The sequence below is a fragment of the Halocynthiibacter sp. SDUM655004 genome (assembly GCF_026015885.1).
Taxonomy (GTDB): Bacteria; Pseudomonadota; Alphaproteobacteria; order Rhodobacterales; family Rhodobacteraceae; genus Falsihalocynthiibacter; species Falsihalocynthiibacter halioticoli.
Window position 1 is genome coordinate 1 of sequence record NZ_JAPDUG010000001.1, and the last position, 115,343, is coordinate 115,343.

The window sequence follows — 115,343 nt, forward strand, 5'->3', positions numbered from 1 at the left end:
CTATCAATCCTGATGAGCACGGGAAAGGTACCGAACGCTCGCCGCGCTGAGCGCCCGATGTGGCAAAAAAATGAAACTGATAAATTACAGGGCGGGAAGCGGAAGTTCGCTGCGGCTTGCGCAGAGGCCTGCTGAGCGTGAGAAAGCGGCCCTCACTTGGCTTTTCGCGATGGTCCGCATTCGACGGCGCTCTAAATGCTGCAGCCTAGCCTTATCCAGCTGAATGGATGCAGGCAAAACGCTAACACCAGTGTAGGTATAGATCGCCCGATCGTCTATTTTTTCAAGTTGTTTCGACGGAAAGTCGCGTGTCATGCGTTAGAGAGTTAAGATTGGTAAACAGACAGACCAGCCATGAAGTCGGAGAACTCGGAATGAGAATGAATGCTAAACTTTTAGCCACAACCGCGATTGCGGTCGCCGCGGGCGTGTTCGGAGCTGTTTTTCTGAGCAATTCCACCCTGATGGCGCAATCAACGAATACCGAAACCACGGATACATCGCAGGCAGTGGCTACCGCCAAGTGGTCGGACAACGTGACGATCACGATAAACGATGATGATACGTTCCGTTATGAATCTGATGGTCTGCCATCCACTTATCTGGCGGACGTCTATTTGGTCCCAGATGATCCAGGTATGATGCCTTTTAGCACAAATCCTGATGCAACATTTTGGGATTTGAATGCTGCAGACATCGAAGCTTCTCCGATCGACACAACAATCACAACATTACCAGTCTACAGCGAAACAACGACGGACACATCGTTGGGCCAAATCGGTATCGCCATCAACGGCGCGCGCCTGTTCAATGACTACGAGGATATGGAACGCACGATCGTCGCACTTGATGACAATGTCATCCACGACCACGCCGCTTTTGTCGATGAATGCAACGGCCATCCTCTTGGTGATGGCACGACATATCACTACCACGGCATTCCGGTTTGCTTGACTGCGGAAATCGACGTCGATGGTGAGCATTCTTACATGATCGGGGTCCTGCAAGATGGCTTTCCCGTCTATTCCAACCAAGGTGAAAATGGCGAGATCATGGTGAATGCCGATCTGGATGAATGCGGCGGTCACTTTGGCCCAACTCCAGAATTTCCAGACGGTATCTATCACTACCACCTAACCGCTGACGAAGCGCCCTACACGATTGATTGCTACCACGGGGAAGTTGACATGGCACAGATGCGCGGTGGCGGCGGTGGTGGCCCGGACCTGTCGGCAGCTGCCGAGCAGCTGGGTATCTCGCAGAACGCGTTGGCAGAGGCCCTGGGCGATGGTCCACCGAACTTTGAGGCCGCAGCGGAAACGCTTGGAGTGAGCGTTGATGTCTTGATGTCAGTGCTTCCTGCGCCTCCACAATAAGGGGGGCGCCATGCGAACCATCGTATATGGCGCCGTCGTTGCGCTTATGACGTTTGCCTGTTCCATGGCGATTTTGTCATGGACTGGCTCAACTGCAGAACCGGAAGCTGCCCAAGCGGCAGCCAATGCAGCCTTTGAGACCGCGCAGAGGCAGGAAATTTGCAGTACGGAGGACCCGACCGGCGCGGGCATGCCAACCACCATGGAAGCGGATATGACCCACAATCATCCTTTGCGGGAAGTCGCTGCAGGTCTGCCGGTTCCCACGATCTCGCATCTTGTGTTTCCGGACGAGATGGACGGATACAATGTCCAAATTCTAACGCAAAATTTTACCTTCACGCCTTCGGCGATCAACAAAGATGTAGTGGAAAATGAAGGCCATGCGCATCTCTACATAAACGGCGAAAAAATCTCGCGCGTTTATGGGAATTGGGTGCATATCCCTTCTAGTCTTTTGGTTACAGGGGCAAATGCTGTCAGCGTGACTTTGAATGCCAACGACCATAGTGAATGGGCGAAAGATGGGAAGTCGATCGGTTCAACTGTCATTGTAGTCAAACCGGAATCGGGCGCATCAAACTCCAGCGAATAATTTATGTGTTCTGATAGCGCAAAAGCGGGCTTTCGCTGTATCGCAGAAGTTCGGTGATTTGGGCTCCTTCCGGTATCGGCGGCAGCGCACCAATGCCCGCTCCCCGGACAGGTGCGCTGACCGCTGACTTCTTTCAGCCAGTCAGAGTTGCCACTCAAACCCGACGGCCATTTCTGATTCATCCCAAAGTCGAGCCATGACGGTTTTGTCGTGAGCATGTGCGTTCAGCGTGCCCCTACCAACAGGGCCGACCGCTTCCATCCGACCCGTAGGACCGTAGAGGGCGCGTTGTTCGGTCAGAGCATCTTCAGTCGCGCACATGACTTCAGGGTATGAGCCTTGTTCCGCTGTTTGGACCATTGGCGTCTTGGTCATCAGCCACCAGATGAAACGCATCGTGCGGCTGCCGCTTGTTGTGATCAGAGAGGTTGCCGATGAACCAGGATGGCAGACGAAAACTTTAACATCCTTGCGCCCGGCAGCGACTAACCGGTCCTGAAGTTCGTAGGCAAACATCATCTGCGCCAGCTTGCTCTGCGAATAGGCGGTGTTCGCGCCGTAGCCTTCATCCCAGTTCATGTCGTCGAACTTGATGGTCTTGAGACCCATGTTGTAGCCGAGGCTGGCCACGACAACGATCCGGCCTTTGCTTTCGGCGATGCGATCAAAGAGCAGACCATTGAGGAGGAAATGCCCGTAGTGGTTAGTGCCAAGCTGGCTTTCAAATCCATCAACAGTCAACTTGCGCGTCGGTACCTGCGCGATCGCGGCGTTGTTGATCAGCGCATCGATGCGGGGCACGTTCTTCAGAACTTCTTCGGCAGCCTCGCGCACACTGTTCAGAACCGACAGGTCCATCCGGATATAGCTCACGTCGGCTTTTGTGCCGAATTCCTGTTTCAGGTCTGCGATTGCTGCCTCGGATTTCTCTGTCGAGCGGTTCAGCATCACCACTTTCGCGTTCTTCTTTAAAAGAATGCGCGCGGCTTGAAAACCTGCTCCTGCGTTGGCGCCGGTGATCACGTAGGTGTTGTTCGACAGGTCGCCGAGGCGTTCGGGTGTCCAGCCTTTGGGTCCAAATGTCGTGTCTGCCATCTTCTGTCTCCTGCCAGTCCACTGGCGATTTAGGTGTCGTTGTCTGAAAGTATAGATAGAAGCAGTTGAGGCCTGAAAATAGGCAATTTGATCTCAAATACTTGCACATTCGTCTCAACCCCGTTGCAAAAATGAAAGAGCTCTGCCAGCTAGGGCGCATGAGCAAAGACCAGATCAAACACCTGATTGAACGCCATCTGCCGCAGGCGGGCCTTGTCGATACTGCACTGAAGGGCGTCCAGCTTTTCCGGGTGACCGAGACCATACCCTGCGTTCCTGTCGTATACGAGCCCACAGTCGTGGCTATCCTCAACGGCACAAAGGAAGCTGTCCTAGACGGTGAGCACCATATTTATGACAGCGATAAGTACATGCTCTGCCCAATGACATTGCCGGTGGAGGCGGGAACGCCACGGGCGTCCAAGGTGGATCCACTACTAGGCGTTGTGATCACTTTGGAGCCAAGAGTAATGCGCGAGCTCACGATGGATATTGAAACGGCTTCCGGTGGCAACAGACAGCTTCAGGGCGCAGCCCCACAGGCGTTGGAATTGGCGTCTTGGGATGCTGGTTTCACGCAGGCTTTGCTGCGGCTTTTGGAATTGCTTGACAATCCGGTTCATCTAGAAGTGCTGGGAACAGGGAGGCTGCGCGAGTTGTATTACGCAGTGCTGATGGGAGAGGCTGGGGGTACTGCAAAACAGGCCTTTGGCGTCGGCAATGAGATTGCGCGCACGATCGACTATCTTGCGAACCACCTGAACAAACAGGTAACTATCGACGAAATGGCCGACTACGTTGGCATGAGCCGCGCTGTCTTTCATCGGCGTTTCAAAGAAGCCACGACAATGTCCCCGATCCAATTTGTGAAGTCGATGCGGCTGAACAACGCCGCCATGAAGATTGCCGAAGGAAAGACCGTGTCGGAGGCGGCCTGGGACGCAGGCTATCAAAGCTACTCACAATTCAGCCGCGAGTTTAAGCGGATGTACGGCCAGTCACCCCGGAAATGGAGCAACGACCAACAACTTGCGACGGGGGCCGACAAGCGCAAACTTAGCGGACCGTTATGAAGGCAGATCGAAGAGCTGCTTTGTCCGAATTGTCGTCATCGAACCTGTTGAAATGCTGCACCATGTGTTGAGCGGCAGTTTCGGGAAACTGCAACGCAGCATCGGCGTGATCAGCCAATGTCGGCAACGGGCCGTTTTTGTAAGCGTTGCTGCGCTCGCGGCGTTGAATTCACGAGGGCAAACCTGCTGTTCAAACTTTGACTCCTAAGTCCGTTTTTTTCGCTTCGTCCCCTACACGAACCGTAGCTAGAGTTAGGGCATGGTATTCACTAATTCGGGCTTAACGAGGCCGCGCAACCACCAAATCCGAATTGATGTCATTCATGTTGTCGACGCCGCACAGCGCCATGGCGACAGTCAATTCGCGCCGCATGGCTGTCAGCAGATTTTCGACACCGTCTTCACCGCCGGCAGCGACAGCATAGGCCCAGGGCCGCCCGATCAGCACGCCATCCGCGCCAAGAGCCTTTGCGCGAAATACATCAAGACCAGAGCGGATACCGCCATCCAAAAGAACCTCGGCGCGCCCATCGATCTTGTCGCGCACCCCGGGCAGTACGGAAATCGAAGATGCGACACCATCGAGCTGACGCCCGCCATGATTGGAGACGATCACACCATCTGCACCTGCCTCGGCGGCTGAATGTGCATCCTCAGAGGATAAAACCCCTTTGATGATCAACTTGCCGTTCCAAATGCCGCGCAACCATTCGATATCTTTCCACGTAACTGAGGCATCGAATTGGCTGCCGACCCACTCTCGGTATTGCGAAGGGTCTGTCGCCGCTGGCACGTATTTCGTGAGGTTTCCAAAGGTGTGCGGTTTGCCCTTGATACCTACATCAATCGCCCATTGCGGATGGCTGAGATAGGACAGAAGACCTGCACGCAATTTCCCCCAAGCGCTGGCTCCACCCGCTATGCCATTGCGCACATCGCGGTATCGTTCGCCCACCACCGCCAGATCAACCGTGAAAACAAGAGTTCGGACACCAACATCCCAAGCGCGGTCTAGGATTTCCTGAACGATTGCGCGGTCGCGCAGCATATATAGCTGAAACCAAAAGGGCTTGCTGCTAACGCTAGCGATCTCTTCCAGAGCGCAAATTGACACAGTAGACAAGGTGAATGGGACGCCTGCAGCATCGGCGGCTCGTTTGGCCTGCACTTCGGCGCGGCGGGCAAGCATGCCCCCCATGCCCACCGGGGCAAGTGCCAGCGGCATCTCGCAATTTTCACCTGCAAGCATTCCGTTTGTAGTGACGTTTGAAACATCTCGCATGACCCGTTGCTTCGGCTCAATTCGCGCGAAATCTGACACGTTCCGGCGCAGGGTCGCCTCGTCATAAGCACCACCGTCAACATAATCAAAAAGGAAACGCGGCAGCTTGCGCTCTGCAATCCGGCGATAGTCCTCGGACGTGACGGGCACAAGGTTCATCGTCGGCATCAGTATCCTCCATCGCTTGGCATTTTCAACGTCATGGCATCACACTGTCAGGCACTTTGCCCGTTTCAATGCAAGGCATCACATTCATGAACAAACGTCTTGCCATGCCCGTCCGGTATTCCACTATCGCGCGGCCGATTTGCGGAGTCTGAGCGACGTCATTTGGAATGTCCGCGCCCGCCTCAACCGGAAGAAACCTGACGACCTGTCCGCCAATTTCCATGGGCGGCGGCGACAGCGCGCGCGACACAGTTATTGTCAATCCCATTGCGTCTGTCACAGGTTGGCACCGAGGCGTTCAAGTTTGGTCAACCGATCCACATCACGCGCACCACCTTTGTCAGCAGATGAGGCCATCAACCCGTAGACGCGCAGTGCGGTCGACACTTCGCGCACCCTTGTTTCGGGTTTCCACGCCTTGTCGCCGCGTGCATTCATCTCGTCGCGGCGGCGTTGAAGCTCCTCATCGCACACATCCAGATGCACAGAGCGATTGGGGATATCAAACTCAATCGGATCGCCATCTTGCACCAGACCGATTACACCGCCAGAAGCCGCCTCCGGCGAGACGTGTCCAACGGAAAGGCCTGACGTTGCGCCGGAGAAGCGCCCATCGGTGATGAGACCAGCCTTGTCACCAAGACCCATGGCTTTCATCATCCCTGTGGGCGTCAGCATCTCGCGCATGCCTGGCCCGCCGCGCGGACCTTCGTAGCGGATCACCACGACATTGCCTGCTTGTACCGTGCCGTTGCGGATTTTCTCCAGCGCCTCTTCCATACTCTCAGAGACGATCGCCGTACCGCGGAATGTCCAGAGGTTGTCCGGCACGCCAGCCGATTTCACAACGCAACTGTCGGGAGCCAGATTACCACGCAACACGGCCAGACCGCCATCTTCGGTAAAGGCATGTTCAGCATTGCGGATCACGCCGTTTTCGCGGTCGGTGTCCAGTTCCTTGAAGCGGCTTGACTGCGAGAAGGCGCGAATGGATCGAATGCCACCTGGCCCTGCAGAAAAGAGCTTGCGCGCTGTTTCGTTCTCTGGGTTCGTGATGTCCCAGTCGGCGCAATACTCCGTCACTGGCTGGCCCAATACTGTCGGGACATCCCCGTTATACTTGCCCGCCTTGAGCAATTCATGCGCGACAGCCATCACGCCACCCGCCCGGTGCATATCTTCGATGAAAACCTCGTGCGCGGAGGGCGAGACTTTGCACAAACAAGGCGTGTCGCGGCTGATCCGGTCGAAATCGTCGATGTTAAAGACGACACCGGATTCCTGTGCCACGGCCAAGAGGTGCAGGATCGTGTTGCTCGATCCGCCGATCGCCATCGTCATGCGCACGGCGTTCTCCAGCCCTTCACGGCTGCAAATCGAACGTGGCAAGACGCTGTCGTCACCATCGCGGTAATAGGCTTCGGCCATGCCGACGATGCGATGGGCGGCCTTGCGGAACAGCTCCTCTCGGTCAGTGTGGGTGGCTACGATTGTGCCGTTGCCGGGCAACGCCAATCCAAGCGCTTCGGTCAGGCAGTTCATCGAGTTAGCCGTCCCCATCAAGGCGCAGGAGCCGCACGTGGGACAGGCGCTTTCCTCGACTGCGGCAATCTCCTCCTGTGTGGCTGTTGGGTCGCCCGCCACATAGATCGTGTCGATGGCGTCGATGCGCTTGGTCTCGTTGCGAAAGTCGAACTTGCCTGACTCCATCGGCCCGCCGGACACGAAGATCGTCGGGATGTTCAGCCGGTTCGCGGCCATCAGCATCGCAGGGGTTATCTTGTCGCAATTGCTCAGGCAGATCATCGCGTCGATCGCGTGGGCGTTGGCCATATATTCGCATGCATCCGCGATCAATTCACGCGAAGGGAGCGAATACATCATGCCCTCGTGGCCCATCGCGATTCCATCATCGACAGCGATGGTGTTGAACTCTTTAGGCACACCACCAGCCGCGCGGATCTCCTTGGCCACAAGACGCCCCAGCGCTTGTAAATGAACGTGACCCGGCACCATCTCGGTGAACGAATTCGCGATCCCGATGATAGGGCGGCCAAACTCTTCGGGCGCTGTTCCAGTTGCGCGCCAAAGCGCCCGCGCGCCTGTGTTCATCGCGCCGACGGTGACTTTATCTGATCTGAGTTTCATTTTTTAGTGCTCCGTTATTTTACGCGATTGCATTTGTTGTAAGGGCGTCCCGCAACTTCGCGCGCTTCTTGGCAACCTCGGCGGCGTGCCGTTCGCGCACGTGACCGTAGCCGCGAATGTGTTCAGGTAGGTCCAGAAGCTCGATCAGCACCTCAGCATCAGCTTGATTGGCCTGTGCCATGGCAAAGTCGATATCCGCCTCATACTCTTCCAGAAGCTGGCGCGCGAGCACCGCCTCTTCGCTGTTTCGGAACGGATCAAGCCGCGTGCCGCGCAGTTTGCGTAAGCGATTCATCAGCGTGAAGAAGCGCATCGCTGTCTTGCCTTTCACCGCGCCTTTGGTGTGCTTGCCGGTCTTGGGGTCAACCCCGCCGATGGGCCATGCGCCGAAGTAAAACGTCATCTCCATCTCGCCCTCGAAGGCCTCTTCGAGCGACGCACGGAAGGATGGCTTGCAGTACAGTCGCGCGACTTCCCATTCGTCCTTGACCGCGAGCAGCTTGTATAGCCCGCGTGCGATGGCTTTGAGAGCCTCCTCGCTCAAGCCTGCCGCTTTCGCGCTGGCGAGTTTGTCTGTGTAGCGTTTGGCAAGCGCGGGACCGTCATAGGCGATCAACTCACCCGTGCGATGGGCGATGATCTCATCGAGAGTTTTCTCGTGCAGTGCATCAAGAAAGGTCTCGGTCTTATCTCCCATCAATTCCTTTGCGGCCGCTGGATCACCCATTGCAAGGCGTCCCAATTCGAAGGCCTGCTTGTTTTTGACGACAGCGACGCCGTTCAAATCAATCGCGTGGTAGATCGCTTCCAAAGACAACGGGATGCCCCCCTGTTGCCAGCTTGCGCCCATCAGCAGCATATTGGCAAAGACCCGGTCCCCCATGATTTTCTCGGCCAGTTCCTGCGCGTTCATCGTCCGTGCGCCATCGCCCAGAACTGTGCTCAGACGCTCGGCCTGTTCAGCGCCGCTCAACTGCCAATCGGGGTTCTTGGAAAACTCCGAGGTGGGCACCACGGTCGTGTCACTGACTGCAACAGATTTTCCGTGGGTCAGCTTGGAGAGCGCTTCATCTCCCGCCGCCACTACCAGATCGCAGCCGATGAGCGCATCGGCTTCTCCCGCCGCGATCCGAGTGGCGCGCATTTGCTCGGGGCTGAGCGCAAGCTTGATATGGCTGTGCACCGCGCCGTATTTCTGGGCCAGACCCGTGATGTCGAGGTTCGACGAGAAATACCCGTCTGCATGTGCGGCGACGGCCAGAATCTGCCCCACAGTCACAACGCCCGCGCCACCGATCCCAGAGACCAAAATCGACCACGAGCCATCGATTTCGCGCGGCGTGGGGAGCGGCAAGTGGCTGACATCGATTGCGACCTCGGTCTGTTGTACCTTGCGCGGTGTTGCGCCTGTGAGCGTGACGAAAGACGGGCAGAAGCCCTCGATGCAGGAAAAATCCTTGTTGCAGGAGGATTGGTTGATCTTGCGTTTGCGGCCCAGTTTCGTTTCCAGCGGCTCGATGGCCATACAGGCCGATACGGTCGAACAGTCGCCGCAGCCTTCGCAAACCTCGGGGTTGATAAAGGCCCGTTTGTCGGGGTCTACCCATTTGCCGCGCTTCCGCAGGCGGCGGCGCTCGGTGGCGCAGGGCTGGTCGTAGATGATTACGGTGACACCGGAAATGTCGCGCAACTCCCGTTGCACATGCTCCATCTCGCTGCGCGGGTGCAAGCTCGCGCCGACGCCAAGGTTCTTGCCCTCGTATTTCTCTGGCTCGTCTGCCACCAGCGCGATGCGCTCCACCCCTTCGGCGCGCAACTGATGGACCATCTGCAACGGGCTGACCTCGCCGTCATGCGGCTGCCCGCCGGTCATCGACACGAACCCATTGTGCAGCAGCTTGTAGGTGATCGGCGCGCCTGCGGCGACAGCGGCGCGAATTGCCATCAGGCCAGAGTGAAAATAGGTACCGTCGCCCATGTTGGCGAAGACGTGTTTTTCATCGGTGAACGGGAACTGGCCGAGCCACATCGCCCCTTCGCCGCCCATATGGCTGACCGAATTTGTTGTCTTCGGATCGCGCAGCATCGCCATTGTGTGACACCCGATGCCTGCCAGCGCGCGGGAGCCGTCGACGACTTGCGTCGAACGCCCGTGCGGGCAGCCTGCGCAGAAAGAGGGCGGGCGAATGCTGCCAGCACCCAAGTTAGATAGAGTTTCGGGTTGATTGGGAAGCGACAGACCGCAATCAGCGTCGATTTCCTGCGCCACCTTCACCAGAACCCGGGTCACTTGATTGGGGTCAATCTCACCAAAACCGGGGAAGGCGCAATCGTCCGCTTCGGCGGAATAGGCCGTGCCGTGAAAGGTCTTGCCAACGATGCGAGGGCGCTGCTCCGTTTCATATAGGATCGTCCGAATCTGATCCTCCAGCAGTGGGCGTTTTTCCTCGACCAAAATTATCGTGTCGAGCCCGTCCGCAAATTTCGCGATAACTTCAGGGTCCAGAGGCCAGACCATGCCGATCTTCAGCAGCCGTGCGGGAATACTGCCCAACTTTCCATCTTTGTAGCCCAAACCCGCGAGTGATTGGTTGAGATCCTGCCATGCCTTGCCCGCAGCGATAATGCCGATGCGCGCGTCTTTCGGCCCTTCAAGCTTGTTCAACTCATTGGCGCGTGCGTAGGCGAGCGCTTTCTTCAACTTCACATCCCAGAGCAACCGCTCCTGTTCGGGGATCGGCGTGAAGGGTTTGATGCTGGTGTCAGGCACGTTTCCTTGGGGGATCACGATCTCGGGGCTGTTCGGCGAGACATAAACCGACCCGCCTCCTTCGACCACATCGGTGACCAGTTTCATGCCAACCAGCGTGCCTGAATAGCGGCTCATGGCGATCCCGTGCAGCCCCATGTCGAGCACGTCCTGCACATTGGACGGCGCCAACAACGGCATGCCAAGCGATGCGAAGTTCAGGTCCGAATAGCACGCCAAAGTCGAGGATTTTGCCCCGTGATCATCCCCAACCAACAGGATCGACCCACCCTTTGGGTTGGTGCCTGCCAAATTAGCATGTCGCAGCGGATCCATCGAACGGTCCATGCCAGGCGCCTTGCCATACCAGATCGAAAACACCCCGTCGACGCGCGCGCCTGGAAAGGTGCCGACAAGCTGAGAGCCCCACGTGGCAGTCGCTGCAAGATCCTCGTTTACACCTGGCTGGAAGTGGATGTTGTGCTCTTTGAGTTCCTTCTCAGCTTGCCAAAGCGACATATCATATGTGCCCACAGGCGAGCCGCGATACCCTGAAATATAGCCCCCCGTATTCAGCCCAGCCGCCGCATCACGTTTGCGCTGTTGGATCGGGAGACGCACCAAGGCCTGCATGCCGGTCATATAGACCCAGCCCTCTTTCTGATGCAGTCGGTCCTCAAGGACCATGTCGAGACGTTTGACGTGGGTGTGCGCGGTCACGTGGAGGCTCCTTTAGGCAAAGAGATGAGAGGTGGCAATGGGGCGTAGATAGCGGGCCATCTGCATGTTCGACGTGGTGCTGAAATAGACGATGACCAGATCACGTGATGGCGAAACATAGAGGCCTTGGTCCATGAACCCACCCTTGTACATATCACCGTCTGACCAAATGCAGTCCCACTGTCGCGCGTTGCCAAGAATCGTGTCATCGGCGAGCCTGTCGGTGAACACCGGGCCATCATATCCGTTCATAAAAAACGCCTTGTCCCGCACACCATTGCGAATGCGCGCCAAAGTCGCCTCGCTGACGATCTGTTTCGTTGAGACCTTTGGCCAGCTTGGTGTAAAGAGCATGCCAAACCGCGCCATGTCGCCCAAGGTGGAGGAGATAACACCATGCGCCAGTGCCACACCATCTGGCGAGAGATGCACCTGCATGGGGCCTTCTGCGCCGACATGTTGCCAGACGTTTTCACGGAACAGTTCGGCCCACGGTTTGTCCGAAACAGCTTCGGCCAGTAGCACCAGCACCTGCGTGCAGGGTGACCCGTATTCGAATTTCTCGCCCGGAGTGCTGACCCGCTTGCTGGATTGCAGCACCTCAAGCAATGATTCGACGCGGCCCTGAAAAGGCGCATTGAACTCGGCCATAAAGGCGCGGATTGCGTTGGAGGAAGGGTCCGCGCGTGTGGCGTTGTTTTCTTCGCAATCCATGCCAGGGGTCATGTCCATCGCATCGCGCACGGTGACGTCATGCCAATCGGTGTCGCGCAACGCAGGAACATAGTCGCCGATACAGCGCGTTTCGTCGATGCGGCCCTGCTCGATCAAGTGATCGATCATCAACCCCGCCATGGGTTTGGCGCAGGAAGCCCACAGGTGGGGCTGCTCTGGGCGCAAATCGGGATAGCTTTCCGCGATGACCTCACCGTTCTTGATCGCGAGAAAGGCCCGCGCGCCGCTTTGGGGGTGCACGAGATAGTCGCTCAACGACATCGTCCCGAGGTCCGTCGTCGCGGATATATCGAAGAGTTCGGGAAGGGGCGAAGACCCCAGCTGCGCGCGGTCCTCCGGGCTATGCACCAGCGCCGTCGGCATGGTCTCGGATATATGTGTGCACCACCAATGCCCGACATCCCCGCATTCGAGTAGTTTCGGAACCGAGACCTGCGCGCGTACGCGATAGGTCTCTTCGACTGCCAGCTTAGACATGGCTTCTCCTTCCTTGCTTAGGCATGCAATCCTTGTGAATGACCCCGCCCTTCATAATCAGGTGCAGCGTCTCAGATGGCCGTGTTAAAACGTCGAAATCTTCAAGCGGGTTGCCATCGATCAGCAATCGATCGCCATGCGCCCCTTCCTTAATCAGCCCATCGGTCGTGCCGTTGGAAATCCGCGCGTTGCGGATCAGCACCGGCTCTGATTGTGCGCCGGGCAGCATTGGTCGACATACAGCCATCACAGCAAACCCAGCGACAGCCAAGGGAAAGCGGCGATGATGATCAGGCCGATAAGCATGACGGCGATATAGGGCAGAACGGACATTACCAACTCGTTGAACTTCTGTTTGAAGGTCACCAGCGCCACCATCAGGTTCATCCCGACGGGCGGTGTCAGATAGCCGATCTCGAGGTTCACAATCATGATGATTCCGAAGTGTACGGGGTGAAAGCCATATGCCTGCGCCACGGGCATCAGGATCGGCCCAAGGATAAGGATCGCCTCGTTGGTGGTCATGAACGCACCCACGACCAGCAAGAGAAGGTTTACCACGAGGATAAACGCCAACGGGCTGTCGATCCAAATGCCAACCAGCTCGACCATCTGCGCAGGTACGCGGTATTCGGTCAGCACAAGGTTCAGCGAGAGCGCCACAGCGATCAAAGGAAAGAGCGCCCCGCCAAGTTTGGCAGTTTCGGTCACGACATTGAAATATTTGCGCAAGGTCATTTCGCGGTGCACGAAGAACTCGATGAAAACCGCATAGACCAGCGCAACCGCTGCGCTTTCGGTGGGGGAATAATACCCAGAATAGATGCCGCCCAAAAGGATGACGGGAAAGAGTGCGGCCCAAATCCCATCTTTGAACGCCGATCGAAGTTCCGCCCAGTCCATCTTTTGCGGCGGCTGGTCGCGGTTCGCCCAGATCGCATAGGCGGTCATTAGCGATATAAGAACAAGCCCGGGCACGATTCCCGCGAGAAAGAGGTCAACGATGGAAGTTTCGGTCACCAACCCGTAAAGGATTAGCGGGATAGAAGGCGGGATAATGATGCCCAGTGTGCCGCCCGAGACCACAGTTCCAAGCGCAAAGCGGTTCGTGTAGCCTGCTTCTTTCATTGCGGGATACAGCACCGAGCCAACAGCGATCATCGTCACAATGGACGAGCCGGAAATAGCCGCAAAAATCGCGCACGAAATGATCGCGGCCACGCCAAGACCGCCACGGCTCGGCGCGGTCATGGCCCGCACGATCCGAACCAGTCGCCGCGCGGCGGTGCCTTCGGTCATCACCGCACCGCACAGCAGGAACAGTGGCACCGACAGGATGAGTTCCTTGTTGAGCGAGGTCCACATATCCTCGACGATGTAGTCAAGATAGCCGTGGCCCCAGACAAGATGCACATAGGCAATAGCGGCGATGAGAATAACCGTCAGTGTCTGGCGCAGCACTAGCAGTGCAAGAACAAGACCAAGAAGACCTAAAGCGCTCATTCTACGGCCTCTTCACGCGCTGGCGCGGATGCGGGCCAGATTGCAAAAATGAAGTACCGCACGGCAGCGGAAGCGAAACCAATAGGAATTGCGCACTGTATGATCCAAACGGGCGTCTCAAGTCCCGGCATGACCGTGCCGATAGACTTGGACGACGCCACAAACACCCAGCCATAGTAGGTAACCGCAGCAAAGACCGCACCGCTGATCAGGTTGGCCAATCTATCTATGTTCGCCCCCCAAGAGGCAGGCACCCAAGAAAAAGCAATGCGCGGAACAATCTGTGTGCCGGTCGCAACGCTCACTCCGAGGCCCGCGAAAGCACCGATAACCAACAGGAACAGGGACATTTTTCCAGCGCCATACAGCCCTGTTGACCCCATCTCGAAGCCCAAGGCAGTGCCCACGGGCCCTACAAACTCACGTCCCGCAACATCAAGAAAGATCAAAACCCCAATCATTGTGAACGCGACAACTGCGATCCATTTTTCGGCTAGGTGCCAGATGCTTAGCAATTTGGTCACGGGCGCTGGCGTGATTTGGCTTGTCATGGGAATACGCTCTTCGACAATGAGGTGGTGAAGGCCGCCAGATTTGGCGACCCTCGCGAAGCACTGGGGCTCACTTACCGCAAGCGGCTTTGCCTTCTTCCATCAGCTTGATGATTTTTGCGCCATCTTCGCCATAGTCAGCAGCCATTGCTGCCCAGAACGGGGGCAGTTTTTCGCGGAAGGCTGCAACCTGCTCGGCAGGGACTTCGATGATGGACCCACCGCTTTGGGTATGCATCCCTCGCAGCACGTCTTCGAACGCGAAAATCTCATCCATGACGGCCTTTGACGAGAATTGAGCGAAAGCACGCTTGACAGCAGCCTGGTCTTCTTCACTCAGACGCTCCAGAACGCGCTGACTCATGGCGAACATCGCCGGACCGTTTGAATAATTGTATTCGGACACAACCGGGTAAACCTTGTTAAGTCCAGATGGGATGTAGAATGTATAGACCGTTGGATAGACGTCGATCAGACCTGTCGAAGCAGAGGACGCCGCTTCGCCCGGGCTAACTGGTACCGGGTTGGCTCCCAGCGTTTTCCAGTATTCGGTATTGATACGATTGACAGAGATGCCGATTTTGAGACCTTTCAGGTCGTCAGGGCTCGCGATCTCGCGGTCTGACACCAGATACCCGTTGCCAACTTCGGCCCAGGTGCCAAAATAGACGCCTTTGCTGCTCAGGCGCGCGCGGATCTCATCGGTCAAGTGATTGTCCTGCACACAGGCCCGCTGGTCATTGCTGTCGTAATAACCGTATAACTGCATCAGCCCGATTTCAGGAGCTTGCTGCGCCCCTGCGTTAACCGTGAAAAGGCCCATCTCGATCCGGCCACGCGCCAATTGCGCCATAGTATCGTTTTCAGTACCAAGCTGCGAATTGAAGTACGGCTCGACCTTGAGGCGACCTTCGCTTTCGGTGGCAATCGCCTCGGCCAGCCTGATGATCTGAGCGCCCCATGGGGTCTTTTCAGGCGCCGCTGTCGCAAGCTTCAAAACGGTTTCGGCGTGTGCTGCGGTCATCGACGCCATTGCAAAAACGCCAACGGTCGCCATTGTTTTCAGAAATTTCATGTTGTCTCCTCCCAGCCTTTCATAGCCCAACAGAGAAAACCTTCCATTTTGCGGTCATTCAGTCCAATTTACTTTTGTATATAAATCATTCAATATTCGAATGGTGATCATTTTTGCGTTTGATTCCATCGACTTCGATGGATCGAGCGCGGTTGGCTTTATCACACTTTTTCTGTCGGAGGAGAGTTCTTGCTTAACCTTGCCCAATTGCACCACTTCAAGCTTGTTGCGCAAACCGGCAGTTTTGCCCGTGCTGCCGAACACGCCAACATTACACAACCGGCGCTGAGTAACTCGATCCGAAGCTTGGAAGCCAAACTAGGATTTACACTGTTTGAGCGCTCTGAGCGGCCTATCGCACTTACCCCTATGGCCCGCAATATCTTGCACCGAGTCGACGCGCTGATGTTTGAGGCGCGCAATCTTGACCAAGCGCTTGGCAATCTCGCCTCAGGCCAAGGCGGGCACATACGCCTTGGGATGACGGCGGTGTATTCCACGGCCCTTGGCGGGCCAATTGTCGCTGAATTTCACAATGCGCATCCGCACATAAAGCTCGACCTGGTGATGCAGGAAACCAATGCTCTCGTAGATGGGCTTCATGACGAAAGTCTTGATCTGATCGTTGGCGAAACCCGAGAGCTTCCAATTGATCAGTCCGATACGTTGGATATCACTGAATTGTTTGCCCAGCCCGGCGGCGCATTTTGCCGAGCGGGTCATCCCATCCTGTCCATCCGCCAACCCAAGCCTGTTGATCTGGCGCGATATAGGTTTGCAGGAACCCACTTTCCGAGCGAAGTTGAGTATGCGTTTGGTTGCTTCATCGGTCGGGACCCCAACGACACGGAACCGATGATCTCTATCGACAGTCATAACATCGCAGCGTTGCGTGACGCGGCGGTGGAAAGCAACCTGATCTTGCTGACTACGCGCGGGACCGTGCGCAATGCGCTTGCACTGGGTGTCCTGAAACAGATTCCTATCGAATTGGGTATTAACGGACACTGGTCCCTTGCTTTACGTAGGGGGCGGGTCGTACATCCTGCCGTACCTAAACTTATTCAGAAGATCATCGAAATCAGCAAGCGCGACCACGATCAGCGGGTCGTGCCTTACGTCGCATCTTAAGCTCTCAGCTGAAAGGCATGCCATGAAAGCACGATCTCGATGCCAACCAAAACAACGACCTTGAATGGCCGGCTTGTCAGCACGCGCTGCGCTACAAAAACTAATGTTTTGCGATCGCGAGAGAATGCTACGTTAGTTCAGCGCGAAAAATGGACGACTGGAAAGTCCGCAGCGCAGTCATCCAACATGCCGAAATGCTGTGCTCAGCGGCCAATGTCCGTAATGCGGACTGCAGATGCAGCAAGGGAACCAATTGTCCAATGCCCGCTAGGGGCCGAAAATGGTTGTTCGCGTGGGACCTAAGGAAGGTTGGAACAACAAATAGACTGCCCGTTTGCCTAAAAGCGAGGCGCGAGCCGGATTGAGGTTAACCGCATTCCATCGACGCGACAGCGCGGTAGGTTTCGCCCTCATGAGGCGCCCGTCCACGGAACATATGAGCGGTTTGAAATGAGGATGTGAAACCCATCTTTTCCAGAGCCTCTAGCAGGGCTTTTTGGCGGGAGGGTATATCGACTGTAACAAGCTCACTACTGAAATTGCTGGCAGCAGCACTTAATAGAACAAGTGCATCATCTGTGCTTTTCGCTACGATTGGTCCGACCTTGATACCCTCTAGGCACGCTCGCGCTGTGGCAAAGCCACTCAAAGTTCCCGGCGTCTCCAGCACGACCGTTTTTCGGCTCGGCGTTGCATTGAACACCCATTGATCCAGGAATTGCCCGCGATCGTAGCCGGTCGCAGTCGCATCAAGCCGCGTGACTGTCTCACCGTCATGCATCGCATTTACAAGCCGCGCCTGCTCCATAGAGCATCCGGGGATGCGCCCCTGAAGCCGTAAGACCGATCCGTGTTTTACAAAACCGGATGTCTCATAGTTGGCCTCTTGTGCAAGTACCCCATCCAAACCGATACATCGCGTCCCAGCATGTTCGAGCCCATGTTTCCACAGTGCAAACCCTATGCCTTGCCCACGAAACTCGGGCCTGCAAAGGTACAGCCCAAGGAAGGCTACATGGTCGTCGTGATTGACGACGGAAACCGCTGCAACCATCTCGCGCGCGATCCGCGCAACGAAGAAACCGTGTTTGTCAGTGGACCAGAAAGCCTCGGCGTCATCCACCCCGGGGTTCCAGCCTTCATCAGCTGCCCAATCGATCATTTGCCGCACATCGTCCAATGCCGCCGTCTCGAACCGCACATCAGACAGGTTCAAAGTCATGGCGACAGGGCATCTTTTAGTGAAAGAGGGGCAGAGGTCTTGTTGCACAAATCCAAAGATGTGAGGAGATCGAGTAGGTGGTTCTTCATGAGCTCCTCTGCAAGCGGGCCGTCCCGATCCGCGAATGCGGAGATCAAAGCATCATGAGCATGGCTTTCGCACATCGCCGTCCGGCGTTGCCAATAAAGAGCGACGATCAAGGACGAGCGCGAAATCAATTGGGTGATAAAGGCCTCTATGGTTTTCTGGTCGGAGATGCGAGCGATTTCTATGTGGAATTGACCAGAAAGGTAGATCGCGCGGCCAAAGTTTCCGCTGTGCAGCGCGTCGTGTTCCGCATCGATGTGCGCTTGTAGTTTCGCGATGTCTTCTGCGGTTGCGCGTTCGGCGGCGGAATAGGCGTTGCGCGGCTCCAGAAGGGAACGCGCCTCGAAGACTTCTCGCGCTTCTTGGACAGAAGGCTGAGCGACAAAAGCTCCACGGTTGCGTTTGTGCTCGACCAAACGTTGATGTGACAGCGTTTGAAGGGCGGCGCGCACGGTGGTTCGGCTCACGCCATAGACATCACCGATTTCATCCTCGCCCAGCTTCGTTCCCGGAGCCAGCAGATGCTCGTGAATGGCCAGCTCGAGTTTTTCAAACAATTCGTGAGCCGTCAAAGGTGGTGTGGGCATGTCTGTCATTAGCGTTCCTTCACCCTCATTTTGGATTCGCGGCGTCGACAATTCAAGGCGCAAAGTGCGTGCAGGATTATATACAATATTGTGCACAAAAATGAGGACAGGGCTGCAAAGACTGCGCAAAAATGCGGCGCAGGCGAGATTTGAGGCTCGTTAATCGTCAAATCTTCTGGCCTGACGATGCCACTAACTCGTGAATTGAGGAGGCAGACACCTGCTTTGCCTTTGAATACTGGAACGGATATGACGAACGGTTGCGATCTCGAACTGATCAACTTGACCAAGAAATATGGCGACGCGCTCGCTGTGGATCGGATCAACGCCCACTTCAAAGCGGGGCAGTATGTGTGCCTCCTTGGCCCATCGGGATGCGGCAAATCTTCGACCCTTCGCATGATCGCGGGGCACGAGGATGTCACCGATGGCTCGATCGTTCTCGATGGTTTCGATGTGTCCTATCTGCCGCCAGCAAAGCGCGGCACGGCCATGATGTTCCAGAATTATGCGCTTTTTCCCCACTTGAGCGTACGCGACAATGCCGCTTTTTCCTTGCGCATGAAGGGGCAGGACAAGGCCACCCGTTACGCCGTTGCCGACGAACTCCTCGAAATGGTGGACATGTCGGCCCTTGCCGATCGTCTGCCGTCACAACTCTCGGGGGGGCAACAACAGCGCGTGGCGTTGGCCCGGGCACTGGTAACCAAGCCCAAAGTCCTTCTCCTTGATGAACCGCTTTCAGCGCTTGACCCGTTCTTGCGCGTTCGCATGCGCACCGAGCTCAAGAAACTGCAACGCGAACTCGGCATCACATTCATTCACGTCACACACGGTCAAGACGAAGCACTCGCGCTCGGTGATGAATTGGTCGTGATGAACAACGCCGTAATCGAGCAGTCCGGCCCTGCGCGCGATGTTTGGTCCACGCCAAAGACCGAATTCGTTGCGCGATTTATGGGGGGACACAACGTCATCACCTTTGAGGGTGAAAAGGCAGCATTGCGTGCAGATGACGTACGCTTTGGAGCCGAAGGCCTCCCCGCGACGATCACGTCGATTGAATATCAAGGCGCGCATTTTGCGCTCAACACCCGCACGCAAGCAGGCGAGGACATCCTCGCACTGATGCCTGATGAGGTCTTCTTCGACACACCAAAAAAACCGGGAGATGCCGTTTCGCTCACCTGGGATGAGGGGCGGCTGCACCGCCTCCAAACTTGAGAAATCCACACGTACACTTCTGACAACAAGGGAACTGATCATGTCTAAAATGCGCTATAGCCGACGTAGTATTCTGAAGTCGGGCGCAGCGGCCGCCGCGTCCACACTCGCCGCCCCCATGGTATGGGCGCAAGAAATCAAGGACATCAAACTCCGCCAGTTCGGGACGGGCGTTTCAAACCTCAACGACGTGGCGACGAAGGTCAAAGAAGACCTCGGCTTCACCCTTGAGATGACCGCCCTCGACTCTGACAGTGTGACCCAGCGTGCGGCCACCCAGCCTGATAGCTTCGACATTGCAGACATCGAGTACTGGATCTGTAAAAAGGTCTGGCCGACAGGCAACCTGCAAGCCATGGACGCGTCCAAGATCACAAACTACGACAAGATTGCCGGCACCTTCCGCTCGGGCAAACTGACCCCCGAGAGCGTTATCGCCCAAGGTACCGCGCCGCACACTGTTGGCTTCGTCGAGGGCCCCGACAGCACTGCCTTCGCAACTGAAGAATCCGGTTGGATGACCCTCATCCCCACCATCTACAACGCAGACACGTTGGGCATTCGTCCCGACTTGATCAACCGCCCGATCGAGAGCTGGGCCGAGCTGCTGAACCCTGAGTTCAAGGGCAAAGCCTCCATCCTCGACATTTCGTCGATCGGAATCATGGATATGGCGATGGTCTGCGAAGCCATGGGTGAAATCTCATACGGCGACAAGGGCAACATGACCAAGGAAGAGATCGACAAGACTTTCGCGATCTTCACCGCTGCCAAAGAAGCCGGCCAGTTTCGCGCCTTCTGGAAGTCATTCGACGAATCCGTGAACCTGATGGCCTCGGGTGAAGTTGTGATCCAGTCCATGTGGTCGCCTGCAATCACCGCGGTTAAGTCGCGCGGCGTGCCCTGTGTCTACCAGCCTCTCAAAGAGGGCTATCGCTCTTGGGGTGGTGGTTTGGGCCTCTCGGCCAGCTTGTCCGGCATGGAACTTGAGGCAGCCTATGAATACATCAACTGGTACCTCTCCGGTTGGGTCGGCGGCTACCTGATGCGACAAGGCTACTATTCAGCCGTGCCCGAAACCTCCAAGAACTTCATGTCCGAGAACGAATGGGGCTATTGGTACGAAGGCAAAGAAGCCACCGATGTCATCACTTCTCCGACGGGCGACCAGCTCGCCGTGGCCGGGGATGTACGCGATGGCGGCTCCTTCACCGAGCGCATGGGCTCCGTTGTTTGCTGGAACTCCGTCATGGACGAGAACCAGTACATGGTCCGTAAGTGGAACGAGTTCATCGCCTCCTGATTGCGTCTCCCAGGGCGGGCGCGAGCATGATGTTTGCGTCCGCCCATTCCCTTCACCAGACACGAGATTTCACATGCGCGCAACGAGTAACATCATCGCCTATTTGCAAGCCGCCCCTTTGATGGCGGTGCTTGCGACGTTCCTCATCGCGCCAATCTTTATGATCGTAATTGTCAGCTTCTGGGGTGCGACGGAATTTTCGATCTATCCAGCGTTCCAGTTCGACAATTATGCGTTCCTCTTTGGATCGCCGGTCACATACAAAGTTTTTTTCGCGACGTTCAAATATGCTTTCATCACATGGGTCTTCACACTGACCATCGGCTTTACAGTCGCGTATTTCCTCGCCTTCCATGTACGCACTCAGACAATGCAAACAGCGCTGTTTTTGCTGTGCACCATCCCGTTCCTGACATCGAACATCATTCGAATGATCTCGTGGATTCCATTCCTAGGGCGCAATGGCATCGCAAATCAGGCACTCATATCGTGGGGTATTATCGATGAGCCGCTCGAATGGCTGCTCTACTCGGATTTTTCCGTCATTCTTGCCTTTGTACATCTCTACACGCTGTTCATGGTTGTGCCGATTTTCAATACGATGATGCGGATCGACAGATCATTCATCGAGGCCGCCTACGACAACGGGGCCAGCGGACTTCAAACCCTGTGGCACGTCATCATTCCGTTGACGAAGCCGGGCATCATGATCGGTACGATTTTTGTGGTGACACTGGTCATGGGCGACTTCATCACCGTGCGGTTCATGTCGGGCAGCCAGAAGGCCAACGTTGGCCGACTGATTTCTAACGACATTTCCCTGCTGCAATATCCGTCTGCCGCCGCCACGGCCGTTGTTCTCTTGGTGACTGTGCTTTTGGTGATCGGAATCCTGCTGCGCTTCGTCAACATTCGCAAGGAGCTGTAAAATGGAAAAACGTCCCGGTTCATTCTATGTCTTGGCGAGCTTCTTCGGACTGTTCATGTTGTTCCTCTATGGCCCCACACTCACCATCGGATTGCTGTCATTCCAGGGCCCGCATGGCGGCCTGACGTTCCCGATGCAGGGCATGTCCTTCAACTGGTTTCGAGAGCTCTTCGAACAGCAGGCCGTGGGAGACATTTGGGGCGCATTCCGCCGCTCGTTGCTTCTTGGTTTCATGGTGATGATCGCCACGGTTGTTGTCTCTGTTTCGGCTGGTCTGGCCTTCCGAAAACGGTTCAAAGGCTCAGGTATTCTGTTCTACGTCACAATTACATCACTTGTTATTCCATCGATTCTGGTATCGCTTGGCGTCGGCCTAATCTTCAACCAGATCGGCTTTAAGGTGCACTGGGCGACTTCTGGCTTCGGCAGTCAGCTGACATGGACCTTGCCCTTTGGTTTGCTTATCATGTTTGCCGTCTTCAACCGGTTCGACAAATCCTTTGAAGAAGCGGCCCGTGATCAAGGCGCGTCGCCGCGTCAAGTCATCCAGCACGTTGTTGTTCCGATCATAGCCCCGTCTCTGATTGGCGTGGCCCTCTTCGGATTTACCTTGTCCTATGACGAGTTCGCGCGCTCGCTCCTGACTTCGGGCAGTTACAACACATTGCCGCTCGAAATCTTTGGGATGACCACCAATGTGACAACGCCGGTGATCTACGCTCTCGGCACATTCACGACCCTCTTTTCTCTGATCATCATTGGAGTCTTTCTTATGACCGTTTGGATCATGGGAAAGCGACGCCAACGAGCTGGGTCCGATGCAGGTAAGGCGACCTAGTGCATCTCGTTTACATCAATCCAAACGCCACTCAGGCAATGACAGACAGTGTTGTCGACATTGTGCGTGACGAATTTCCCGACGCGAAGTTCTCAGGGCTGACCAACACGCAGGGGCCGCTCGCGATCGAAGGGCAAGAGGATGGTGAGGCCGCGCTGCCTGGTGTGTTGGCTTTGGTTGACCATGCACAACGCCTGGGAGCCGATGCCATTATAATTTCTTGTTTCGACGACACCGGCCTTACCGAGGCGCGAGCGGCATCTTCAAAGCCCGTGTATGGAATCGGGCAATCGGCCTATCTAGCGGCGGCGAAAAAATCAGGCTATTTTTCCGTAGTGACGTCGCTCGGCGTGTCGGTCCCGGTCATAGAAGCCAATATCTCAACGCGTGGTTTCAAGGAGAGTTGCAAAGGCGTTTGGGCGAGCGGATTACCCGTTTTGGAAATTGAAACCGGCGCGGAGAGTGTGATCGACACCCTTGCCAAATCCATTGATCAGGCCTGTGAAACTGATGGCAGTGAAACTATCGTGCTCGGTTGCGCTGGCATGTCCCCGCTGTTGGAGCCACTGAACGCACGTTGTGATGTGGAGTTGATTGACGGCGTGCGTGCCTCAGCGGCTTTAGCCATATCCGAGCTTGAAAACCTATAGTCGCGGCTCACCCATTTTCTCCGCCCCAGCTAGGCGGGAGGATGTGTCTGTGAGAGAAATTGCCATTTTCAAAGACCCTGAAACCTCCAAATGCTGCGGAGCTCCTCCAACGACGGCTTTTCGAACTCTGCAATGCGGCGAGGCAGGAATTCTCGAACGGCAGCTTAGGGCCGACTTCTGCCTCTAAACTTTGCACGACAGCTTAGTTCGACAACGGCGGTTGCGTACTCCCGCAACCAAAATTTAAACAATGATCATATTATCTTACGCCCCTTGGGGCGATAAACGCGTTTGTGCGCTAAGGGCGTAGTGCTGCAAAGGTGATACGCCGCAGGGAGCAAAGATGAACTAAGGTAAAGCACTGTGTTGTTGGACAATCAGTGGGTTGCGGACTAACAGAAACAGAACTTAGTTGGGGCGCATGAGGCTCCCTCGCCGTACTCGGTTTTTTGCTATTATGTTAACTAGCTGCATGCGCGCCAAAGCGATTTGGTCCTAGGATACCCAGACATTTGCCGCCGTGCTTTCTGGCCCAATTCGGTCAGCTCAGCAGCATTTCATTAACCTCACACACCATGTTTCGGCGTTCTTCAGGCGCCACCTCACGAAAGTAAGCTTCCAGGTTCCAGCCGGCCCAAAATTTTCCTATCTGCCCATTCGTCATTTCCGCCTTGCCAACAGCAGTTCCCGTTTTTTCTTCAAAGTAAGTATAGACGGATGCCCCGTTTCTTCCGTCGTCGCATTTGAACCTAGCAACACCAATTCCCAAGTAAGTTTTCTCCCACAGGCCTACACATGACGCACCACTTGATGAAACAGCAATCAATGGGCCCCCTGCCAAACCGTGCGTTTGACCTCTGAAAATTTCGCCAGTCTTTTCGATGCAACCGACAAATGGCACGCAGTAATCTTCAGTCGAGTCGCACTGAACAGTTTGTGCTTGGGCCGGTCCAATTTCAAATAATGCCAAAGCGAATGAAGCTTTCAGCGCACACCCAAGGATGAACCGTGCAAACAATTTGGAATTCATGACCTAACAACACCGTTTAGAAGCAGTGCCTTATGGTGGTGCAGTAGAAACTTGATGGCAAGCTTTGGTTTGTAGTTTGGTGTACTGGATTAATATGGAGAGGCGAATTTGGAAAAGGTACGCGATGTAAGGAAGAACAGTATGGTTCTTACTACTGGTCTGAATGCAGCTGAGCGTTTTCAGCACGGTGGTGGTTTGGCTGATGCAAGGCTTCTTGACCCGCGGCACTTTGCTGTCGAACTTTATCGCGGCTAGGTAAGACGCGTAGGTGTACAGCTAAGGCGCTTAATTGCCATCCTGAGGAACTTGCTAGAGCAGTTTGATCTTTGCCGCGAAAACTGACCCGAATTTTGTTGAAGTCACGGTTGTAGGGCTTTCCCCGCAAACATTCAGGCTACCAGCGATTTATTACCTGTAGATACTCACGGCCTTTCGGGAGGCTACTTTTTGACTACCCATTTGGATTTTTGAGCAAGCTCGCAAACAATGGATTATTCGCAAAAATCTGTACGATGCCGCGGATTAAGTTGTAAGCGTCCGTGTGAGTACGCCTGAAAAGTGTGATTTCAACGCGGCGACCGCGGCTTCGACGTCTTGGTTTTCGATCGCGTCTATTACATCAAGGTGCTCATTTAAGGAATGGACGGTGTTTTTGATGTTAACCGACTCCGGATTGAGCAGTCTAAACAGATACATTTTTTGCTGAGCTCGGTCATAGTTTTTCGAGATCTGCTCGTTGCTGAAAGCGCCGATGAATGTACCGTGAAAATCCTTTTCAATTGCCACAAGCGGAATTCGATACTCTTCGGTGTCTGAAACTCCACGCACAAAGTCGATCATGTCGATATGTGCTTTGCGAGTTTTCTCGACCCAGCCGCGTCCGGAAAAATCCATAAACCGTCGAAGCCCCTCACACTCTAGAACTTCGCGATATTGGAATGTGTTGCCGACGAATGAAACGTCCGGATAAAAAATGCGAACACCCATACGTTTGCGCACTTCAATCAGGCCTTCAGCTTCCAACAAAACAGAAACTTCGCGAAGGCTGGACAAGCTAAGCCCTAAGATATCGCAAAGTTCACTTTGCTTAATCGTTTGCCCAAGCTTAAGCTGGCCTTCGATCAATGCATCGAAGAAGCGATTTGCATCACTCACGACTTTCGACGTTTCCGATATCATTGTGTGCTCCAAAAGGGTTAAGCCGACTTTCGATAAATTTGTTTAACCTCAAGTAACGAATAAGTCTATGACAGGTTAAAATATATTTGATATTTTTAATTATATATATTAATGGGTTTTAAATCCATCTTATTGTGCGAGGAAGCTTCATATTGGGGCCTAATATTCCAAAACGACACCTCGGAACCTCGGGTTAATGAGCGCGTAACTGCGCCTAGAGGGCTTTCACGCGCGTCGAAAGTTTGAGTGACCAAACCTACTGAAATTTATGAAGCCACTCTTGAAATCAATTGCTGCCTTCTAGGGCAGCACCGTCTCCATTGAAAGGAAATCTCGATGAGCAATGTAGCTAAAGAACTTGAGGTCATTCGCATTCTTAGCGGTAAAGCCTTCATCGGGGGCGAATTCAAAGAGCCAGCCGGTTTAGAGACAATTGAGGTCGAAAATCCGGCGAACGCTGAAACAATCGGGTTTGTGCCTGCAGGTGATGAGGAGCTTGCAAATACTGCGATCTCGGCTGCTCGCGTAGCTCAATCAAGTTGGGCCGCTCTTCCGGCGATTGAGCGTGCGAGGCTTGTGGAACGTCTGGCTGCGAAAATACTGGAGCACAAAGACGTGTTCGCTCGGATTATTGTTCGAGAGCAGGGAAAGCCACTCGATCAGGCATTTGGCGAAGTTGATGCAACAGCGAGCTTCCTAAGTCATGCGGCATCGATGGCGCGCAGAATTGGTGGAGATATCCTAGGATCGGACAACCGTTATGAAGAGATCCATATAAGACGACATGCATATGGCGTTGTCGTTGGGTTGACAGCATGGAACTATCCAGCCGCACTCGCAGCACGTAAGGCTGGTCCTGCATTGGTTGCGGGCAATACCTTCGTGCTTCTTTCACATGAAATTACACCTATGTCAGGGCTATATATTGCGCAGCTTGTTAAGGAAGTGGGTTTCCCTTCTGGCGTGTTCAATGTTGTGAGCGGGCGTGGTCCGGTTATTGGCCGCGCTCTTGTTGATCATGCTGGTGTTGATCTCATCTCCATGACCGGGAGTGTGCGAGCTGGGCAGGAAATCTATGCGTCTGCTGCCTCTCATCTGAAAGTTCTGCGATTGGAGTTGGGCGGGAAAGCCCCGTTTGTCGTAATGGAGGATGCAAGCATTGATCGAGCAGTTGATGCTGCAATAGCCGCGCGCTTCGCCAACTGCGGCCAGATTTGTACATGCAACGAGCGTATGTACCTCCATTCAAAAATCGCGGACGAATTTCTCGAGAAGTTCATTTCTCGCACTCAGTCTCTTCGCATTGGTGATCCAATGGTGAATCCTGATCTTGGGCCGAAAGTGAGCGCGGCAGAGGTGGAAAAAGTGGCGAAGATGGTTGCGCGCGGGGAGGCGTTTGGCGATCAGGTCTTGCTCAAAGGCGGTAAGATTGAGGAGGGATCTCTGGCAAAGGGAAATTTTATCGCGCCAACCGTATTAGAAAGTTCATCCAATGCTTCGCCGCTTATGCAAGAAGAGATATTTGGACCTGTGGTGTCGTCATTGCGAGTCGATAGTTTCGAGCAAGCAGTGAGTTATGCCAATGACACCGCATTTGGGCTATCTGCTTACTTGTTCACGTCCTCCCATCGCCGTTTGGCGCAAGCGCCCTATTTGCTCAAATTTGGGGAGCTGTACTTGAACCGTGCGAACGGCGAGCAAGTGCAGGGCTTTCACACAGGATGGGGTAAGTCCGGTCTTGGGGGAGAAGACGGCGTCTATGGCTTCGACGGGTATCTGCGTAAACAAACTTCATATGCAAATTTCGACATCTAGCGGCCATTCTTAGGGAATAATCGGCTTAAAATAACTCTATAAAAGCATTAAATATATTTATTACTGATTTAGATAGTGTTAAAGAGGGGTGTGCAGGCCCCTCACGTGATTCGAAAAGGGCTTGGAACAGATCGTGGTTGGGAGGAAAAACCAATGAAAATTAACAATGTAATACTTGCGAGTACGCTTAGCGCACTCGTCGGAACGACTGCATTCGCAGACATTTCAATTATGTATCGCGGGCAGTTTGGTTCGTTGATCGATCCAGGCATCGACGCATTCGAAGCGGCAACTGGCGAGACTGTTGAACGGATCGCTCTGCCCGTTGATGGATATGACGACCGTATTGCACTTGATATCGCCTCTGGAACGGCTCCAGACGTGCTTCATATTGATACTGGGTTCGTTCAGCGTCTTTCTGCAAACGGCAACCTACATGCTCTCAACGGCATGGCCGATAAATGGGACCAATGGCAGTATTATCCTGAAGCGACATTGAACGCGACAAGTGTTGGTGGGCAGGTTTACGCGCTTTCGACAGATACCGATGCTCGTATGCTTTGGTACTCGAAAAAAGCCTTTGAAGCTGCTGGTATTGAAACACCTTGGATGCCGAAAACATGGGATGATGTGTTCGCAGCGGCCGAAGCCATTAAAGAGGCAACAGGCACACAAAATGCGTTGGTAATTCCTGCTGGCACGAAGCAAGAAGAAGCAACAACCATGCAAGGTTTTTACATGGTTCTGCTTGGTGCAGACACGCCAGAAGGCGACATGAATCGTCTGCGAAATCGCGAAACTGGTCAGTGGATCGGGAAAAGCCCAGCCCTGAAACGTGCGCTTGAATTCTATCACAAAGCGTACATCGAAGACGGTCTTGCAGAGCCGGGTGATCAATATTCCAACGATGTTGGTGCATTCATGCGCCAAGGGCTAATCGAAGGTGATGTTGGCATTTGGGCTTCAGGCTCTTGGGAAAACAACTGTATCTGGGATTGCGGCGGTACTAATCTTCCTCCACAAGCCGAACGCGACGAAGTCGTTCATTGGGCTCCATTCCCAGGGTCGGGTGTTGAGGGCGCTCCCGAATTCTCGAATATTTCGGCTGGCTGGACAATCGCTGTAAACGAAGCGTCTGAGAACAAAGAGCTTGCCGAGCAACTCCTGATGGCAATCTTTGATCGCGAGAACTTTGAACCTTGGGTGCTTGAAAACGGCCGTATGGCGGTTCGCTCAGACATCGCAGCAACAGACGCTTACAAGAGCGATGCATTCTTCGCTGCGGTTACTCCACTGAACGAGAAAACTACCAAGCGTGATGCCGTTCCAGGATACTATTATGTATCTTCGCAAGTTCAAAAGATGACTGCGGATATTCTTGATGGTGTAAGCGTCGATGATGCGCTCGAGGAATACTACGAAGCGCTCGTAGATGAGTTCGGCGAAGAAGCCGTCGCCGTTTACGAATAAACGATTGAAAAGAGGCGCGGTGCCGACTTTGCCGCGCCTTTAATCCCTCCAAAAGGACTGACCCTATGCTCGCGTCTGCTCATCCATGGCTAAAACGAGATTGGCCACTGCTGGTTTGCTTGAGTATCCCTGCGATTTTGGCTGTTGGGTTGCTGCTATACATGGCTGGCTGGGTGTTGGTTATGTCCTTTACCGACCTTTCATTGTTTGGTCGCAAAGCTACTGAATGGAGCTTCATAGGTTTAGAAAACTATGAGCGTTTGTTCACAAGACGCGGTTTTCTTGAGTCCCTTTGGGTAACCGTAATTTTTACCTTTTTCTCTTCGATAATCGGCCAAAATATCTTGGGCTTTGTCTTGGCTGGCACATTGCGCAACCAACCGGGTTTATTGCGATCATCGATTGAGAGTGCCGTTATACTTGGCTGGGTGCTTCCCGATGTCGTAGCCGCTTTCCTTTGGTCAGCAACATTTACGCCAAATGGACTGGTCGATCTGGCTATTCTTCAGCCGCTAAGTATTGAGACGCGCAACCTGATCAATGATCACCCGCTGCTCATCGTTATTTTGGCGAATATTTGGAAGGGTACGGCATGGTCTTATATTCTTTATTCGGCAGCTCTGGACTCTGTTCCACGCGAAGTTTCCGAGGCAGCAAAGGTTGATGGCGCGACCCCGATGCAGCGGATGTTCTTTATCACGCTGCCAATGATCAAATCTCACATCGCAACGAACTGTTTGTTCATCACGATTGGTTCGTTTGTTTACTTCCCGCTGATTTTCGCACTGACAGGGGGCGGACCTGGAACCAAGACCCAAGTGCTTTCGATCTTTGTTTACAACGAAAGTTTCTCCGTCGGCAAACTCGGGTACGGAAGCGCTATCTCTGTGGCCATGCTGATTATCGTGGCGATCATGTCAATCTTCTACGTGCGCTTGCTGCGCGAGCCGAAATAGAGACAAAACCATGCAAGATACGCAAAAATCATACACAACAGCGATAATTCTGGCTCTTATTGCATTGATCTGGGTTAGCCCATTCTCATGGCTCGCAGTGAATGCTGTTAACCCCGAAGCAGACGGGAGCCTAAGCTGGCCGAATTCAGTTGGATTTCAGAATTTTGCTGAAGCCATGTCCGGCCAGGCGGGTGGCCAGTTTATGAACTCGCTATTCCTTTCGATACTAACATCTACACTCACGGTTATCATCGCGGTTTTCGCCGCCTATCCTTTGTCACGACTAAAGATCCCGGGGCGGAATGCTTTCCTTTGGGCGCTGGTTCTGTTGCGTATGCTGCCAGCGACAGGCGTGATTGTTCCGATCTTCTTTACGGCGAAATCGACAGGGATGTTGAATTTGGTGGGCGTCGCCATCGCAATTACGATGCTGAACCTGCCATTCACCTTGCTTCTGCTAAAGAACTTCTTTGATACAGTTCCGGTTGAGCTCGAAGAAGCGGCGTATTCAGAGGGCGCGTCATTCTTCCAGATCATGCGAAACGTCATGTTACCCATGTCGCGCGCTGGCATTGCAGTGGTTTGGTTCTTCTCTTTTACCACCGCATGGAACGAGTTTTTGCTCCCGCTCATCTTTGTGCGAAAGACCGCGGATTTCCCAATGTCAGTTGGCCTCTTTGCATCCTTTGGGGAGCACAGTTCGGTCAACTACGGCTTCTTGGCATCGTACTCAATTCTATACGCAGTACCTGCAGTAGCGGTTTACTTCTTGCTGCGGCGCAATCTCAACACAGGGTTTGCTGGAGTGGGGGTTAAAGGATGATTTTGCCTTCAAGCTTCGCCCAGACTCTCCGGCTGAAGTCCGGTTCTCCTCAAGTATCCAATAGAAAGGGCTTCTGAAATGTCCGGCGTATCCCTTCGCAATGTTCGTAAATCCTACGGAAATCATGAAGTCATTCACGGAATTGACCTTGAGATTGACCCAGGCGATTTCATTGTATTCGTTGGCCCTTCTGGCTGCGGAAAATCGACCCTCCTGCGCATGATTGCGGGGCTTGAGGGCATCACCGATGGCACAATTTCCATCGAAGGAAACGTTGTTAACGATGTTCCCTCTCCTCAGCGCGGCATCTCTATGGTGTTTCAGTCCTATGCGCTCTACCCGCATATGACCGTGCAACAGAACATGGCTTTCGGCCTAAAGTTGCGTCGCACTCCAATTGAGCGGATCAAAGAAACCGTTGGAGCGGCGGCGAAATCTTTGCAGCTTGATAGCTATATTGATCGTTTTCCCAAAGCTTTGTCTGGCGGACAACGGCAGCGCGTCGCGATCGGTAGGGCCATTGTGCGCGAACCAAAGGTGTTCTTGTTTGATGAACCACTGTCGAACCTAGACGCAGCTCTACGTAACCAAACCCGCATCGAAATTGCGCGCCTGCACCGAAGCATGGATGCGACGATGATTTATGTAACGCATGATCAGATCGAAGCCCTTACCCTCGCAACTAAAATTGCGGTTCTGAAGGATGGTGTGTTGCAACAGTTCGCGACACCGGATGAAATCTATAACCGTCCTGCCAACGTATTCGTGGCAGGTTTCATGGGGGCACCTCCAATGAACCTTATTGACGGGACGATAGAGGAAACCGCCGACGGAGAGTTGCACATTCGTTTGGCGCGAAAGGAACTTGGCGATGTGCTAATTCCGCTTAAAAACGTGCCCGAGCATCGCAAGCGGCTTGGCCAGCCCGTCGTTTTCGGCCTCCGACCAGAGGCGATTTCGCTGGCGGCAGAGTCTAGCGATGCTTCTCTTTCAAAAATCGAATGCAAGATCGATTACGTTGAAGTAACGGGCGCCGACCGTATTACAGTTTGCGATTTTTCAGAAGGCCGGATGTTCGCAAGGCTCCCCGCTGGCGCAGACGTAAGTGAGGGAGATCAGGTGACCTTCCACTTCAACGCAGACAACATAAGCCTTTTTGACAAGGACACCGGGCTTCGTATCGAAAGTGCTCAGAATGCTTAGATCAGCAAAAGGCGAAATACCATTTGGAGCGGTGGAATGAAGATAGCGATTACAGGCGCGCGCGGAGGGTTTGGCCCGTATGTCGTGCGCGCCGCTCAGTCCGCCGGGCACTCAGTTATTAGCATCGACAAAACGCCGCCACAGGGCGCCATTAGTGGCGTTGAGACTGCCACGTTCAATGTTGATGATTATGACAAAACTCTTGCGGCCTTTAGGGGGTGCGAAGGCGTCATACATCTCGCGGCAATTCCCGCAGCAGGGATTGAAGCTGACCATATTACACATAATCAAAATGTTGCTGGCTCCTACAACGTTTTGCGGGCAGCGGGCGAATTGGGAATTGATCACGTTTGCAACGCATCGAGTGTAAATGCGATTGGATTTGCCTATAGCCGTAGCCCTCGTTTTTCTTATTTCCCGATTGATGAGGACTATCCGACTCTGAACGAAGATCCATACGCCCTGTCAAAATGGATTTGCGAGCTTCAAGCCGACAGCATCGCGCGGCGGTACGAAACAATGCGCATTGTGAGCGTTCGGCTTCATTGGATCGTCGAGAGCGTTACGCGAGCGAAAGAGGCGTGGAAAGAGATGCCCGCGTCCAAACACCTATGGGCTTGGACGCCAGCGCGTGCTGCTGCAAAGGCCTGCGTTGACTGTCTTGCGTTAGGCGGAACAGGGCATGACGTGGTGAACCTTGTTGCGCCCGAAACAACCGAAACAACACCAAGCGCAGAGCTTGCTCAGAAACATTTCCCTGACACGGAGTTGCGAAAGCCACTCGTTCGGAACATCAGCTTTTTTGACACAGAGAAAGCGCAGAACCTGTTGAAGTGGAACGATCTTTGCCATGCAGAAAGCACAGAGAATCCATGAACAAACAATTACTTAAGCAATCCCAGTTGTCCGCTCTAGCGAGGAAAGAAAAAATGAAAATCAAGGATATCCGAGTCATTGTCACCTCGCCTGGACAAAACTTCGTAACCGTTAAGATTATCACTGATGAGGGTATTTACGGTGTTGGAGATGCAACGCTCAACGGGCGCGAGCTTGCGGTTGCGACCTACCTCGAGAAACATGTTGTTCCCTGTCTTCTCGGAAGAGATGCTTCGCGTATCGAGGATATTTGGCAGTACCTCTATCGTGGAGGGTATTGGAGACGGGGGCCGGTTACCATGGCCGCGATCTCAGCAATCGATATGGCGCTTTGGGACATCAAAGCCAAGGCGTGCAACATGCCACTTTACCAATTGTTGGGTGGCGCGTCTCGCGAGAAGATCATGATCTATACGCATGCACACGGATCAACAATTGAAGAGACCGTCGAGGCAGTCGTCCAAAAGAAAGAAGAGGGCTTTCAGGCGATCAGGGTGCAATGCGGTGTTCCCGGGCTTGATCGTATCTATGGCATTAGCAAACTGAACTCTGGGCCACGGCCTGATGGCGGCTTTCTCCCCGACGAAGACATTTGGTCGACGGAGAAATACCTGCCGTTCATTCCCAAAGTTTTTGAGCGTCTGCGCGATGTTCTTGGATGGGATACGCATTTGTTGCATGACGCCCATCATCGCCTCTCACCGATCGAGGCAGCGCGACTGGGCAAGGATCTGGAGCCTTACAGGTTGTTTTGGCTAGAGGATGCGGTTGCCGCGGAAGATCAAGAAAACTTCCGACATGTACGCAACCACACGACCACGCCTCTCGCCGTCGGAGAAGTATTCAATTCAATCTGGGATGCACGCGACCTCATTCGAGAGCAATTGATCGACTACATCCGCACAACATCTTGCCACGCTGGTGGCGTAACAGGGTTGCGTCGGATTTTTGATTATGCCGCGATGCACAATGTAAAAACGGGTTGTCACGGCCCGGGGGATGTTTCGCCAATAACAATGGGCGTGAATACACATCTTGGCTTGTGGGTCCCTAACTACGGCATTCAAGAATTTGCGGACTATTGCCCTCAAGTCATGGATGTATTCCCAAGCACATGGACACATAACAAGGGCTTCATGCACCCAGGTGATGTGCCGGGGCACGGCGTAGATATCGACGAAGAACTGGCAGCCCGTTTCCCGTATGAGCGCGCATACCTCCCAGTAAATCGGCTAGAAGATGGCACTCTTTGGCATTGGTAGAGAAAGTGTTTTCGATGCCTTAAACCCGCAAAGCTGTACCAACGTTTGTTGAACATAAAAGCTTCGAGGTTTGGCACGAAAACGGTATTCAGTTGTGCTAGAGTTCCAAAGTCATCTCGTGCCAAGTCATGCCACCATGATCAGAGACCGATGGCCGCAGATAGGTGTACCCAAACTTCTCATAGAGCGGCACATAATGCTCTTTGCACATGAGGTAGATTGTTGATTTGTCCATCCTTCGCATACGCCCAATGAACTCGTCCATCAGCGCACGTGAATGGCCCCGACCTTGCTCTTTAGGGTCGACCACAACGGACATGATAACGACGTTAGGTGCTTCGGGGTCATGCCCGACAAGTTCTTTGAAGTCCTCGTCAGACATCTCAACTTCATACGCGCACCCACAATTGATGAAGCCGACAACCTTGCCGTCCAGCTCCAGTATAAGAAAGCCCTCTGGGTAGGTCTGAATCCGTTTGGAGATTTTGGCGTAGGTTGCGGCTTCATCACCTTCGTAGGCCGCGGCCTCAATCGCAAAGCAAGAGGCAGCATCTGAAATATTTGCTTCTCGAAAATTTCGCTCAACCATCTGGCACCTAACTTTTCAATTGTTTGGCAATGGTTTCACCATAAGCACCCAGTTTTCTTCTGGTCCGTCCCAATCTCCGTTTGTCATGGGACGCCGAGCCAACTCCGAGAAACCCCATTTCTGATAGAGTCGGATCGCGCCGGTGTTATTATTGGCAACGGCGAGTGCAATAGATGCGTGGTGGCCCTCACGTGCGAGTTTTTCAGCCTGTTGCATCAGCAACGCTGCATGCCCCCGACCGCGATACTCGGGGAGAGTTGCGATAACGTTAAGGCACCAACACCCTGGAACCATGTTCTCAAGCTCGACGAGGGGAACCCAAATCGGGTCCACGCCATCTGTTGGAACCGGTTCTGTTGGGTGCGGTTGCCCCATGAGAACGGCCTCGACCCCGTCGCCTTGATCCAGCACAATCACAACCCAACCAGAATCCACTTGGTCAAGCTGTTGCAATCGCCCCAACTCCCAAGGATCCCCGCCCTTGCCAGACGCTTTTGCCCAGATGTTGAACAGCAATCCCCCTGACGCCATGTCATTTGGTCGCGCCACAGTGTGAGCATCGTCAGGATGGAATAGCTGCAAAGGTGGCGCAATTGCTGCTGTAGATTTTGGACTTTTCGGTGCTTGCATTAGGCGAGTATAGCGGACTTTCGTTTAGTACTCACATACAGAGCGGCTTGGGCTGTTGGAAATCATACTCGGCAACCTCGTTGAGTCTGGCCGAGAAATGTCGATGGGTAAAATTGTAGAGATTATCCCTGCCGTAGTTGCCTTACCCAAACTCACAGGAGTTTCCGCTTTTTCGTCAGGTTCAAAAAAGTTTGTTACGCGTGAAAGCAACCGCTGTTCGCTATTTCTTTCAAACAATCGCTACGTTTGCAGAGCTTACTCGACAGGCGTTCCAAAGATGGTGGCGGCAACGCCTAGAATAGCCATGACTGTGAAACCGATCGCGTAGGTTTTCGCGTTATTTCGCCAGGCTCGAATTGCGGCGATGGTAGCTTGTAGGGAATAATATAGCGCGAAGGCCCTTGATGCGTAGCTGATGATTTCAAAAATGTCGGCAGTCCAAGTTAACAACAAGCCGATGCCGGCTAGTAATGCATAAGCCAACTTTTCGGAGACAACACCATTGGTGGCTTCGGCAAACAAGCCTCCAGAGCCGCTCGTGTCTGCGATGGCTGCGCTGAACTGTGCGCTTAGTGCGGCAACAACTAAAAGAAGCGGTAGAATAGGAGCAACGACATGCATCATGTCGATGATTGCTGTTTCATTTAGTGAATTGGGGTCGGTATCGAATGCATAGGTCAATAGGACGATGTAGACGCAGTAGATGCCGGTTGCGATCCACTGTGCTAGTCGCATAGAGCGAATTCGCGTGGGAGCGTCATAGGTATTGCCAAGATAGCGCGATGTCTCAAAACCTTGCACCGTCACAATCAGCCCTGCCATTAGTGCAAGTCCAGCCCAGCCGGACACACGGGGTGTATCGAAATGCAGAGCGTTCTGGTTTGCAACGTCTCCGAAATGAACGGCAAGGCCAAATAGAAGCCCTGCGATAATTGCCAGTTTCAAGCCAACGGAAACCTGTTCCATCCGTTCAAGCGCTGTGTAGCCTCGGGTCATTCCAGTAAACAGGATCAAGAGAAATACTGCAGACGTCAGCAAATTGGCGTGAAAATGGTCGTTCAATTGGGTGAGGCTCACACCAAATGCGCCGAAAAGGTTGAGGTAATATGCAACCGAAATAATGAACGCAAACGCCAGAACGCCCGATGCGGCGGTTTCGAGCCTTACAAGTAATTTGGAGGGTGCTGGTTCTGTTTCTGCGTCATGGATATTGTAGCGGATCGCACTGCCGAAGAAATACGCAACTGCGCACAATCCGATCATGATGATTGGAGCATAGCCACCGTAGCTGACATCAAGGATCGGACCAAGAACGAGGAAGCCACTTCCAATTATCGAGGCCAATGGCGTGATCGTTGCCCGCCAAAGTCGTGAGTCGGCCACTCGCGGCCAGATAAGCAACGCACCGAATATCGTGACGACCAAAAGGATTAAGGCGTTAAGCATAAGGTGATAAAACCGAACGGGCTCTTACTAGGCAGTCGTGGAGTAGCCCTGAGAAGCGTTTATGCATGGTCTACCTTTCCGGACCGCTCAATTACATACAGCTATATTAAGGGCAAACACGGCAAATTCGCGAAGCCGCGAAGGCAAGCTTATTCAACTGCAGACCAATCGGAGTTTGGATCATAAGTGGTTATCTCTGCGGTTTGGTCGAGTGTTTCGGGGCCAAAGTCGGCCTCGTACACAATACCGTTCTCGCCAACCATAAATGAGTGGATGCCTGTCTCTCCATACTCTGCGGGTACAGCGAGTAGGGCGTGCCCGGCGATAAATTTATCACCGACAAAGTAGGAGTGGGCTCCTCCGGGCGCATTCTCTCCTTGTCCTTGCAAGATTGAATAGGTGTACCCAAGAAATGGTTCGGCTTCATAGTCTGCTTCGCCATCACTCCAACCAGTGGCCGCCGCTCTTGCGAGTGCTGCGCCGACAAATCCTTCGTCCTCCGGCCAGAACAATCCGTTTCGCTCGCCGGGGTCGGAAATGATGGTCTGGGCGAACTCCATAACCCCATCACCGTTGTGGTCGACAAGGCGGAAGGCCGCCTGAAGGTCAACGTAGGCTTCTAGTAAATCGATAACTTCAAGTTCGTTTAAGCCGATTTCGCGAGCCGATAGCTCTTCAATTCCGGCCTCTATGTCGAAGCGCCAGCCGTCCGCTGTGCGAGAAATCGGAATTGGAAATGGCCAGCTATCTTCACCCAACAGAAGTACAACTTCATTTTCTTGGGGCTGAAAACGGTAGCCTTCGGCATACATGCTAAGCACGTCTTGCCGCCTCTGTTGATCTTCTGCGGGATCTCCGGTTCCGATCAGATCTTCGGCTTCCGGCCCGAAAATAGTAAGCAGCTCACTTTGATTGTTGGCCTCTAAAGCTCCGACGAATGCCTCCAGTGCAGCTTGCGGGGTGTCAAATCGAGCGCCTTCCGAGAGCGCTGGGCTTGTTGTTGCAGCAAGCAACAAAACTGAAAATGCCGTTCTACGCATACTATTATCTCCGCTTGGCTTTGGCGGCATGCCCACGCTTGGATGCCTTATGAGCTTTGGCGCCCGACGTTTTTTTCTTCATCGCTTGTCCCTTGGCCGCTGAAGCTTTCTTCTTTGCGGTCGCAGCTTTTTTCACTTGCGGTTTCTTGGCGGTCTGCGGTTTCTTCGCGACGGGCTTTTTGGTTGCGTCTGGCCGTTTGGTTCGGTCGACGACCTGTTTTTTCGCAGCGGCTTTGTTTGGGTCGATATTGCCTCGGTCCACCTTTGGCAGTGATTTGTCTCCGTTGCCCCTGTTCGCCAGAGCAGCGCCACCTGCAACAGCCCCCGCACCGGCGACCGCTGCCTTAGTTCGGTCCCGACTAATATCTTTTGCGCCAGTTTCGCGGCTCAATTTATCGCGGAGCTCATCTGTACGGCCTTCAGGGCGGTTGATTGGCAATTCGCCGCGTCCTGTTTCCGGTTTTTTGTGATCAGCGATTTTATCGCGCGCCGCTTGTTGGCGGTCGGGGTCGGGTTTCCAGCCGATATCGGTGCGATCACCCAGATCGATGTTATTGCCAATGTTGACGTTTCCATCGACGTCTATGTCAATGTCCGGATCTCTGATGATCGGGTTTCCGCCCCAGCCGCCGCAATTCCGGCATCCCCAATAGTCATTCCAATCGTCGTCATCGTCAAAGATCTCGTCGATCAGTGCAAAGGTTCCAAAGGTCAGCAAGGCTGTGCCGATAACGTCGCCTGTTGATGGGCCAGTGTAAACGGTAGCCGGATCGTATTGAGGAACGTAAACAGTTTCGGGTTCGGTTGGTGTGATTACAACGTCATCGTCTTCGGTAACCTCGACTGTTTGCTCGGGTCCGGTTACAAGCGCGCCACTGTCTATTGCTTGGTCGCGCATAACTTGAACCGCATCCAAAACATCATCAGATTGCGCCATCATGGCGGTCCCAACGGTCTCGGTCCAATCGATATGGGTTGCCATTTGGCCGACAACTTCGGGGAACGCAGTTGCCAAGACAGCCACAGAAGGATCCCAACCCATTTCATCGATTTCCGGCTCAAGTTCAGCGGGGTCGCGGTCTGCGTTATCCAGCAAGAAACGTTCGGCCTTAACAACCTCGAGAGGCTGTGTTGCGGCAACAAATATCTGGATGAGCAGCGTGTCAGGGTAGAGGGCGACCGGAGCAACGAGAGTCTGCAATTCCGCGTCTGTTAAGAGGCTCGCGTCTGTGCCTGCGGCGCTATCTGCTTCAACAGTGGTATCGGAAGTTTCTTGTGCAAGCAGGGCCGTAGATGCACTGATACCAATAGCAATGACTATACATCTAAACATAATTTGATCCTTAAATTTCTTCTAGGATCAACCAAGTCCGCGATTCTGGCAAGTCACGGCTTGTGCAGGAACTCTTTGTGAACAGAAACCGAAAGAAGTTGGATGCTTTCAGGTCAGGTTCCGTTACTCGACGGGCCGAATTTCCCCTGTGTCCAAAACTGCTGATGCGTCGATCTCTTCTGCGTCCAGCATTGTCGCAACGCGTTCGAGATTGGCAACCAGCATGGCTTGCTCCCAGTCTTCCATCGCCGCGAATTTACGGACAAACCGTTGTTGCAACGGGTCTGGCGCATCTTGCAGAATTGAGCGTCCCGCGTCGGTCAGCAAGATATTGATTTGTCGACGATCCTGCGTGGATTTTTCGCGGACAGCCAAGCCATCACGCACTAGTTTATCTACCAAGGACGTTACAGTTCCTTGTGAAACGCGCATGCGCTGCGAAATAGCCTTGGCGGTCGCATATCCATTTTCCGAAATGATTTGCAGAACGCGGAACTGGGTGGGCGTAACACCGGTCGATTGGCGGATTTCGCGTCCGAATAGCTCTGTCGCACGTACAATTCGTCTTAGAGCAATCAAGCTACTATCGATGCGGTCCACGTTGCCTCCATTGATTTGATTGGCAAAGCATACCTCCTTCTTCATTTTGGGTACATATCTTTAATTTGTTTGATCCACGAAGCAGTTTCAATGGGGGGTGTGCTTAATTTTGTGCAGTTTTTGTGACGATTTGCCGTGTATAGCGTAAATTTTGCTTTGACTGTTGAAAATACTTTCCTTCGATGTTACTTCGCCTTTCGAAGCAAAAGGAGTTCAAAATGCAGCACCCCGCTCAATCAATGCGCATTGACTTGCCAACACTACGCAAACCCAATGCCAAAGATGGCGCAAATATCTGGAAGCTAGTAAGAGCCTGCCGGCCGCTGGATGAGAACTCCATGTATTGCAACCTTCTGCAGTGCGATCATTTTGCCGACACCTGTGTTCTTGCGGAGATGTCCGGCGAGGTCGTGGGCTGGGTTTCTGCCTATGTCATGCCAAACGAACCCGACACTTTGTTCGTCTGGCAAGTTGCTGTATCCGAAGCCGCCCGCGGCCAAGGGCTTGGCCGTTTGATGCTGCAGAACATCTTAAACCGCTCGGAATGCAAAGACGTAACCCGTCTCCAAACGACCATTACCGCCGATAATGAGGCTTCCTGGGCCTTGTTCCGCAAGTTTGCCCGCCTTCAAGACGGCGAGTTAGAGAATGCGCCTTACTTCACGCAAGCGCTGCATTTTCAGGAACGCCACAAAACCGAGCACATGGTCACCATTCAGCTGGAAAACCGAGTGAAAATGGCCGCTTAAGTTATGCGCCTGCCTCTCGCATCCAGCCTGCTAAATCTACATCCCCATCCGAATCCGCCAACGCCTGAAAGAGGTCGTATGTCTACGAATCTGTCCGATATCTCCATTTTCCCACGCCGTGAATCTGAAGCACGAAGCTATTGCCGTGGCTTTGACACTGTTTTTGTGTCAGCCAAAGGCTCTGAAATGACATCCCATGATGGAACCCGTTATATCGATTTCCTCGCGGGGTGCTCTTCTCTGAACTACGGTCATAATGATCCGGACCTAAAGGCCGCGCTGATAGACCATATTCAGGTCGATGGCATTGCTCATGGGCTGGACATGCATACAGACACCAAGGCTGCCTTTATCGAAACCTTCGAAAAACAGATCCTTGCCCCACGCGACATGCCACATAAGCTGATGTTTACGGGGCCAACGGGTGCGAACGCAGTTGAAGCGGCTATGAAAATTGCTCGCAAGTCTACGGGGCGCACCAATATTATCGCCTTCACCAACGGCTTCCACGGCGTTACCCAAGGGGCGCTGGCGGCTACTGGGAATGGCTATCACCGCGGCGGTGCGGGCACCTCGCTGAATGGTGTCACGCGGATGCCATACGATGATTATCTCGCAGATAACGGCGACACCACTGCTTACCTCGAAGCGATGCTCGAAGATCAATCAAGCGGGCTGGATGCTCCTGCAGCGTTCATCCTTGAAACTGTGCAAGGCGAGGGTGGCCTGAATGCCGCCAGCCCTGAATGGCTGAATCGCATTGCCGACTTGGCAAAGAAATCTGGCGCGCTTCTTATCATTGATGATGTTCAGGCAGGCTGTGGTCGAACCGGCAAGTTCTTCTCCTTCGAAGACATGGGTATTTCGCCTGATATCATCACAATGGCAAAATCGGTTTCCGGATTTGGTCTGCCTATGGGGCTGGTTCTTGTTAAGCCCGAGCATGATGTGATGGGGCCAGCCGAACACAACGGCACGTTCCGTGGTAACAACCATGCTTTCGTTACGGCGCGCGTTGCTATCGAAAAATTCTGGGCGGACGATCGGTTTGAGCAAGACATCAAACGACGGGCGGAGCTGGTTACACAAGGGCTTCAAACCATTGCCGATATGGTACCGAATGCGTACCTGAAAGGCCGTGGCATGATGATCGGCGTCGATGTTGGTTGCGGCGAGTTGGCAGGCGACATCTGCGCGCTTGCTTTCGAACGAGGCTTGATCGTTGAAACTTCCGGTCCGAGAGATGAAGTCGTCAAAATTCTTGCGCCGCTCACAACACCAGATGAAACCCTAAGCGCCGGAATGGACATTCTTATTGGCGCGGCTCGTCATATCGTAAACACACAAAAGATTGCTGCGGAGTAGTAGAATGATCGTAAGAGACCTGAACAAAATTATCGAAGCCAACGGCGAGCGAGTTGTATCAGACGCAAAATGGCGCAGCGTGCGCATGTTGTTGGCAGACGATGGCATGGGGTTTTCCTTCCACATCACATACCTCGAAGCAGGTTCTGAACACACGTTCGAATACAAGAACCACTTCGAGAGCGTCTTCTGTATGAAAGGCAGCGGTTCAATCACCGATATTGCAACCGGCGAAACCCACGAGATCAAACAGGGTGTGATGTACGCACTTAACAAGCATGACCGCCATATTCTTCGCGCTGATGAAGAGTTGGTCATGGCGTGCTGCTTCAACCCGCCTGTTACTGGCAAAGAAGTCCATCGCGAAGATGGCTCCTATGCCGCTGCAGAAGACTTGGAAACAGCCTAAGAGGGTTCGGTTCGCACCGGATAACATATTGTGAATTTCCCTGAGCATACCGTCGAAAAAATCGGCGGCACTTCCATGTCGCGCATCCACGAGTTGCGCGACACCTTGATCATCGGTGACCGCGCCGAGGATCGCTTGTTTCACCGGATGTTTGTCGTTTCGGCGTTCGGCGGGATTACCAACCTGCTGCTAGAGCACAAGAAAACCGGGAAACCCGGTGTTTTTGCCCTGTTTGCCAATGATGATAATGATCACAGTTGGCTTGACGCGTTGAACGGCGTGACCACGGCAATGAAAGATCAGCATGACAAGGTTCTGGATAATCCAGCCGACCGTGCTCTTGCCGAGGATTTCGTCCGCGATCGCATCGAAGGGGCGCGCAACTGTCTCTATGATTTGCGCCGCTTGTGTTCCTACGGGCATTTCCGGCTGTCGAGCCAGATGATGATCGTCCGCGAACTTCTTTCCGGCTTGGGCGAGGCCCATTCTGCTTTTGTCACATCGCTTATGCTTCAGCGTGCTGGCGTAAACGCGCGTTTTGTTGACCTGAGTGGCTGGCGTGACGAAACCGAATGCTCGTTGCAGGAACGTATCAGCAAGGCTTTCTCTGATGTCGATCTGGCAACGGAACTCCCAATCGTGACGGGATATGCCCAATGTCGAGAAGGGTTGATGCGCGAATATGATCGGGGCTACTCCGAAGTCACTTTTGCAAATATTGCGGCGTTTACAGGTGCAAGAGAAGCGATCATCCACAAAGAATTCCACCTGTCCTCCGCTGATCCAGCTTTGGTTGGCGTGGAAGAGGTGCAAAAGCTGGGCCACACGAACTATGACGTGGCTGACCAGCTGTCGAATATGGGAATGGAGGCCATCCATCCCAATGCCGCCAAAATCCTGCGCCAAGCCAAAGTGGCGCTGCGAGTTACCAACGCGTTTGAGCCCTCCGATCCGGGCACATTGATAGACGAAAAGCCTGCAGAAGCCCCCGCTGTGGAAATTATCACGGGGCTGAATGTGGTATCTCTGGAGTTGTTCGAGCAGGATATGGTTGGCGTGAAAGGCTATGATACCGCTGCTCTTGATGCGCTGCGTCGGCATAAGGTGCGTATTGCGTCTAAGATTTCGAACGCCAACACGATCACCCACTATGTAGAGGCACCGTTGAAAACGGTTCGCCGTGTTGTGTCGGATCTGGAAGAGGTTTTCCCCTCCGCGAGAGTCAGCGCACGGACTGTGTCGATCGTTTCGGCAATCGGGCGTGACCTCACTGGGTTGAAAGCATTCAGTCAGGGAATTCGTGCCTTAGAGGACGCTGGTATTGAGGTGATCGCAGCCCACCAAGCGCCTCGAAATGTTGATATTCAGTTCGTCCTGCCGCGTGAAGCTGCGGATAAAGCGGTGGTGGCACTTCATGCTGCTTTGGTTGGTCGCTCTGACATAAAGAGCCTCAAGCAAGCAGCATAAAGATCGCTTGCGGATGCGATTCCAGTTGGAAGTTAAGGGACGCAAAAAATTGGCGTGCGTTTAATATCAGGGCGGTGTTTTTTGTGTCCGACGAGGAACAAAACACACACCGCCCTGTACAGAATGCTTACTTGGCAGGCGTGATCGCCGGCGGTTGCCAGCTGCCATCCAAAGCTTCTTTCTTTGGCCAGTAGAGACGCATGACCATATAAATTGGGCCGTCGGGCGCGGGGAGCCAGTTGGCTTTGAGCGCTTCATCCGTGGGGGCGTCTTTCTGGATATACAGAGTCATCGCGCCACTGTCGTCCTTGTGCATGTTCGGCAGCATGGGCGCGTTGATGAGATACCGGTTGATAGGGTTGTCGACGAGAAGCTGCGTATTTCCGTCGTACATTGTTACCGACCAAAAAGCGTTCACGGGCGGCAATTCGCCAGCAGGGAAGGTCAACGTATAGTTGGTCTTGCTGCCGTCGAGCTTTGCGCCCTTTCCGTCAAGCCGGGTCAGCGGATAGAAGGCCTCCGCGGAATCGTTGCCATAGAGCCCCACAAGCGCGGCGACGGCTCGCATCAGGTAGTCGTCCTTCAACATGGCCCGATCGCCGAAGAGACCCTGTGATATTTGCCAGCCGTTGACCATCTTGCCAACTTCCGCCTTTCGGTCATGCGCCTTTTTAGTGCCCGCTTTCAGGCCCTCAGCGATCGCAGACTTGATCTCGTCCGAAATTGGCTTGGCCGGAAAGGCTTTGCCCGCCTCGATGCCGATGCTGGCGAATTTTTCGCGCAGCGGCTTCTCGACCGCGGCATCGCCAATGGCAGGGGCGAATTGCAGAATGAACGCCAAGTAGCCAAGCGGGTCTTTCTCCATGCTCTCCTTGTCGACTTTCATCCAGTCCACAGGCGAGGCTGGCTCGGGTGCGTCGGTTTTTGCGAAAGCGGATAGGGTAGAGACTTTATAGCCCTCTTGCACCGCCTTGGCTTTGTCGAGATCGGAAGGTCCGAAAACCTGAGTTCGGAAATTGGCGAACCCGAACTCTGTACTGGAACGGATGACTTCGCTGATGCCATCGGGCTTGTCCCCTTGCCAATGCGGTCCGGCGATCGCGTAGCACCCAGCATCGTTGCCAGTTGTCCGGCTTCCGATATAGCCGAAATTGTAGGTATAGAGGTTAACGAGCTGGACCGAGAAATAACGGCTTTTTTCAACCTTGGGCACGCAGATAACTACCGGTTCGGCGCGCAAGTCCATCCAGATAAAGGAATAGATCGTGTCGCTGTTCGGTGTGACGATTGCGGTGTCCTTCGGCGTGGCCAGCTGGGCTTCGTTCTTGATCTGGTTGAACGGCGCCTTGTACTGGCTGCTGCTCTCGTCGATAGCGAATTGATACATGACGCTGTAGTTCATCAGCATCGGCAGGCCGTAAATCGCGGCCTCTTCGGCGATAGATTTCGCTTCGTCTGTTGTCAGTGCAGCGGCTGGTGCGATGCTCTGGATTAAGCTGGCCCCAGCCATGCCGAGACCCAAGGCAAAGGTTCTAAAATGGTTTCTGATTGGCATGAATGCCCCCTATTTAATTCAATTGGCACAAAAAGGCTTGGGCTTGGAACAAGCACCCCGCCCAAGTTATTTTGAAATTTTCTCCACTGATGGGAAGACGTAGCTTCCGTCTAGGATCGCCTGTTCTGGTTCGTACAGGCGCACGCCGTAGTTCCACCCTTCCATGATCGGCAGACAGTTGACACGGCCATCATCGCACCCACCAAAGTGAATGGTGATCGATCCGTCCTTGTTCTTTTCCGCGTTAACGCTGTTGAAGTTATAGGCGCCTTGCGGGTTTTTCTGAAAGTAGCCCTTGTCGTTGTAGAGACTAACTGACCAAAATGCCCGGACAGGAACATCCTTAGCGGTCAACTGATACTCACCGACCGGCAAATCTGGATTGACGTTTAGGTAGAAAGCGTGCTTCTGCGGCAGTCCGCCAAATCCAACGGCGGTGCCGATAAGGTGCCCGATCGGCGTGGTGTCTTCCTTCGAGCCGAACCACCCAGTTGAGTCAGGTACGCCCTTGCCAAGTTCGAGCAGCGGGTCGAGCGTCGCTTTGTAACTGGCTTGATCATAGTCTTTCGCCACGAAGGGAGTGGCTGATCCCGCCTCGACCTTGATCCCGTCCTGCAACGCATGCACAGCTTTGATGTCGTCAGGAGAGTTTGAATTGACGAGTGTGCGAATTCCGATCCAAACGTGGTCTGAACCAAATTGCTCTTTCGTCAGTTTATGAGCGCCAGCATCAAGGTAGACCGCGTTTATGAAGTTGGCCTCGTTCACCACCATCATCGAACGATAGCGTGACCCCGCATCGGGCAGGGTAACCGTTGCGCCCTTGCTTATGTCGATGACGATGAAACTATAGAGCGTGTCGCGGTTCATGCGGATCGTCGGCTGTTTGTCGACCGGTACAGGTTCGCGCTCGTTGAGCACCTTGTTCACGCCGCCCGCTTGTTTTTGATAGGTGTCGAACTGCATGGCGGTCTGGGCTGTGATGTAGTTCATCACATTGACCTTGACCGGCTCTGCTTGCGCGGTTGTTCCGGCGAACAGCAAGACGCAGGCAAATAGGTTTGCGGGTTTCAAAAAACTCATGCTCAAATGCTCCATTTTGTCGTCAATTCGTGTGATCAATTGGTTTAAGAGGCAGAAATATCACTGGCGCGTAATGATGCCGGTCAGACCAACGCAAGAAGCGTATCCGACCATTCGACTAAGAATAGCGTGAGTCAAATTGCCATTCCTTACCAATTTGCATCATTTTCGCGCACTGGCCCTAAAGTTGTATAAGGTCTGTTGAAACAAACGGTCAACGCTCACGGGTTACAAGCTGGCATTAAGTAGGACTTTATCGAGCATAGACCTAATTCTGCTTAAAAAACGGGCAAACGGTCATTGCTTGCGAAACAGCGTTTGTGGGGGGTGTGAACAGGCCAGCAGCCACCCTGAGTTTATCCGCACATTGGTCGCGCAGAAAACATGAGGCAGCTAGTGGTCGTTCTGGCCTAATGTGAGATCGGCAGCCACGCTATTATTGACGACAAGTGCCGCATTAGGCAGGTCGTTCATTTTTGCGCGTTTAAGTGCGGTGGGAGAGTCAAATCCATGCTCAATCCAGCGTTGTATTAACCTGTTTTCGAGGACTTCCAGCGTTGGGCTGACAAAGACTGTCGCGGAGTACACATTTGCCAAAGACTTCCACGGGTCGGACTTCAATAGAAGGTAATTACCTTCGACGACGATGATGGGCGTTTCCTGATGAATGGCTATCGCATTGGCGATGGATAGATCCAATTGGCGGTCGAATATTGGAAAAAACAGTTCTTTTTCTGTTGATTGGAGCCTTTTTATCGCATCGCAAAAACCTGCCGCGTCGAAGGTCTCGGGCGCGCCCTTCCGTGCGAGTAAACCTCGCGCCTTAAGGATGCGGTTGTCCAGATGGTAGCCATCCATGGGCACGAGTTCGGCGGCAGGAATTTCGGAAGCCGCTTGCGCATTTAAGGATCGCACAACGGCTTCCGCCAGAGTCGACTTTCCGGATGCAGGCGGGCCAGCGATTGCAACAATCGTCCGAGCGCCGTCCTGCTTTAGAGATGAGATCAGCTCGCAAACACGCTGAACATCACGCTCGATCACAGGCAGTTCTCTTTCGGAGGTTCCTTGGCGCCGGTCATGAAAGCAACTGCGTCGGACATCGTATAATCCTTGGGGTCGATCGTGCAGAGCCTTTTGCCAAGTCGATGAACATGAATGCGGTCAGCGACTTCGAAGACATGTGGCATATTGTGGCTGATCAAAATGATCGGAATGCCGCGCGCACGTACGTCCTGTATGAGTTCGAGCACCTTTCGGCTTTCCTTAACGCCCAATGCTGCTGTGGGTTCATCCATGATGATGAACTTGGTGGCAAAAGCTGCAGCGCGAGCAACGGCAACGCCTTGGCGTTGGCCGCCTGAAAGTGTTTCAACCGCCTGATTGATCGACTGAACAGTCATGAGTCCAAGCTCGGTCAGTTTTTCGCGGGCGAACTTTTCCATTGCGGGTCGGTCAAGCTGACGAAAGTACTTTCCCATGAAACCCTGTTTACGGATTTCGCGCCCCATGAACATATTGTCGGCAATTGAGAGCGCCGGCGACATTGCAAGTTGTTGGTAGACGATCTCGATTCCCATATTTCGGGCATCGATTGGAGAGGTGAAATTAACTTTCTTCCCCTCGATGAGAATCTCGCCCTCATCCGGGATCGTCGCACCGCAGATTGCTTTGACGATGGAGGACTTGCCTGCGCCGTTGTCCCCAATAACGGCGAGGATTTCTCCTTGGCGCAGTTCAAAGTCGGAATTGTCGATAGCGGTGACGTGGCCATATCGTTTCACGATCCCACGGCCTTGAACGACTGGAGTTGCGTCTGACATTAGCCCGATACCTTTCTGATCCATTGGTCAACCGCGACAGCAGCAATGATGAGTAGCCCGATAAGCAAATAAGTCCACTGCGCGTCCGCGCCCATGAGCCTCAGCCCAAGAGTAAATACACCGACAATAAGCGCGCCGAACAACGATCCGAGAATGGACCCGCGACCGCCGAACAGGGAAATGCCCCCAATTACAACAGCGGTGATACTTTCGATGTTGGCCAATTGGCCAGACGTTGGTGAGACCGAGCCGATACGGCCGATCAAAGCCCAACCCGCAAACGCACAAATCAATCCAGATAGCATGTAAACAGACATCAAGGTTTTGTGGACGTTGACGCCAGACAATTCAGCCGCTTCAGGGTCGTCGCCCACGGCATAGACATGTCGGCCCCACGCCGTGTGTTTGAGCGCATAAGCAAGCACTACGATCAGCAAGAGCATGAAGATGACGCCAAACGTGAAGGTCGCACCGCCGATGCTGAATTTAGTGCCGAAAAACTGAAGAAATGAAGCGTTCGCCTCGATGTCTTGGCTTCTTATGGTTTCGTTCGCTGAGTACAGGAAGTTGGTTGCGAGAATGATTTGCCACATGCCAAGTGTTACGATGAATGGCGGGAGTTTAACGCGACTGACGAGCCAGCCATTCAGAGCCCCAATTAGCGTACCAACGCCAAGCCCACACATGACCGCGATCGGGACAGGAATTCCGTAGCGAAATGTGAACTGTCCCATGATGACCGATGAGAACACCATAATCGCACCGACGCTTAGGTCGATACCTGCCGTCAAGATAACGAGGCTCTGTGCCGCAGCGACGATGCCAACAATCTGAACCTGTTGAAGGATCAGGGTCATGGCAAATGGCGAGAAAAACTTAGAGCCCAAAAGAAGGCCGAAAATCACAATCGCACCAATAAGTACGATGAGCGGCACAAAAGATGGATTGACGTGGAGAAGATGTTGCAACTTCCCGAGTATGCCCCGCCGATGATCTTCGAATTGCGCAATGGTTTCTATTGTACCAGCGGAAGCATCTAATTCCTGGGCACTTTGGTTTGGTTCAGACATCTCTCCCCCTTTAGCGGCGGGCATTGCGGCCACGTGGCCAGTTTACAGGAAAAATTATTTTCGGGTGATGGAATTGATGAGGCGCTTTGGTGCGCCTCATCATTATTGGCTAGGCTTTAGCCCCAGCAGCGGTCCATTCCCTCGGCGACAGAGATAGACTCTACGCCATCAACGGGCTGATCGGTAACCAGTGCAACACCAGTATCGTAGAAGTCTTTTCCTGGTGTGTTCTCCGGCTTCACGCCCTCATCCGCCCATTTCTTAACAGCTTCCACACCGAGGGAGGCCATTAGCAAAGGATATTGCTGGCTCGTGGCGCCGATAACTCCCGCCTCAACGTTTTGCACGCCGGGGCAGCCGCCATCGACGGAAACGATAAGCACGTCATTCTCGCGCCCGATGGACTTTAGCGCTTCATATGCGCCAGCTGCTGCTGGTTCATTGATCGTGTGAACAACATTGATTGTTGGATCTTTGGCCAGAAGGTTTTCCATGGCGCGGCGCCCACCTTCTTCGTTGCCATCAGTCACGTCACTTCCCACCAAACGCTCGTCCGTCTCGTCACCAATGACGTTCGGATCGGCAAGATCAACGCCGAAACCATCAAGGAAGCCCTGATTGCGCAACACATCCACTGTTGGCTGGCTAACATTCAGGTCAAGTGTTGCGATTCTGGCGTCCGCGGCCGCATCACCCATTTTTGCCTTCGCCCACTGTCCAATCAAGAGACCGGCTTTGTAGTTGTCGGTTGCGAATGTTGCGTCGGCTGAATCGATTGGGCTGAGTGGTGTATCTAGTGCAATCACCAGAATACCTGCATCTCTCGCTTGCTGAACGGCCGGAACAATCGAGCTCGTATCCGAGGCTGTCAGAAGAATACCTTTTGCGCCATCAAGGATGCAGGTTTCGATCGCTTGGACTTGAGTTTCATGGTCGCCGTCAACCTTCCCGGCAAATGCTTTCAAAGTCATGCCAAGCTCTTCGGCTTTCGCCGTCGCGCCCTCTTTCATCTTAACGAAAAATGGATTTGTGTCGGTCTTTGTGATCAAGCAAACAGTTTCGCCAGCGGCTTGTGCGGACACCGCTGCCATGCTGAGCACAGCTGCGGATGCGGTGAGTTTAAGTAAATTTTTCATGTTATCCTCCCAGAAAATTGTTGTCGCTTCACTTGCTGAATAAGCGAAGCGCACCTCCATCCTCCAATGCAGGTCACGCTTATAGAAATGCGATTCTGATCTCGCTGTCAATAAATAAATAAAGTTTATTTATTAATTTGCCAGTGTATCTTTTCTTAATGATGTAAGGCGTTTATGTTCGAGATTATGGTGAAAGAGTCGTTAAAAATTCTGTCTGGCGGGGTTAGCCAAAGTGGTGTTCGTGATCACAACGAGCGCCTGATTTTGACAGTTTTACAACGACATGGACCAACCGCAGGCGCAGAGATTGCAAGGTTGACGGGGCTGTCGCCCCAGACTGTATCAATCATTTTGCGCAAGCTCGAGAAGGACGAGATTCTCCGGCGTGGAACTCCGTTACGCGGAAAAGTGGGAAAACCCTCGATCCCAATGGAGCTCAATCCGGAAGGTACACTTTCTGTCGGGATGAAGATCGGGCGACGCAGTGCAGATCTGCTTCTGATCGATTTTACAGGCAAGCCTCGGCGGCAGCTTTCCACCACATATGACTATCCTTTGCCTAAAGCTGTATTTGGATTTCTGGAGTCCGGATTGGAAACGCTTCTTTCCGAAGAGTCTAAAAAGCTACAGGCCCGCGTTTGCGGGATCGGAATTGGGACGCCATTCGAGCTTTGGAAATGGCACGATCTATCTGGAGTGGCGGCCGAGAATTTCAGGTCTTGGAAGGACGTGGACTTTTTCTCCGAAGTTGCCAAGTTCAGCGATTTGCCGGTTTTCGTAGTTAATGACGCAACTGCCGCGTGCCACGCGGAACATCTGTATGGTCGGGGGGCAGAGTTTCGGGACTATTTCTATTTCTTTATCGGTTCGATGATTGGTGGAGGAGTTGCGCTGAATGGCACCGTGTTTGAAGGCAACCAAGGCAACGCCGGTTCCCTTGGAGCTATGCGAACAACAGGTCCGTCGGGGGAAAGTCAGCAGCTGATTGATACAGCGTCTCTGTTTCTGCTCGAAGACAGGTTGATTGAAGCAGGTGTTGATCCGGAAATTCTTTGGAAGAAGCCTCAGGATTGGAGCAGCATTTCGCGATATGTTGAGCCATGGATCGGGACAACAGCGCAGGAGCTTGCCAAGGCCGCCCTTTCAATATGTGCCGTCATCGACTTTGAAGCCATTTTCATCGATGGAGCGTTCCCGCCAGAGGTTCGCGAAGAGTTGGTTGCCCGTGTTCGCCGATACATGGCCAACCAAGACAAGCGCGGTTTGATCCCGCCTGTTGTCGAAGCTGCGGCGGTTGGAGATAACGCCAGAGGAATCGGAGCGGCAAGCAGCCCAATCTTTCGCCAGTTCCTGCTAAATACCAACGCTGGCCTTTCCAGAATGTAATTGACGCTAATTGCGAGCTGTTTTTGCCTTCGCAATTCAGCCAAAGATGGCTTTGTTCTTGTCGATTTTCGCTTTCATCGAACAGTAATTTGATGCCCGGTTTCCGCAGGAACCATAGGATTCGGCGGCATTAATTTCTACAATAAATTAATAGGTTGTGATTTAAGCTATTGAAAATCATGCATATTTAATGTCATACATTATATTGATTTTGTCTGACATTAAATCTACGCTCCTTAGCAACACACAGGAAGGCTTATCGTGTCTAAAGAAAGCGCGGGCGAAAACGGCTCGGAAATTGATGCACTGCAACATCTCGAAGCAACGGGAAGCAAAAGAGATGTCTTAGAGGCGCTGTCGCTTATGATCGAGCGCGCGCAGCTTGGTGTTGGGGACCGTCTGCCTCCCGAAGTCGAGATTGCAAAAAAGCTCAATGTTGGTCGCTCCAAGGTCCGCGAAGCGCTCGTTGCGTGGCAGAACATGGGCATCGTCACTCGGAACAAGAAGGCCGGTACGCGGCTTGCTGCGGAAGTGTTTTCTCAAACGATCCACCTTCCCTTAACTGTGAAAATCGAGGCTGAAAGTCTTCTGAGAACGTTGGCTGTTCGCCGACCTATCGAGATTGAAGCGGTGAAGATCGCAACCCAAAATGTGAGTGAGCAGCAAGGCAAGATCATTCTCGCGCGTGCTGCCGAGCTTATGGCGATCTATGAGGCAGGAGAGGATTGGCGGGCGGCGGATGCTCGTTTTCACGCCGCGATCCATGACGCTTCAGGAAACCCGCTCTTTCATCAGTTCTCGCATCTGATTCAGGAAAGCTTCCACACAATTTACGACGCACCTTTCGGTCAGGTGCACCTCGGTCATGAAACAATTCCGCTGCACCCGAATCTCGCGAAGGCGGTGGTGTCTGGCGATGTCGAAACAGCAACAAAAATAATGGGACAGATTATGGATATGGTCGAAGCCGAAGTTCGGCGAGTCATGGAGGGGCGTGATGTCTGATTTCCAGAGCATCGCAACGATGATGGCCGCGGTTCTTGATGATGAAGCCGGCTCTATCACACCGCCGATCGTGCAGACTTCGCTTTTTGCTTTCGAGAACTATCAGGCATTCGAAGACCGCATGGCGGGCCGCACCAACCAATCCGTTTATACGCGCGTACAAAACCCTACAGTTGCGGCTTTCGAAGGGTTAATGGCCAAAGCCGAGGGCGGCGAAGCTGCGGTGGGATTTGCCTCTGGCATTGCTGCAATTACGTCGACTCTGCTCGCATTCGTTAAGCCGGGCAGCAAGATCGCCTGCGTTGAGCATGTCTACCCTGATACTTATCGTTTTATGGAGCAAATCCTGCGCCCGTTCGGGATCGAGGTTAGCTATTATCCTGTTGAGGATTTCGAAGCTAACGCCGATTTGCTGGCCAACTTTGATATCGCCTATCTGGAGAGCCCCAGTTCGGTTGTTTTCACTCCGCTAAACCTAGCCTTGGTTGCAGAGCACGCGAAGCGGCACGACACACTGACAATCATCGATAACTCATGGGCAACGCCTGTGTTCCAGAACCCGCTGGCGCAAGGGATCGACATCGTGGTCCATTCGGCCTCGAAATACATTTCGGGCCATTCCGATACGGTAGCTGGCGTTACCATTTCATCGCAGGAGCATATTGCCGCAATCCGCGATCTTACCTTGCCGTTGCTTGGCGCCAAACTTGCGCCGTTCGAAGCATTTCTTCTGACGCGCGGCCTACGAACATTGAATGCGCGGATGATGCAACATCAGGCAACGGCGAACCTTTTCGTTGATCGCCTCGCAGCACTTCCACAAGTGCGCAAGATCAACAGCCCCGGCGCAAATGCTGTACCCGGTTTGACTGGGCGCTCCGGGCTTATGTCCGTCGAGTTCGACGATAGCGTCGACATTCCAAAGTTTTCGGATGCACTGAGCCATTTCCGCCTTGGCGTGAGTTGGGGTGGCTTTGAAAGCCTCATCCTTCCTGCGCGTGTCGGACTTGCACAGGCTGGGCCGAAAAACTCGATGCAAGCATTCGGTGTCTCTCCCAATCTGGTTCGGCTGAACCTCGGTTTGGAAGATGCAGAAGACCTTTGGGCCGACTTCGAAAAAGCCCTGAACCAAAGCGCGACCTAAAGAAAAACAAGACGCTTATTTTATCACCACAAGGAGGATTTAATCATGAAACTCAAACTCGCTGGGCTCAGCACAGCCGCTATGCTGCTTGCAAGCAGTGCATTGGCGGAGACAACGCTTAAACTGGTTGAAGTTATCACCAGCCCAGAGCGCACAGAAGTGCTTCAGGGGCTTGTTGACCAGTACGAAGAGGCCAATCCTGACGTTACTGTCGAGATTGTCAGCCTTCCTTGGGGGCAGGCATTTGAGAAGCTGGCGACAATGGTCGCTGGTGGCGATGTGCCTGACGTGGTCGAGATGCCAGACACATGGCAAGCGCTCTATGCCGGTTCGGGCCAACTCAAAAGCCTCACGGATCTTGTAGCTGGTTGGGAGCATGGCAGCACCCTAACTGACAAGACAGTCGCAATGGGTTCCCAAGCGGGCGATCTCTATATGATCCCTTATGGGTTCTATCTTCGTGCGATGTTCTACAACAAAAAGCTTCTCGCCGAAGCAGGCGTAGAGAATCCACCAGAGACAATGGAAGAATTTATGGCTGCTGCCGCGGCTGTTTCCGAACTCGACGGTAAGTCGGGCTACTGTCTGCGCGGCGGTCCTGGCGGTACGAATGGTTGGATCATGTTCGGCGCAACCATGAACGGCACAAACGAATTCTTTACCGAAGATGGCAAGAGCCGGATCAACGAACCGGGCTCCGTCGAAGGTATTCAGTTCATGATGGATCTCTACCAGAAAGGGTATGCACCCAAGGATTCCGTCAACTGGGGCTTTAACGAAATCGTTGCTGGTTTCTATTCCGGCACATGCGCATTCCTTGACCAAGACCCAGATGCGCTGATCGCTATTTCCGAGCGGATGCCGGCAGAAGATTTTGCCGTTATTCCGATGCCTGTTGGTCCTTCTGGCAAAGCTTTCCCAACAATTGGGTTCGCGGGATGGTCGATCTTTGAATCCACAGAGCATGAAAAAGAAGCATTTGATCTTGTTGCGACTCTTTCTGCACCAGAGGCCAACGCCACATGGGCGAAACGCGTAGGGGTTATTCCAATCCACGAAGGCGCAGATCGTGACCCACACTTCCAAACAGAGCAGTTTGAAGGCTGGTTCAAGGAGCTGAACGGCGAGCAGTACGAACCGACCATTATGCCGACATACCTCGAGCAATGGGGCTACTTCGCCAGCACACTTCTGCTGGAAACAAGTCAGGAAGCGCTCTTGGGTCAACGCACTGCGCAAGAAGTCGCAGATGAGTGGGCCGAGCTTCTGACCGAGGAATATGCTAAGTGGAAGGCAAAGCAGTGATCTCGCGTAAGCAAAACAACGTCATGCCCGGGGAAACCCGGGCAAGACGCTCGCTTTACTGGCAGTATATGGTAGAGCCGTTTCTCTATCTGTCGCCAGCTATCGTGCTGATCGGGCTCGTGATGATGATCCCATTGGTGATCGGCATTTCCTATTCTTTTCAGTCGATAGAGCTATTGAATCCGTTCAACACAGGTTGGGTCGGATTTGAGAACTACATTGATCTTTGGGCCGACCGGAAATTCTGGATCGCTTTGGAAAACACCTTCTGGTGGACGTTCTGGTCAATCGCATTCCAGTTCTCGCTTGGCCTTGGGCTTGCGCTTTTGTTGAACACAGACTTCTTCGGCAAAAAGCTTTTTCAGGCTCTCGTCTTCCTGCCATGGGCCGTTCCGACATTTCTTTCGGCGCTGACTTGGGCTTGGCTATTCAACCCGGTCATCGGTCCTCTCCCACATTGGCTCACTGCTCTTGGCATACTTTCAGAGCCATACAATATCATGGGCGACCCCGATCTTGCGATGTGGGGACCGATTGTCGCGAATATCTGGTTTGGCGTTCCGTTTTTCGCAATTACTCTGCTGGCCGCGCTCCAATCTATTCCCGGCGAACTTTATGAAGCTGCCGAAATTGATGGTGCTTCCGCGTGGCAATCCTTTACCAAAATTACACTGCCGTTTCTTGCTCCGATGATTGCGATCACGGTGATGCTTCGCACAATCTGGATTGCGAACTTTGCTGATCTGATCTTTGTGATGACAGGTGGCGGCCCCGCAAACTCAACGCAAATTCTCAGCTCGTATGTCTTTACAACCGCGTTCCGCAAACTGGATTTCGGCTATGCATCGGCGATTGCTGTAGCGCTTCTGGCAATTCTGCTCGTCTATGCAGTTTTTGTGCTCTGGCTGCGCAAAAAGCTGGTCAAGATTTGAGGTATGGCCATGACACACTCACCCAAACCCGTCCTCGCTGTTGGTAAATACGCCGCACTTTTGGCTTACCTCAGCTTTGCGCTCTTTCCGCTGTATTGGCTGCTCAAGATCGCTGTGACTCCTGACCAGCTTATTTATACCGAAGGCACAAATCTCTGGCCCTCCGAGTTCACGTTCGACAACTTTCGTTCAGTCGTATTCCAAACAGATTTCCTGTCCTACTTTGGGAACTCTCTCTATGTTTCTCTTGGTACGGCCGCTGTTACAACACTGGTTGCCGCCGGAGCGGGCTATGCGTTTTCGCGGTTCAACTTTGCGGGAAAGCGGCTGCTAATTGCAGTGATGCTTATCACCCAAATGTTCCCGCTCTTGATGATTATCGCGCCGATTTACAAGATCATCGCAGGCCTGGGCATGCTGAACTCGCTCACATCGCTGATCGTGGTTTATACCGCCTTCAATGTCCCATTCGCGACGTTTCTGATGCAATCCTTCTTTGACGGTATTCCGAAAGACCTTGAAGAAGCGGCAATGATGGATGGGTGCTCCCGCTTTCAAGCGCTGTACAAAGTCATCTTTCCGCTCACGTTGCCTGGGCTTGGCGCAACCCTCGGGTTTGTTTTCACGGCTGCGTGGTCCGAGCTTCTCTTTGCGCTCATGCTGATCTCCAAGAACGAGGCAATGACCTTCCCCGTTGGGCTTCTGACCTTCGTGTCCAAGTTCTCCGTGGATTGGGGGCAAATGATGGCCGCCGGTGTGCTGGCCCTTGTCCCAAGCTGTCTCTTCTTCATTTTCATTCAACGATACCTCGTGCAAGGGCTGACGTCCGGCGCGGTCAAAGGATAGGAGGCCGAAATGGCACGAATTGAACTCAAGGACGTCAAGAAACGCTATGGATCGGTTGAGGTTCTTCGCGATGTGAACCTCGACATCGAGGACGGAGAATTCATTGTTCTTGTTGGTCCGTCCGGCTGTGGGAAGTCTACACTTCTGCGTATGATCGCAGGGCTAGAGCCGATCACGGGCGGGGATTTCCTGATCGATGGCAAACGAATGAACGATGTGCGCCCGCGTGACCGTGATATTGCGATGGTGTTTCAATCCTACGCTCTTTACCCGCATATGGATGTGGCTCGGAACATGGGGTTTTCGATGGAAATCCGCAAAGACCCCGCCGCTGAACGCGCATCGCGCGTGAAAAAGGCCGCCGAAACGCTCGGCCTTACCGCCCTGACAGAGCGCCTCCCCAAGGCTCTGTCGGGCGGGCAGCGTCAACGCGTTGCCATGGGGCGCGCCATTATCCGTGATCCTCGTGCGTTTCTCTTTGATGAACCGCTCTCGAACCTCGACGCCGCGCTCCGTGTTGAGATGCGCCTTGAGATTGCGCGGCTGCACCAGAAGCTCGGCGCAACAATGATCTACGTGACCCACGATCAGGTCGAAGCGCTTACTCTGGCGGATCGTATCGTTGTGTTGAATGGGGGAGACATCCAGCAAGTCGGGAGCCCGCTTGAGCTCTATGAACGCCCCGCCAATAAATTCGTGGCGCAGTTCATTGGCTCACCAACAATGAATATCGTTCCCGTTACTGGCGGCGATGGTGAGGTCAAAACGGCGGATGGCTCGGTTATTAAGCTTCCCCATCTGCCGGACTGTGGCGCCGCGGTGGAACTTGGCATTCGACCCGAGCATATTGATGTGGTTGACCCAAGTGAGGGCGATCTTATCGGGGTGGCTGATGTTGTGGAGCATTTGGGGTCGGATACGAATATCTTCACAGTTGTAGAGGGCTTAGGCCCGTTGATGGTGCGCAAACATGGCAATATTCCAGCCAAATCAGGTGATCGCCTAGGTCTACGCATCCAACCTGAAAATGCCCATATTTTTGGTCCTGACGGCCGCGCGCTGCGACGGGTTCTGGAGAAAGTAGGCTGATATGGCGGAAGCGGAGAACACATACCTCAAGGCAATGGAAAGCCGCCTTATGTGGCTTTCTCATTGGATGATCCACAACGCCAACAACGTGCGCCCAAAGGTGGACGGCATCAAGATCGGTGGACACCAAGCAAGCTCTGCGTCGATGGTTTCGATTATGACTGCGCTCTATTTCTCTGCTCTTCGGCCAGAGGACCGTGTCGCAGTCAAGCCCCACGCATCCCCGATATTCCATGCGATGCAGTACATGATGGGGAACCAAACACTCGAGAAAATGCAGAACTTCCGTGGTTTTGACGGGGTGCAATCCTATCCCAGCCGCACGAAGGATATTGATGATGTGGATTTCTCAACGGGCTCTGTGGGGCTTGGTGTTGCTATCACTGCATTCTCATCAATCATTCAGGATTATATTGCCGCAAAGACTTGGGGCGATGGATTGCCGCTTGGGCGGCATGTTGCGCTCGTTGGCGATGCCGAACTTGATGAAGGGAACGTTTATGAAGCCCTTCAAGAAGGGTGGAAGAACGATCTTCGCAATTGCTGGTGGATTATTGATTACAACCGGCAATCACTTGACGGCATCGTGCGCGAAGGACTGTTTGAGCGGGTTGAGAAAATTTTTGATGCCTTCGGTTGGAACGTCATCCGCATCAAATACGGCGTTCTTCAACAGGCGGCATTCAAAGAAGAGGGTGGCGAGAAACTACGCGAGTGGATAGATGCCTGCCCCAACCAACAATATTCCGCTCTGACTTATCAAGGCGGGGCTGTTTGGCGAAAACACCTGATGGATGATCTTGGCGATCAAGGGCCGGTTACCGCACTCATCGAAAAGCGCAGTGACGATGAACTCGCTGCGCTCATGGAAAACCTCGGCGGCAACTGCGTACAAACGATGGCTGATGTTTTTCAAAGCGTCAAAGACGATCGGCCAACCTGCTTCCTTGCTTATACGATCAAGGGCTGGGGAACGCCGATTGCAGGGCACAAAGACAATCACGGCGGGCTGATGACCAAAGCGCAGATGGCGGATTGGCAGAAGCAGATGAATGTCCCGGACGGGCAGGAATGGGAAAAGTTTGCCACAGTCTCTGATCCTGAAGCGCTTCAAAAATGGATGGATCAGGTGCCGTTCTTTGCCGAGGGCACGCGGCGATACACTGATGAGACACTTACTGTTCCAAAGATCGAGATGTCGAGCGATCGCGAAATTTCAACGCAAATGGCTTTTGGGAAAATCCTTGATGACCTTTCCAAAGGAGATAGCGACCTCGCCAACCGTATCGTCACGACCTCGCCGGATGTGACAGGAACCACCAATCTCGGACCATGGGTGAACCGGCGCAAACTCTTTGCCCGCGAGGCCCAAGCCGACGCATTCATTGAGCATCGCATACCTTCAACCGCGAAGTGGGAATTCACGCCTGAAGGCCAGCATATCGAGCTTGGCATAGCCGAGATGAATCTGTTCCTATTGTTGGGTGCTGCTGGGCTGTCTCATTCGCTGTTTGGCAAACGGCTTATCCCGATTGGCACGCTTTATGACCCCTTCGTTTCGCGCGGTCTCGATGCGTTGAACTATGCCTGTTATCAGGACGCGCGCTTTATGGTTGTGGGCACACCTTCGGGCGTAACGCTTGCCCCCGAAGGCGGCGCGCACCAATCCATTGGAACGCCTTTGATCGGCATGAGCCAGGATGGGCTTGCTGCTTTTGAGCCTGCTTTTGCGGATGAACTTGCTGCAATCATGGAATGGTCATTCTCTTACCTTCAGCGCAACGGCGAAGGTGATCCAGACGAACGCACATGGTTGCGCGATGAGACTGGTGGTTCTGTCTATCTGCGGCTTTCAACCAATCCAATCGAGCAGCCGGGCAAGCGGCCCGATCCGGACTGGAAACAGGGCGCGGTTGATGGCGCCTATTGGTTGCGCCGACCGGGCCCGAATTGTGAGGTTGTTATCGCCTATCAGGGCAGCGTGGCACCTGAAGCGATCCGTGCGGCAGGACATCTTGCGGAAACGCGCCGCGATATTGGGGTGCTGGCAATTACATCTGCAGACCGCCTTAATGCTGGCTGGACCGCTGCCCAACGCGCGCGTGCGCGTGGCCAATCAAACGCGACAAGCCACATTGAGCGACTAATGCAGGAGCTCCCGCCACATTGTCAGTTGCTGACTGTGATTGATGGTCATCCGGCAACGCTTTCTTGGCTCGGCGCCGTTCAGGGGCATCGAACAATACCCCTTGGCGTTGAACATTTTGGCCAGACGGGAACGATCAATGATCTTTATCGCCATTTTGGTATTGATGCCGATAGCATCATCCAAAAGATCAACGGTCTAACTCCGGGCCGCAAGGTCAAAAGGGTCTAGGAATTTTAAGCGTCGCTCAACTCAAACCGTCAGTATGACCCGTCTTCCTTCGATTTCGGCTACATCGACTTTTGTGTTGTAGAGGTCGGATAGCCCTTCGTTGGTAAGTACATATTCTGGTTTTCCGGAGCTATGGAGCTGGCCGTCCTTGAGTGCGATGACGTGGTCGCAATGGTTTGCAGCTATGCTTAAATCGTGAAGGACAATCGCAACCGTTCGCCCCATTTCAATCTCTTCGCGCGCAACTCGCATGACAGTTCGGGCGTGCGTGATGTCAAGATTGTTAAGAGGTTCATCAAGTAATACGACATCACCCGTTTGCGCCAATACCATGCCTAACAATGCGCGCTGGCGCTGGCCGCCCGACAGCGTATCGAGGTATCGATCTGCGAATTCCGAGAGATCAAGGCGCGCGATTGCTTGCTCTATGATCAGCAAATCAGCACCGGTTGGCCGGCCCTGTGTGTGGGGGTAGCGGCCAAAAGAAATCAGATCCCGAACGCTCAGCCGCGGAGTAATCGGTGTGCTTTGTCGGAAAATAGACAAGCGTTTTGCCAAAGAGGCAGTTGCGATATCGCCAATTGGAAAGCCGTCAAAAAGGATTTCACCGGAGTGGATAGGCGTTAGGCGGCCCATGGCTGTCAGAAGTGTTGATTTGCCCGCTCCATTGGGGCCGACAATTCCCGTCAATTTACCTTTCGGCAGAGAAAGGGTCATGTTGCGTAGAATCTTGGTGCCGTCAAACGCCACTGCCAGATTTCGAACTTCAATCATCGCGTTTTCCTAGTGAAAAGGAGCAAGAGGAATGTGATGCCGCCAATTGCTTCAATCACCACCGCGACAGAGGTTTGTAGAGATAGAACCCGTTCGAAAAGGGTTTGAGAAGCAATGAGTAATCCTGCGCCAATGATGCAGGATGCGGGCAAGAGATATTGGTGGCGCCATGTGCCGATCAGCTTGTGGCTAAGTGCGGCGATCAAAAGACCGTAAAAATAGACAGGGCCGATGAGTGCCGTAGAACTGGAAACAAGCAATGCGATTACGGCGAGTAGTTTCTTTGTCTCGCGCTCGTAATCAACACCCAAGCCCTTGGCGGCGTCCCGCCCGAGCGCCATTATGTCGAGCCGTTTGTGAATGGACATCAACCATACAAAACATGCCGCTGTCAGGACGAATGTTATCCAAGTCAGCTCAACGTTAACCGCGTTGAAACTCGCGAAGTTTGCCTGTTGGATGACAGAAAACTCCGAAGGATCAATAAGCCGGTTAATAAGCGATGTGATTGAACGAAAGAGCACACCAAGTATCAGACCCGTCAACACCATTCGGCCGATATCATGCACGCCGCGCAACACCATTCCGAAAAGGGCGAGTGCTGCTGCCGTCATGAATACTGATTCCACAGTAAATTTCATGACCGGATCAATTGACGCGTATCCCACGCCGCCAATGGTGAAAACCAGTGATGTTTGAATAAGTATATAGAGCGCGTCAAACCCCATGATTGACGGTGTCAAAATTCGGTTGGCAGTTAGAGTTTGGAAAACCATTGTCGAGAGCGCGACCGAAGTGGCGAACGTAATGAGCGCTAGGGCTTTGATCCCGCGGAATGGCAAGACAAATCCCCAGTTGCCCCGTGATTCCAGTGTCATGAATGCAAGCAATGCAAAAACTGCCAATGTCGCAAGGACTGCGAGGCGCGAAGGTAAGCTTAGATTATCCATGACGTGCCCGCCCATGTAATATCCACAAGAAAGCCGCTGCGCCGATCACACCAAGAATTGTACCCACAGGGATTTCGAACGGATATCGAATGACCCTTCCGAGAATGTCGCATGCCAACACCAAACCCGCGCCGGAAGCGGCGACAATGGGCAGTGTCTGGCGTAGGTTTTCGCCATAGATGCGCGCCACGATGTTGGGGACGACCAAACCAACAAAAGGGATCATGCCGATGCTAACTGTCGTAACGGCAGAGATAACCGCGACTATAGAAAGCCCTGTGATCATTGCCTGTTTGTGGTTGAGCCCGAGAGATTTCGCGGCATCTTCGCCCAAGCCGACAATCGTAAAACGATCTGCGTAAAGATACGCTACGCCTGCAAGGATACCTGCAATCCACAGAAACTCGTAACGTCCGAGCATTACGCCTGAAAACTCGCCGTTTATCCAAATGTCGAGGTATTGAAGCAGGTCGCGTTCGTACGCAAGAAATGTCGTGGCCGCACCAATAATCCCACCGTAAACAATCCCCGTAAGCGGAACCAGCATTGGATCATGTGGAGGCAAACGCCGTACCAGCGCGAGGAAGCCCGCGGTGCCGATAAGTGCAGTGACTGTCGCCGCGCCCATTTTCGCCCAAAGCGCTGCTCCGGGCGCCAGCAGTGTGATTACCACAAGACCGAACGCTGCGGCTTGCGCGGTTCCGGCAGTTGATGGTTCGACAAATTTATTGCGCGACAACATTTGCATGATGACCCCCGCAACAGCGAGGCTCGCACCAGCCAAAAGTGCAGCAGCAGTACGCGGGAGCCGTGAATAGAACAAAAGCCAAAGTCCGTCACCCGACAACGACGAGACCCCCGTAAAGCAACTTACGAGGGTCAAGCCTGTTAGGATGGCGATAATTCCGGACTTAGCTGCCACTTATGCTGCCAAAAGCGGATTTGATGATGTCGAGTGTTTCCAGAGTAGACTGAATGCCACCAGAGGCGATGTAGAATCCTCCGGAGTTCAAATGAACAATTTGTCCCTTTTGGGCGGCTGCCGTATCGGCGATGATCGCATTGTCGAGCGTCGCTGTTGCGCTTTCGCCTTCTGCGCCGATGGCGGCAACACGGTCAAGCACCAGTATCCAATCAGGGTTCGCCTCACGGACGAACTCAAAAGAAATGGACTCGCCGTGTGTTGTGTCTTCCAAGCCATCAACAGCTTCATCAAGGTCCAGTTCCTGATGCAACCAGCCAAAACGGCCGCCTGCGCCGTAGGCGGAAATCTTGCCACCATTTGTGAGCAGGATCAGCGCGGTTCCCTTTCCGGCAACGGCTTCTTTCGTTGCTTCCAATTCTGTATCGAGGTTCGCGATAAGAGAAGCGGCTTCATCTTCCTTGTCGAAGATTTTGCCATATGCCGTTAGGCGATCTCGCGTTTGGCCAAGCAGGTCGTCACCCCAAAGCGTCATGTCTACAGTCGGGGCGATTTTTGAGAGCGCGTCAACCTGTGTGGACGAGCGGCCACCAGCAATAATGAGTTCAGGGCCAGTTGCGGCAAGCGCCTCAAAGTCGGGCTCAAACAACGTGCCGATCTCGCCCTGATACTCTTCAAGGTAGGGCAAATAGGTATTGGAAGTCGAAGTAATTCCCTCGACCTTCAGTGCATCAAGCATATCCAGCGACGCCATATCGAAGACCGCAACGCTTGCAGGTTGCTGCGGAACAGTAGCGGTATCGCCATATGTTGTGATTGTTACGTCTGCTGCTGACACAGCGGTTGCGCAAAGAGCCGTCGTGGCTGCGACGATGAATGATCTAAGCATAAGAAGTCCTATTTCGAGTATGAGTATCCTGATCGTTTCTATAAGGTATTGAAGTAAGGCCGCGCAACCTGTAATCTGACAAAAAAGATAGGATATAGAATGCTGACTCAAACTGGGACGTTCAAAACCGAACAAGCTTCGAAGTACTTGAAGCAGTTATGCAAGCACTTCGCCCATAAGGTTGACGTGAAATATGATGATACACAGGGCGAAGCGGCGATGCCGTTCGGGCCTGCACGATTGGAGGCCAAAGAAAACGAACTGTCCGTTGAAGTAACCGGCGATGGCCCCGAGCAACTCGAGAAAGCGCGTCACGTGATCGATGTTCACTTGCAGCGCTTCGCGTTCCGAGAAGAGTTCGAAGCAATGGATTGGGAAGACTATAGCTAGGGTTGGCAACGCGCGGCACGCATATACTTAATTCCCCTCAGCTCGGGCCCTGCTGATGAGATTTGGATGTCGCCGTCATTTTCAAGCGCGGCTTTGTTGAGAGCAAAAAGCACTTTCCCCCAGCCGTGAGCATCGCTAGGCTCCTTTCCGCACTAAGCTGAAAGGAGCCTTCCAATGTCACTCTTCTCTAAACTCTTCGGCGGTGGAGAAAAACCCGAACCGAAGCCGGTCGAGTACAAAGGTTTCGACATTTTTCCAGACCTGATGGCGGAAGGTGGTAAGTACCGGTTGTCAGCTCGTATCGAAAAAACGGTCGACGGAGAGCGCAAGACCTGTGCTGTTATCCGAGCGGATGTTTTTGACAGCAAGGATCAGGCCGAAAGCATTAGTATCGATAAAGCGAAGCAAGTTATTGACGAGCAGGGCGACCGCATTTTCGATTAAGCTATCGCAACACTACGATCGCCTTTGATTGTGCAATGTGTGAGCGAAACTGGTTCGTTTCGTATGGCCCGTCTTTTCGTTTCGTATGGCCCGTCTTAGAGCCACCCGACGTCTGGCATCTAAGGTTTGCCGTTCTTAATCTAACCGCTTTTTGAATTTCAATGTCGCTGCCATAAGGCCAAAGACAGTGAAGCCGATCATCCACAGGATTTGTTCTCTCATCTCAAAGAGCGAGGCATCTCGCAAAACAACTCCACGGATCATATCCATGAAATGTGTCGCTGGCAGCGCTTGCGCGATGACTTGAACAGGCTGTGGCATGCCGTCAAAGGGAAACATAAACCCAGACATCAAGATCGAAGGCAGCAGGATGAAAACCGTCATTTGCATCGATTGAAGCTGATTTTTTGCAAGCGTGGAAACCACCAGACCAACTGACAGGCTCGCGATGATGAACAGCAGCGTCACAACAAGCAAAGCCCCCAGTCCGCCATTAATCGGGACATCAAACAGAACATGCCCAAGCCCCAAAATGATTGCGACCTGAATTAGTCCCGCAAAGATATAAGGGATAATCTTTCCAATCATGATCTCGCTCGACTTAACGGGCGTGTTGATGAGCATCTCCATATTGCCGCGTTCGCGCTCGCGCACAATGGCAGCAGATGTGAACAGGATCATGGTCATGGTAAGGATAACGCCCACAAGGCCCGGCACAATGTTAACCGCCGAGCGCTGTTCTGGGTTGAAGTAAAGCGTAACTTCAAACGTTGGAACCAGTCGGTTTGGTGGCAATCTCATCATCTCGGTTAAAGGCATTGCTCTGAGTGATTTGATCGCGCTCGCCACCATGGTGTCTGAGCCATCGACAATCCAATGCGCAACAGGGCGGCTGCTGGTTTGGTCTGTCGCATTCGGCAGGCCCAGCCCGATCGCGGGGCTTCTTGCAAATCGGTTGTCTACATCGCGGGGAATGATCAACGCAGCTCGCACGCGGGCTTCTGTGATTGCGATCTCGGCTTCTTGGGGAGTGGCGAAGACCTCTGTGAATTCGACAACCTGCGTGGCCTGCACAATTTGAGCGAGCGTTCGCGAGAGTTCTGTTTCGGCTTGGTCCACCAATGCAACAGGCACGTGGCGCAAGTTGGTGTTGATCGCATATCCGAACAGCATCAATTGGATCAAAGGTATCATTATGACCATGGCGAAGGTCATTCGATCTCTGCGCAGTTGGAGCAATTCTTTCTTCAGAACGGCGGCGATACGGCGCGGTGATATCATGCCTTCTGCTCCCGTGTTGCGCTGACGAATACGTCTTCTAGGTTTGGGCGTTGTTGCGTAAGGGTCAGGTCCGAAAACGTGTTGAGCAACGCGCGCAGCATTTCGACGGGTTGTGGCTCTGACTTATCCACCAAGACACGAAGCCGCGATCCAATTTGTGCGGTGGAGAGAACTTTGGGCTTTCCGTCTAGCTGATGTTTGACGGTGCGCAGCTCTGGTCCCTCGATCTCTACAACATCGGCTTGAAGGTTATCCATCAATTGGCGCGGAGAGCCATCGGCCTTTTTTGCTCCGTTTTGCAGAATGGCCAGCTTGTGACAGCGTTCTGCTTCGTCCATGAAATGGGTGGATACGATCATTGTCGCGCCCTCATCGACAAGATCAAACAGTTGCTCCCAAAACGTTCGGCGGGTTTCCGGGTCAACAGCAGAAGTCGGTTCATCGAGAAACAGGAGCTTTGGCCGATGAATAACTGTCGCAGCGAGGGATAGCTTCTGACGTTGCCCACCGCTCAAACTGCCGCAAAGTTGATCTACATTTGTCGTAAGATCATAGGTGTGCAGGAGTTCCTCAATTCGGCCTTTCACCGATCTTGCTGGAATCCCATAAATCTCGGCGGCGAATTTCAGGTTTTCGCGCACCGTTAAATCTCGATAGTACGAAAAGATCTGGGTCATGTACCCAATTTGGCTTTTGAGCGGTTCCGCCGCCTGCGGCATTGACTTGCCCAGCACAGTGACTTCTCCGCTGCTCGGCGTCAGCAGCCCTGTCAGCATTCGAATAGTTGTTGTTTTTCCGCATCCGTTCGGGCCGAGAAATCCGTAAATCTGGCCGGTTTGGATTTCGAGATCTAGGTTATCGACGGCCGTCTTCTCTCCGAATGTTCGGGTAAGGCTGCGTGTCGAAACAACGACATCTGTCATGGCATAGGAACCTGAACTGGTATGCCTGGGGGCAAGTCTGGTGAGGCAGAGGGCAGGTCAATTTCCGCAAGATAGACGAGCCTTGTCCGGTCATCTTTGTTCAGCCCGAAATAGGGCGTAAAAGACGGGTCGTCGCTGATCCACCGCACAACGCCATCCAAAGGGGCGTCGAGCCCATCAACATGAACTTCCAGCTTGTCCCCGGTTTTGAGCTTAATGCGATGCGGCTCTGGGATGTAAACACGGGCATATGGAACCTCGCCCGTTATGAGCACGGCAACCGGACTGCCCAGTGCCACCCGCTCCCCCAGGTTCCACGGTAAAGAATCCAAAATACCGTCGCGCGTTGCCACAACAGTCAACTCATCCAGAATGGTCTGCTCGGCTTTGACGGATGCTTCCTGTGCTCTCACGTTCGCTTCGGCAACGGCCAAATCCTCGGGCCTTGTGCCGTTCTTCAATTCCTTCAGTGTTTCCTTTGCGCTTCGCAATTCGGCGCGCGCTGAGTCTCTTACGGCCAGATTGTTCGCAACTTGCGCTTCGGTCACAATCGAGTTTTCGACCAGTTTTAGGTTTCGCTGATAGATGGCCTCTGCGTCAGCCAATCGCGCAACGGCACCCGCAACCTTGGCTTCGGCTATTGCGATCTCTTCCTCTCGGGCGCCAACTTGTAGCTTGAGTAAGGTTGCTTGTGCTTTTTCAAGCTCCGCTTGCGCCAGCGCCAACTTCGATGTTTGCAGGGTGCCGTCTAGTTGAACCAGTGTGTCTCCAACCTTGACCCTTGATCCTTCTGCGAGCGGTAGGTCCACAACAATTTCATTGGCTGTAGCGGTGAGCGCAACGCGGTCCCGTGCAAGAATTCCAAGCGCCACACTCTCGTCAGTTCGCGAGCATTGGTCGAGAAATGCGGGAAAAATTGCTGCAACTATCAACGGAATAGGAGACGTGAAATTTAGCAAGGGTTACCTCCAATCGCAGGCCGCGGAGTGTGTTAATGCCTTCTATTACTGATAAAAACAGCACCTCCCATCACAAACAAGCTCTAATCTTCGTCCAGTACTTGCGTTTCTTTGAAACACGACTGGGGTCTCCGTTTGATGCGGGATGTTCCGTGTCGCGGAGCTGGTTTGCCCAAATCATCTCGAGAATTCTTGGATTTACTAGTGATTATATACCCGAATATTCAGCATTAAGGCGGGGGAGTTACGCCTCTTGCACAAATGATTTTGTCAGTTTATATTATAAACAGGAGATTTAGTTTATGAAAAAACGTAGTCCATTAAGCCGAAAGTCTGCAATTGGCGGCGTCATAGAGGTGCGCGGGATCCTCGGAGCGGCGGTCGAGAACCTTGGTGTTCGGATTGTTGGTGGTGAATGGGCTGAAGGTGACGCAATCAGCAAAGAAGCCGATCTCGTTGAAGAGCTTGGTGTGAGCCGATCGGTTGTGCGCGAAGCGTTTCGAATTCTCGGAGCAAAGGGCCTTATCCGCAGTAAAACATCTGATGGTACGCGGGTGATGCTCCGTTCAGAGTGGCGCTTGCTTGATCCGGATGTCATGGACTGGCGTATCCAAGCTGGAGATACAATATCGCTTCTGGATGATCTCCAGAAGGTGCGCCTTGTCATGGAGCCTGGAATTGCGTTCACCGCGACACAGATGGCAACAGAAGAGCAGCGCGCAAGGGTTAAGGCTGCGTGGGAGCGTAAAGTTGCGGTGGCTGAAGAGCCCGAAGTGGACTCAGCCGAACGCCGTCAAAATTTCATTGATGCGGACTTGGATTTTCACCGATCGCTCATCGAGTGCGTAGGATCCGAGTTGCTTGAACAACTTTATGCGGTGATCGAAGCATCGATGAGTATCTCCATCGATCTTCAGATGGCTGCGGTCGGCTATATTTCTGAAATGGTGGGTATGGACGAAAGCCAACAACTCCACGAGGCTGTTTACAAAGCGTTCATGGATGGGGATGCCGAGCGTGCTTGCACAGCGATGCGAGAAGTGGTCGCGAGCGCGATCAGAGATATGCAGGACGGTTTGGCCCAGACAACCGAATAATTTCTATAATGGAGAAGAATATGCCCGATACGCTTCAGCCGCAGCTCATCGCGGCGGTCGCCGAACGCCTCGCTGCCCATGAATTCAAGGGGTGGTTCTATGGCGATTCAGTCGGATTCGAGGGGTTGGTTGCCGCAGCAGATTTGCTTGAAGATCCGAAGTGGATAGATTTCAGCCACGGGTTCTTCCGTGCATGGGCCACGCGCCGTCATCCATTCCACCCCGACGACAACACCGCGCCCGGCCATGTGATGTGTGATATCGTCGAGCGGACAGGTGACGAGGTTTTGAAAACAGCAGTACTTGATCTCGCGGAGCACCTTCGAAGTCGGCGTAAGATCGGGGATGTTGCCGTAACATTCGAAGACACGTTGCGCTCATTGCGGCAACCCTATGGTGGCGTTCAACTCTCTAAAGAGCAGAGCGAATTGATGAAGGATCCCGGCGCGGGTATCTGGCTTGATTGCATGCATTTCGACGCGCCGTTCTATGCACACCTGTCAAAAATTGATCCCGCGAACGATTGGGCAGAGACCGGGGTTCGCGAGATTCTTGGGTATCGTGAATTCCTGTTTGATCAAGAAACCGGAACGTATCGGCACTACTGGCTCGAGAAACTTGGCCGATCGCAAATTCCCGGTTGGGGCCGAGGGCAAGGTTGGGCTCTTTTGGGGATGCTGGATGTGCTGAAGTTCTGCGGCGATGCTCCGGCAGCGGATGAATTGCAAGAGCAGGCCATTGCTTTAGCGGAAACAATGGTCTCGTATCAGCTTGAGGACGGGAACTGGCATTGCATGGTGCACGAGCCGCGTTCCGGGCCGGAATCTTCAACCGCTGCATTTATGGCAACCGCATTTTATCGCGGGATGAAGCATGGCGTGTTGAGCAAGCGTTTTGAATTGCCCGCAGAGAAGGCATTCCGCGCGATGGTTTCGAACCTTGATGAAAAGGGAAATCTTCTTGGTGTTTCGGCAGCCGTCATGTCTGCTTTGGTAGACGAACATTATTGGCATGTTCCTCTAGATCGAATTGTCCCGTGGGGGCAGGGTCCGGTCTTGACTGCCGCCGCCGCGCGAAGTGCTTTCCTCGGCAAAGCTATCTCTTAGCAATTGAATACCAAGCTGGCCCATGCTGCGCGCGGGCCAGTGGTTTGTTGGCTTAATCGCCCGAGCGGATGTCGTCGTACATTCGTATCGTCACACCGCCGTCCATGACGATATTTTCTCCTATCATGAAGCGCGCTTCTTCGGATGCCAGCATTGCCGCCACGGCGGCTATTTCGTCGGGGCGACACAGTCGGCCGACGGGCTGCATGGCTTCAACTTTCGCGCGGGCCTTGGCGGCATCTCCCGTTGCGGCAAAGTCATTCTCGGCGATTTGGGTATCCGTGTAGCCAGGCGAAATCGCGTTAATAGCAATCCCTTTGTCTGCATACTCCAGCGCAAGAGAACGGGTTAGTCCAAGTAAGCCATGCTTGGCGACGGGATAGGGAAAAGTGCCTTTGATAATCGAAAACGCGTGATTGGAAATGATATTGATCACGGCACCATTTTGCTTGGCGAGCATGTCGGGAAGCACAGTCTTTGTGCAAGTCCAAGCGCCTTTCAGATCGACATTCATGCAGAGATCCCAATCATCATCGCTGGTCTCAAGTGGGGAGCGGAACACTGCGATTCCAGCATTGTTGACCAACACATCCACAGGGCCAAACCGTTCCAGAACGGCGGCGTGCATGGCCGTAACACTTTGGGTTTTGGATATGTCTGTTTTGACAAAAAGCGTCTCTGCGCCAGTTTCGCTTGCGATCTGTTCTGCAGCGTCTCTTCCCTTGTCTTCGTTCAGTTCCGCAATCACGACGTGCGCGCCTTCGGTCGCGAATCGGCGAGCAATTGCTTCTCCGATTCCCTGACCGGCACCGGTCACGATGGTGGTTTTCCCTTTTAGTCTCTGCACTTGATTGAACTCCTCGCTGCGCTTGTTGACTTTGTCTGATTAACTGATTATATCCTTTAACCGTCGAGATGAAAATACTCGAATTAAGATCACCTTTGGGAGGAGAATACATGCTCAATCGAGTTAAACCTGTACTTCTTATGTCGATTGCAGGGACGGCCCTGCTTGCCGGAACGGCAATGGCCGACGACAAAGAAATCGTCGCGATCTACAAGAGCGGAACGCAACAATACTTCATTGATCAAGGGGACGGCTTTAAAGCTGCCGCCGAAGAGCTTGGCTACACTGCCAAGATCATCAACGTTGAACTTGATGCAAACCTTGCCATCTCTGCGGTTTCCGACGCGATCGCATCCGGCGCAAAAGGCATTGGACTTACCGCACCAGATCAGGCGCTTGGCCCTGCGGTTGCGCGTTCCGCTGATGAAGCGGGCGTTTTGCTCGTAGCGACTGACGACCCGATCATGAAAGAAGACGGTAGCCCTGTTCCATTCGTTGGCTTTGATGGCGTTGCAATGGGCACCAAAGTTGGCGAGCGGGCTGGTGAGTTGCTGAAGGAAAGCGGATGGCTTGATGGCGCGCGTTACGGTGTTTTGAGCGTTGAAGTTCAAACGCTTTCGGTTTGTAACGACCGCACTGACGCGGCCAAAGAGCAAGTAATTGCGGCTGGTGCGAGCGCAGATAGCATCGTGCAGGTTTCATATGACGGCACAGCTGACACGTCTCTCGCGGCGACTGGCCCAGTGCTGACGGCGAATCCCGGTGTCGACAAATGGGTTGTGTTTGCCTGTAACGACGAAGGTGTGCTTGGCGCAAACAACGCACTTAAGAATGCGGGCTTCAATCCAGATGATGTAATTGCTGTAGGGCTTGGCGCTTATGAAGCGTGCCGTCCTTGGAAAGAGGGTATTCCTTCTGGCTTTAAAGCTGCGCTTTACATCTCGGGTAAGGATGTTGGTGACGCCGCAGCGCGCACACTCATCAATTCCATTGAGACTGGTGAAGATCTGCCGCTCAAGACTGTTGCAAACACGACCATCGTCGGCCCCGATAACTACGCCGATTACATGTCCTGCGACTAATAACCTCCCGGGCGGGCGCCAAACGGCGCTCGCTACTCACTACAGGAACAAAAGGAGCAGGTCATGTCATCTGCGATCCTCGACGTTCAGGGAGTCGGAAAGTCTTTTCCCGGTGTTAAGGCGCTCTCGAACGTTAGTATGAAGGTTTTCCCCGGAGAAGTTGTCGCGTTTGTCGGCGAGAACGGTGCCGGAAAATCCACCTTCCTTAAAATTCTTTGCGGAGACTACACGCTTGATGAGGGCAAGGTTGCCCTTGATGGTACAGAAGTAAGTCACGCAAGTCCGCTAGAGGCGCGAAACGCAGGTTTCCGTCTTGTCAGGCAAGAACCGGAAATTGTTCCGCATATCTCGGCGGCGGAGAATATCTTCATTGGCGAGTATCCGCGTCGCGCGAGCGGTCGTGTTGATCATGCAAAGATGCGGCAAATCACAACCGAAATGTTGGAGCGCTACGGTTTTGTCGGGGTGCTCGATATCGATGCACTTGGGCGCACGCTTTCACCCGCTCAGCAGCATATCGTCGAGATCCTCCGTGCCCTGAAGGACGGCGTCAAAGTCGTGGCTTTTGATGAGCCGACCGCGTCTTTGACGACCGAAGAGGCCGACCGTCTTTTCGCGTTGATCCGGCAGCTTCGGAAGGAAGGGCTTGGCATCATTTATGTTTCGCACCGTTTGCACGAGGTTATGGAAATTTCCGACCGTGTGGTGGTTCTTAAAGATGGTGTTCAGACGGGCGATTTGCGGATTGAGGAAACAACCGAGCAAGACATCGTGAACCTGATGGTCGGCCGTGAATTGGCGCACGGATATAGTCGCGACGAGGTTTCGACCCCTGAAGTTGTACTTGAGGTCGAGAATCTGTCCAGCCGTTGGCATCGCGATATTTCTTTTCAAATCAGAGCCGGCGAAATCGTAGGGTTCGCGGGGCTTGTTGGCGCTGGGCGTACTGAACTCGCCAAAGTGCTATTTGGCGAATTTGAGAAAAGCGGTGGGACAGTGAAAATTTGCGGAGAGGTGAAGACCATACGTTCACCAGCTGACGCTATTGCCGCAAACATCGGCTTTGCGCCGGAAAACCGCAAAGCGGAGGGGTTGATCCTCGTTCGCTCGGTAATTGAAAACGCATCAATGGCTGTATATTCGGCCCTCGCTCGCATGGGCGTGCTGCGTACGTCTGCGATGATTGAAAAGGTTTCCCCATTCATTCAGAAGCTGGAAATCAAGACGCCTAGCCTTGAGCAGGAAGTCGGCAAGTTGTCGGGCGGCAACCAGCAAAAAGTCGTTTTGGCCCGCTGGCTCGCGGCGGCTCCCCGTTTGCTTATTCTCGATGAGCCGACCCGCGCGGTTGATGTGGGTGCCAAGGCCGAGATTTACCGTCTGATCGACGATCTCTCCAAGCAGGGGTTGGCGATCATGATGATTTCCTCCGAGATGCCGGAGCTTCTGTCTATGTCAGACAGGATCATCGTCATGCGCGACGGACAGATTTCTGAACCAATAGAAAAACAGGATGCCACCGAGGAGGCGATCGTGAATCTCGCCCTCGGGACAAAGGCGGCCTGATATGCCCACGGAGGACAAAAAATTGAGTATCACTGAAAACGCAACGCTCCAGATTGCTTCGCCCAAGAGCAGTGCGCTGAAGCGGTTCACCAACTTCGTTGGCGCCGAAAACCTTTCGCTGATTATAGCGCTGATCATCATGGTGGCGCTCATCGCCACGCAAACCGAGTTCTTCTTTTCCGCGCGAAATCTGATGAATATCGGTCAAAACATGGCCGTGGTCGGGTTGATCGCGGTTGGTATGACGCTTGTCATCGTATCTGCGGGGCTCGATATTTCGGTTGGCTCTATCGCGGGCTGTGCGTCGGTTGTTTGTGCCCTGACGGTTACCCAGATGGGAACAGTGACTGGCGGCGTGTTTGCGGGAATGGGTATTGGTATCATTCTGGGTTTGATCAACGCGACGATCATTTCGATCCTGCGCGTAAACCCTGTTGTTGCAACGCTTGCGACATTTTCGGCCTTTCGCGGAGTCGCGTTTTTGATTGCGCCCGATGGCCGCCCTGTGGGCGTTCTTGATCCAAACCTTGCATGGTTGGGTTCTGGACGGCTGTTTCAGACAGAGAGCTTCCCTGGTCTTCCCGTTGCATTCCTGCTTCTCGTTCTGGTCGCTGTCGTGGCGCATTTCGTAATGACTTCTACGGTATTTGGGCGGTCAATCTATTCGATGGGTGGGAACCCCGTTGCGGCGCGCCTTGCCGGTATCAACCTAACGCGCATGCGCTATGCGATTTATGCGGTCTCCGGCGCTTTGTCAGGCCTCGCTGGCGTGCTTGTAACCGCGCGTACATCATCTGGGCAGCCAGCTTCCGGTACCCAGGGGCTTGAGCTCGAGGCGATTACGGCTGTGTTCCTCGGCGGCGCTCTGATGGCGGGTGGCAAAGGAACGATTGTTGGCTCCATGTTGGCGGTTTTGCTTCTGGCAACACTTTCAAACGGTATGAACCTACTCGGTATTCCAACATTCTATCAGCTTGTAGCCAAAGGTCTCTTGTTGGTTCTGGCCGTTGCGATCGGACAGTGGCGCCTTGCGCGCTCTGAAAAACAGCAGGCCAAGCTTGCGGCTGCAGGGAAGTAAATCCAATGCAACGCGTCACCCTCTCGAACGATCAGGTGTTGATCCAAGTTGTACCCGAGTTCGGTGCAAGAGTGGTCGCTCTGATCGATCGCCGATCTGGACGAGACTGGCTGATTAGCGGAGCTTGTGAGGGTGCCGCAGGAGATGACGCCGCCTATGGCGGTGCAGAGGCGAGAGGTTGGGACGAGTGCGCCCCAACTGTCGCGTCTTGCCATGACCCGAACTGGGGGCGGCGGCTGCGCGATCATGGGGATATGTGGGGCCGCCCGTGGGTTTCAGAAGAAAGCGAAGGCGCTCTTACCTATCGCTATATTGGGGAACAGTTTGCGTTTAGCCGAACGCTTCGCCTCGAGGGACCAAAGCTTCTGTGTGACTACGAGATTTCGGCGGGCACATCGGGCACGAAACTTCCATGGATGTGGAGTCAGCACCTGTTACTCGCAACCCGACCCGGCGAGCGAATTATACTCGATGGGGTGAGTAGTTGGGCAGAGTTTGGCAAGGAACCCGCAACCACTGACGTACTGGGTTTGGAGGCGGGACTGGTTCAAAAGAGCTACGGCAAAGTAACCGACCGCGCAAGCGTTGGAATTGACGGATCAGACGGCGGGATCCGCCTTGAATGGTGCGACGCGCAAGTCCCGTATTGCGGTGTTTGGATGGCGTTCGGTAACTGGCCGACCGCAGACAACCCGCTGCACCAAATGGCATTGGAACCGACAACCGCACCGTCGGACGACCTCGAAGGTGCGCGTTTGAACGGAACAGAACGCTGGCTTGAAGCCGGTCAAAAGGAACACTGGCAGATCGAGATAGAGCTTCTGCCGCCTAAGACAGATTAGAAGGAGCCGATCATGTCGGAAGAAAACATTCTTTATCGAGTTGAGGACGGCATTGCCTACCTCACCATCAATCGTCCGGAGAAGATGAATGCAATCACGGCTGCTATGGGGAGCCGCATTGCGCAACTTTGTCGGGAAATCGATATCGACGATAACGTAAAAGTGCTGATCATCGACGGTGCTGGCGATAGAGCTTTCGCCGCTGGTAGCGACGTGAACATGCTTGATGATCTAGGCACGCCATGGGATGGGCGCAACCGCGCGCAATATGATCGGGATTATGTGGAGCCGCTGCAGCGGCTTCGCAAACCCGCCATTGCAGCAATTGATGGATACTGTCTTGGCGGCGGTTTGGAGGTCGCGATGATGTGCGACATACGTGTGGCCACCCCGCGCTCAACGTTTGGCGCTCCGGAGGTGCAGCGCGGATGGCACGCTGGCGCCGGTAACACTTCTGTTTTGCCGCGTTTGATTGGTTACGCAAATGCCGCGATGTGGATTTTGACAGGCGACAGGTTTCCCTCTGATGAGGCGCTTCGGGTTGGTTTCGTCCAAAAACTCGTTGCTCCAGAAGACTTGATGAGCACCGCACAAGAGATCGCAAACCGTATCGCGAAAAACCCGCCGATCGCGGTTCAGTCAGCCAAAAACGTCATTAAGCGCAGTCAGGGAACATCGCTGGAGCAGGGGCTCTCGATGGAGAATGACGGCTACACGCTTTGCATGATGACTGAAGATGCCAAAGAAGGAATGGCCGCATTTGCCGAGAAGCGCGAGCCGGTATTCCGAGGTAAATGAAAATGAAGGACCAAACGATGACGGATACGGCCACAAATACACGCGCGCCTCTCGAAGGACTCAAGGTGCTGGACCTTACCATCGCAATGGCGGGTCCACTCTGTACGCAGCGGATGGGCGAAATGGGTGCCGAAATCATCAAGATTGAGGCACCTGGTGGCGGTGATTTTTCGCGCCATGCGCCGATGGCTGGCATCACCAAATTCGGCGATGCAACTTGCTTTGTGACGCTGAACCAGAACAAGAAATCGCTAGTACTTGATCTAAAGTCTGATGCTGGCCGAGAGGTTCTCTATCGATTGGTTGAGCAAGCAGACGTTTTGATCCAGAATTTCCGCCCTCGGGTGGCAAAAAAGCTGGGAATTGAGTACCAAACCCTTCGCGAAATCAACCCGCGTCTCGTCTATGGGTCTGTCTCTGGATACGGCGAAGATGGTCCGATGAAGGACCGGCCAGGTCAGGACCTTCTTTTGCAGAGCTTTACCGGACTGACGATGAACGGCGGCAAGGCCGGAGAGTTGCCTCAAGCCAGCCCGCTTTACATGGTTGATGTTTCGGCCTCGCACATGGTGTGTGAGGGGGTGTTGGCGGCGCTAGTCGCCCGCTCGATCACGGGCGTGGGGCAGGAAGTCAAAGTGACAATGCTGAGCGCTATAATGGAAATGCAGTGTCAGGAAATCATGTCCTATATCACTGCCGATGCCCCACCCAAGCGCGGCACCTCTCCACAGGTTTCGATCTACCAGGAGCCGCCCTATGGTATCTACAAATGCTCCGAGGGATTTCTTTCCATCGCGCAGGCGGATCTGGATGTACTGGCCGAAGTACTGAAGCTTCCCAAGCTATCCGATATGAAGCTCGCACGACCAGAGCAATCGAATGGTGATGCTGTTGCGGAGTGGCGCGATGATATTTATGCGGAGTTGGCGGCGCTGTTCCTTACAAATACGGCAACTCATTGGGATGCACTCCTCGCGCCGTTGGGTGTTTGGTGCGTTGTTGTGAACGATTACGACTCCTTCCTGAACCACCCTCAGACACAGGATAAGCTAATTGAAGTCGAGCATCCTGTTGGTGGGAAGTACACAGCGGTTGCGCCAGCGATTTCCTTCTCGGACAATCCGAAACCATCCGTAAAACATGCGCCGCAGTATGGCGCGGATACCGTTGATATCCTCGCTTCATTCGGTTTCAGCGGCGATGAAATTTCGACGTTGGCAGAAAATAAAACCGTTATTGCGGGATAAGGCTGACAATGAAAATTACAGCGCTTCAAACCTATCTGGTTCCACCGAGATGGTTATTCTTGAAGGTGGAAACAGACGAGGGGATTTCCGGCTGGGGAGAACCAGTTCTGGAAGGTCATGCAGAGACGCTCGCCGCAAAGATTAAGGAGCTCGAGGACTTCTTGATCGGATCTGATCCTCTGCGGATAGAAGATATCTGGCAAATGCTCTATCGGAACGGGTGTTATCGTGGCGGCCCTGTATTGATGAGCGCACTTGCCGGTATCGACATGGCGCTGTGGGATATCAAAGGTAAGTACCTTGGCGCGCCGGTTCATTCGCTGCTTGGTGGACCTGTTCGCGACAAGATCCGCACGTATTGCTGGATCGGCGGTGATCGCTCTGAAAACCTGATTGAAGGTGTGCTGGCGTTAAAGGCGCAGGGTTACTCGGCCGCAAAAATGAACATCTGTGAAGAGCTTCAGATCGTCGACAGCTATGCAAAGATTGATGGCATCGTCCGTAAGCTTTTCGAGTTGCGAGAGGCTGTGGGCACATCAATGGATTTGGCATTTGATTTCCATGGCCGCGTTCATGGCCCTATGGCTAAAGTGCTGTTGAAAGAACTTGAAGCGATTAGACCCATGTTCGTTGAGGACGCCGTGGTTTCTACGCAGGTTGATCTGATGGCCGAGCTTGCCAGCACCACGTCAATACCGCTGGCGATCGGAGAACGCCTACATTCTCGCTATGATTTTAAACCGGTTTTCGAGAAACGTGCGGCCAGTATCGTTAACCCAGACACGGCCCACGTTGGCGGAATCTCGGAAATGGTGCGCATCGGTCATTGGGCCGAGGCTTATGATGTCGCGCTTGCACCGCATTGTCCACTTGGCCCGATTGCACTTGCCGCAAGTTTGCAGGTGGACGCAGTGTGTCACAACGCCTTTATTCAGGAGCAAAGCCTTGGCATTCACTACAATTCGACGAGCGACTTGGGGGATTACACCTTGCCCGGCGCTGGTTTGACTGTGAAAGATGGTTATCTCGACATACCAAAAGGGCCGGGTCTAGGTATTGAAATTGATGAGGAAAAAGTCGAGCGCGCCGCAGCTGAAGGGCATCGTTGGAGAGCTCCGGTTTGGCGGCATGAGGATGGCTCGATCTCTGAGTGGTAACACTGACTATTGGGTCATGAATTCTCGACGCAAAAAGGAGGGGCTAACGGATGGATAACACAACAAGACTTGCCGAAATGCTCGCGGAGATTGGCGCAGATTGGGCCATTCTGACATCTCCAGACTCTGTGTGTTTTGCGACTGGCCATGTTGTCCCGATCGAAATTGGCCCTTCGCCATTTTCTGGTGGCCCGACGACGGCCTTCGTAAGCCGAGACGGCGTAGCGGGCGTTGTTTGTCCGAATACCGATGCAGGACAGGCGATCGACTGCGAAGAAATCTCCTATGCTGGGTTTGCGTGCTCCGTTGTGGATCAGGTTAGCAACTACCTTGCAGCGGTGAAGACGATGTTGGAGAAGCTGGGTGTCGTGGGGCGTGTTGCTGTTGAGACTGCGAGTTTGACTGCGGCATTAGCAGACCTTCTGCCGGCAGAACGCAGTGTAATCGACGACTCTCTCAAACGCCTAAAGGCGATAAAAACGACGAGAGAAATTGGTCTGTTAACACGCTCTGCAGAAGTCGCAGCGCTTGGCCAAAAAGAGGCCGCTGGGATTTCGATTTCAGGACGTACGGAACTGGATGTTCTGAACGGTATTCGTGCACGAATGGAAACTGAAGCCGGAACGCGTTGTGCGCTCGCGGGTGAGTTCCTCGCTGGAATCGAGCGGTCCTCAACTCTCGGTCTGATGCCCGGAGCCTATGAGTTGCAAAAGGGCGATCCAGTTGTTTGCGATTTGGCGCCGCGCGTTCAAGGATATTGGGGAGATAGCTGTAGTAGTTTCGTTGTCGAAGCTGAGAAATCCGATGAATTTGCGAAAATGCACCAAGCGTGTTTTGAAACGCTCCAGTTTGCTATTTCCGAGCTAAGGCCAGGGTTGAAAGTTTGTGATTTTGACAAGCTATTGCGAAATCACTTGAAAGAGTATGGCTATTCCTACCCGCATCATTCAGGCCACGGGATAGGAACTTCCGTCCACGAATGGCCGCGGTTGGTTCCGGATGAAGCAGCGATGATCGAGGAGAACATGGTTTTGATGGTCGAGCCGGGAAGCTATGTTCCCGGTCTCGGTGGCGTGCGGTGTGAGTTTATGTTGCGCGTTACAAATAGCGGCGCGGTGCCAATGGCAACGTTCTAAGTTTTCGCCAGTGTGTCATATCACCCGATGACGTTATGATCCGGACCATAGGGGAAGCCGGTGATGTTTTCGTTACCGTTTTCCGTTATGATTAGAATGTCATGCTCGCGATATCCGCCAGCTCCGGGTTTGCCTTCGGGTATAGTAAGCATTGGCTCCATTGAAATAACCATGCCGGGCTCAAGCACCGTGTCGATATCCTCGCGCAATTCGAGGCCTGCTTCGCGGCCGTAGTAGTGGCTCAACACACCAAAAGAATGGCCGTAACCGAAGGTCCGGTATTGCAGCAAATCACGTTTGGCAAAGAAGTCGTTGATCTTGTGCGTAACCTCGGAACAGGACGCGCCGGGCTGTAGTAAGCTCATGCCATATTCATGGGCCGCCACATTTGCTTCCCAGATGCCGAGGCTCGCCTTATCGACGGTTTCAACAAACAGAGTGCGCTCCAACGCCGTGTAGTAGCCCGAAATCATCGGAAATGTATTCAGGCTTAGGATATCGCCGCGTTCAAGCCTTCTGCTCGTCACTGGATTATGTGCGCCGTCTGTGTTGAGGCCGGATTGGAACCAAACCCACGTATCGCGATACTCTGCATCAGGAAAGCGATGCGCAATTTCGAGCTCCATTGCGTCTCGGCCCGCCATAGCAACATCGATTTCTCTTGCTCCGGCCTTGATTGCGTCGCGAATTGCATAGCCGCCGACATCTGCAGTTGCGGCACCCGCACGGATTAGGTCCAGTTCAGCGGATGATTTGTGAAATCGCTGTTTCATAGTGATCGGAGCGATATCAACTTTGCTTGCAGGCTCTAGAAATTCATCAAGCAGTGCCATCTGAGCAATCGATAGGTGATCGCCCTCAAATCCGATTGTTTTGCCAGTTCCGGTCACAGAACGGATCGCGCGCCAGTAGTTGTTTCTCTGCCAGTCAGTGTAGGTGATGTTGTCACCATAGCAGCGTCGCCATGGTTGGGCGGCGTCGATGCCAGCGCTGAAGGTGACGGTATCCGATTGTGTCACGACTTGAGCGTAGGGTCGGCCGAAGGAGCAATACAAAAACCCAGAGTAGTAGGCGACATTGTGCATAGATGTCATGACACAGGCATCAATGCCTTGTTCGGCCATCTTTGACCGCAGTCCGGCAAGGCGCGTTTCATACTCAGCATCCGCAAACGGAAGCAGTTTCTCTCCTTGATGGAAACGATAGTATTCTGGGCGTGCAATCCCGCTTGTGTTGGCTGTTCTGTCCATCGGTTCACTCCTGTTCCAGCCGCTCGTTTCGGTGGGGAGTGTGCCTGTTCGCTGTATGCACCTTCCCTCACCTTATTGCGGCAAAGTCAGATCCCGGCGTTCAGGATGGTTGGGTCGGGAGACTATGATTGGCATTCAATCACCGGCGACGCCATCGCCGTTCCCTTCTTTCTGGTTAAGCCAATACGGAAACTCAAATCAAGAGTGATTGCAAAATAGAGATCCATGCGCGCCAAAAACTTGCTTCAATGCGAAATTACTCCTGCAAGTACTCGATCAGATGTTTGGCGATTTCATCGGGCTGCTCGGATGAAAGCGCATGTCCGGCATTCGGTATTTCGACATAGCTTACTTGATCGCCCAGCTCAGCTTTCAGCTTCTTTCCGGCCTTGTCGGGCGGTGCGATATAATCGTCCGCGGCCTGAATAATGAGAAATGGTTTTCCACCGGCTTTTTTGAAGAAATCTTCACTGATCATGCTTGCGGCAAATGTTTCTGCTTTTCCTAAATCTGGGTACCATCCGTTCAGCCAAACGCTGGCGTCATTCCCCTTGGAAAAGAAAGCGCATTGAAGGCTTTTGGTTCGGTCCTCGTCAGATTGTGTCAGGTCAAACGAGCCAAAAAGGCATTTCTGTTGGTCCTCTGATAGCGAGCCGCCACCCGACGCCATGAGCGCCAGCTTTTCCACTCTGTCTGGAAATAGGGTTGTAAAGGTTCGCGCCAGTCGATTGCCCCAAGCATGGCCGACAAGGCTTACGCTCTCAATTCCAAGACCGTCAAAACTTGCTTTCAGATCGTGAGCAAAGGCACTCATCGTAATGTTTTGCGGGGTCAGGTCGCCGCTGCTTTTTCCGATTCCGCGCGGCTGAACGAGCACGACACGGTAGCCTGCCTTGGCCAGACGCGTCACGATTTTCGAGTTATATTGCTCTGTGTAGTCCTCTACGCCGCGCCCCAAAGACGGAATGATAGAGACATATGCGCCGTTGTTCGGGTCTTCGGCAAAGATGCGCTCGTGATTTGATGCATCTTGGTGATTGATAATCGTATCGCGGACAAGAAAATCATATGCGGGCCATGTTGGTTGATCCGATCCATGAATCGGGCCCGCAAAAATGGCGGCGAAAAAAGCAAATGCGATGCGTCTAAGTAGCGGTTGAGTTGGCATAACTGTTTCCAATACTTCTAATCTAAGGGTGTAACAGATTTTTGGGTTTGAGATTGAGCGAGGCTGAACACCAAATGGCTCTATCCAAGGCAGCGATTTTCCTTCGCCTGTTTGCCTGAGTCAGACTATTTAGAGGCCTCTCTAAAATACTCCCAAGCATCCCTGCTTTCGCCATTTGGGAGCGTGCAGATACCCTTTTGCGAGCCATCGTCGGCTGTGACGATTTGATAGGATCCGCCACTTTCAACGCAGAATGCTGCCGCTGGGTTAACCATTTTCGTGGATTCAGCATGGGAGGCGCGCAGGTATTCCCAACCATCTACAGCCTCGCCATTTGCCAACTCGCAGCTTCCATCTTCAAGATTGTAGGTTCCGCCATTTGCATTGCAAAACGTTGCCGCTGGATTTGCGATTTTCGGTTCTGGTTCATGTGCTTCTCGGAGCATACCCCAAGCGTCTTGCTCGGTTCCGTCGCTCATTCGGCAAACTCCGTGGCTTCCGTTTTCGTCTCTTTTTTGCCCGTAGAAGCCGCCTTGGTCGATGCAATAAACCGCTGCGGGGTTTGCGAGCGTAACGCCAGCATCGGCGAGCGTGTCGCTTGGCGAGAATATAGTAATCCCAAAAGTCGCGATCAACAGAATAAGGGCGGTAAGCCTCTTAGAAATAAAGGTAAATCCAATGGAAGGTTTCATAATCGAGCCTGTTCAGAAATCAGAATAATATCGCAAATTTAGTAATGCCCGTGTAAAGCATCACACAGTTTTCGCGTTATCTTACTTCAGAACAGGTTGGCGGCAATCGATTTTAATATGGTCTTTTTTGTCAGAGTCGCCTCGGCCGCATCTAGAAACGCAAGCGGAATGCCAACCCCGCGATAGGAGCTGTATCGTAGGATTGCTTCGAGACAGTCTTGCCAGATGTTGTTTCAAGCGCAAGCTCCCCGCCGAATTCTGCGCCGGCAAATGCACTAAAGCTCAGTCCTGGATTCGGGCTATATTCAAAAGACACAACAACGGGATAACTCTGGTCTTCGCCAACACCGCTTGGCGCGATACCTTTGTCATCCAATCGAAAACGAACGCTCTCGCTTCGTGCGGTCAGGCCGACGGAGGTCGTATCAGTAGTGGCGTATTTCAGCGTTAACCCTGGGCCTTGTGTCGCGCCGAGGCCTGATCCGGTTGTCAGATTCAGACGGTCTGTAATGTCCCAATCGATTAGCAATGCAGGGAAGAGCTCAAGATCATCGTTACCGATTTGGGTAAAAGCCCCAAACGCTGGACCGATTGTCAGATTGTCGCGAACTTTCCAGGAAATACCGCCGAACACCCCGTAGGTCTGACCATCAGAAGCATCGACACCTTGCTGGTAATCCCACCGGATTGAAGGCGCGAGAAAGACATTTGCGCCGCTATCCAGCTTAAAGCGAACAGGAACAGCGAGACGAATGTCCTGAATATCGGTCCATGGCTGCGTTGCGGTGTTGGCAAACTCATAGTCGAACTGTCCGAGGCTGACGGAAAGCCCAACCGCTGTTCCCGATGCGCTCGTATTAAGTCCTGTCACACGCAGGAAACTGCGCGTTGCGGTGAATTCATTGCCGTCATCAAGCTTTGTGTCGCTCTGGTAGGAGGTCAGTCCATCAACCTGCGTGCTCCAGCCTGTCATGGATTGAGCGTGCGCGGTGCTGATTGTGAAGGATGCCGTGATTGCAAGAATATAGCGCTTCATTGGATTGCCTGCCTGTTAAATTTCGACCGAGTTTTAATTGGTTACGAAGCATCCCGCACTTCAGATCACAAAAATATGAGTTTAGTTCACAATTAGATGCTTGTTGGTCTGTATGCCACAAAAGCACAACGATTTCAGGCCGAGCGTTCAGAAATTTCAATACGTTGCTGATTGTTTGCGGAATTCTGGATGGCTTCCACGACTTTGAGGCTGCGTAATCCTTCGCGACCGCTTACGCGCGGCTCATCATGGCCGCGTATTACAGCAGCAAAATGCCTGATTTGATTTTCGAGAGGATCGGCCGGAATGACTTCGGCTTTTGAGGTTCGCATCGGGTTAAGCCAGCTTCGCTCGCCGTCGTTCTGCCAAAGTTGTAGATCTGGCAGCGAAAGTGATCCGTGCGAGCCGCCTATCAAATAACAACTCGCTTCACTTTGCGGATAAGCGTCGTTCTCTCCGGATGTATGCTCCCAACTCCATGGGGCAACGATTGCATCAGAGACAGTGATCGTGCCGACGCCGTTTTCCTTGAAATGAAATACCGCTCCTGCAAGATCCTCGTTTTCAAACCCGCGCTGGGCTGGCGTGGCCATGGCTTGCACCGCGGTAATCTCGCCACATAGATGGCGAATGAGATCAATATCATGCACCAGATTGACCGAGATTGGCCCCGCCCCCTTTTGTGTCCGCCAAGGGGCAACCTCGAAATAGTCATCAGGCTTGTAGAACCACGCCGTCGCCTGAACAGAACGGACTTCGCCAATGGCGCCAGATTTAATCAGCGAATGGGCCTTTTCGATAAGCGGATTGTATCGCCGATGGTGCCCGACAAGAATTGGAACGCCCGTCTCCTCGGCCTGATTAACCAGCCGCTCACCCTCCGCCGCAGACACGGCCAGCGGCTTTTCGACAAGAGCAGGAATGCCATGCCCAATACAGCAAAGACCTTGGTCTACATGCAGGGTCGTTGGCGTTGCGATGATAACGCCGTCGGGCTTGGCTTCAGTAAGTGCCTCAATCAAATTAGCAAAGTGGGGTATGCCTTTTGACTGGGCGAAAGCGCGCGCTGCTTCACTAGGGTCAATAATTGCCGCAACACCAACGCCTTTTGTTTTTTCGATCGTCGAGATGTGACGTTTTCCGATCAGGCCAGCGCCGGAAACGGCAAGTCTAACATCGTTTGTCATAAGGCCTCTCGCTGCGTTACGTTCAGTGTGTTGCTATGAGTATGGCTTGAAATGAAGCGGTAAGGCAAAGCGAACTGGCGGGGCAATGTAGCTTTATTCATGCTTGATCTAAAGCTGATAACAATTTGCGAGAAACGAATGGGAGCGCATATGGAATATCTGGATTTTCTTGTTGAGCTACACGGGAATGCAGAGCGCCAAGGGCCCGGTGGGGATGAACAGACACGCCGTGCAGTTGAGCTTTCGGGCCTCGCGAACAAGCAAGGATTACGCATTGCGGATATTGGCTGTGGAACAGGAGCGTCCGTGCTTACTTTGGCGAAGATGCTGGATGCCGAGATTACCGCAGTAGATTTCCTTCCTGCTTTTCTCACTGAGTTGAGCTTGCGCGCCGCTTCAAATGGAGTTTCTGACCGGATAACGACAGTCGAAGCGTCTATGGACAAACTCGAATTTGAGCCTTCCTCATTCGATGCGATCTGGTCGGAGGGGGCGATTTATAACATCGGTTTTGAAGCAGGAGTCCGCGATTGGCGACAATACTTGAAGCCCAATGGAATTCTAGCAGTCTCTGAGCTGACATGGCTCACGGAGACGCGCCCACAAGATTTGGAGCGTTTCTGGAATGAAGCGTACCCCGAAGTTGGGACGGCATCAGAAAAGCTATCTGTTCTTGAACGCAACGGTTACACGCCACTTGGATATTTCCCCCTTCCTAAGGAATGCTGGATGGAGAATTACTATCATCCAGTGCGGAGGAAGCTGAACAGTATGCGAGTCAAATATAACGACTCCGAGGTGGTTCCGAAGTATGTGGAGCAAGAACTGCAGGAGATCCGGCTCTATGAGGCACATTCAGATTACGTGAGCTACGGTTTTTACATCGCCAAGAAACTTACCGATTGATTACGAAGCGTCTTGCCCGCAAAGTGGCAATGAAATTGATTGAATATTAATAACTTCCACGACGATGCGTTCGGCGCGTCCAATAAGACTTAACGTCAAACACCCGATGAATCAGGGGGACATAATGCAAGACGGATTCCGGCAAACAACCTTCGGGACAGCAGTATTACTCTTGGCAACTATCGGCATGGGGGTTGTCCTGTTTCCGTTCTGGAAGGCGATCTTCTGGGCCGTTGTCCTGACGATTTTGTTCTGGCCACTTCGCGAAAAGCTGATGAACTGGCTAAACGGGCGCAAAACACTGACCGCGACGATCATTGTTTTGATGAACCTGCTTTTCATTCTTTTCCCAGCACTGTTGATCCTCGGCATTATTGCAGAAGGTGCTGTTTCGGTGCTTTCGCAAGTTGAGTTCGATTCATTCCCGCCGGGAAAAATGCTTGAAACGATTTCCGGTAAATTCCCAAGGCTTTCAGATGCGCTAGCAACGCTTGGAATTGATTTTGCCGCGATCAAATCTGTACTCGGCAATATGTTCGCGTATATCGCGCAATTCCTTGCGACGCACCTCGCTCAGATCGGGCAGGGTGCATCGACATTGGTATTCCAAGGCTTCCTCGCGTTTTATGTCTTGTTCACGTTCCTGCTTTTTGGCGATCGCATGTATGAGTCCTGCTTTGCGGTTATTCCTGCGTCTCGTGAGCATAAGCAGAAGTTCTTCACTGCTTTCTCGGAAATGGCGGTCGCTACGATTAGGGGCATGGTCTCTGTTGGGTTCGTTCAAGCCTTGCTTGGCGCGATAATATTCTTCTTCCTCGGCATCGATAATGCTGCGTTTTGGGGCGCTATTATGGGGCTGCTTTCTGTGATCCCGCCATTTGGCGCAGGGTTTATCTGGGGGCCTGCTGGTATCGCGATGGTGCTCTCTGGCGATACTGTGGACGGCATCATACTGCTCGCCTTTGGGGCGGGCGTTATCAGTATGTCTGATAATGTGGTGCGGCCAATTGTTGTTGGACGCGCGAGTAGCGTTCCAAGTTTTCTGATCCTTGTTACAACGCTTGGTGGGCTTGCTGTATTCGGGCTTACGGGGCTTGTTCTGGGGCCTGTGATTGCGGCAGTGTTTCTTTCGATCTGGCAATTGCTTTATGATGAAAAAAAGAAAGCCGCATCTTCAAGCATTGATGATGAAACATTGGGAACATTTTCCCATAAGGAGTGAGTTATGAGTTCTGTGCTGTACTTTGGGTTACTGCTGATCCAGCTTGCAACAGCAGCACGAGTCATGACGCGCCCGAATAGAGCACCCGCGTCACGTATCGCGTGGCTGGCGATCATCTTCTCAATTCCGGGTCTGGGCGTCATCGGGTATTTGCTTCTTGGCGAAACCAGTATTGGCAAAACGCGGGTGGAGCGGAAAGCGAAACTCAATGCCGAACTTCGCCAGATTGCGGACGTGCCCGATTATGAGGGGTCAGCGAGCGGAATCGAAATGCCGGCGCGGTTCAGGTCGATTTTCAACCTTGGGCAATCTATTTCTGGCATGCCTGCTGTCGGGGGTAACGCAGCTGAACTGCTCGCAGATTCCGAGACCGCAATTGATGCGATGATAAAGGATATCGATAACGCAAAAGAGCACGTTCACTTGGTGTTTTATATTTGGCTCACAGACGAAAGCGGCACCAAGATGGTCGACGCGCTGGTTCGTGCCGCGCAGCGAGGCGTGACCGTACGCGCAATGGCGGATGATCTTGGGTCGCGCGACTTAATCAAAAGCGAACTCTGGAAGGTTATGGAGCGCGCTGGTGTCAATCTTGCTGTGGCGCTTAAGATCGGAAACCCACTCTTGCGCATGTTTGACGGACGGCTTGATCTGCGAAACCACCGCAAAGTGCTCGTCATAGATAACGAGGTAACATACTGCGGTAGTCAGAACTGCGCCGACGCTGCATTTTCGCCAAAGCCGAAATTCGCGCCTTGGGTAGATGCTGTTATGCGATTTACGGGGCCTGTCGTGCTCCAGAACCAGATGGTTTTTGTGTCTGATTGGATGACTTACACGGACGACGATATTCTTGATGTTGTCAGATTAGAAATTCCCCACACCAACGAAGGCTTTCCCGCGCAGGTTATCGCAACTGGCCCGACAGTTCGATTTGGCGCAATGTCGGATATGTTCGCTGCGCTTATGCATGCGGCGACTGACGAGCTTATTATTACGACGCCCTATTATGCGCCGAATGAAGCGATGCAGTCTGCTTTGCGCTCCGCGGCGAACCGAGGTGTGAAGACGACAATCGTATTCCCGGCCCGCAATGACAACTTCTCCGTCGCTGCAACGTGCCACAGTTATTATCAGGAACTGCTCACATCAGGTGTGCGGATTATGGAATACCCTCTTGGGCTTCTGCACACAAAATCGCTCACGATTGATGGGCAAGTTACATTGATTGGCTCTGCAAATATGGATCAGCGTAGTTTCGATCTGAACTACGAAAACAACATTGTGTTTTACGATCCGGAAGCAACTTCACAACTGCGGGATCGGCAACTCGAGTATATTGCAGATAGCAACGAAGTATTGTTGTCTAATGTTGAAAGTTGGCCATGGCGGCGGCGGCTGTGGAACAACGTTATGGCCGTCATCAGCCCCGTGTTGTGATACCATACTGAATGGGCAACTGTGCCGCCTGGGTTGTATTATTCTTGGGCGCCAACAAAGTTTATCGTGCTAATTTGAAGCTTTAAGATTTACTGAACAAAAATTGGATGCACCAAATCGCATTTGGAGAAGGACAATTTGATATGAAACAACTCTATTCGTACATAACCAAGACTTGCATCGCCGCAGCGCTCGGCGTGGTCGCTAGCGTCGCTATCGCACAGGATGAGCCATTGCCTTCGTGGAATGACGGGCCGTCAAAAACGGCGATCCTCGAGTTTGTTGCTGCGGTTACGGAAGAGGGCGGGAGCGATTTCGTGCCAGAGATGGATCGCATTGCGACCTACGACAATGACGGAACGCTTTGGGTCGAGGCTCCGATCTACACACAGATATTGTTTGCGCTTGATCGGATCAAAGAGATCGCCGCAGACCATCCGGAATGGCAGGATGACCCTGTCCTGAAGGCCGCGATTGATGGTGATATGGAAACCATTGCGAAATCGGGCGAGAAAGGTGTAGCGCAGATACTTGCTGTAACACACACGGGCATGACCACCGATGAATTTGCTCAGATCGCGACAGATTGGATTACGACAGCCAAGCACCCAACGATGGATCGCCTGTATACAGATTTGACATATCAGCCGATGAAAGAACTACTGGCATATTTGCGAGAGAACGGGTTCAAAAACTATATCGTATCAGGTGGCGGCGTGGACTTCATGCGACCATGGACACAAGAAATCTATGGTATTCCGCCAGAGCAGGTGATCGGGTCGAGTGTCGTAACCAAATTTGAAATGCGTGATGGGACTCCAGTATTGGTGCGCGAACCAGAGCTGTTTTTTTATGATGACAAAGAAGGCAAACCTGTTGCTATTCAGAAGTTTATCGGCAAACGCCCAATCGCGTCTTTTGGGAACTCGGATGGTGATTTGCAGATGCTGCAGTGGACTTTGGCGGGTGAAGGCCGCCGCCTTGGGATGATTGTTCATCACACAGACGAGGAACGAGAGTTTGCCTATGATCGTGACTCACACGTTGGAACGCTTGTGGACGGGTTGGACAATGCAGAGGCGGAAGGCTGGCTCTTGATTGATATGAAGTCCGAATGGAACACGGTGTTTACTGAAGAGTGACCTTACCATAGAGGGATATCCCTTTTTGTTTACACGTTAAGGTTGAATTGATAGGGTGACGGTACTGTTAACTGAAAGGCATGTACCGTTACTGTCCATTCTCTCATAGTTCCGGTTGTTCTTGCGGGTGGGTCCGGCACGCGGCTTTGGCCTTTGTCGCGCAAGAGTTACCCCAAACAGTTCTCCAAGCTGCTTGGAGAGGATACTCTCCTTCAGTCGACTCTGCGGCGTTTCAAATCGAATGAGTGCATTGAATTCGCGCCACCAACGGTGATGACGCATTCTGATTTTCGGTTCATCGTCAAAGAGCAGATGGACGAAATAATTCCCGAATGCGGGCCGATTTTTCTGGAGCCATTTGGTAAGAATACTGCGCCAAGTGTGCTCGCTGCTGCCTATCACCACGCGGCTTTGAATTTAGATGCGCTGCTTTTGGTTGCGCCTTCTGATCATGCAATCTCTGATTACGAGGCTTTCCATGCGTCTATATCGAAGGGTTTGCATGCGGCGCGCGAAGGTCATTTGGTAACTTTCGGAGTGACGCCTACGCGTCCTGAAACGGGATATGGGTATCTCAATATCGGTGATAGTTCAGCAACCTCACCGGTGGCACGCGTCGACGCATTTGTTGAGAAACCGGATATTGCAATTGCGACTGAAATGGTTGCTTCAAAGAAGTTCCTTTGGAACTCAGGGATGTTTCTGTTTAAGGCAAAAGCGATCATTCAGGCCTTTGAGACACACGCGCCACAGATGTGCGAGGCAGTGCGGTTGGCCGTTCGATCTGCGCGCCGAGATTTGGATTTTCTTCGGCTAGACGAAGCACACTGGCGAGAGGTTAAAAGCATCTCGATTGATTATGCGGTGATGGAAAAAGCCGACAATCTTTTTGCGGTGCGATACTCTGCGGATTGGTCAGATCTCGGCGGTTGGGATGCGGTTTGGCGCGAAGCATCAAAAGACAAATATGGTGTCGCGACGAGTGAAAATGCGCATGCGATAGAATGCCAGAACACGCTTCTTCGCAGTGAGAATGCGGGACAAAAGATTGTTGGAATTGGGCTAACCAACATTTTGGCGGTCGCAATGCCAGACGCGGTTTTGGTTGCCGATATGAGCCGTGCGCAGGACGTAAAGCGCGCGGTTGATGTGTTGCTTAAGCATGCTTCGCAACAGGCTCAGGTATTCCCAAAAGAGCATCGACCTTGGGGATGGTTTGAGAGCTTAGTGATTGGCGCAAGGTTTCAAGTGAAACGCATTCAGGTGAAGCCGGGCGCGTCGTTAAGCCTACAGAGTCATTACATGCGGTCGGAACATTGGATTGTTGTTGAAGGCACAGCACAGGTTACGGTTGACGGCAAAACCGAATTGGTCAGCGAGAACCAATCTGTCTATGTGCCGCTGGGATCAAAGCATCGCCTCGAGAATCCGGGGAAATTGCCCATGGTTCTTATCGAAGTTCAAACCGGCCCATATGTTGGCGAGGACGATATTGTTAGGTTTGACGATGCCTATGCGCGGGTATGAAAGTCAGGACCCTGTTTGCGCGAAGGCCACTCGGACGGTTTTCAGAATAAGTTTGATATCTAGTAAGGCCGAAACAGAGTGGGCGTACTCTTTGTCCATTTGAATGCGCTGTTGATAGCATGGGTTTTTACGGCCTTGCGTTTGCCAGATGCCAGTTAAGCCGGGCTTGGTTGCACGATAGGCCCAGATCGCATTTTTGTACCTTGGGGCTTCTTCTTGGGTGATCGGGCGCGGACCGACGAAACTCATATCCCCAACAATGATGTTCCATATCTGCGGAAGTTCATCCAACCCTGATCTTCGTAAATATCTGCCGAATGGTGTCACCCGTGGGTCGTCTTTTAGTTTTTGACTATTTGCCCATTGGAGCGCAGCCGCCTCATTTTGCTGGATAAGAGCATGCAGTTTTTCATCTGCCTCCTCACACATGGTTCGGATTTTCCAGCATTTGAAACTGCTGCCGTCTTGACGCAACCGCTCGTGTGCGAAGAAGCCCGAACCCCCGTTTCGACGTGCGCCTAACCACAGAGCAGCGACGACGATCGCTGTAGGTATAAGAAGTATCAGAGCCAACCCAATATCAAAGACGCGCTTGAAATGCCTTTGATAGCTAAGACGGCCAAAGTGGGATGTTCGCAAAAATCTTGAAGCAGAGAGTGGGTAACTAGAGTTCAATTGTTTAGCCCGTTCCGATGGTCATACTCCATTATCGATACGGCTGAGTCCTTAGCACTCAGTAAAGAGCGAGGGCATTTGGGGTGTTCGTTTCTTGTGCGAGGCTAGAATGTGTTGCCAATTTTATTAGCTTTTTTCGGGGCAGCTTGTATGGAGAAGAGTGTAGATAGTATTTTTCCAGTGTTTGGTTTATCAGTTTGCCATGAAATTTATTCGAAATATTTTTAGTAAACCTAAGCAAGAAGTTAGTTTTCCAGACCCCGCGCCTGAACAAGAATTTTATGCGATTGGGGATGTTCACGGTCGGGACGACTTGCTCAAACTTGCTTTGCGGAAAGTTCCCCGTGGTTCGACCATTATTTGCGTGGGCGACATTATTGACCGTGGCGAGAATTCTGCTCAAGCATTGCGGCGATTGCACGCGACAAGTCAGCGCCCAACCCGCACGCTTATCTGCTTAATGGGCAATCATGAACGCATGATGCTCAATTTTCTGGATGGTGCTGATGCAGAGGCGGAGCGTTGGCTTCGCAATGGTGGTTTGCAGACACTGGAGAGCTTTGGGGTTACATCTGTTGTTGATCTGAGCAGCAAAGAATCGCTGGATGAAGCGCGCGCAACGCTCAAACAGGCGATGGGCCGCGAGCTGGAAGCGTGGCTTCGCGGATTGCCGTTCCAATGGCAAAGCGGAAATGTCGCTGTTGTTCATGCTGGCGCGGACCCAGAGTTGCCGATGGACGAGCAGCCTGAAAAGGCGCTGGTTTGGGGGCACGCCGACTTCTTCAAGGTGCCGCGCAAAGATGGAGTTTGGGTTGTTCATGGGCATACGGTTGTCGATGAGCCCTATATCAAGCGTGGTCGGGCCGCGATTGATACGGGCGCTTATGTTACCGAACGACTAACCGTAGCCCACGTGACGCCAGAAGGAATAACCTTCATTTAACCGCGCCTAACGGTCAGATTCTTGCCAATTCGGATGTATCCACGGCTTTGCATGATCTTTTGGTAGAGGAGTCTTGCCAAGTATGTGATCCGCGGCCTTCTCGCCAACCATGATTGAGGGCGCATTAAGGTTCCCGTTGGTGATCCTCGGGAAGATGGAGCTGTCTGCAACATAGAGCCCCTCTGTCCCGATGACTTTGCAATCTGGCCCTACAACTGCTGTTGGATCATCCACCGCGCCCATTTTGCATGTGCCGCAGGGATGATAGGCGCTTTCGGCTTCTTCCTTGATGAAGGCATCTATCTCTTCATCTGATTGGACCGAAGCTCCTGGCTGGATTTCAGCACCACGGAATGGGTCAAACGCGGCCTGACCAAATACTGTTCGGGTCAGCCTTATGCAATGTCGGAAATCAATCCAGTCCTGTGGATCAGACATATAGTTGAACTTAATGCGCGGGGCCTCAAACGGGTCTGCTGAGTTAAGCGAAATTTGACCTCGAGACGCGGATCGCATCGGGCCAACATGGGCTTGAAACCCATGTCCCTCTGCCGCTGCGGTGCCGTCATACCGGATAGCCATTGGCAGGAAATGAAACTGGATGTCCGGATATGGAACGCCAGCAGCTGAGCGCACAAACGCCGCGCTTTCGAATTGGTTAGAGGCCCCCAGACCCTTTTTAAAGAAGAGCCATTGCGCGCCGGCGATGGCCTTTCCAAAGGTATTCCAATGCTTGAACAAGGTGATCGGCTGTGTGCAGGCTTGTTGGATGTAAACTTCAAGATGATCCTGCAGGTTCTGACCGACGCCTTTTCGGTCCGCGACGACGTTGATACCATTCGCAGCAAGGTGAGCGGCGGGGCCGATACCGGAAAGCATGAGAAGTTTAGGTGAGTTAATCGCGCTGGCCGCTACAACGACAGAACGGCGCGCCGTGATGACTTCGCTCCGACCATTTCTGCGGATACGAACGCCAGTGGCACGTTTCCCGTCAAACTCGATTTTCTCTGCATAGGCCCGAATTAGAGACAAATTTTGGCGCTTTAGAGCCGGTTTTAGATAAGCGTTCGCTGTCGACCACCGCACACCTTTGTGGATGGTATGCTCCATCGGACCGAAGCCCTCTTGCTTCTCACCATTATAGTCATCGGTTGTTTCAAACCCCGCTTGCTGACCAGCTTTCACGAAAGCTTCAAATAGGGGGTTTGATCGCGGTCCGCGCGTAACATGCAGTGGTCCGGATGTGCCGCGCCATGTCGGGTCACCACCGTGGCCGTTTGGGCTCCAATGCTCCATGCGCTTGAAGTACGGCAGGATATCAGCATAGCTCCATCCCTTCGCACCGCTGTCTTCCCAATGGTCAAAATCCATCGCGTGTCCGCGCACATAGACCATACCGTTAATCGAAGATGAGCCGCCGATCACTTTGCCCCGCGGTGTGGCGAGGCGTCGGTTGTTAAGGTGTGGCTCCGGTTCGCTCTGAAAACCCCAGTCATAGAGCCGCATTCGCATAGGATAAGAGAGCGCGCCTGGCATCTGAATGAATGGTCCCGCATCGCTTCCTCCATACTCAATGAGAATAACGGAATGCTTGCCGTTCTCGGACAGTCGCGAAGCAAGAACAGATCCGGCAGACCCCGAACCAATGATGACGAAATCAGCTTGCATCGCGGTCCTCAATAGGGGCTGTCGACTCGGCCCATGCCGACATAAACGGATTTTATCTGGCTGTAGTAATCAAGCGCGGCTTTGCTGTTCTCCCGTCCTACGCCGGATTGTTTAGAGCCACCAAACGGAACTTCTACAGGCGCAAGGTTATAGGTGTTGATCCAGCAGGTTCCGGCCTCAAACGCTTTGGCAACGCGATGCGCGCGCGAAATGTCTTTTGTAAATACACCTGCGCTCAAGCCAAACTCGGTCGCATTCGCCCGCGTTAGAGCCTCTACTTCGGTATCAAAGCCCAAAACGGCCATGACGGGCCCAAAGATTTCTTCGCGCGCGATTGTCATGTCATCGGTCACATCCGCAAAGACTGTGGGCGCAATGAAGAACCCCGCTTCATGACCGTTGACGCGCGGAGCGTCGCCTCCGGTTACAAGTGTAGCGCCTTCGCTCTTGGCTATTTCAATATATCGCGTAACTTTCTCTAACTGAGCCTTGGAGACCAAAGGCCCGAGGTGCGTGTCTTCGTTCAAGGGGTCACCCACGCGAATAGCTTCTGTGCGCGTTTTGAGCCGCGATAGAAACTGTTCTTTGATCGAGTTGTGAACAAAAACGCGCGTTCCGTTGGAGCAAACCTGACCAGTTGAATAGAAATTACCGAGCATTGCGCCGCTAATGGCGTCTTCGATATCTGCGTCTTCAAACACAAGTAGTGGAGATTTGCCGCCAAGCTCCATCGTCACGTGACGAAGCCCTTCAGCTGCGGCGGCATAGACCTTGCGCCCTGTCGGGACGGACCCTGTAAGAGATACTTTATCGACGCGCGGGTCTGTTGAGAGCGCTGCTCCTACATCGCCAAGTCCCTGAACCACGTTGAACAATCCGGCGGGGGCGCCAGCTTCTATGAAGATCTCAGCAATTTTTAAGGCGCAAAGGGGTGTGGTTTCGGATGGCTTGAAAACCATAGCGTTACCACAGGCGAGTGCTGGGGCGGCCTTCCAGCATGCGATCTGGGTTGGATAGTTCCACGCGCCAATGCCGACACATACGCCGAGTGGTTCGCGGATGGTGTAGGCAAAATCTTCGCCCAAGGGCACGGTTTCGCCTGTCATACCAGAGACTATTCCACCGAAATACTCCAATGCATCCGCACCAGAGGTTGCGTCGGCAACGAGCGTCTCCTGAAGGGCTTTGCCCGTGTCCATGGTTTCGAGTTCGCTCAGTTCGCGGTTTCGATCACGAATGAAATCAGCCGCGCGCCGTAGAACCCGCCCACGCTCAACAGGCATCAGAGCAGCCCATTGTTTCTGTGCGCGTTGGGCAGAGTTCAGTGCAGCATCAATGATAGACGGCGTGGCAGAATGAAACTTTGCGATCACTTCTCCGGTTGCGGGATAAACGCAATCAAATGCCGTTCCTGCTGTGTCTTCAATATAAGCGCCATCAACAAAATGGCTCGCTTTGGGCTGGAATAGGGTCATATTTTGGGCCTAGTTGTTCTGGTGTCGCAGGAGGCAGAGGTCGAGATAGTCAACAACCAGTGCCTTTGTGGTTTGCCTGTTTGGAGCCATGTCTTGAAGCGCGTGCCGGATGTAAAATCCGTCAATCATCGAGGCGAGGCCTTGTGCGATGTTGCAGGCTGCGTCGTCCGAGACGATCTCCTTTAACTGAAAGACGAGATTGCTGTTCAGACGGCGCGCGTAGACACGCAGCAGTCGGGCAACCTCGTCTGAATTTTGTGCTTTGACATAAAAGGCGAGCCACGCCGCAACGACATTGGGGTCGAATTGCTCCTGATCAAAGCTCGCATCAATAATTGCGATGATCCGGTCTCTTGGAGACATTGCCGTGCTTGAGCGTTCAGCAACGCTTTGCCCAAATTGACGAAGGATATGTCGGATCACGGCGAGGAAGATTTGCTCTTTGCTGCCGAAATAGTGATGGGCAAGCGCGGATGACATGCCGGCGCGCCGCGCAATTTGGCTCACTGTGACGTCAAGCGAACCGTTTTGTCCGATCTCTGCGATCGTCGCATTTATCAGTGCGCTGCGGCGCACAGGTTCCATTCCAATCTTGGGCATAAGCCGACTCTTTCACCAAGGGCGTTTACAATAATGAGCTTATGAGGTTAATTGACTCGTCAATCAATAAAAATCAGACATGGCCAAGCATGTAAAGATTGCGTTAGGTATGTCGCATCAACGGGAGATTAATCATGACAAAAACATTTCTTGCCAGCACCACGGCGCTTGTTGTGGCGACAACGGCTGCTTTTGCCGAATGTAACACAGTGACGTTCGCCGATGTGGGTTGGACCGACATTACAGCAACGACCGCAGCAACAACTGTGGTGCTTGACGCTTTGGGCTATGAAACAGAGGTGAAAGTTCTCTCTGTTCCTGTGACCTACAAGGCACTTGAGGGCGGCGATGTTGACGTATTCCTCGGCAACTGGATGCCGACGATGGAAGCGGATATCGCTACTTATCGCGAAGCTGGGACGGTTGATACCGTTCGGGAAAACCTTGAGGGCGCGAAGTATACGCTTGCAGTAAATGCGGCAGCTGCGGCGCTTGGGATTAAGAGCTTTGCGGATATCGCGGCGCACAAAGATGCACTTGATGGCAAAATCTACGGCATTGAGCCAGGCAACGATGGCAACCGTCTTATTCAGTCAATGATTGACGGCAACGCCTTTGATCTTGAAGGTTTCGAAGTTGCGGAAAGCTCCGAACAGGGCATGCTGGCGCAGGTAGATCGCGCAACCAAAAGAGACGAGCCGATTGTGTTCCTTGGTTGGGAGCCGCATCCGATGAACGCCAACTTTGAAATGTCGTACCTAGAGGGGGGCGACGACTTCTTCGGCCCTGATCTGGGTGGTGCGACAGTCTATACAAACACACGCGCGGGTTATGTTGATGAGTGCCCGAACGTTGGTGCGCTTCTCAAGAATCTCAAGTTTACCCTTGCTATGGAAAACGAGATTATGGGGGCGATCCTGAATGACGGCGCTGACCCAGAAGACGCTGCATCTGAATGGCTCAAGGGCAATCCTGATGTTTACGCATCATGGCTCGGTGGTGTGACGGCTCTGGATGGTGGCGAAGCCCTCGCAGCGGTTACAGAAGCACTGAAGTAAATCAATCGGGGCGCTTGATCGGTTCAAGCGCCCCTTTTTCGATCAGCTCAACAGTATACAGGCATCCATGGACTGGCTCACCGAAACGAAAATCCCCGTCGGCAAAACGGCGGCGCGCATGTTTGACTGGCTTCAGGCGCGCGGCGAGCATGTTTTCGATTGGATATCATACGTCATGGAAGGCATGATTGATGCGTTCCTATGGCTTATGCAGACGCCACCACCGCTTGTTGTAGTTTTTGTGTTCGCAGCGCTGGCTTATGTTTATCAGAGAAGCTGGAAGATCTCCCTCTTCGTCGCTATTGGGTTCCTGTTCATTCTCAATCAAGGGTATTGGGAAGAGACAACAGAGAGCCTAACGCTGGTACTTTCGGCCTGTGTTGTCTGTATGGGGGTTGGCGTGCCGATTGGAATCGCTGCCGCGCATCGTCCTCGGTTTTATCGGGCATTACGGCCTATTTTGGACCTGATGCAGACGCTGCCGACGTTCGTATACCTCATTCCTGCGATTGTGTTCTTCGGGATCGGTATGGTGCCGGGGCTGATTGCGACCGTAATCTTTGTATTGCCCGCGCCGATCAGATTGACGCACCTCGGGGTTACATCAACGCCCCAGCCGCTGCTTGAAGCGGCAGAGGCTTTTGGTGCAACGCCGAGACAGAAGCTTTGGAAAGTCGAACTTCCCTATGCATTGCCGCAGATCATGACCGGCTTGAACCAAACGATTATGTTGTCGCTCTCGATGGTGGTGATTGCCGCGCTCGTTGGGGCAGATGGGCTTGGCGTTCCGGTTGTGCGGGCGCTAAATCAGGTGAATACGGCGCTTGGGTTTGAAAGCGGCTTCGTGATTGTTGTGGTGGCGATCATGCTGGATCGAGTGTTGAGGATTGATAGCAAATGAGCGCGGAACCACTTCCCTCTGTTGTATTTGATAACGTGAGTATTGTTTTCGGGAACAAGCCACAAAAAGCGCTTCCGCTGATGGATCAGGGTATGTCGCGCGCCGAAGTACAGTCTGAAACCGATCAAATCCTCGGCGTCCATGATTGTAGCCTTTCCGTTGCCGAGGGCGAAATTCTCGTGCTGATGGGGCTCTCTGGTTCTGGGAAATCGACCCTATTGCGGGCGGTTAACGGCCTAAACCCCGTTGTGCGCGGCGCTGTGCACGTCAATGACGGCGAGGGCATGGTAGATGTTACCAACGCCTCGGCTGATACTTTGCGGGAAATGCGCCAGAGGCGTATCGCGATGGTTTTCCAACAGTTCGGCCTTTTGCCTTGGCGAACGGTTGAGCAGAACGTTGCGTTGGGGCCGGAACTGGCCGGAGAAGCCGCGTCTGATTACCTTCCTTTGGTGCAGGAAACCCTAGCACTTGTTGGTTTGGCCGACTGGGCAGACCGCAAGGTTTCAGAATTGTCCGGTGGCATGCAGCAACGTGTTGGTCTTGCCCGTGCATTCGTAACTCAAGCACCGATTTTGCTGATGGACGAGCCTTTCAGCGCGCTTGACCCGCTTATCCGCACAAGACTACAGGATGAATTGCTCGATCTGCAAAATAATCTGCGGCGCACCATTATCTTTGTGAGCCATGATCTGGACGAGGCGTTCAAACTGGGCGATCGGATCGCAATTCTTGAAGGTGGGCGAATTGTTCAATGCGGCACACCCCAACAAATCATCCGAAATCCAGCAAACGAATACGTGCGCGACTTTGTAGCTAATATGAACCCACTTGGCGTGTTGTGTGCGGGCGATGTGATGACCGACGGAACAGACAGCGAAGCGCCGGAAATACAGTCTAACGCGCCGCTTTCCGAAGTAATGACCCTTTTGAATTCGGGCGTTATGCAGGTTTCCGTTAAAAACGGAGAAACCCAAGTCGGTTTGATCCGCGCGCGGGATATTGTTCGTACGCTTGGCGCCGTAGCCGAAGGCGAAATTTCAGACGAAATGCAGAGTTAGAGACTATTCGTCGAGCAAATTAGGCGCGCCGAAATGGCGCTCGCCGCGTTTCTCGGCAAGTGCGATCTGTTTTTGGCGCTCGCGGAAACGCTCTTTGCGCTCTTCCGTGGTCTTGTCGTGGCAGAGATGGCAGCTCACACCGTCTTCATACTCTGGGCGCTTCGTATCCTCGGGCAGAATTGGTTGGCGGCAGGCATGGCACAACAGATGTGGCCCTTCGACAAGCCCGTGGCCGATTGAAACGCGGCCGTCAAAGACGAAACACTCGCCGTTCCAAGTGCTTTCTTCGGCAGGGACCTCTTCGAGATATTTCAGAATACCGCCCTTTAGGTGGAATACGTCTTCAACACCCTGGCCAAGCAAGTAGTTCGTCGATTTTTCGCACCGGATACCACCGGTGCAGAACATCGCGACGCGCTTGTTGTGAAAGCGGTCTTTGTTCTCTTCCCACCACGCAGGGAACTCGCCGAAAGTCTTGGTTTCAGGGTCTATTGCGCCTTCAAAAGTCCCGATTGCCACTTCGTAGTCGTTGCGCGTATCAATCACTACAACGTCTTCCTGCTGGATCAGGTCGTTCCAATCTTCGGGGGCGACGTAATGTCCAACCTTGGCGCGTGGGTCTACATCGGGTTGGCCCATTGTGACGATCTCTTTCTTGAGACGCACTTTCATCCGCCCGAACGGCATTTCGCTTGCGGCGCTTTCCTTGTGCTCGAGATCCGAACAACCGGGCAGGGCGCGCAGATGCGCGAGCAAACGATCAATACCTTTGCGCGGACCGGCAACAGTTCCGTTGATGCCTTCGGCGGCAATCAAAAGCGAACCATTAATGCCTTCTTCTTTGCATAGAGCCTTAATAGGGGCACGCAAAGCGTCCGGATCATCGAAACGGGTGAAGTGATATAGTGCGGCTACAACTGTCATGGGCCTCAAATAGTGTGAACCTGAGCGCCCTGCAAGAGCAACAGTTGACGCAGGCCAGAAGGCAATCTACCCCTTATGCAACGAAAGGTTGTCTCATGCGTCCAGCAAACGAAGCGCTTCTGGTTATCGATGTTCAAAATGATTTTTGCCCTGGTGGTGCGCTTGCAGTCTCTGAAGGGCATCAGGTCGTGCCCTACATCAATGAAATGATGCTGGATTTTCGGCACATCGTGCTCACACAGGACTGGCACCCCAAGAGGCATTCGTCTTTTGCCTCGAGCCACTCCGGCAAGGGCGAATTCGAGCTTACGCAAATGCCCTATGGGCCACAGGTTCTCTGGCCGGATCATTGCATCCAAGGAAGCGAAGGTGCGGCGTTTCACGAAAAGCTCGATACAGACCGCGCAAATGTCATCATTCGTAAGGGCAGCAATCCTGAAATAGACAGTTACTCCGGCTTCTTTGAGAATGATCATAAAACCCCAACTGGTTTAGACGGATACCTCAAAACCCGCGGAATAGACACTGTTACCATTGTTGGTTTGGCTACGGATTATTGCGTGCGCTTCACTGCGACGGATGCGAGAACGCTTGGCCTGAGCGTTGCTGTGGATTTGGCAGGTTGTCGCGGGATTGGGCTGGGTGACTCGCTTGGAGAAGCATATGACGAGATGCGCAAATCCGGCGTGACTTTGATCGAAGGCTAACAGCAGGAAATTGTTAAACAGTCTGCCCTAGAGTGGCTTCCATTCAATTGGAATCCACTGTTTATGTACTCAAATGTTCGACGAACGCGCCTGCAAAGCGAACTTGATAGTTTTGAAACGCGCAACTCTACCGAGGGCCTGCTGCTGCGATATGCTAGGGGGCGTGTTCGGCAAATTGGCAATCGACAGATACTTGCGCTTGTTGGCGGAGTTGCGATCGCTAGCCTTTATGACTTTGAGCTTGGCGTTGCGCTCGCTCTCCTATCTCTGTTCGGAGACTTGATAGAGTGCACGTACCTTTTTCGAATTTCAAAAACCGGAATCAAGCCAAATGGCCTCAAACGTGCGCAAGTAATTTCAACCACCTTAGCTGGCATTCAAGGTCTATGCGTTTCGTTGATTGTCTGGACACTCTGGAACCTCGGCGAAGCTGGAGAATTACATTTCTTTGCAATGGCGATTTTACTGGGCGCGGGGATTAACTCTGGGTTGGTTACGCCGTTTCACCGATATGCAGGGCTCGTCCGGGTTGTCACATTTCTGGCTCTCGGAATTTGGCTAACTTTCTCCGAGCTCCCAAGTCCGCAAGGAACCTACAAAGAGGTTTATGACGCATTGGCCTTTGCCCTCTTGCTCTACCTTGCCTACGTTTTCGTTCAATTTTCAAACGTCAGCTTTGCGCGTCGGCAATCATATGAGCGGAAACTTTTGGAGCAGAAGAACGCAGTGGAGCGCATGCACGCTGAGCTTCGCGAAGAAAGTCAGCGCGCTAGAAATCTTGCCCTTGTTGCAAAGCATGCCAATGACAGTGTCATTATCTCTGACGCTGATCGAAGGATTGAGTGGGTTAACCCAGCATTTAGCGAGGTGACCGGATACGGAAGCAGCGAAGCGATTGGTAAGACTCTTGGGCAGCTTTTGAATGGCAGCAATACATCAATGGAAGCCGTTGATGAGATCAAAAATGCAATCGAGCAAAAACGATCAATTCGCACAGAGATCATTAACTATACAAAATCCGGTCGTGAAATCTGGATTGAGACCAATATTACACCTCTTACAACGCCTGATGGCGAGTTGGATAAAATCATTTCAGTCGAGCGCGATATTACCGAAACCAAAAAACGGGAGCGGGAACTGGCTCTTGCTCGAATCGAGGCCGAGGACAATGCGAAAAGCAAAGCGAATTTCCTTGCCACAATGAGCCATGAAATTCGTACACCGCTGAATGGGATCATCGGCATGGCAGAACTTCTGTCGCGCGCGCCGATTTCAAACGAACAACAAGATTACGCCTCGACAATCCTATCATCTGGCGAGGCTTTGCTTCAGATCATCAACGATGTGCTCGACCTTTCCAAACACGAGGCAAAAGGCATCACGCTTGTCGCGGAGCCATTCTCAGTACCTGATTGTGTTCAGAGCGCCGTAAAGCTTCTAGAGCCGTTGGCCCAAAGCAAGGGGCTTGAATATGAATTGAATTTGCCAACTTCGCCTTTGCCCCATCTAATTGGGGATGCGGGACGCCTTCGCCAGATCGTGCTGAATCTGGTTGGAAATGCGATCAAGTTCACAAGCGAGGGCCATGTCAAAATCGCTCTTTCTACGAAGGCTCTGGCGGACCGACAGAGAGTCGTGCTTGAAGTGTGCGACACGGGGATCGGAATTGCGCCAGAAGCGCGGCAGAGAATTTTCGAAACATTTACACAGGCTGAAGGTGATACGCCGCATAAGTACGGCGGTACTGGCCTCGGCTTGACCATCTCACAAAACTTAGCGCGCCAAATGGGCGGCGAAATTTCAGTAGAGTCAAAAGTCGGCAAAGGATCAGTGTTCAAGCTCGCCCTTGAGCTAGACATTGCTGAAACGCAAACTCAATCAAAGGCGCTTAGTGCTTCGAAGAAAATCAAAATAACTTGCCTTAGTAACAAGAAAATTCTCGTAGCGGATGATAATAAAACCAATCGCTTGCTACTAAATAAGATGCTTGGGCCCCATGCAGCGCACATCGAGTTTGCGGTTGACGGTGAAGAGGCTGTGAACCTTTTTAAGAAACACGAGCCGGACCTTATTTTGATGGATATATCGATGCCCAAGAAAAACGGGTTAGAAGCCACAAAGTGTATTCGGGAACTCGAAAAGCATCGGAGTGCGACAACGGTTGTTATCGCGCTAACTGCGAACGCATTTGAGACCGATCGCGAAGAGTGTTTGCGCGCTGGCATGAATGGTTTCATGACCAAGCCCTTCAAGCTTGCCGATCTCGCAGAAAATGTTGCAGAGCATATGCGTGAAAACTAATTGCGGTTTGCGTTGCTTCTGTGATCGTCTATCAGGGATGGAAACCTAATTTTGGGGTGCCCCGTGGTCGATATTGCTTCGCGTGTATATAATCATAAGTGGAAGATCGATCCGATCGTACGGTCGTTGATTGATACAGATTTCTACAAACTCCTGATGTGTCAGTCTGTGTTCCGCAATCACCGCGACGCGAACGTTACATTTTCGCTCATCAATCGCAGCAAAAAGGTCCGGCTCGCGGATATCATTGACGAGGGCGAATTGCGGGAGCAACTCGACCATATGCGCTCGCTTTCGCTAAGCCGCGGCGAAAGCACATGGCTGCGTGGGAACATGTTTTATGGCAAGCGCCAAATGTTTCGCTCTGATTTCATGGAGTGGTTCGAGGGCCTAAGATTGCCGCCCTATCACCTAGAAAAGCGCGACGGGCAATATGAGCTGACGTTCGAAGGAACGTGGCCGGAAGTTATGCTTTGGGAAGTTCCAGCGCTGGCCATCTTGGTCGAGCTTCGCAGCCGCGCTGTGATGTCTGACATGGGACGGTTTGAACTTCAGGTCCTTTATGCGCGGGCGATGACAAAAGTCTGGGAGAAGGTTGAAGAGCTTCGGCCAGTAGAAAACTTGCGTATTGCTGATTTTGGCACGCGCCGCCGCCACAGTTTTCTTTGGCAGGATTGGTGCGTTCAGGCCATGCAAGAAGGCTTGGCGCAGAAGTTTGTTGGCACGTCAAACTGTTTGATTGCCATGCGCCGCGAGGTCGAGGCGATAGGTACAAACGCACACGAACTTCCAATGGTTTATTCCGCACTCGCCGAAACTGATAAGGAATTGCGCGTTGCGCCGTACAAAGTTCTGGAAGATTGGCAGGAAGAGCACGAAGGGAATCTTCGAATAATTTTGCCAGATACCTACGGCACATCAAGTTTTCTTCGTCAGGCGCCGGATTGGCTGGCAAGCTGGACAGGCATCCGGATCGATAGTGGCGACCCTGAAACGGGTGCGGAGACAGCAATTCAGTGGTGGAAAGATCGCGGCGAAGATCCGCGCGAAAAGCTTGTTATCTTCTCTGATGGATTGGATGTCGCGAAAATCAAAGAGCTGAGCGCAAAGTTTGCGGGTCGTGTGCGGGTTTCTTTCGGGTGGGGCACATTGTTGACCAATGATTTTAGAGGCCTTGTCGCAGATGATGGCCTCGCGCCATTCTCGCTTGTTTGCAAAGCGGTGGAGGCCAATGGCAAACCGACAGTTAAGCTTTCGGATAACCCGAACAAGGCAATGGGCCCGTTAGACGAAATTGAAAGATACAAACGCGTGTTTGATATTGGTGCGCAGCAAAAATTCGACGTAATTGTGTAAACTAGTCGTCTCCAGAGACACGACCGCGGAGTGATTTTATCTGGCCACGTCGGACTTTGCTTTCGACGCGGCGCCTTTTGCTTGCCAATGTTGGGCGGGTTTTGATCCTGCGTTTTGGCCGCTCAAGCGACTTTTGAACCAACGTACAAAGACGTTCGCGGGCTATTTCCCGATTACGTGCTTGCGAGCGTGTGTCCTCAACCCGAATAAGAACCGCGCCTTCTTGGGTCCATTTCTGACCAGCAAGCTTTTTCAGGCGCGCCTTGGCATAAGGAGGCAGGTTTGGGCTTCGCGCGGCTTCGAAACGCAATTCGACTGCGGTCGAGACTTTGTTTACATTCTGTCCGCCTGGCCCGGAACTTCGGGTGAAATTTTCTGAGAACTCCCAGTCTTCCAAGGTTATGTCGTCGTTGATCCGCATGCCTTACCAATATGGGAATTCAAAGAAAATTGCATCTGAAATTGAAAGAGCCTTAGCGGATGTCGCTAAGGCTCTCCTCGAGAATCGGAGGTGGCTAGTGGGACAGAGCTGCCCCTAAGCCGGTGCATAATTTAGGAGGGTTGCCCCCTAAACAATTCCCAGCTCGTGACCTTCGCCATCTGCTCCATTTTCCCAATAATCATAGGCACCTCCTTTCAAGTTGTTTCTATAACTAGGAGGTTGCCACAGATTTTGTGTTTGTCAAAACTTTTTACGCAACATTTGGATGAAGTTTTGTGACAATAAGGCGAAATGGCACCAAAGCGATTAATGCTAGGGCAAGTTTGACCAACCAATCAGCAAAAGCGAGAGACACCCAAAGCGGCACAACGCCACCGAAGCCGAGGAACGGAACGCCTTCCCAAGCCCAACTGATCGCGGCGTCAGCGTTTGCTCCGAAGATTGTTACCGAAGCAGAGAACGCAATTGTGAAAAACAGCACAGTGTCGAGCACAGAACCGAAAAGCGTCGAGGCCAAGGGAGCGCGCCACCATGCGCCAGAGCGCAACCGATCAAAGATTGCGACGTCGAGGAGCTGCGCCGAAAGGAAGGCAACCGCAGAAGCAACAGCAACGCGGAGTGCAACGAGCGGGCCGTATTCCCCGTGAATTTGCGAGCCAATCAAGGAGCAGGCCACGCCAACGCAGAAGCCAACAAACACGACGCGTCGCGCAGCGCTTGCGCCATACACGCGGTTCATAATGTCGGTTACGAGAAAGGCGAGCGGGTAGGTTAGGGCGCCCCAAGTAAGCCAGTCGCCCAATAGAAATTGAACGAGAATGTTGCTGGCCACAACAATGGCCGCCATGGCGATAACGCCGGGGAGAAGTCTTGTCATGATGTAATCCGTTTTATCAAGGTAGCGGAGACTCGGCCCCGATTATTCGGGACGGATGGGGTCTAACGACCTCGCAGCACGTTGGCAAGCCCCTTCGAAGGCCACGATTGCCGATGCCGTGCTCGCAATTTACTTGGCGCGTAAAACGGTTTCACACTGGTTTGGTAGGTCGGCCATCACGAGTTCGCGCCGTTTGGGCGGGGGCGGTGCATTCGGATCAGCTGGCTTTGGCTTTGGCGGATTGAGGATATCCTGTACCCATTTTTCCGCCTCGGCACATCCGTCACCCTTGGGGGGCGGGGCTTGATCAACGCAGCCTTTCGCGCCTCTTGGGCAAGCGAGCCGTACATGAAAGTGGTAATGATGCCCCCACCATGGCCGAATTTTTCGAAGCCACGCACGGTTGCCTTTCTCGTCGTTGCACATCTGAACCTTCGCGCCGGGAAACACAAAAATCCTCGCAACGGCTTTATCCTTGGCCGCAGCCTTGAGAATGTTGTGATGCGCTCTTGTCCAGCTGTTGTTGACATAGGCCCCGTTGGCGCGGCGCATAGAGATCGAAGAGATGTTTTCGCGTGCGTTTCGCGAGAGGGTCAGGTCTTGGGCTGGCAGCATCCAGATATCTGCATCCAGCCCGATTTGGTGGCTGCGGTGACCAGACAGCATCGGGCCGCCGCGTGGTTGGGCCATGTCGCCGATATAGAGGCCGTTCCACCCATCTTGCTTGGCGGCGTATTTGGATAATCTCTCGATAAACTCAACGGTTTCGGGATGCCCCCAGTTTCGGTTTCGGGACAGGCGCATGGCCTGCCAAGTCGGACCGGTTTCCGGAAGTTGAACGCCGCCTGCAAGGCATCCTTTTGCGTAGCTGCCAAATGGAGCGGCCTTATGTGGCGATCCGGCCGATTTAGAGCCGAAAAGCTGGCGAGCTTCGGGCTCTGCCAATGCAGCCGTGCCGGAAATCAACGCGATGACGAATGCGAGTTGCTTAATCATGTTGTTTGATCTCCCTGTGGTTTCACCCAGATTAACAAGACTAAGCCAATCGTAAACAGCGCGATGAGAGGCGTAATGCCAATCCGCTGATTTCCGCTTAGATCAGAGAAAATTGCGATCAACCCAGGGGCCATAAACGCGGTTGCTTTGCCCGAGAGCGCATAGAGGCCGAAAGCTTCGGTTGGGCGCTCGGCATCCGCATGGCGGACCATCATGGTGCGGGAGCTGGCTTGAAGAGCGCCGCCAGCAGCACCGATAATGCCGCCGCAAATAAAGAAGATGATGTCAGGTACAGAAGAGCCCGCGGGAAAAGGCACGCCAAAGATATTGTCGCGCGACATCCCGACAACGATGATACAGACCGTGATTAGGCAGAAGATAGAGAACTTGATGACGGGTTTTGGCCCTTTCCGAGCATCGACAAGCCCGCCGACATAGGAAAAAACGGCCGCTGTTATCGCGCCAACAATCCCGAATACACCGATCTGGATAAGCGACCAGTCAAGCACCCCTTTGGCATAGATCGCTCCAAAGCCGTAGAGGCCGTTCAGCGCATCACGATAAAACAAGCTGCTTGAAAGAAACGCAAAGAGCGAAGAGCGATGGGGAAGTGATTTGATTGTACTCCAAAGTTCTGCGAGCGCGTCTTTTGCGCTGCCGCCGGATGCCGTGTCGCTTGGCTTTTCGCGAACCCAGAGGAAAAAGGGGATCATCGCGACGATAAACCAGATTGCGGTAAATGGCCCGACAAAGCGGGTTCCTTCGCGCTGGGTCGGATCGAGGCCGAACAGCGGTTCGATTCCGATAAGTGTCTTGCCCGTTGCGTTCTCTGCGAAGAGGAGCAGCATAATAAACAAAGAGAATACGCCGCCCCAATATCCGAGCGCGAAGCCAGAGCCGGAAATGCGGCCGATGTCTTCTTTTGGTGCGAGTGAAGGGAGGATTGAGTTTACAAAGATAGTTGTGAATTCGACGCCAATGAAGCCGATGCCAAACAGCACCAAAACCCAGAAAATGTTAAAATCGGTTGGATGCGCAGTCCAGAGAGCGGCGGCCCCGAAGATATAGAAGGCGGAGAATATCTTGATCCAAAACATCCGGTTGCCAGAACTGTCGGCAAAGGCACCCAGAACAGGTGCAGAAAACGCGATGAGAAGGCCTGTCACGGTAAGCCCATAGCCCCAGTAGGCCTGCGCTTGTGCTTTGGCTGCTTCAGGGTCCATTCCGCCAGAGAGCAGCTTCAGACCGACGATTTCGGCGAAATAGGGGCCGAAAATAAAGGTGAGCATGAGCGTATGAAACGGTTGGCTGGCCCAATCAAACGCCATCCATCCCCATACACGCTTCTTCTGCGAGATTTGTGCCACTGCTCGAAGTCCTGTTTGTTTTAACTAGGAGTAAGACAGTGAACGCAACGTCAAATCAAGGGGTGATTGCGGTATCGCCCATTGGGGGCCAAGGGCGTTTGGTGTCTGCGTCGACCCAGGCGGCGCTCCACTGCGGCATTTCCGGAGCGGTTGCTTCAAGCCCAAGTGCATCCATAACCCGTTTGGTTGACACGATACCGTTCCGATCCGTAACAGCCGTTCGAAACAGGGCGTGGCTCGCGCATTCTCCACGGACCCACATGCCTTGCTCCAGATAGATGAAACGTTCATCCCAAGACACCAATCTGCTGCGCATCTCTATCTTGTCAAATGCGCGAATGCGGCGGCGATAGCGAATGCTCGTCCCTGCAACCGCCAAACCCCATTTTTCGCGCCGCAGCACTTTGATCAACCCCATGCGCCGCGCGAGCGGGATGCGCCCGAGATCATAGAGCGACAGCGCCCTGCCATTGTTAAGCTCCGCCCACATATCGAGATCCCACGGCCAGCAAATATGATGCGAAACGTGGTTCTCGCCAACCTTGAGCGTCGTGGCGTTTCGGAATTTGACAGCTTCTTTGAGCAGGCGAATAAACGGATACATGGCAATCTCCTTTACCTTTTTCTGTGAAGAAGTTTTCGCCACGGTCAACCACGACGTCACGGCAAGCTCTTGCCAGATGTGGATGGGCGCATTAGGTGAATAGGAACGCGGAAAAAAGGGGCAGGTATGTCGTCGCTATATCAAATTCTCAATCTTGTGCTGGACATCGTCTGGTTCATCATGATTGCGCATATCATCATGAGTTGGCTCATTAATTTTCAGGTTCTGAATTTGCGTCAACCGATTGTTGCGCAGATTTGGTACGGGCTAAACAAACTGCTCGAGCCGGCCTATAGCCGCATCCGACAATTCCTCCCGGATATGGGCGGAATCGATCTTGCGCCATTGGTTGCCTTTGTGATCCTGATCGCAATTCGCATTATTCTTCAGAACAACGCGGCGTTTTTCTTCTAGCGACTCTTGTTCTTGGTTGCGGCCTGTGGAACTGTAGGGGAAACCCTAAAAACAAGCAGTACTACAGGCTATGACCACCGCTCAGACACTTTTGTCGACCGTATTCGGATTCGATGAATTTCGCCCCGGACAGGCGGAGATTGTAGACGCGGTTGCGAAGGGGGCGAACACGTTGGCGATTATGCCAACAGGTGGTGGTAAGTCTCTTTGCTTTCAGCTCCCTGCGCTGATGCGTGACGGTGTGACGGTTGTGATCTCACCGCTGATCGCCCTCATGCGGGATCAAGTACGGGCGCTGAAAGAGGCCGGTGTTTCGGCTGGCGCGCTAACGTCTGGAAATACCGAAGAAGAGACCGAAGAGGTGTTTGCCGCATTGGATGCGGGCCATATGAAGCTGCTTTATATGGCTCCCGAACGGCTTGCCAATTCCGGTACGCACAACATGTTGCGGCGCATTGGGGTGTCTTTGATTGCGGTCGACGAGGCGCATTGCGTTTCCGCGTGGGGACATGATTTCCGGCCCGATTACCTTAGAATTGGCGAGTTGCGTCATATGTTGGATGTGCCGTTGGCGGCCTTCACCGCCACGGCAGATCAGGAAACCAGAAGCGAAATCATTGCGCGCCTCTTTGACGGAAGCACGCCCGAAACCTTTTTGCACGGGTTCGATCGCCCGAATATTCACCTAAAGTTTGAAGCAAAGAACGGGCCGCGAAAACAGATATTGGCCTTTGCACAAGAGCATCGCGGGCAGGCGGGAATTGTTTATTGCGCCAGCCGCGCCAAGACAGAGACCCTAGCCAAAGCGCTTCGAGACGCAGGGCACAACGCTTTGCACTATCATGGCGGCATGGAGGCGGATGATCGTCGTTTTGTCGAAGCGAAGTTCCAGAGCGAAGATGGGTTAATCGTTGCCGCGACCGTTGCGTTTGGAATGGGCGTTGATAAGCCCGATATCCGCTGGGTTGCGCATGCTGATTTGCCCAAATCTATCGAAAGCTATTATCAGGAAATCGGGCGCGCAGGGCGCGATGGCGGACCGGCCGAGACTTTAACGCTCTATGGTGCTGATGACATCCGCCTTCGACGGGTTCAGATCGACGAAAGCCTTGCGCCGCTCGAGCGAAGGGAAGCCGATCACGGGCGGCTAAACGCGCTTCTTGGCTTGTCAGAAGCGCTTCGGTGTCGGCGCCAAATGTTGCTGTCCTATTTCGGTGAAACAACAGAACCCTGCGGCCATTGCGATCTTTGCGAGAATCCAGTCGAAATTTTTGACGGCACAACTGCCGTTCGCAAAGCCCTTTCTGCGATCTTGCGGACTGGCGAGTATTTCGGCGCTGGGCACTTGATTGATATTCTCCTCGGTGCGGAAACGGACAAGGTTCGCGAAAAGGGGCATGATACTTTGCCGACATTCGGAGTTGGCAAAGAGTACAGCAAGCGCGAGTGGCAGGCTGTGTTCCGACAGATGATGGGGCATGATCTTATACGCCCTGATCCGGAGAGATTTGGTGCGCTTCGAATGACAGAGGCCGCGCGCCCCATTCTGCGCGACGAAGCGACAATTGATTTGCGCAAAGACACGATCCAGCAAGCCAAACAAAACAGACGCCCCGCGATCAAACGGCTGGTGTCCGAAGAAGACGAGCCGCTCTTGAGTGCGCTCAAAGCGAAACGCCGTGCCTTGGCAGAGGCTGCTCGCGTTCCGGCCTATGTCGTTTTTACGGATCGTACGTTGATCGAAATGGCAGAAACAAAGCCGCAGAACCTTGATGAGATGGCGGCGATCAGCGGTGTTGGCGCGAAAAAACTGGAAGTTTACGGCGCAACGTTCTTGGAAGTCATCGTTGGCGAGAAGCCAACAGACGTACATCCGATGAGACGGCGTCTTGCAGGGAAAGAGGCAGGCACAACATTCGACAGGCTTGCCGAAGAACAACTTCGTCTTGCCCGAGGGGACTGCGGAAGCGAGAAATACCTGAGTTGTAGCACGTCGACGTTAAAGCAAATTGCCGAACGAAAGCCGTCTTCGCTCGATGACATGATGCGCATATCGGGCATGGGCGAGGCGAAGGCAGAGCGTTTCGGGCCGGCTTTTCTTCAGATTCTAAGTGAAGCTTCCTAGCCGTTAACTCACCAAATCTGCGTTAGGGGATAGAACATTTTGCAGCGCAGGGCGCACGTCCTTTGGCGCATACTTCTCGATGAAATTATAGATTTCATTCTTTCGAAGCGGCTTGGTCGAGTATTCGTCGAGCCCTGCTGCAAGCATTTCTGCCTTGTCCGTGTCCAGCGCATGAGCGGTAAGGGCAATAATTGGTGTCGGTGCCTTTCCGGCGGCTTTTTCGTGCTCCCTAATTTGGCGCGTCGCTTCTTTGCCGTCGACCTCTGGCATGGATATATCCATAAATACCAAGTCCGGCTTGAACTGTGAAAAGGCTTCGACTGCTTCTCGCCCGTTGACAGCAAATTCAAGTTCAATGTCGAGATTGCGAACCATCTTGCTGAATACCAAACGGTTTGTACCATTGTCCTCTGCGGCCAGAACCCGAAGTCTTCGGGCTTCGATTTGGGGCTTCGCTGGAACCTCGACGGTCTTGCTGATTTCGGTTTTTGCATTTCCCCGCGGTGCAGAGGTTGGAAGGTCTAATACGACATGAAAGGTTGATCCGTTCCCTTCAGAAGACTCAACCCAGATTTTACCAGACATAAGCTCGACAAGTTGTTTGGTAATCGCAAGTCCAAGGCCAGTGCCTTCAAACTTTCGGTTATGATCACCGTCGACCTGATTGAATTCACCAAAGATGAACTCGGCGTGCTCTTTGGAAATGCCGATGCCGGTGTCTTCGATTTCAATATGCACTTTTTGTTTCTTCGGGTTCCGAGACGGCGTGGCATGCACACCGATGCGAATGAATCCGTCCGACGTAAATTTGACCGCGTTTCCGATCAAGTTGGTCAGCACTTGCCGAAGTCGCCCTGGATCTCCGACAAAATGCGCATCTTCTGGAAGCGAATTTTCTACGCGTAGCTCAAGCCCTTTGTCCTGTGCGGACGGCGAAAGGAGTGTGACGGTTTCGTTGACAACGGCCTCAAATGAGAACGGTTCGGGATTGAGAGTGAGTTTTTCGGCTTCGATTTTGGAGTAATCCAGAATGTCGTTGATAATGACAAGAAGCGCTTCGCCAGAGTGTCGAATGGTCTGGATATAGAGCTTCTGTTCCTCGCTTAGATCGGTGTCTTGCAGAAGGTCCGCCATGCCGATCACACCGTTCATTGGTGTGCGGATTTCATGGCTCATATTGGCGAGAAAAGCCGATTTGGCCCGATTGGCAGCTTCGGCTTTTTCGCGCGCGGCCTTGAGTTCTGCTTCGTAGCGGATGGTGGCGGTGATGTTGAGGGCGAGCGTAACCGTGTCCCCCCCTTCTGCGCGCCGTTCAATGAGTTTGATGTAATGCCCGTTCCAGAGTTGAATGGTCTCTTCGCGGATCTCGGGCTCGTGCCAGCGTTCGAGCATCCTCGCGCACCATTCGGCTCTGGTGGCGTTGCCGATATCAACGATGCCCTCCTCAGCGACGAGCTGTAGAACGCGATTGTATTCAACACCCACACGAATTTCTTCGAGGCCGTCGAAGGTCGCCATATAGGCGTTGTTTGCAGCTACCAGCCGTGAGTTGCTATCAAAGACCGCGAAGCCGTCCTGAATGGACTGGATAGAATCCCACAGGCGGCGTTCCGCGATCTGAACTTTATTTTCTGCCGTCCGAAGCTCGGATAGAACTTGCGACTTCTCGCCCTTTAGTTGCTCGGCTTGCGTACGCGCGGAGCGCACTTCTAGTCGCTTTTCAACGATTTCATCAGAGAGCGCTCGGGCGTGCTTGCCAAGCCGAGAGTTTGCGGAGAATAATTCGGATTGTTTTTGGGCCAGCAACCGCTCCGCAGCGAGCCTCGCGCGTCTTTCCTGGGCTAGTTTGTCCGCTATATCAAATCCCAAAGCTCTTCTCCGAACTACCTTTCAGGAAGATTGTTCGATTCTGGTGAATAGAGTCTTAACTCGGAAGAAATTCGGTGCTTGGTGAGTGGTTTGAAAGCAAACGGGGCGCGCAACAACTGCTGCTCGCCCCGCAAAAAAATTCGAAAGTTAAGCTGGATTAGAGCCTTTCAATGGCCAATGCGATCCCTTGGCCACCGCCGATACACATCGTGATAAGCGCGCGCTTGCCAGCAATTCTTTCCAACTCATAGAGGGCTTTGACGGTGATAATCGCACCTGTCGCACCAACAGGGTGACCGAGCGCGATCGCGCCACCGTTTGGATTAACGACATCTGGGTTCATGCCAAGCTCCTTGGCGACGGCAAGCGCTTGGCTGGCGAAGGCTTCGTTGCTCTCGATCACGTCGAAATCAGTAATGCTCAAACCCGTACGCTCAAGAAGGTTTTGAACTGCCGGAATCGGTCCGATCCCCATCACTTCTGGCCTTACACCACCAAGCCCATAGCCAAGTACGCGTGCCTTCGGAGTGAGGCCGGCTTTCTCTGCGGCATCTGCGGTTGCATAGACGATTGCAGCGGCACCATCGTTGATACCAGAGGCGTTTCCGGCTGTAACAGAGCCTTCTTTTTGGAATACGGGTCGCAACTTAGCGAGATCATCTAGTGTCGTCGCGCGGGGATGCTCGTCTGTGTCGAAGAGGACTGTCTGGCGTTTGACCTTAATCTCTACAGGAACGATCTGGTCCTTGAAGTAACCGGCATTTTGAGCTGCAATTGCATTGGTTTGGCTTCTTAGAGCGAAGGCGTCCTGTTCTTCGCGTGTAATGCCGAATTCGCTCGCAACGTTTTCGGCGGTTACGCCCATGTGCCCCGTACCAAACGGGCAATTCAGCGCGCCAAGCATCATGTCCTGCGCAACAGCGTCGCCCATTTTGCTACCCCAGCGCGCAGATGGAAGGATGTAGGGCGCGCGGCTCATGCTTTCTGCACCGCCGGCTAGTGCAAAATCGCAATCCCCCAGCATTAGAGACTGAATCACAGAGATCTGAGACTGAACGCCAGAGCCGCAGAGCCGGTTGACGTTCATCGCAGGAACGCTGTCAGGAATGCCAGCCTGCATAGCGGCAACGCGGCTGATGTACATGTCGCGGGGTTCAGTGTTGATCACATGGCCCATGGCAACGGTACCGATTTGGGCCGGTTCGACGTTGGCGCGGGACATGGCCTCTTTGGCGACGACAGTTCCAAGGTCCGCAGGGGACACTCCGGCAAGGCTCTTGCCAAACCCGCCGATAGCTGTGCGCGCGCTGCCTAGAATTACGATGTCTGTCATGTTGGGCTCCTCATTGATTTTGAGGAAGTCTAGCACCCGAAAATGACCCGAAAAGGATTACGCAGCGTCTCTGGCTGCCAAAAGA

106 protein-coding genes (1 of these 106 running past the window's edge) are annotated in these 115,343 nt (G+C 53.1%); 54 read left to right on the forward strand and 52 right to left on the reverse strand.

What is annotated here, in order from left to right:
* The first annotated feature begins 380 nt into the window (after positions 1-380).
* Complete coding sequence (locus N9C89_RS00005) at positions 381-1,376, forward strand: YHYH protein (RefSeq protein ID WP_263951746.1); 996 nt, start codon at positions 381-383, stop codon at positions 1,374-1,376.
* A gap of 10 nt (positions 1,377-1,386) precedes the next feature.
* Positions 1,387-1,971: a hypothetical protein gene (locus N9C89_RS00010; protein ID WP_263951747.1), complete on the forward strand. Its 585-nt coding sequence runs from the start codon at positions 1,387-1,389 to the stop codon at positions 1,969-1,971.
* 141 nt (positions 1,972-2,112) lie between these two features.
* Here the strand turns inward: N9C89_RS00010 and N9C89_RS00015 are convergent, their stop codons facing one another.
* Entirely contained in the window at positions 2,113-3,066 is a 954-nt protein-coding gene (locus N9C89_RS00015; RefSeq protein ID WP_263951748.1) for an SDR family oxidoreductase, read from the reverse strand.
* 158 nt (positions 3,067-3,224) lie between these two features.
* Here N9C89_RS00015 and N9C89_RS00020 point away from each other — a divergent pair, with 158 nt between their 5' ends.
* Entirely contained in the window at positions 3,225-4,139 is a 915-nt protein-coding gene (locus tag N9C89_RS00020; RefSeq protein ID WP_263951749.1) for an AraC family transcriptional regulator, read from the forward strand.
* 280 nt (positions 4,140-4,419) lie between these two features.
* Here the strand turns inward: N9C89_RS00020 and N9C89_RS00025 are convergent, their stop codons facing one another.
* The 9 genes from N9C89_RS00025 to N9C89_RS00065 form a co-directional block, all read right to left on the reverse strand.
* The gene (locus tag N9C89_RS00025) at positions 4,420-5,589 is read right to left on the reverse strand and encodes an L-lactate dehydrogenase (protein WP_263951750.1); all 1,170 of its coding nucleotides are present in this window, start codon (positions 5,587-5,589) and stop codon (positions 4,420-4,422) included.
* Positions 5,590-5,620: 31 nt separating this feature from the next.
* Positions 5,621-5,857 carry a hypothetical protein gene (locus tag N9C89_RS00030; RefSeq protein ID WP_263951751.1) on the reverse strand — a complete coding sequence of 79 codons (237 nt, stop codon included), beginning with the start codon at positions 5,855-5,857 and terminating at the stop codon, positions 5,621-5,623.
* 8 nt (positions 5,858-5,865) lie between these two features.
* Entirely contained in the window at positions 5,866-7,737 is a 1,872-nt protein-coding gene (gene ilvD / locus N9C89_RS00035) for a dihydroxy-acid dehydratase (protein ID WP_263951752.1), read from the reverse strand.
* A 19-nt stretch (positions 7,738-7,756) separates the two neighbouring features.
* Positions 7,757-11,206 (reverse strand): indolepyruvate ferredoxin oxidoreductase family protein, encoded by a 3,450-nt coding sequence (locus N9C89_RS00040; RefSeq protein WP_263951753.1) that lies wholly within the window; start codon positions 11,204-11,206, stop codon positions 7,757-7,759.
* A gap of 12 nt (positions 11,207-11,218) precedes the next feature.
* Entirely contained in the window at positions 11,219-12,418 is a 1,200-nt protein-coding gene (locus tag N9C89_RS00045) for a serine hydrolase domain-containing protein (protein WP_263951754.1), read from the reverse strand.
* Positions 12,411-12,665, reverse strand: coding sequence for a hypothetical protein (locus N9C89_RS00050; RefSeq protein ID WP_263951755.1), 255 nt, complete (start codon positions 12,663-12,665; stop codon positions 12,411-12,413). Before N9C89_RS00050 ends, N9C89_RS00045 begins: the two co-directional genes overlap by 8 nt.
* Positions 12,665-13,921, reverse strand: coding sequence for a TRAP transporter large permease (locus tag N9C89_RS00055; protein ID WP_263951756.1), 1,257 nt, complete (start codon positions 13,919-13,921; stop codon positions 12,665-12,667). Before N9C89_RS00055 ends, N9C89_RS00050 begins: the two co-directional genes overlap by 1 nt.
* Positions 13,918-14,472, reverse strand: a complete 555-nt coding sequence (locus tag N9C89_RS00060; RefSeq protein ID WP_263951757.1) for a TRAP transporter small permease — start codon at positions 14,470-14,472, stop codon at positions 13,918-13,920. Before N9C89_RS00060 ends, N9C89_RS00055 begins: the two co-directional genes overlap by 4 nt.
* A gap of 70 nt (positions 14,473-14,542) precedes the next feature.
* Entirely contained in the window at positions 14,543-15,547 is a 1,005-nt protein-coding gene (locus tag N9C89_RS00065; RefSeq protein ID WP_263951758.1) for a TRAP transporter substrate-binding protein, read from the reverse strand.
* A 189-nt stretch (positions 15,548-15,736) separates the two neighbouring features.
* On the opposite strand from N9C89_RS00065, the gene N9C89_RS00070 reads away from it, so the two are divergent.
* A complete protein-coding gene (locus N9C89_RS00070; RefSeq protein WP_263951760.1) occupies positions 15,737-16,678 on the forward strand; it encodes a LysR family transcriptional regulator in 942 nt (313 codons plus the stop codon).
* A 367-nt stretch (positions 16,679-17,045) separates the two neighbouring features.
* Here N9C89_RS00070 and N9C89_RS00075 read toward each other — a convergent pair whose 3' ends face one another.
* Together N9C89_RS00075 and N9C89_RS00080 are read right to left on the reverse strand one after the other, a co-directional pair.
* Positions 17,046-17,900, reverse strand: coding sequence for a GNAT family N-acetyltransferase (locus tag N9C89_RS00075; RefSeq protein ID WP_263951761.1), 855 nt, complete (start codon positions 17,898-17,900; stop codon positions 17,046-17,048).
* The gene (locus N9C89_RS00080) at positions 17,897-18,583 is read right to left on the reverse strand and encodes a GntR family transcriptional regulator (RefSeq protein WP_263951762.1); all 687 of its coding nucleotides are present in this window, start codon (positions 18,581-18,583) and stop codon (positions 17,897-17,899) included. The genes N9C89_RS00075 and N9C89_RS00080 overlap by 4 nt, the downstream gene beginning before the upstream one ends.
* Before the next feature lie 240 nt (positions 18,584-18,823).
* Here N9C89_RS00080 and N9C89_RS00085 point away from each other — a divergent pair, with 240 nt between their 5' ends.
* The 5 genes from N9C89_RS00085 (at position 18,824) to N9C89_RS00105 (ending at position 23,517) form a co-directional block, all read left to right on the forward strand.
* The gene (locus N9C89_RS00085; RefSeq protein WP_263951763.1) at positions 18,824-19,798 is read left to right on the forward strand and encodes an ABC transporter ATP-binding protein; all 975 of its coding nucleotides are present in this window, start codon (positions 18,824-18,826) and stop codon (positions 19,796-19,798) included.
* 40 nt (positions 19,799-19,838) lie between these two features.
* A complete protein-coding gene (locus N9C89_RS00090; RefSeq protein ID WP_263951764.1) occupies positions 19,839-21,101 on the forward strand; it encodes an ABC transporter substrate-binding protein in 1,263 nt (420 codons plus the stop codon).
* A 73-nt stretch (positions 21,102-21,174) separates the two neighbouring features.
* A complete protein-coding gene (locus tag N9C89_RS00095) occupies positions 21,175-22,029 on the forward strand; it encodes an ABC transporter permease (protein WP_263951765.1) in 855 nt (284 codons plus the stop codon).
* Position 22,030: 1 nt separating this feature from the next.
* The gene (locus tag N9C89_RS00100; RefSeq protein WP_263951766.1) at positions 22,031-22,867 is read left to right on the forward strand and encodes an ABC transporter permease; all 837 of its coding nucleotides are present in this window, start codon (positions 22,031-22,033) and stop codon (positions 22,865-22,867) included.
* The gene (locus tag N9C89_RS00105; protein WP_263951767.1) at positions 22,867-23,517 is read left to right on the forward strand and encodes an aspartate/glutamate racemase family protein; all 651 of its coding nucleotides are present in this window, start codon (positions 22,867-22,869) and stop codon (positions 23,515-23,517) included. The genes N9C89_RS00100 and N9C89_RS00105 overlap by 1 nt, the downstream gene beginning before the upstream one ends.
* 541 nt (positions 23,518-24,058) lie before the next feature.
* Here the strand turns inward: N9C89_RS00105 and N9C89_RS00110 are convergent.
* On the reverse strand, positions 24,059-24,547 hold the full coding sequence (locus N9C89_RS00110; protein WP_263951768.1) for a hypothetical protein: 489 nt from the start codon (positions 24,545-24,547) through the stop codon (positions 24,059-24,061).
* A gap of 522 nt (positions 24,548-25,069) precedes the next feature.
* Positions 25,070-25,726: a GntR family transcriptional regulator gene (locus N9C89_RS00115; RefSeq protein ID WP_263951769.1), complete on the reverse strand. Its 657-nt coding sequence runs from the start codon at positions 25,724-25,726 to the stop codon at positions 25,070-25,072.
* 336 nt (positions 25,727-26,062) lie between these two features.
* Between N9C89_RS00115 and N9C89_RS00120 the strand changes: the two genes are divergently transcribed.
* From N9C89_RS00120 to manD, 7 genes are all read left to right on the forward strand, one after another.
* A complete protein-coding gene (locus N9C89_RS00120; protein ID WP_263951770.1) occupies positions 26,063-27,541 on the forward strand; it encodes an aldehyde dehydrogenase family protein in 1,479 nt (492 codons plus the stop codon).
* Between the two features lie 153 nt (positions 27,542-27,694).
* On the forward strand, positions 27,695-29,011 hold the full coding sequence (locus N9C89_RS00125) for an extracellular solute-binding protein (RefSeq protein WP_263951771.1): 1,317 nt from the start codon (positions 27,695-27,697) through the stop codon (positions 29,009-29,011).
* Positions 29,012-29,076: 65 nt separating this feature from the next.
* Entirely contained in the window at positions 29,077-29,967 is an 891-nt protein-coding gene (locus tag N9C89_RS00130) for a carbohydrate ABC transporter permease (protein ID WP_263951772.1), read from the forward strand.
* Between the two features lie 10 nt (positions 29,968-29,977).
* Positions 29,978-30,790: a carbohydrate ABC transporter permease gene (locus N9C89_RS00135; protein ID WP_263951773.1), complete on the forward strand. Its 813-nt coding sequence runs from the start codon at positions 29,978-29,980 to the stop codon at positions 30,788-30,790.
* A gap of 78 nt (positions 30,791-30,868) precedes the next feature.
* Complete coding sequence (locus N9C89_RS00140; protein WP_263951774.1) at positions 30,869-31,993, forward strand: ABC transporter ATP-binding protein; 1,125 nt, start codon at positions 30,869-30,871, stop codon at positions 31,991-31,993.
* 36 nt (positions 31,994-32,029) lie between these two features.
* On the forward strand, positions 32,030-32,869 hold the full coding sequence (locus N9C89_RS00145) for an NAD-dependent epimerase/dehydratase family protein (RefSeq protein WP_263951775.1): 840 nt from the start codon (positions 32,030-32,032) through the stop codon (positions 32,867-32,869).
* 53 nt (positions 32,870-32,922) lie between these two features.
* On the forward strand, positions 32,923-34,131 hold the full coding sequence (manD, locus tag N9C89_RS00150) for a D-mannonate dehydratase ManD (protein ID WP_263951776.1): 1,209 nt from the start codon (positions 32,923-32,925) through the stop codon (positions 34,129-34,131).
* A 97-nt stretch (positions 34,132-34,228) separates the two neighbouring features.
* Here the strand turns inward: manD and N9C89_RS00155 are convergent, their stop codons facing one another.
* From N9C89_RS00155 to N9C89_RS00180, 6 genes are all read right to left on the reverse strand, one after another.
* Positions 34,229-34,720, reverse strand: a complete 492-nt coding sequence (locus tag N9C89_RS00155) for a GNAT family N-acetyltransferase (protein ID WP_263951777.1) — start codon at positions 34,718-34,720, stop codon at positions 34,229-34,231.
* A gap of 15 nt (positions 34,721-34,735) precedes the next feature.
* The gene (locus tag N9C89_RS00160; RefSeq protein WP_263951778.1) at positions 34,736-35,269 is read right to left on the reverse strand and encodes a GNAT family N-acetyltransferase; all 534 of its coding nucleotides are present in this window, start codon (positions 35,267-35,269) and stop codon (positions 34,736-34,738) included.
* 336 nt (positions 35,270-35,605) lie between these two features.
* Positions 35,606-36,796, reverse strand: coding sequence for a hypothetical protein (locus N9C89_RS00165; RefSeq protein WP_263951779.1), 1,191 nt, complete (start codon positions 36,794-36,796; stop codon positions 35,606-35,608).
* A 149-nt stretch (positions 36,797-36,945) separates the two neighbouring features.
* Complete coding sequence (locus N9C89_RS00170) at positions 36,946-37,836, reverse strand: DUF2950 domain-containing protein (protein ID WP_263951780.1); 891 nt, start codon at positions 37,834-37,836, stop codon at positions 36,946-36,948.
* A 4-nt stretch (positions 37,837-37,840) separates the two neighbouring features.
* Complete coding sequence (locus tag N9C89_RS00175) at positions 37,841-39,169, reverse strand: DUF3300 domain-containing protein (protein ID WP_263951781.1); 1,329 nt, start codon at positions 39,167-39,169, stop codon at positions 37,841-37,843.
* Between the two features lie 123 nt (positions 39,170-39,292).
* A complete protein-coding gene (locus tag N9C89_RS00180; protein WP_263951782.1) occupies positions 39,293-39,769 on the reverse strand; it encodes a MarR family winged helix-turn-helix transcriptional regulator in 477 nt (158 codons plus the stop codon).
* A gap of 218 nt (positions 39,770-39,987) precedes the next feature.
* Here N9C89_RS00180 and ectA point away from each other — a divergent pair, with 218 nt between their 5' ends.
* From ectA to N9C89_RS00200, 4 genes are all read left to right on the forward strand, one after another.
* A complete protein-coding gene (gene ectA / locus N9C89_RS00185) occupies positions 39,988-40,518 on the forward strand; it encodes a diaminobutyrate acetyltransferase (RefSeq protein ID WP_263951783.1) in 531 nt (176 codons plus the stop codon).
* 78 nt (positions 40,519-40,596) lie between these two features.
* Positions 40,597-41,883 (forward strand): diaminobutyrate--2-oxoglutarate transaminase, encoded by a 1,287-nt coding sequence (gene ectB, locus N9C89_RS00190; protein ID WP_263951784.1) that lies wholly within the window; start codon positions 40,597-40,599, stop codon positions 41,881-41,883.
* Positions 41,884-41,887: 4 nt separating this feature from the next.
* Entirely contained in the window at positions 41,888-42,292 is a 405-nt protein-coding gene (locus N9C89_RS00195) for an ectoine synthase (RefSeq protein ID WP_263951785.1), read from the forward strand.
* A 30-nt stretch (positions 42,293-42,322) separates the two neighbouring features.
* Positions 42,323-43,759: an aspartate kinase gene (locus tag N9C89_RS00200; RefSeq protein ID WP_263951786.1), complete on the forward strand. Its 1,437-nt coding sequence runs from the start codon at positions 42,323-42,325 to the stop codon at positions 43,757-43,759.
* Positions 43,760-43,886: 127 nt separating this feature from the next.
* On the opposite strand, the gene N9C89_RS00205 is transcribed toward N9C89_RS00200, so the two are convergent.
* The 6 genes from N9C89_RS00205 to N9C89_RS00230 form a co-directional block, all read right to left on the reverse strand.
* On the reverse strand, positions 43,887-45,314 hold the full coding sequence (locus tag N9C89_RS00205; protein ID WP_263951787.1) for a DUF1254 domain-containing protein: 1,428 nt from the start codon (positions 45,312-45,314) through the stop codon (positions 43,887-43,889).
* Between the two features lie 66 nt (positions 45,315-45,380).
* Complete coding sequence (locus N9C89_RS00210; RefSeq protein WP_263951789.1) at positions 45,381-46,397, reverse strand: DUF1214 domain-containing protein; 1,017 nt, start codon at positions 46,395-46,397, stop codon at positions 45,381-45,383.
* 393 nt (positions 46,398-46,790) lie between these two features.
* On the reverse strand, positions 46,791-47,438 hold the full coding sequence (locus tag N9C89_RS00215) for a nucleoside triphosphate hydrolase (protein ID WP_263951790.1): 648 nt from the start codon (positions 47,436-47,438) through the stop codon (positions 46,791-46,793).
* Entirely contained in the window at positions 47,435-48,241 is an 807-nt protein-coding gene (locus tag N9C89_RS00220; RefSeq protein ID WP_394358461.1) for an ATP-binding cassette domain-containing protein, read from the reverse strand. The genes N9C89_RS00215 and N9C89_RS00220 overlap by 4 nt, the downstream gene beginning before the upstream one ends.
* Positions 48,217-49,287, reverse strand: coding sequence for an ABC transporter permease (locus N9C89_RS00225; protein WP_263951792.1), 1,071 nt, complete (start codon positions 49,285-49,287; stop codon positions 48,217-48,219). Before N9C89_RS00225 ends, N9C89_RS00220 begins: the two co-directional genes overlap by 25 nt.
* Positions 49,288-49,403: 116 nt before the next feature.
* Complete coding sequence (locus N9C89_RS00230; RefSeq protein ID WP_263951793.1) at positions 49,404-50,423, reverse strand: sugar ABC transporter substrate-binding protein; 1,020 nt, start codon at positions 50,421-50,423, stop codon at positions 49,404-49,406.
* 186 nt (positions 50,424-50,609) lie between these two features.
* On the opposite strand from N9C89_RS00230, the gene N9C89_RS00235 reads away from it, so the two are divergent.
* The 8 genes from N9C89_RS00235 (at position 50,610) to N9C89_RS00270 (ending at position 60,507) form a co-directional block, all read left to right on the forward strand.
* The gene (locus N9C89_RS00235; RefSeq protein WP_263953251.1) at positions 50,610-51,809 is read left to right on the forward strand and encodes an ROK family transcriptional regulator; all 1,200 of its coding nucleotides are present in this window, start codon (positions 50,610-50,612) and stop codon (positions 51,807-51,809) included.
* A 261-nt stretch (positions 51,810-52,070) separates the two neighbouring features.
* The gene (locus N9C89_RS00240; RefSeq protein ID WP_263951794.1) at positions 52,071-52,814 is read left to right on the forward strand and encodes a FadR/GntR family transcriptional regulator; all 744 of its coding nucleotides are present in this window, start codon (positions 52,071-52,073) and stop codon (positions 52,812-52,814) included.
* On the forward strand, positions 52,807-53,958 hold the full coding sequence (locus tag N9C89_RS00245; RefSeq protein WP_263951795.1) for an aminotransferase class I/II-fold pyridoxal phosphate-dependent enzyme: 1,152 nt from the start codon (positions 52,807-52,809) through the stop codon (positions 53,956-53,958). Before N9C89_RS00240 ends, N9C89_RS00245 begins: the two co-directional genes overlap by 8 nt.
* Before the next feature lie 45 nt (positions 53,959-54,003).
* A complete protein-coding gene (locus tag N9C89_RS00250) occupies positions 54,004-55,263 on the forward strand; it encodes an ABC transporter substrate-binding protein (RefSeq protein WP_263951796.1) in 1,260 nt (419 codons plus the stop codon).
* A 23-nt stretch (positions 55,264-55,286) separates the two neighbouring features.
* Complete coding sequence (locus N9C89_RS00255) at positions 55,287-56,195, forward strand: carbohydrate ABC transporter permease (protein ID WP_263951797.1); 909 nt, start codon at positions 55,287-55,289, stop codon at positions 56,193-56,195.
* Positions 56,196-56,204: 9 nt separating this feature from the next.
* A complete protein-coding gene (locus N9C89_RS00260; protein ID WP_263951798.1) occupies positions 56,205-57,041 on the forward strand; it encodes a carbohydrate ABC transporter permease in 837 nt (278 codons plus the stop codon).
* 9 nt (positions 57,042-57,050) lie between these two features.
* Positions 57,051-58,130, forward strand: coding sequence for an ABC transporter ATP-binding protein (locus N9C89_RS00265; protein WP_263951799.1), 1,080 nt, complete (start codon positions 57,051-57,053; stop codon positions 58,128-58,130).
* A gap of 1 nt (position 58,131) precedes the next feature.
* On the forward strand, positions 58,132-60,507 hold the full coding sequence (locus tag N9C89_RS00270) for a transketolase-like TK C-terminal-containing protein (RefSeq protein WP_263951800.1): 2,376 nt from the start codon (positions 58,132-58,134) through the stop codon (positions 60,505-60,507).
* 21 nt (positions 60,508-60,528) lie between these two features.
* Here N9C89_RS00270 and N9C89_RS00275 read toward each other — a convergent pair whose 3' ends face one another.
* The 4 genes from N9C89_RS00275 to N9C89_RS00290 are packed head-to-tail and all read right to left on the reverse strand — an operon-like array spanning position 60,529 to position 64,042.
* Positions 60,529-61,281 carry an ATP-binding cassette domain-containing protein gene (locus tag N9C89_RS00275; protein WP_263951801.1) on the reverse strand — a complete coding sequence of 251 codons (753 nt, stop codon included), beginning with the start codon at positions 61,279-61,281 and terminating at the stop codon, positions 60,529-60,531.
* On the reverse strand, positions 61,278-62,231 hold the full coding sequence (locus N9C89_RS00280) for an iron chelate uptake ABC transporter family permease subunit (protein ID WP_263951802.1): 954 nt from the start codon (positions 62,229-62,231) through the stop codon (positions 61,278-61,280). Before N9C89_RS00280 ends, N9C89_RS00275 begins: the two co-directional genes overlap by 4 nt.
* Positions 62,224-63,153 carry an ABC transporter permease gene (locus N9C89_RS00285; protein WP_263951804.1) on the reverse strand — a complete coding sequence of 310 codons (930 nt, stop codon included), beginning with the start codon at positions 63,151-63,153 and terminating at the stop codon, positions 62,224-62,226. The genes N9C89_RS00280 and N9C89_RS00285 overlap by 8 nt, the downstream gene beginning before the upstream one ends.
* On the reverse strand, positions 63,143-64,042 hold the full coding sequence (locus N9C89_RS00290; RefSeq protein WP_263951805.1) for a siderophore ABC transporter substrate-binding protein: 900 nt from the start codon (positions 64,040-64,042) through the stop codon (positions 63,143-63,145). The genes N9C89_RS00285 and N9C89_RS00290 overlap by 11 nt, the downstream gene beginning before the upstream one ends.
* Before the next feature lie 99 nt (positions 64,043-64,141).
* On the opposite strand from N9C89_RS00290, the gene N9C89_RS00295 reads away from it, so the two are divergent.
* Positions 64,142-64,432, forward strand: coding sequence for a DUF2218 domain-containing protein (locus N9C89_RS00295; protein ID WP_263951806.1), 291 nt, complete (start codon positions 64,142-64,144; stop codon positions 64,430-64,432).
* Positions 64,433-64,606: 174 nt separating this feature from the next.
* Positions 64,607-64,876, forward strand: a complete 270-nt coding sequence (locus tag N9C89_RS00300; RefSeq protein WP_263951807.1) for an HlyU family transcriptional regulator — start codon at positions 64,607-64,609, stop codon at positions 64,874-64,876.
* A gap of 135 nt (positions 64,877-65,011) precedes the next feature.
* On the opposite strand, the gene N9C89_RS00305 is transcribed toward N9C89_RS00300, so the two are convergent.
* From N9C89_RS00305 to N9C89_RS00315, 3 genes are read right to left on the reverse strand one after another with little or no spacing between them, the layout of a single operon-like run.
* The gene (locus N9C89_RS00305) at positions 65,012-66,157 is read right to left on the reverse strand and encodes an ABC transporter permease (protein ID WP_263951808.1); all 1,146 of its coding nucleotides are present in this window, start codon (positions 66,155-66,157) and stop codon (positions 65,012-65,014) included.
* Positions 66,154-67,080 (reverse strand): ATP-binding cassette domain-containing protein, encoded by a 927-nt coding sequence (locus N9C89_RS00310; protein WP_263951809.1) that lies wholly within the window; start codon positions 67,078-67,080, stop codon positions 66,154-66,156. The genes N9C89_RS00305 and N9C89_RS00310 overlap by 4 nt, the downstream gene beginning before the upstream one ends.
* Positions 67,077-68,039, reverse strand: coding sequence for an HlyD family secretion protein (locus N9C89_RS00315; RefSeq protein ID WP_263951810.1), 963 nt, complete (start codon positions 68,037-68,039; stop codon positions 67,077-67,079). Before N9C89_RS00315 ends, N9C89_RS00310 begins: the two co-directional genes overlap by 4 nt.
* 302 nt (positions 68,040-68,341) lie before the next feature.
* Between N9C89_RS00315 and N9C89_RS00320 the strand changes: the two genes are divergently transcribed.
* Entirely contained in the window at positions 68,342-69,136 is a 795-nt protein-coding gene (locus N9C89_RS00320; protein WP_263951811.1) for a FadR/GntR family transcriptional regulator, read from the forward strand.
* Positions 69,137-69,156: 20 nt separating this feature from the next.
* Complete coding sequence (locus N9C89_RS00325) at positions 69,157-70,242, forward strand: glycoside hydrolase family 88 protein (RefSeq protein ID WP_263951812.1); 1,086 nt, start codon at positions 69,157-69,159, stop codon at positions 70,240-70,242.
* A 52-nt stretch (positions 70,243-70,294) separates the two neighbouring features.
* Here the strand turns inward: N9C89_RS00325 and N9C89_RS00330 are convergent, their stop codons facing one another.
* Entirely contained in the window at positions 70,295-71,089 is a 795-nt protein-coding gene (locus tag N9C89_RS00330) for an SDR family oxidoreductase (RefSeq protein ID WP_263951813.1), read from the reverse strand.
* Positions 71,090-71,199: 110 nt separating this feature from the next.
* Here N9C89_RS00330 and N9C89_RS00335 point away from each other — a divergent pair, with 110 nt between their 5' ends.
* The 8 genes from N9C89_RS00335 (at position 71,200) to N9C89_RS00370 (ending at position 79,992) form a co-directional block, all read left to right on the forward strand.
* On the forward strand, positions 71,200-72,171 hold the full coding sequence (locus tag N9C89_RS00335; RefSeq protein ID WP_263951814.1) for an arabinose ABC transporter substrate-binding protein: 972 nt from the start codon (positions 71,200-71,202) through the stop codon (positions 72,169-72,171).
* Between the two features lie 63 nt (positions 72,172-72,234).
* Positions 72,235-73,734, forward strand: a complete 1,500-nt coding sequence (locus tag N9C89_RS00340; protein WP_263951815.1) for a sugar ABC transporter ATP-binding protein — start codon at positions 72,235-72,237, stop codon at positions 73,732-73,734.
* Positions 73,735-73,756: 22 nt separating this feature from the next.
* Entirely contained in the window at positions 73,757-74,812 is a 1,056-nt protein-coding gene (locus tag N9C89_RS00345) for an ABC transporter permease (RefSeq protein ID WP_263951816.1), read from the forward strand.
* 5 nt (positions 74,813-74,817) lie between these two features.
* Complete coding sequence (locus N9C89_RS00350) at positions 74,818-75,654, forward strand: hypothetical protein (RefSeq protein ID WP_263951817.1); 837 nt, start codon at positions 74,818-74,820, stop codon at positions 75,652-75,654.
* Positions 75,655-75,666: 12 nt separating this feature from the next.
* Entirely contained in the window at positions 75,667-76,452 is a 786-nt protein-coding gene (locus N9C89_RS00355; protein WP_263951818.1) for an enoyl-CoA hydratase/isomerase family protein, read from the forward strand.
* Between the two features lie 2 nt (positions 76,453-76,454).
* A complete protein-coding gene (locus N9C89_RS00360) occupies positions 76,455-77,699 on the forward strand; it encodes a CaiB/BaiF CoA transferase family protein (RefSeq protein ID WP_263951819.1) in 1,245 nt (414 codons plus the stop codon).
* Between the two features lie 8 nt (positions 77,700-77,707).
* Positions 77,708-78,856 carry a galactonate dehydratase gene (dgoD, locus tag N9C89_RS00365; protein WP_263951821.1) on the forward strand — a complete coding sequence of 383 codons (1,149 nt, stop codon included), beginning with the start codon at positions 77,708-77,710 and terminating at the stop codon, positions 78,854-78,856.
* A gap of 50 nt (positions 78,857-78,906) precedes the next feature.
* On the forward strand, positions 78,907-79,992 hold the full coding sequence (locus N9C89_RS00370; protein WP_263951822.1) for a M24 family metallopeptidase: 1,086 nt from the start codon (positions 78,907-78,909) through the stop codon (positions 79,990-79,992).
* Positions 79,993-80,012: 20 nt separating this feature from the next.
* Here N9C89_RS00370 and N9C89_RS00375 read toward each other — a convergent pair whose 3' ends face one another.
* The 5 genes from N9C89_RS00375 to N9C89_RS00395 form a co-directional block, all read right to left on the reverse strand.
* Entirely contained in the window at positions 80,013-81,215 is a 1,203-nt protein-coding gene (locus N9C89_RS00375) for an aminopeptidase P family protein (protein ID WP_263953252.1), read from the reverse strand.
* Positions 81,216-81,498: 283 nt separating this feature from the next.
* A complete protein-coding gene (locus N9C89_RS00380) occupies positions 81,499-82,410 on the reverse strand; it encodes an alpha/beta fold hydrolase (RefSeq protein ID WP_263951823.1) in 912 nt (303 codons plus the stop codon).
* A 125-nt stretch (positions 82,411-82,535) separates the two neighbouring features.
* The gene (locus N9C89_RS00385) at positions 82,536-83,102 is read right to left on the reverse strand and encodes a DUF333 domain-containing protein (protein ID WP_263951824.1); all 567 of its coding nucleotides are present in this window, start codon (positions 83,100-83,102) and stop codon (positions 82,536-82,538) included.
* Positions 83,103-83,253: 151 nt separating this feature from the next.
* Complete coding sequence (locus N9C89_RS00390; RefSeq protein WP_263951825.1) at positions 83,254-84,138, reverse strand: hypothetical protein; 885 nt, start codon at positions 84,136-84,138, stop codon at positions 83,254-83,256.
* Between the two features lie 134 nt (positions 84,139-84,272).
* Positions 84,273-85,325, reverse strand: a complete 1,053-nt coding sequence (locus N9C89_RS00395) for a Gfo/Idh/MocA family protein (protein ID WP_263951826.1) — start codon at positions 85,323-85,325, stop codon at positions 84,273-84,275.
* Positions 85,326-85,475: 150 nt separating this feature from the next.
* Between N9C89_RS00395 and N9C89_RS00400 the strand changes: the two genes are divergently transcribed.
* The 5 genes from N9C89_RS00400 to N9C89_RS00420 all read left to right on the forward strand — a co-directional run bounded on the left by N9C89_RS00400 (position 85,476) and on the right by N9C89_RS00420 (position 91,562).
* The gene (locus tag N9C89_RS00400; protein ID WP_263951827.1) at positions 85,476-86,231 is read left to right on the forward strand and encodes a class I SAM-dependent methyltransferase; all 756 of its coding nucleotides are present in this window, start codon (positions 85,476-85,478) and stop codon (positions 86,229-86,231) included.
* Positions 86,232-86,355: 124 nt separating this feature from the next.
* Complete coding sequence (locus N9C89_RS00405; RefSeq protein ID WP_263951829.1) at positions 86,356-87,453, forward strand: AI-2E family transporter; 1,098 nt, start codon at positions 86,356-86,358, stop codon at positions 87,451-87,453.
* A 3-nt stretch (positions 87,454-87,456) separates the two neighbouring features.
* Entirely contained in the window at positions 87,457-88,893 is a 1,437-nt protein-coding gene (cls, locus tag N9C89_RS00410; protein ID WP_263951830.1) for a cardiolipin synthase, read from the forward strand.
* Between the two features lie 143 nt (positions 88,894-89,036).
* Positions 89,037-90,035, forward strand: coding sequence for an HAD family hydrolase (locus N9C89_RS00415; RefSeq protein ID WP_263951831.1), 999 nt, complete (start codon positions 89,037-89,039; stop codon positions 90,033-90,035).
* 105 nt (positions 90,036-90,140) lie between these two features.
* On the forward strand, positions 90,141-91,562 hold the full coding sequence (locus N9C89_RS00420) for a mannose-1-phosphate guanylyltransferase/mannose-6-phosphate isomerase (protein ID WP_263953253.1): 1,422 nt from the start codon (positions 90,141-90,143) through the stop codon (positions 91,560-91,562).
* Between the two features lie 3 nt (positions 91,563-91,565).
* Here N9C89_RS00420 and N9C89_RS00425 read toward each other — a convergent pair whose 3' ends face one another.
* Entirely contained in the window at positions 91,566-92,237 is a 672-nt protein-coding gene (locus N9C89_RS00425) for a sugar transferase (RefSeq protein WP_317134915.1), read from the reverse strand.
* 202 nt (positions 92,238-92,439) lie between these two features.
* Between N9C89_RS00425 and N9C89_RS00430 the strand changes: the two genes are divergently transcribed.
* Positions 92,440-93,180, forward strand: a complete 741-nt coding sequence (locus tag N9C89_RS00430; protein WP_263951832.1) for a metallophosphoesterase — start codon at positions 92,440-92,442, stop codon at positions 93,178-93,180.
* A gap of 6 nt (positions 93,181-93,186) precedes the next feature.
* On the opposite strand, the gene betA is transcribed toward N9C89_RS00430, so the two are convergent.
* The 3 genes from betA to betI are packed head-to-tail and all read right to left on the reverse strand — an operon-like array spanning position 93,187 to position 96,923.
* Positions 93,187-94,848 carry a choline dehydrogenase gene (betA, locus tag N9C89_RS00435; RefSeq protein ID WP_263951833.1) on the reverse strand — a complete coding sequence of 554 codons (1,662 nt, stop codon included), beginning with the start codon at positions 94,846-94,848 and terminating at the stop codon, positions 93,187-93,189.
* An 8-nt stretch (positions 94,849-94,856) separates the two neighbouring features.
* Positions 94,857-96,323 (reverse strand): betaine-aldehyde dehydrogenase, encoded by a 1,467-nt coding sequence (betB, locus tag N9C89_RS00440; protein WP_263951834.1) that lies wholly within the window; start codon positions 96,321-96,323, stop codon positions 94,857-94,859.
* 9 nt (positions 96,324-96,332) lie between these two features.
* Positions 96,333-96,923, reverse strand: a complete 591-nt coding sequence (gene betI, locus N9C89_RS00445; protein ID WP_263951835.1) for a transcriptional regulator BetI — start codon at positions 96,921-96,923, stop codon at positions 96,333-96,335.
* A 134-nt stretch (positions 96,924-97,057) separates the two neighbouring features.
* Between betI and N9C89_RS00450 the strand changes: the two genes are divergently transcribed.
* From N9C89_RS00450 to choV, 3 genes are all read left to right on the forward strand, one after another.
* Positions 97,058-97,981: a choline ABC transporter substrate-binding protein gene (locus N9C89_RS00450; RefSeq protein ID WP_263951836.1), complete on the forward strand. Its 924-nt coding sequence runs from the start codon at positions 97,058-97,060 to the stop codon at positions 97,979-97,981.
* Between the two features lie 67 nt (positions 97,982-98,048).
* Positions 98,049-98,882 carry a choline ABC transporter permease subunit gene (gene choW / locus N9C89_RS00455; RefSeq protein WP_263951837.1) on the forward strand — a complete coding sequence of 278 codons (834 nt, stop codon included), beginning with the start codon at positions 98,049-98,051 and terminating at the stop codon, positions 98,880-98,882.
* Positions 98,879-99,943, forward strand: a complete 1,065-nt coding sequence (choV, locus tag N9C89_RS00460) for a choline ABC transporter ATP-binding protein (protein ID WP_263951838.1) — start codon at positions 98,879-98,881, stop codon at positions 99,941-99,943. Before choW ends, choV begins: the two co-directional genes overlap by 4 nt.
* A gap of 3 nt (positions 99,944-99,946) precedes the next feature.
* Here choV and N9C89_RS00465 read toward each other — a convergent pair whose 3' ends face one another.
* Positions 99,947-100,867: a rhodanese-related sulfurtransferase gene (locus N9C89_RS00465; protein WP_263951839.1), complete on the reverse strand. Its 921-nt coding sequence runs from the start codon at positions 100,865-100,867 to the stop codon at positions 99,947-99,949.
* Between the two features lie 95 nt (positions 100,868-100,962).
* Here N9C89_RS00465 and pncA point away from each other — a divergent pair, with 95 nt between their 5' ends.
* From pncA to pncB, 3 genes are all read left to right on the forward strand, one after another.
* On the forward strand, positions 100,963-101,574 hold the full coding sequence (pncA, locus tag N9C89_RS00470) for a bifunctional nicotinamidase/pyrazinamidase (RefSeq protein WP_263951840.1): 612 nt from the start codon (positions 100,963-100,965) through the stop codon (positions 101,572-101,574).
* Positions 101,575-101,637: 63 nt separating this feature from the next.
* Complete coding sequence (locus N9C89_RS00475) at positions 101,638-103,875, forward strand: ATP-binding protein (protein WP_263951841.1); 2,238 nt, start codon at positions 101,638-101,640, stop codon at positions 103,873-103,875.
* A 63-nt stretch (positions 103,876-103,938) separates the two neighbouring features.
* Positions 103,939-105,231 carry a nicotinate phosphoribosyltransferase gene (gene pncB, locus N9C89_RS00480; RefSeq protein WP_263951844.1) on the forward strand — a complete coding sequence of 431 codons (1,293 nt, stop codon included), beginning with the start codon at positions 103,939-103,941 and terminating at the stop codon, positions 105,229-105,231.
* Position 105,232: 1 nt separating this feature from the next.
* Here pncB and arfB read toward each other — a convergent pair whose 3' ends face one another.
* The 5 genes from arfB to N9C89_RS00505 all read right to left on the reverse strand — a co-directional run bounded on the left by arfB (position 105,233) and on the right by N9C89_RS00505 (position 109,517).
* Positions 105,233-105,652, reverse strand: coding sequence for an alternative ribosome rescue aminoacyl-tRNA hydrolase ArfB (gene arfB, locus N9C89_RS00485; RefSeq protein ID WP_263951845.1), 420 nt, complete (start codon positions 105,650-105,652; stop codon positions 105,233-105,235).
* Positions 105,653-105,923: 271 nt separating this feature from the next.
* Entirely contained in the window at positions 105,924-106,550 is a 627-nt protein-coding gene (locus N9C89_RS00490; protein WP_263951846.1) for a queuosine precursor transporter, read from the reverse strand.
* Positions 106,551-106,679: 129 nt separating this feature from the next.
* The gene (gene mepA, locus N9C89_RS00495; protein ID WP_263951847.1) at positions 106,680-107,546 is read right to left on the reverse strand and encodes a penicillin-insensitive murein endopeptidase; all 867 of its coding nucleotides are present in this window, start codon (positions 107,544-107,546) and stop codon (positions 106,680-106,682) included.
* Positions 107,543-108,913 (reverse strand): MFS transporter, encoded by a 1,371-nt coding sequence (locus N9C89_RS00500; protein WP_263951848.1) that lies wholly within the window; start codon positions 108,911-108,913, stop codon positions 107,543-107,545. The genes mepA and N9C89_RS00500 overlap by 4 nt, the downstream gene beginning before the upstream one ends.
* Positions 108,914-108,968: 55 nt before the next feature.
* Positions 108,969-109,517 carry an acyl-CoA thioesterase gene (locus tag N9C89_RS00505; protein WP_263951849.1) on the reverse strand — a complete coding sequence of 183 codons (549 nt, stop codon included), beginning with the start codon at positions 109,515-109,517 and terminating at the stop codon, positions 108,969-108,971.
* A 126-nt stretch (positions 109,518-109,643) separates the two neighbouring features.
* On the opposite strand from N9C89_RS00505, the gene N9C89_RS00510 reads away from it, so the two are divergent.
* Together N9C89_RS00510 and recQ are read left to right on the forward strand one after the other, a co-directional pair.
* Positions 109,644-109,931 carry a YggT family protein gene (locus tag N9C89_RS00510; protein WP_263951850.1) on the forward strand — a complete coding sequence of 96 codons (288 nt, stop codon included), beginning with the start codon at positions 109,644-109,646 and terminating at the stop codon, positions 109,929-109,931.
* A 70-nt stretch (positions 109,932-110,001) separates the two neighbouring features.
* Entirely contained in the window at positions 110,002-112,056 is a 2,055-nt protein-coding gene (gene recQ, locus N9C89_RS00515) for a DNA helicase RecQ (RefSeq protein ID WP_263951851.1), read from the forward strand.
* Positions 112,057-112,059: 3 nt separating this feature from the next.
* Here recQ and N9C89_RS00520 read toward each other — a convergent pair whose 3' ends face one another.
* From N9C89_RS00520 to N9C89_RS00530, 3 genes are all read right to left on the reverse strand, one after another.
* The gene (locus tag N9C89_RS00520; protein WP_263951852.1) at positions 112,060-113,925 is read right to left on the reverse strand and encodes an ATP-binding protein; all 1,866 of its coding nucleotides are present in this window, start codon (positions 113,923-113,925) and stop codon (positions 112,060-112,062) included.
* Between the two features lie 157 nt (positions 113,926-114,082).
* Positions 114,083-115,258 (reverse strand): acetyl-CoA C-acyltransferase family protein, encoded by a 1,176-nt coding sequence (locus tag N9C89_RS00525; RefSeq protein WP_263951853.1) that lies wholly within the window; start codon positions 115,256-115,258, stop codon positions 114,083-114,085.
* A gap of 57 nt (positions 115,259-115,315) precedes the next feature.
* Positions 115,316-115,343: the 3' portion of a MarR family winged helix-turn-helix transcriptional regulator gene (locus N9C89_RS00530; RefSeq protein ID WP_263951854.1), read on the reverse strand. 410 nt of this gene lie beyond the right edge of the window; the window shows 28 of its 438 coding nt (coding positions 411-438); the start codon falls outside the window, past its right edge; it ends in the stop codon at positions 115,316-115,318.

What these genes read in the sequence shown, in the direction of transcription:
- N9C89_RS00115 (WP_263951769.1), bottom strand. Translation starts at nt 25,726, where the DNA reads ATGATATCGGAAACGTCGAAAGTCGTGAGTGATGCAAATCGCTTCTTC.
- N9C89_RS00235 (WP_263953251.1), top strand. Translation starts at nt 50,610, where the DNA reads ATGGTGAAAGAGTCGTTAAAAATTCTGTCTGGCGGGGTTAGCCAAAGT.
- N9C89_RS00170 (WP_263951780.1), bottom strand. Translation starts at nt 37,836, where the DNA reads ATGCGTAGAACGGCATTTTCAGTTTTGTTGCTTGCTGCAACAACAAGC.
- N9C89_RS00490 (WP_263951846.1), bottom strand. Translation starts at nt 106,550, where the DNA reads ATGACAAGACTTCTCCCCGGCGTTATCGCCATGGCGGCCATTGTTGTG.
- N9C89_RS00140 (WP_263951774.1), top strand. Translation starts at nt 30,869, where the DNA reads ATGTCCGGCGTATCCCTTCGCAATGTTCGTAAATCCTACGGAAATCAT.
- N9C89_RS00320 (WP_263951811.1), top strand. Translation starts at nt 68,342, where the DNA reads ATGAAAAAACGTAGTCCATTAAGCCGAAAGTCTGCAATTGGCGGCGTC.
- N9C89_RS00100 (WP_263951766.1), top strand. Translation starts at nt 22,031, where the DNA reads ATGGAAAAACGTCCCGGTTCATTCTATGTCTTGGCGAGCTTCTTCGGA.
- N9C89_RS00120 (WP_263951770.1), top strand. Translation starts at nt 26,063, where the DNA reads ATGAGCAATGTAGCTAAAGAACTTGAGGTCATTCGCATTCTTAGCGGT.
- N9C89_RS00295 (WP_263951806.1), top strand. Translation starts at nt 64,142, where the DNA reads ATGCTGACTCAAACTGGGACGTTCAAAACCGAACAAGCTTCGAAGTAC.
- N9C89_RS00380 (WP_263951823.1), bottom strand. Translation starts at nt 82,410, where the DNA reads ATGCCAACTCAACCGCTACTTAGACGCATCGCATTTGCTTTTTTCGCC.
- N9C89_RS00400 (WP_263951827.1), top strand. Translation starts at nt 85,476, where the DNA reads ATGGAATATCTGGATTTTCTTGTTGAGCTACACGGGAATGCAGAGCGC.
- N9C89_RS00130 (WP_263951772.1), top strand. Translation starts at nt 29,077, where the DNA reads ATGCTCGCGTCTGCTCATCCATGGCTAAAACGAGATTGGCCACTGCTG.
- N9C89_RS00050 (WP_263951755.1), bottom strand. Translation starts at nt 12,665, where the DNA reads ATGGCTGTATGTCGACCAATGCTGCCCGGCGCACAATCAGAGCCGGTG.
- ectA (WP_263951783.1), top strand. Translation starts at nt 39,988, where the DNA reads ATGCAGCACCCCGCTCAATCAATGCGCATTGACTTGCCAACACTACGC.
- N9C89_RS00195 (WP_263951785.1), top strand. Translation starts at nt 41,888, where the DNA reads ATGATCGTAAGAGACCTGAACAAAATTATCGAAGCCAACGGCGAGCGA.
- N9C89_RS00055 (WP_263951756.1), bottom strand. Translation starts at nt 13,921, where the DNA reads ATGAGCGCTTTAGGTCTTCTTGGTCTTGTTCTTGCACTGCTAGTGCTG.
- N9C89_RS00465 (WP_263951839.1), bottom strand. Translation starts at nt 100,867, where the DNA reads ATGACAGTTGTAGCCGCACTATATCACTTCACCCGTTTCGATGATCCG.
- pncA (WP_263951840.1), top strand. Translation starts at nt 100,963, where the DNA reads ATGCGTCCAGCAAACGAAGCGCTTCTGGTTATCGATGTTCAAAATGAT.
- manD (WP_263951776.1), top strand. Translation starts at nt 32,923, where the DNA reads ATGAAAATCAAGGATATCCGAGTCATTGTCACCTCGCCTGGACAAAAC.
- N9C89_RS00165 (WP_263951779.1), bottom strand. Translation starts at nt 36,796, where the DNA reads ATGCTTAACGCCTTAATCCTTTTGGTCGTCACGATATTCGGTGCGTTG.
- N9C89_RS00085 (WP_263951763.1), top strand. Translation starts at nt 18,824, where the DNA reads ATGACGAACGGTTGCGATCTCGAACTGATCAACTTGACCAAGAAATAT.
- N9C89_RS00505 (WP_263951849.1), bottom strand. Translation starts at nt 109,517, where the DNA reads ATGTATCCGTTTATTCGCCTGCTCAAAGAAGCTGTCAAATTCCGAAAC.
- ectB (WP_263951784.1), top strand. Translation starts at nt 40,597, where the DNA reads ATGTCTACGAATCTGTCCGATATCTCCATTTTCCCACGCCGTGAATCT.
- N9C89_RS00125 (WP_263951771.1), top strand. Translation starts at nt 27,695, where the DNA reads ATGAAAATTAACAATGTAATACTTGCGAGTACGCTTAGCGCACTCGTC.
- N9C89_RS00030 (WP_263951751.1), bottom strand. Translation starts at nt 5,857, where the DNA reads ATGGGATTGACAATAACTGTGTCGCGCGCGCTGTCGCCGCCGCCCATG.
- N9C89_RS00025 (WP_263951750.1), bottom strand. Translation starts at nt 5,589, where the DNA reads ATGCCGACGATGAACCTTGTGCCCGTCACGTCCGAGGACTATCGCCGG.
- N9C89_RS00010 (WP_263951747.1), top strand. Translation starts at nt 1,387, where the DNA reads ATGCGAACCATCGTATATGGCGCCGTCGTTGCGCTTATGACGTTTGCC.
- N9C89_RS00015 (WP_263951748.1), bottom strand. Translation starts at nt 3,066, where the DNA reads ATGGCAGACACGACATTTGGACCCAAAGGCTGGACACCCGAACGCCTC.
- betA (WP_263951833.1), bottom strand. Translation starts at nt 94,848, where the DNA reads ATGCAAGCTGATTTCGTCATCATTGGTTCGGGGTCTGCCGGATCTGTT.
- N9C89_RS00325 (WP_263951812.1), top strand. Translation starts at nt 69,157, where the DNA reads ATGCCCGATACGCTTCAGCCGCAGCTCATCGCGGCGGTCGCCGAACGC.
- N9C89_RS00260 (WP_263951798.1), top strand. Translation starts at nt 56,205, where the DNA reads ATGACACACTCACCCAAACCCGTCCTCGCTGTTGGTAAATACGCCGCA.
- N9C89_RS00360 (WP_263951819.1), top strand. Translation starts at nt 76,455, where the DNA reads ATGAAGGACCAAACGATGACGGATACGGCCACAAATACACGCGCGCCT.
- N9C89_RS00335 (WP_263951814.1), top strand. Translation starts at nt 71,200, where the DNA reads ATGCTCAATCGAGTTAAACCTGTACTTCTTATGTCGATTGCAGGGACG.
- N9C89_RS00265 (WP_263951799.1), top strand. Translation starts at nt 57,051, where the DNA reads ATGGCACGAATTGAACTCAAGGACGTCAAGAAACGCTATGGATCGGTT.
- N9C89_RS00225 (WP_263951792.1), bottom strand. Translation starts at nt 49,287, where the DNA reads ATGTCTGAACCAAACCAAAGTGCCCAGGAATTAGATGCTTCCGCTGGT.
- choW (WP_263951837.1), top strand. Translation starts at nt 98,049, where the DNA reads ATGGACTGGCTCACCGAAACGAAAATCCCCGTCGGCAAAACGGCGGCG.
- betB (WP_263951834.1), bottom strand. Translation starts at nt 96,323, where the DNA reads ATGACCCTATTCCAGCCCAAAGCGAGCCATTTTGTTGATGGCGCTTAT.
- arfB (WP_263951845.1), bottom strand. Translation starts at nt 105,652, where the DNA reads ATGCGGATCAACGACGACATAACCTTGGAAGACTGGGAGTTCTCAGAA.
- N9C89_RS00110 (WP_263951768.1), bottom strand. Translation starts at nt 24,547, where the DNA reads ATGAATTCCAAATTGTTTGCACGGTTCATCCTTGGGTGTGCGCTGAAA.
- N9C89_RS00210 (WP_263951789.1), bottom strand. Translation starts at nt 46,397, where the DNA reads ATGAGTTTTTTGAAACCCGCAAACCTATTTGCCTGCGTCTTGCTGTTC.
- N9C89_RS00065 (WP_263951758.1), bottom strand. Translation starts at nt 15,547, where the DNA reads ATGAAATTTCTGAAAACAATGGCGACCGTTGGCGTTTTTGCAATGGCG.
- N9C89_RS00370 (WP_263951822.1), top strand. Translation starts at nt 78,907, where the DNA reads ATGGATAACACAACAAGACTTGCCGAAATGCTCGCGGAGATTGGCGCA.
- N9C89_RS00220 (WP_394358461.1), bottom strand. Translation starts at nt 48,241, where the DNA reads ATGGATCAGAAAGGTATCGGGCTAATGTCAGACGCAACTCCAGTCGTT.
- N9C89_RS00430 (WP_263951832.1), top strand. Translation starts at nt 92,440, where the DNA reads ATGAAATTTATTCGAAATATTTTTAGTAAACCTAAGCAAGAAGTTAGT.
- N9C89_RS00145 (WP_263951775.1), top strand. Translation starts at nt 32,030, where the DNA reads ATGAAGATAGCGATTACAGGCGCGCGCGGAGGGTTTGGCCCGTATGTC.
- N9C89_RS00090 (WP_263951764.1), top strand. Translation starts at nt 19,839, where the DNA reads ATGTCTAAAATGCGCTATAGCCGACGTAGTATTCTGAAGTCGGGCGCA.
- dgoD (WP_263951821.1), top strand. Translation starts at nt 77,708, where the DNA reads ATGAAAATTACAGCGCTTCAAACCTATCTGGTTCCACCGAGATGGTTA.
- N9C89_RS00405 (WP_263951829.1), top strand. Translation starts at nt 86,356, where the DNA reads ATGCAAGACGGATTCCGGCAAACAACCTTCGGGACAGCAGTATTACTC.
- N9C89_RS00005 (WP_263951746.1), top strand. Translation starts at nt 381, where the DNA reads ATGAATGCTAAACTTTTAGCCACAACCGCGATTGCGGTCGCCGCGGGC.
- N9C89_RS00135 (WP_263951773.1), top strand. Translation starts at nt 29,978, where the DNA reads ATGCAAGATACGCAAAAATCATACACAACAGCGATAATTCTGGCTCTT.
- N9C89_RS00250 (WP_263951796.1), top strand. Translation starts at nt 54,004, where the DNA reads ATGAAACTCAAACTCGCTGGGCTCAGCACAGCCGCTATGCTGCTTGCA.
- cls (WP_263951830.1), top strand. Translation starts at nt 87,457, where the DNA reads ATGAGTTCTGTGCTGTACTTTGGGTTACTGCTGATCCAGCTTGCAACA.
- recQ (WP_263951851.1), top strand. Translation starts at nt 110,002, where the DNA reads ATGACCACCGCTCAGACACTTTTGTCGACCGTATTCGGATTCGATGAA.
- N9C89_RS00475 (WP_263951841.1), top strand. Translation starts at nt 101,638, where the DNA reads ATGTACTCAAATGTTCGACGAACGCGCCTGCAAAGCGAACTTGATAGT.
- N9C89_RS00290 (WP_263951805.1), bottom strand. Translation starts at nt 64,042, where the DNA reads ATGCTTAGATCATTCATCGTCGCAGCCACGACGGCTCTTTGCGCAACC.
- N9C89_RS00340 (WP_263951815.1), top strand. Translation starts at nt 72,235, where the DNA reads ATGTCATCTGCGATCCTCGACGTTCAGGGAGTCGGAAAGTCTTTTCCC.
- betI (WP_263951835.1), bottom strand. Translation starts at nt 96,923, where the DNA reads ATGCCCAAGATTGGAATGGAACCTGTGCGCCGCAGCGCACTGATAAAT.
- N9C89_RS00390 (WP_263951825.1), bottom strand. Translation starts at nt 84,138, where the DNA reads ATGAAGCGCTATATTCTTGCAATCACGGCATCCTTCACAATCAGCACC.
- ilvD (WP_263951752.1), bottom strand. Translation starts at nt 7,737, where the DNA reads ATGAAACTCAGATCAGATAAAGTCACCGTCGGCGCGATGAACACAGGC.
- N9C89_RS00525 (WP_263951853.1), bottom strand. Translation starts at nt 115,258, where the DNA reads ATGACAGACATCGTAATTCTAGGCAGCGCGCGCACAGCTATCGGCGGG.
- N9C89_RS00450 (WP_263951836.1), top strand. Translation starts at nt 97,058, where the DNA reads ATGACAAAAACATTTCTTGCCAGCACCACGGCGCTTGTTGTGGCGACA.
- N9C89_RS00075 (WP_263951761.1), bottom strand. Translation starts at nt 17,900, where the DNA reads ATGACTTTGAACCTGTCTGATGTGCGGTTCGAGACGGCGGCATTGGAC.
- N9C89_RS00280 (WP_263951802.1), bottom strand. Translation starts at nt 62,231, where the DNA reads ATGGATAATCTAAGCTTACCTTCGCGCCTCGCAGTCCTTGCGACATTG.
- N9C89_RS00310 (WP_263951809.1), bottom strand. Translation starts at nt 67,080, where the DNA reads ATGACAGATGTCGTTGTTTCGACACGCAGCCTTACCCGAACATTCGGA.
- N9C89_RS00350 (WP_263951817.1), top strand. Translation starts at nt 74,818, where the DNA reads ATGCAACGCGTCACCCTCTCGAACGATCAGGTGTTGATCCAAGTTGTA.
- N9C89_RS00155 (WP_263951777.1), bottom strand. Translation starts at nt 34,720, where the DNA reads ATGGTTGAGCGAAATTTTCGAGAAGCAAATATTTCAGATGCTGCCTCT.
- N9C89_RS00245 (WP_263951795.1), top strand. Translation starts at nt 52,807, where the DNA reads ATGTCTGATTTCCAGAGCATCGCAACGATGATGGCCGCGGTTCTTGAT.
- choV (WP_263951838.1), top strand. Translation starts at nt 98,879, where the DNA reads ATGAGCGCGGAACCACTTCCCTCTGTTGTATTTGATAACGTGAGTATT.
- mepA (WP_263951847.1), bottom strand. Translation starts at nt 107,546, where the DNA reads ATGATTAAGCAACTCGCATTCGTCATCGCGTTGATTTCCGGCACGGCT.
- N9C89_RS00415 (WP_263951831.1), top strand. Translation starts at nt 89,037, where the DNA reads ATGAAACAACTCTATTCGTACATAACCAAGACTTGCATCGCCGCAGCG.
- N9C89_RS00230 (WP_263951793.1), bottom strand. Translation starts at nt 50,423, where the DNA reads ATGAAAAATTTACTTAAACTCACCGCATCCGCAGCTGTGCTCAGCATG.
- N9C89_RS00045 (WP_263951754.1), bottom strand. Translation starts at nt 12,418, where the DNA reads ATGTCTAAGCTGGCAGTCGAAGAGACCTATCGCGTACGCGCGCAGGTC.
- N9C89_RS00255 (WP_263951797.1), top strand. Translation starts at nt 55,287, where the DNA reads ATGCCCGGGGAAACCCGGGCAAGACGCTCGCTTTACTGGCAGTATATG.
- N9C89_RS00510 (WP_263951850.1), top strand. Translation starts at nt 109,644, where the DNA reads ATGTCGTCGCTATATCAAATTCTCAATCTTGTGCTGGACATCGTCTGG.
- N9C89_RS00020 (WP_263951749.1), top strand. Translation starts at nt 3,225, where the DNA reads ATGAGCAAAGACCAGATCAAACACCTGATTGAACGCCATCTGCCGCAG.
- N9C89_RS00205 (WP_263951787.1), bottom strand. Translation starts at nt 45,314, where the DNA reads ATGCCAATCAGAAACCATTTTAGAACCTTTGCCTTGGGTCTCGGCATG.
- N9C89_RS00080 (WP_263951762.1), bottom strand. Translation starts at nt 18,583, where the DNA reads ATGACAGACATGCCCACACCACCTTTGACGGCTCACGAATTGTTTGAA.
- N9C89_RS00305 (WP_263951808.1), bottom strand. Translation starts at nt 66,157, where the DNA reads ATGATATCACCGCGCCGTATCGCCGCCGTTCTGAAGAAAGAATTGCTC.
- N9C89_RS00395 (WP_263951826.1), bottom strand. Translation starts at nt 85,325, where the DNA reads ATGACAAACGATGTTAGACTTGCCGTTTCCGGCGCTGGCCTGATCGGA.
- N9C89_RS00275 (WP_263951801.1), bottom strand. Translation starts at nt 61,281, where the DNA reads ATGATTGAAGTTCGAAATCTGGCAGTGGCGTTTGACGGCACCAAGATT.
- N9C89_RS00095 (WP_263951765.1), top strand. Translation starts at nt 21,175, where the DNA reads ATGCGCGCAACGAGTAACATCATCGCCTATTTGCAAGCCGCCCCTTTG.
- N9C89_RS00175 (WP_263951781.1), bottom strand. Translation starts at nt 39,169, where the DNA reads ATGTTTAGATGTATAGTCATTGCTATTGGTATCAGTGCATCTACGGCC.
- N9C89_RS00060 (WP_263951757.1), bottom strand. Translation starts at nt 14,472, where the DNA reads ATGACAAGCCAAATCACGCCAGCGCCCGTGACCAAATTGCTAAGCATC.
- N9C89_RS00355 (WP_263951818.1), top strand. Translation starts at nt 75,667, where the DNA reads ATGTCGGAAGAAAACATTCTTTATCGAGTTGAGGACGGCATTGCCTAC.
- N9C89_RS00385 (WP_263951824.1), bottom strand. Translation starts at nt 83,102, where the DNA reads ATGAAACCTTCCATTGGATTTACCTTTATTTCTAAGAGGCTTACCGCC.
- N9C89_RS00300 (WP_263951807.1), top strand. Translation starts at nt 64,607, where the DNA reads ATGTCACTCTTCTCTAAACTCTTCGGCGGTGGAGAAAAACCCGAACCG.
- N9C89_RS00270 (WP_263951800.1), top strand. Translation starts at nt 58,132, where the DNA reads ATGGCGGAAGCGGAGAACACATACCTCAAGGCAATGGAAAGCCGCCTT.